Below are 115,343 nucleotides of genomic sequence, written 5' to 3' on the forward strand. Positions count from 1 at the left end.
GAGCACAGCGAGCAGCTCAATTGCCTCGTTATCAACGCAGACATCGACTGCCTTGAGCACGACCGACAGTTCGATTGAATCATTGTCTACATCAAGTTCAACGGGATTGAGTGCGACCAACAGTGCAGTGGCGTCTTTGTCGACACAAACCTCAACAGCCTTGAGCACAACAGACAGTTCAATTGAATCACTGTCTACATCAAGTTCAACGGGATTGAGTGCGACCAATAGCGCGGTGGCGTCTTTATCAACTATGACTTTTTTGGGTTTGAGTACGTCTTATAGCTCAATTGCGTCGTTGTCCACGGTTACATTCACAGGGTTTAGCACTGTTAATATTGCAATTGCATCATTATCAACGCAGACGGGCAGCACAGTAGCCTCTTTATCCACTGTTGTTTCTTCAGGTATTTCCTCTGTGATGAGTAGTGTGGATAGCTCTGTTGCCTCGTTGTCCACATTAACAGAAACGAATGTCTCATCTTTGTCGACCACGACATCGACAGGATTGAGTACGACAAACAGTGCGGTGGCGTCTTTATCAACGGCGGTTTCCTCAATAGCTACAGCCACATTGAGTACAGCCAACAGTGCGATAAGTTCGTTATCTACCATGACTTCAACAGGTTTTAGCAATGTGGACAGTGCGGTGGCGTCTTTATCGACGACGGTCTCATCCGTAGCTTCAACCACATTGAGTACGGCGAATAGTGCGATAAGCTCATTGTCAACCATGACCTCAACAGGTCTTAGTACCACCAATAGTACGATAGAGTCATTGTCTACCGCGACATCAGCAGGCTTGAGTGCGACAGACAGTGCGGTTGCATCTCTATCAACGACGGTATCATCTTTGGCCTCAACTTCATTGAGTGGAGCTAATAGCACAATAGCCTCTTTGTCAACGATGACCTCAACAGGCTTTAGTACCACAGATAGTGCAATTATGTCTTTATCGACAGCACATGAAGAGCAGAGCACCTCCGCTCGTGATACCGTTACAACGCTCTCAACGACAGTCACCATGTTGTCTACTACATTTAGTACGAGCGATAGCACAATTGCCTCTTTATCCACAACGGTAAGCACCATTTATGAAAAAGGCACGAAATACTTCCATGCCAACTCAACCGAGGCGGATTCGGTGGCGAGTGGGCTTAATTCGGTTGCTATAGGTCCCAATTCTGTTGCCAGCGGCACCAACTCGGTGGCTCAAGGCAATGGTGCAACCGCCAGCGGTACCAATTCGATGGCCTTGGGTACCAATGCCAATGCTTCGAGTGATAATTCTGTGGCTTTGGGTTCAAACTCAGTGGCCAATGGGGCAACATTGAGCAATACCGCGTACAACCCAGGCTCGGGCGCGATCGCAGGCACTACGCCCGTGGGTGAGGTGTCTGTCGGTGCAGCGGGGGCAGAACGACGCGTTACCAATGTGGCCGCGGGCTCGGATGATACAGATGCGGTGAACGTGAGTCAGTTGCGTAGTATGGCAGGCATGATTAATACAAATGTTGACCAAAAACTCAACGATTTAGATAATAAGATGTCGGCGCGTGTTGCCGCCTCGCTGGCGCTTGAAGCCGCTCCTTATATCCCAGGTAAGTTGACCTATTACTCAGGTGTTGGTTATAGCGGTGGACAAACAGCTTTAGGGGTTTCATTGCGAAAAACGGCGGATAATGGTCGCTGGTCAATATCGGGTGGTGTGGCTGGCTCTGATAAAGGTGGGGTTAATGCCCGTGTTGGTTTTGCGGGAGTTATTGGAGACTAGTTGGAGTGAAAAAAAGTTGGGGGCGTTGTCCCTCAATACTGTGGCATCAACCAATAATCAAATTTAGCTATATAGCTCAATTGAAGTTTAGAGGATTTAAAAATGAAAACACATCAACAACTCATATCCGCTACAGGCCTGATTTTGTCTTTATTTGCTGTGGGCGCGCAGGCGCAAAACACGGCGCAGGATTCTGCAGCCGTTCGTTTCCCTGAACTTAAGTACACGTACTTAAAAACGGGCGATTTTGTTAATGTCGATAACTTAAAAAATGTCGGTACAGGTTTACATAAAGACCAAGTCCGCCGTTTATTGGGCAATCCACATTTTAGCGAAGGCATTGGCAATCCGCATGTTTGGAATTATGCGTTTAACTTCTATATCGGTGCTGCGGGTGGTCAATACATCACTTGCCAATATCAGGTGCAATACGATGATAAATATCGTGTCAAAGCCACTTATTGGAAAGATGGGCAGTGTGAGAATGCCTTGTCTACCAAAAAAACAACTCCTGAGCCGATGATTCCTGTAAATATACCCGTCACTTTGCCCGTGACTTTATCTGCCGATGGTTTGTTTGCCTTTGGTCGCTCAGATTTGAACAGTTTGCAAGTATCAGGTCGTGCAAGCTTGCAGCAACTGGCCTCAAAAATAAACTCAAGTTCAGCTCAATTGAACTCAGTTTCAATTGTGGGTTACACCGATCGCTTTGGTTCGAGAGCGCAAAATCAAGCATTATCAGCGGCACGCGCTGCATCGGTGAAAGCATATCTGGTGCAACAAGGTGTGCCTGCTCACTTAATCCAAACCGAAGGTCGAGGGGCTTCAAATCCTGTGGTGAATTGTCCTGGTGCAAAAACACCTCAGGTCATCGCTTGTTTGATGCCCAATCGGCGCATTGAGGTGTTTGTGAAAGGAGAGTTCAAGTAAGAAACCGTCAGCGTTTGCGTAAGTTTATTGAAAAATCCCGCTTCAAAGAAGCGGGATTTTTATGGGTTACATTGCTTTACCTGTTTTAGTCGAAGTTTGTCATAGGGGGTCAACTTTAACTTTAAGTGCTGGTTGAATTGAATAGACAGAGTGTTTACATTACCTAAAAAAATAGCCCTTTTGTGTTTTTAACTCCCTTGACTGCTCTTTACTGCTTGCTTCGTACTTTAAAGAGCTTATTTAAACTCAATTCGGCGTGCATCCAACATGGACACATCGCCATTACTGCATGCCCACACTCGTTGACCTAAAGCTGAGGTGGTGGTTTCCCCATTGTCTTGCCAAGTCGTCGCGCGAGCCAGTCGGGTGGCATCGTCACCTTGTTCTGAAAGCGGGTAGCGGCATGGCATGAAAGCGGGGAAGTTAGTGCCGTCGCGTAATGTGAAGTGAGCAATACCCCACACCAAATCACGCAAATCATCAGGAGCTGATAGTTCGACTGATTGTACGGTTTCTAACGCCAGCCACATATACTGACCTTTGACAATGACTTCAAACATTGGTCCGATGCGTGAATCGCTGTCAATCCACCAGTCAAAAGAGTGTTCTCCATTGTCTGTGGTGAAAGTGCCTGCATAGTCGGGTATTTGCGCAAAAGTGGTTTGGCGAACCTCGTCCGCATCGTCCCAGCGGCTTTGAGCGGATAGCCCCATTGCTTGAACAACGCCTGCGCTCCAATCAGGTGGTTCTTGTAAAAAATGGGGCAGTGATTCGCCTGCGAATACTTTACCGCGTTGTACTTCGGCGCGAATCAAGTCGCCATATATACGCGCCATAGGCGCGAGCGACTCGTCAAGTTTAGCGAGCGTTTGCAATTGCTGTAGGGCACGCTTCCATTGACCCATGACAATCATGAGTTGAAAAAGGAGAAAACGTTTGTTGGTCGAAGATGGGTGCTTTTTGACATCTTGTTCGGCAGCGTTGAATGCTTCTTCGAGTGTTTGACCATTTAATAGTGCGGCTAGTTTACCGCTATCGGGCATGTTGGTTTGAGTTTCGGTTGTGGTGCTCATGCGTCCTCTCGTTGTGTTTGTATAAAAATGTTATTGAGTTTTTTAATTCTGGCTACTGCTCAGTTGTAATATCCATGGCGGGCTTGGGTGGTGCTTTTTTTAGAGCGTTTAAAATCTCATCCGAAGACACTTTGTCACCGAGTGATGCGCTAAAGTTGTTGAGCCAATCGTCTTTGGAGTTGAGAGAGGCCTCCTTCGTCGTGGAGTTGATTTTGCCCGATGTTGTTTGGCGCGAGCGTTCAACGTTGGGCACAGAAAAATGTCCATCCATACTGCTGGTGTGGTGTTCTTTTTGAGTAAACTCGGGCGTCACATTTGGAATGTGCGCTCGGAGTTCTTGGTGTTGCAAGCTAAACAGTCGCAAAGGTTCGACATTGGTTTCAGCACTAAATAACTCATAGTCGTCAACATCAGTCAAGTCAGGCATGGCTTGGTCGATTTTTTTGCTGCTGGCGAGCAGTGCGTTAATGTTGGTTAAGTTGTCCAGCGGCAACATACGTTCTTGTCTGTGGTTGTCGATGGCAAACAAGTGGGCAAGTTCTGGGATGGGCTGATTATTGATAAAATCTTGCGTGGTTTGTCCTCGCCAATAATCCGTATTTTTACTGAGTAAAGATGGGTTAATGATGGCCAGTTCGCTTTCTATCGCCAGCTGGTCCAACACGTCTAGGTCTTTAGTGGATTTCCCCGTAGTGCCCGCTTTGAGCGCGCTTAGGCGTGAAGAATCTGACTGAACTTCACGAAAAAAAGACTGTTCGTCAAAGTGGGTGCCAAGCCCCAAATCTTCAAAAGTGGTTTTGTCTTCAAGGTGGGCTTGTCCAATGTGATGCACAGCACCCCTCTGTGGGTCTGAGAGAGCGATATTGTTGTCGCTTAATCCTGTAGAGGCAAGGTCGTCAAGTAGGAGGAGCTTTTTGAGTTCATCAGTGTCGTTTAAAGATTGGTGGTCGCTGACGCATATTTGGCATAAACCAATCTCAATAATGCTGTTGTTTCTGAGAGGATAAGCTTTGTTAAAAGAGAGTTTTTGCCCATCAAGCGTGCAGCTGAATGAGTTGTGGATGCTTTTAATTTGCCAACAACCATCGACATAAAATAGCTCTAAGTGTTTGTCCCCAACATAAAATTCCTTTGCATCATATTGAGCAAATAGGGGATGAGCGGCGCCGATGACCATTAAGTCCCCAGTGGTCGTCCAATGGGTGTGTTCAACTTGCTTGCCTTGCACGCGTAATAAAGTGAGGGTTAGTTTGGAGTGGCTGGGCGTTTGACTCATTCGATGACTCTAGTGTTTGATTAATGCTGTAAAACTTCAGTTTAATGCGTTGATTGTATATCAATGTGGTTGGAATAATTGGAAAATAGCATGTATACTTTGCCATCGCAATAAAAAAATAATTTAACCTTCTATAGAAGACAATATGGATCCGTTATTACTCGATTATTATAATAAGGAATTGATTTATCTTAGGGAGATGGGAGCTGAGTTTGCTCAGTTGCATCCCAAGATTGCCAGTCGCCTCGGAATGAAGGGCATTGAGGTGGCTGATCCTTATGTAGAACGCTTGCTTGAGGGCTTTGCCTTTTTAGCGGCGCGCACCCAAATTAAACTAGACTCAGAGTTTCCGCGCTTTACCCAAAGGTTGTTGGAGGTCATTTACCCCAATTACTTATCGCCAACGCCGTCCATGACCGTGGTGCAGGTCAATCCGAGTCCGAGCGAGGGTGATTTAAGCAAGGGTTTTCTAGTGTCCAGAGGGACACAGTTTTATAACCGCATTCGTGGCGAAAGCGACACAGAAGTGGTTTTTAAAACAACTCAAGATGTTCAGCTTTGGCCTATTTCGATTAAAACTGCCAAACTCACGGGCACACCACCAGATATTGTTCATTTGGATCGTTACGTTCCGCCGACGCAAACAGTCAAAGGCGCTCTGCGTTTTGTTATCAAAATTGATGGTGATCAGACTTTTAGCAAATTAAAAGACTTGGATCGTTTGCCTGTCTACCTTAAGGGTGAGGAGCGCATTGCCAGCCAGCTGTTTGAACTTATTCATGCACACAATGTCACGACTTTGGTCTGTCAGCCTGGAAAGGTGAATGATTCGCCTTATGTGAATCATCATGGGGTTGAATTGGAAGGTTTTGAGCCTGAGCAAAGTGTTCTTCCTTTGCATTGGAATTCATTTCACGGCCATAATTTGATTCATGAGTACTTTGCGAATCCAAATCGATTTTACTTTTTTGCTCTCACAGGCTTGGCAGAGGGGTTGAGTAAAATTGACGGCAAAGAAGCTGAAATTGTTATTTTACTGAATGACTCTTCAGAGGGTTTAGCGCCTCATGTCGATGTGGAGCAGTTTGCCCTGTTTTGTACACCCGTGATTAATTTGTTCGAAAAACAAGCCGATCGTATTGAGGTCACGCCAAAACAAACAGAGTTTCATTTGGTGATGAATCGCCAACGACCGCTGGATTACGAAGTGTACAAAGTCACAGAAGTCATGGGGCAGGATGCTGTTTCGTCTAGTGATTTTTTATTTAGGCCGTTGTTTGAAACACTCAACCAAGATATGGGCAATTATGGACGCTATTTCTCGGTTAATCGTGAAATGCGTTTGGTGTCGGATTCCGCTCGCAAGTATGGGGCGCGAACACAGTATATTGGCTCTGAGGTGTTTTTAAGTCTAGTCGACCAGTTTGAGGCACCGTTTTCAGATGAAATTCGTTACTTGTCGGTCACAGCCGAAGTCACTAACCGCGACTTGGCGGTGCTGATGCCGCGTAATGGCCGTAATGACCTGCATTGCAAACTGTCAATTCCCAGTAAAAATATTGGTATCATTCGTCCCATTTCGCCGACTCGAGCGCCTTTTGCATTACGTGAGCGAGCTTGGCGCTTGATTCGTCAATTGAGCTTTAATTATCTACCTTTGAGCGAATTGGACGGACGTGAGGGTGGGCAGGCTTTACGGGACTTGTTGTCGCTATTTGTTGCCCATCAAGACGAAAATGCCAAACGTCAAATAGACGCTTTGTTGGCCAGCCAAGTGACAGCGGTCAATCGCCGTTTGCCTGGCAAGGGGCCTATTGTGTATGGTCGTGGTGTCGAGTGTGAAGTGACGATTGATGAAGAAGGCTTCTCAGGTAACAGCCCGTTTTTATTCGGCTTGGTTTTAGAGCATTTTATTTCAAAACATGCCTCGGTCAATGTGTTTACCCAGATGACGTTGTCTAGTTTACAAAGAGGACATATTCATCGCTTTGCCAACCGCATGGGTCGCCGTACTGCCGTTTAGATATAGGGAAAACCAATGAATCAAAAAGTGCCACTGACACGCAAAGCTAAAATGGAGGAGGAACAGCAATTAAAACGGCGTCCCAATGACCATTTGTTGCCAACTTTGTTTGATCGACTCTTTGATGATGCTCCCCGACGTAAAGGGGAGTTGGCCTCTGAATATACGGTGGATAAACGTCGCATGATGGAGATTGTTCAACGTGATTTGGCCTTTTTGCTCAACACCAGTTCCGCCGAGCCAGATATGGATCGAGAGCGTTACCCGTTGGTCGCAAAATCGGTCATCAATTATGGTCTGCCTCCTCTTGCGGGTGAGCACATGGCGAGTAAGACGTGGCGTGAAATCGAGGCAATTGTTCGTCGAACGATTTTAGATTATGAACCACGCATTTTGCCAGATACGTTATTTATTTATCCTTCTAAGATGAAAGATAAAGAGGCAGACAAAGCGTATAACATGATGTCTTTTATGGTTAAAGGACAAATTTTTTTAGAGCCGTACCCAATGGAATTTACTGTGCAAAGTATTTTGGATTTGGAAAGTAATCGGTTTTTAATGCAAAAAGTAGGTGCTTGAGGGTAGATTATGACCGAGACAACGGCAAAGCAACAGCAAACCCATCGTTATATTCACAACGCTCAAGAACAGCCGTGGAACCACGGCTTTACGCGTATGTTGCGTTGGTTTGGTGCGCGCTATCATTTTTTGCCCGCGGTGGGTGCAGCAGCGAAGCCTTCCGAAGAGGTTTTACGTATCGGGCAGTTGCCCAGCTTGATTTTTAGTCCGCGTGAAATTGCTGAAGTGAGCATTCAAAAAGGCAAAACTCACGTTAAAACCTATGGTTTGGGCTTGTGGGGGCCGAATGGACCATTGCCTTTACACTTTAGTGAAATGGCGATGCATCGCCGCGAAATGCAGCATGACCATACCTTAACTAACTTCATTGACATATTCCATCATCGCTCAATGAGTTTGTTTTATCGGGCGTGGGAGATTAATCAAAGTACTGCGGGTTTAGATAGAAAACATAACGAGCGATTCTCTCGCTATTTGGCATGGTTGACAGGTAATGACCTGACGGAAATGTCGACAACGCATTTGCCCACTCATGCACAATTGTCAGCCGCTGCGCACATTAAACATCAGTCCAAAAACCCATCGGGCATCGCTCAGACTTTGTCTCAATATTATCAAGTGCCTGTTGAGTTGGAAGAGTACTATTTTAATTGGATTACAGTTGACCAAGAAGATTGTACTTATTTAGCAAGAGGCGGACGCTCAGGTTCAAATGCCAGCTTGGGTCAAGGTGCCATGCTAGGCGAATATGTACCCGATAAGCAAAGTGCTTTTTTATTGACGATTGGGCCGTTAAGTTTATCTCAATACTTACGATTTTTACCTAATGGCGATGACCTGGGTTCTTTGATTGATTGGGTGCGAGCTTTTACAGGGCTTGAATACATGTGGATGCTCAAATTGTTGGTTAAGCAAGACGAAGCAACGCCAACACAGCTTGGTGGTACTCAACAATTGGGTTGGAGCAGCTGGATGTCGGGCGACGAAAGTGTTCAAACCAAGTCCGTGACGGGTATGTTGTTTGAGCCCGAAAAATACATTTCTTTAGTCAAACAGCTGAAACGCGAAAAAGAGCATAAACAGCTCGTGCCAGCGTCAGTCAACTAAATTAACTTAGCTAAAATAAAAACAGATAAAGGATAGTGTCAATGAACGAGTGGTTAAATGCACATGCTAAATTATTAGAACCCATTAGCGCGGACTTGCCATGTGGTCATGATCTTGAATATGACCAAGATTTTATTTTGTTATTCGCCACTGTTGAGCCTAAAACTGAAGCGCAATACGGTGATTTCACCAGCGAGCCAGAAAGTATAAACTGGGGTGAAGTGGCTAAAAATACCGAATCTTTGTTACAGAGAACAAAAGATATTCGCTTAATTATTCTGTGGTTGCGTGCGCAAATCAATGTCAATGGCGCACGAGGTTTAGCGACAGGTTTGAGCTTGCTTTATTTTCATATGCAAAAGTTCTCCGATGCCTTGTTTCCGATGGTTGTCATCGACGGTGAGCGAGATGAGCTGTATCGCACCAATGCACTCCTCGGTTTAAATGATGTTGAGACCATTTTAAGCGAGGTTCGTCAAATATTTCTAAGTCGAAGCAATGCATTTCGTTTACAAGTTCGGGATGTTGAGCGTGCATTGGCATCACCTAGACCATCCGATGCCATGCCGATTACCACAGTTGTTCAGCAACTGAATGTATTGTTGGACTCAGAAAGCGTCGAATTAAAAGCTTTAGAGGATTCTAGTCGTTTAATTAAAGACATCCAAAAATTGGCCAATGAGCAATTGCCAGATTTTTCACCAAACTTTGATGCGCTCATCAAAATTTTGAGCTGGTTTGATGCTGAAATGCCAATGGCTTTGCAAAAACACGGGCTGGTTAATCCTAGAAATTTAATCGCTCAAGAGCAAAAAACGCAAGAAGCGACAGAGGAATCCGCTGAACAGGCTCGCAGTAGCAACTTAAATTTCTTAAATGCCTCGCATGACGCAGCCAGCGGTCGTAGCCATGCGCAAGGTTTAATTCGACAAGCGCGTTTGTGGTTTGTACAAAATGAGCCCAGTAGTCCAGTTGTTTTGTTGCTCCAGCAAGCCGAGGGTTTGATTGGCAAACCCTTTGAACAGGTGTTTCAAGCCATTCCAGCGGATTTGGTCGAGCAGTGGCGGAATAGCAGCTTGGACGAGTGAGGCTTGAGTTAAAATAAAGAAAAGGGCGAATTCAAATTCGCCCTTTGTTTTTTTTGAGTGATTTTTGATTTAATCAGTGTTGTTCTCAGGATAGTATTTCTTTTGTTTTTAATTTGAGTTGGCTGGAACAATCTTAGTGAAAATGCAAAAACCGCGTCCAAGATTGATTGCGTGTCTCTGCATTGTTATCGGCATCATTCTTAAGACGTTGTTCCACTTGTACACGCTGTTGTTTAGACAGGCTTGCCCATTCCGCCATACGCTCTTGCGCATTGTCTCGTTGGCTGCTGTTCATGCTTTGCAAGCGAGGCACGTGCTGTAGCCATTGTTGGCGTTGAGTGGTGGGAATTTGCTCCCAAGTGCTACGCAAAGGGCGCAGCATGGCTTGACTGTTGGCATCCAAGTCATCCCAGCTTTGTGCATAGGCAGTGACCGAGAACAGGCTAATAAAGCTCAGGCCAAGAGTCATCATCATGATCGATAAAGGGCGCATACCGTATTTAGCGCAGGGCTTGGATGAGGGTGTTTTTTTCAGCATGGTTCGCCGTTCCTGTTGAAGAATGGTTGCTCGTGTTTTGTTTGTCTTTTTCAATGAAGTTGTTAAAGTCCTGATTTAAATAGGCTTGTAGCGGAACTTGCTCTTGCAAAATAGCGTCAATATTTAAAGCGTTAACCGAGTCTGTTGGACTCGAAAGAGCCGTTGGGCTCATGGGCGAATCTATGGTCACATTATTTTGGGTTGTTTCGACGGCGATAAGGGCCAAGCAAAGAGTGGGAGCGGCAAATAACACTTTTGCCAGTGACGGCATGCGTTGCAACCAGTCAAGCATGCCATCATTGTGTTGGGGGTTGTTCTTGACGAGAGATGTTGAGGTTTGACTGAGGGCTTGTACACGCGCTGCACGCAAGCGTTCGTTGATGTCATAGGTTAAATGTTCGACACTTGAATCCAAGGTGCGACGCGTCAAACGAACTGCTTGCGCAAGTTCTTTGAGCGTTAAGTCTGTTGTTTTTTGGATGGAGTGTTGAGTTGGATTCATGATGTAATTCCTAGTTCTCGCAAAGCTTTGGCTAAACTGTGGCTGGCGCGTGAGCAGTGTGTTTTTACGCTGCCCTCAGAGCAACCCATGATTTCTGCGGTTTCAATCACACTGAGTTCTTCCCAATAACGCAGCAAAAAGGCTTCTCGTTGACGGTCAGGTAAGTTTTTTATCAGTTCTTCTATTATGTTGAGCATTTCTTCGCGTGAAACGGTGTCTTCCGCAGAAATCGTGTGGTTTTCAGAGTTGCGCGCCAGTAAATTTTCTAAAATGTCAAAGCCTGCCTCATCATCAGCGGATTGTTCAAATTCAGAAAAAGTAGGTGTCCAGTAGTTTCGAACTTTACTGCGGCGAAAGTGATTGTGAATGGCATTTTGTAAAATACGGGTGAACAACATCGGCCACTCGGCGGGAGGCTTGTCTGAATATGTTTTGACTAAACTGAACATCGCGTCTTGCACAATATCGAGCGCATTTTCCTCGTTGCGAACGGCAAACAGAGCGTGTTTGTAGGCACGTCGTTCTACGCTGGCGAGAAATGCATCCAATGACTGATGCACGATGTTTGAATTATTTGGTGAAAAATCTGTCATTTTGAGTGCAAAAGGCTGCTTTTAATGTCGACAGCTTTTTGCCTTAAATTTCTTGAGTGTGAGTGAGGTAGTCTTGCCCGCGTGAGGCATAGTGATGCGCGTTATTGGGCAAAGCGGCTATTTCTTCCTCGGTCAGTAAACGCGCCATTTTAGCAGGTGAGCCGACAATCAGTGCGCCATCAGGGAAATTTTTTCCTTCAGTGACTAAAGCGCCCGCGCCAACAACGCTGTTTTTGCCAATCGTGGCACGGTTGAGGATAATTGCCCCCATGCCAATCAAGCTGTTATCATCCACCGTACAGCCGTGCAAGGTCACCCCATGCCCGATTGTGACGTTCGCGCCGATGCGAAGGGGGCAGCCGATATCGGTGTGTAAGATGCTGTTCTCTTGGATGTTGCTGTTTTCGCCAACGGTAATGGTTTCGTTGTCGCCACGTAAAACCGAGCCGTACCATATGTTCGCGCCAATGTGCAGAATCACTTTGCCAATGAGAACGGCGGTTGGTGCAACGAAAGTTTTTTCAGCAACGATGGGTGCGTGCTCGTGAAAACGGTATAACGGCATGTTTTTACCCCTTTAAAAGCGGTTAGAATAACGATAAATAACGAATAACAAAAAACGTATAACGAATTTTTATTTTTGTATGCGTTTTTTAACTATACGGACTTCACTGCTATGACGCAAGTTTTACCCCCTTTTGATGTTCATTCGACTCACTCGGTTGAGTTGCGTGAGGCTGCTTTATGGATTTTGGCAGTAAAAGATGTGGGCGAAAAGATAAAAGCGTGTGAAACGTTGCAAATGGTGGTGAAATCAGGCCGAGTACATGTCGAGGTTGAGCGTGCATTTTTAGATAATGAGGTGTTTCTTCAGCACACCCCAGGACGACCCGCACGCCCTGAATTATTGTCGGCTTTAGATGTACCGCGCCGTCGTTCAAATACCCTCGAAGGTCGATTGGCAAATTTACACGCACTGACACACATCGAGTTTAATGCCATTAATCTTGCTCTGGATGCGATGGTGCGTTTCTCAGGCTTACCCGAAGCGTATTATTGGGATTGGTGGACGGTTGCCGTTGAGGAGGCGTATCACTTTACGTTACTGCGCAATCATTTGCAAAAACTCGGTGCGGATTATGGTGATTTTGCCGCACACAATGGGTTGTGGGAAATGGCGGAAAAAACCAAAGACTCTTTAGGCGATCGCATGGCCATGGTGCCTCGTACATTAGAGGCGCGCGGTTTGGATGCGTGCCCCGTGATGCGAGATAAATTAGCCGCACAAGGCGACGAGCGCGGTGCTGAAATTATTGACATCATTTTACGTGATGAAATTGGCCACGTGGCGATTGGCAATCGATGGTTTTTATTTGCTTGCGAGCAAAATAGCGTGCATCCCGTGATGCATTACAAAGTGCTGGCCGAGCGACACAATGCGCCGCGCTTACGCCCGCCTTTTAATATCGCGGCACGTCGCGCAGCGGGATTTTTTGAAGAAGAGTTACAAGCATTGGCGGACTTATGACACAGACCCAAGCAGATATTCGTGCAACGCCTATTTTACGTGCGGCTCAAGGGCCGATTTTGACTTCGGTGGCGCGTGCGCCGATTGGCGTGTTCGACTCAGGCGTAGGTGGGTTAAGTGTTTGGAAACATTTACGAGCGACCTTGCCACACGAAGATTTTATTTATGTGGCCGATAATATCAACAGTCCCTACGGAGATAAAAGTGAATCGTGGATTCAGGCGCGTATGGTGCAGATGTTTGACTGGTTTGTTGCTCAAGGCTGTAAAGCGATTGTCATCGCGTGCAACACCGCCACAGCCGCTGCCGCAACACATTTACGAGGGATGTATCCAGATGTTTTTATCGTGGGCTTGGAGCCCGCTATAAAACCTGCGCTCGCGTTAACTAAACATAAAACCATTGCCGTGCTCGCCACTGCTGGTACTGTGAGCAGTGCTAAATACGCGGCTTTGCTTCAGCGCACGGTTTTGCCAGAGTTAAATGTCAACGTTTTGTCCATTCCGTGCGTGGGCTTGGCCGAACGTATTGATGCGGGTGAGGCGGATAACCCTGACACCTTGGGACTGATAGCCAATTATCTTGAGGCGGTGAAAAAAGCCAATGTCGATGTCGTTGTGCTCGGTTGTACCCATTATCCTTTTGTGGTGCAGCACTTTCGAGCATTGCTGAACGAGCATGTAAAAATTATTGATAGCGGTGCGCCAGTTGCTCGTTATACCAAGGACGTATTGAGTGCTCGAGAAGGATTAAACCCAAAAAATGAGAAGGGTTCAAGCCAGTGGTATGCGTCATACATTACGCCTGACACCAACGCAAGGTGGGCGATGCTCACGGGTGAACAAGACGTGCATGTGCAAAAAATAACACTGTGATTTCAAAGCAATCGGCTTTTTGTTGCTACGCAAAAAGGGTGGACAAGAGCCAAGTGCGCTGGTAAAGTGCAAGCACAGGGCAGACAAAATGAATGAAAAAAATTTTTCATTCATCTTCACCAATACAATACAGGAGCACAAAATTATGCGTAAACGCAGTGAACAACGCGTCATTAAAAAATACCCTAATCGCCGCCTGTATGACACACACACCAGTACATATATCACACTGGTCGATGTCAAACAAATGGTTTTGGACAACGAAGCATTTGAAGTGGTTGATGTTAAAACCAATGAAAATTTGACGCGCAGCATCTTGTTGCAAATTATTTTAGAAGAAGAGTCGGGCGGTTTCCCTTTATTTTCCTCTACAGTGTTATCTCAAATCATCCGTTCTTATGGCAACGCCATGCAAGGCATGTTGGGCAGCTACCTTGAAAAAAACATGCAAGCGTTTGCCGAAATTCAAAACAACCTCTCCTCACAAACTCAGCAGGCGATGAATAATGATGCTTGGCAGCAATTATTATCCATGCAAGCCCCTATGATGCAAGGCATGATGGGAAACTATATCGAACAAAGTAAAAATATGTTTTTGCAAATGCAGGAGCAGATGAACCAACAGGCCAGTGTGATTTTTAAAAACTTACATCAAAAGCCCGATGATAAATGAATGTACTTGCGTGAATTCAGTCTAAAAAAGCCCCCAATGGGGCTTTTTTGTTTTTTAACCCCTTTGTTTAATTGATAAAACAAAGTGATTTTTTATTGCAAATATATTCATAGTACACATATGTTTATTTTTTCAGTTCAGCCCCTTGTAAGAATTGAGGACTAAATTGTGTTTGTGCCCATTCGATGGGTATGTAAAATTTTAATAACATGTTAGCGGGCAAGCCCCACATAAACAGGAGACGACAATGAAAGATAATCTTGTAGAAAAGATTGAGTCCAATGCCAATTATCAAAAATTGGTTAAGACTCGTTCAGGATATGGATGGATGCTGACGTGGTTAATGATGATTGTGTATTACGGTTATACATTGCTCAACTCTTTTGACAAAGAACTGATGTTTAAAAAGATGGGCGACGGTGTCACCACGTGGGGCATGCCAATTGGTCTATTTGTCATTGTGTTCACCATCGTGATTACAGGGTTGTACGTTCGCCGTGCCAACACTGAGTTCGATGCGTTGACAGAACAAATTCGTAAAGAGGTGCTGTAATGAAACTGATGACAAAATTAGCGTTGAGCGCAGGTGTTTTGGCGACTTCAAGCACAGTATGGGCGGCAGGAGCAGATTTGGGTCAAGCTGAAAAGCAAGCCACTAACTGGACTGCCATTATTATGTTTGTGGTTTTTGTGGTCTTTACTTTGTTTATTACCAAATGGGCGGCAGCGAGAACGAAATCAGCTGCCGATTTTTATACGGGTGGCGGTGGTATTACAGGTTTTCAGAACGGTTTGGCCATTGCGGGTGACTACATGTCTGCCGCATCGTTTTTGGGTATTTCGGCGGCAGTTATGGCCAACGGTTATGATGGCTTGATTTATTCCATCGGTTTCTTGGTCGGCTGGCCTGTGATTACCTTTTTGATGGCGGAACGTTTGCGTAATTTGGGTCGTTTCACCTTTGCTGACGTGGCTGCTTATCGCTTTCACCAGACGCCAGTGCGTGTGTTTGCCGCGACCAGTACTTTGGTGGTGGTGGCGTTCTATTTGATTGCGCAGATGGTGGGCGCGGGGCAGTTGATTAAGCTCTTGTTTGGCTTGGAATACTGGCACGCGGTGGTGATTGTCGGCGCTTTGATGATGGTGTATGTCTTGTTCGGTGGTATGACGGCAACGACGTGGGTGCAAATTATCAAGGCCTGTATGTTGCTGGCAGGTGCGAGTTTTATGGCTTTTATGGTGATGGCCCAATTTGGTTTTAGTTTTGAAGCTCTGTTTGCCAAGGCGGTTGAAATTAAAGCCATGGTTGCGAGTAAAGATGCGAAACTTATTGCGGATGCCACGGCTGCTGGTAAGGATGTGGCCGAAGCGGCTGCGGCGAAAGGCTTTGCAATCATGGGGCCAGGCTCTTTCATCAAAGACCCCATTTCAGGCATTTCTTTTGGTATGGCGTTGATGTTCGGTACAGCGGGTTTACCACACATTATGATGCGCTTTTTTACTGTACCGAATGCCAAAGAAGCGCGTAAGTCAGTGTTTTGGGCGACCACTTGGATTGGTTATTTCTACATCTTGACGTTCATCATTGGCTTCGGTGCGATTGTCTTGGTGAGTACGAATCCAGCATTTTTGGATGCCAAAGGTGCATTGCAAGGTGGCGGCAATATGGCTGCGATTCACTTGGCCAATGCGGTGGGTGGTAATATTTTCTTGGGCTTTATTTCAGCGGTTGCCTTTGCCACTATTTTAGCGGTTGTGGCGGGTTTAACTTTGTCTGGTGCTTCAGCGGTTGCACATGATTTATATGCCACTGTGATTAAAAAAGGCAATGCCAGCAGTTCGGATGAATTGCGTGTCTCTAAAATCACGACTGTCGTTTTGGGCGTCGTGGCTGTGGCCTTGGGCATCGCATTTGAGAAACAAAACATCGCATTCATGGTGTCTTTGGCTTTCGCGATTGCCGCATCAGCAAATTTCCCTGTGTTGTTTATGTCTGTCTTGTGGAAAGGGGTCACAACCCGAGGTGCAACCATTGGAGGCTTCTTGGGCTTGATTTCTGCGGTGGGCTTAACCGTGATTTCTCCTGCGATTTGGGAGGCGGTTTTGATGAATCCTAAAGGTTCTGCCATGTTCCCGTACACTTCGCCCGCCTTGTTCTCTATGGCGATTGGTTTCATCGGTATCTGGTTCTTCTCAATCACCGATAAATCAGCACGTGCGGCGGTTGATAAAGCTGGCTTTGCAGCACAAAAAGTTCGCTCAGAAACAGGTATTGGGGCAGCAGGTGCTTCAGGTCATTGATTCATCATTTAAATGAATGATGTGAATATTGTCATTGTCATTTAAAAATAAAGCCCTTGGAAAACAAGGGCTTTATTTGTTAGATGTTGAGTTACGTTTAGATGATGCACCGATGTTTATTGTGCAGACGCTGCAGGTGCCGCAGGTGATGTGATGGGGGCTGGCAATTTAGTAAAAGTCTTGGCCACAGCTTTATCAATCAGGGGCAATAAACTTGACAAGCTTTGTCCAGTTACGTCTGCTTGAGCAACGCCTTCCCAAACCAGTTGATTGGCATTTGTGTCGACCAAATCAATATTTAAAGTACCGTTGTCATAGTTTCGTATGGTTGTATAAGCACCACCAAATCCATCGTATAAACCATAGCGATAACCATAGTAACCACTAACTCCGTAAGTTGGGGCGGGCATGAAAGAAGTTGTGGCGTAGGTTTCTTGAGTGATGTTGGTGTTCAGGTTGACCAACAGTTGGGGTTTTGTGTTTGTCAAGGTAAACCCGCGCGCTTGCATTTCTCTGTTCACGTACTCTTTTAAGTGGCTGGTGAGCATGGATTCTGTACCTTGTTTTTTATCGGTACCCAGGGGGCTAAAATAGCTATAGGTATGGTATTTAGAAAAATCGGTGCCAGGTCGTGCAACACCCGAAACATCAACAGATGCGCAACCTGTTAGTAAAGTGTAAGCAACAGCAGTGCTACACAAGGTTTGAATAAGTTTAGTACGCATGGGGGTTCCTCTCTTGGATTATGTATCGTTTTTCGAATAGATGTGGATTGATACTTTTTTACTGAAATTAAAGTTTATCATTGTTGTGAAAAAAGACCCGTCAAAGGTGTGTTTTTTTCGGTGTTTTAGTTTTTTTCATCGTTTTAATGCTGTTTTTGGCGTTAATAAGGAGCGTATATGCCCAACTCTTTCGATTTTTTTACCCCACCTTTTGACACCTTGACGGTGATTGAGCAAGACAAGGTGCGTCAGTCCTTGGATGTGGCGTATTACCCAAAAGGTTCTGAAATCGTGGGTGTGGAGGTCAGTGAAGACACACCTTTGCATCTGATTTTAAAAGGAGAGGTGCATCAGCTTCGGGGCAATGCTTTTGTGTCATCTTTTGGTGAGCAAGATTGGTTTGATGGAAAATTAGTCATGATGGGGCGCACAGAGTTTCGTTATGTCGCCGCTGAAGAGGTGGTCAGTTATTTATTGCCAGCATCGTTGATTAAACAACTTGCGGTTGAAAATGCCCTGTTTGGTTCTTTGTTGTTTGCGGATATTTCTGAGCGGCTTAATGCAGCAGCGATGCATGACAAGCGTCGAGAGCTGCACAGTTTGGCGATGGCAAGGGTGAAAGATGCGTATTTGCGTAAGCCCCATTTTGTTGAGGCTCATGTCAGCGTGGTTGAGGCGACGCGGGTTTTGCGTGAACGCAACGCATCGCATGTATTGGTGCAAGACGGTGAGCGGGTCGGTATTTTTACCAACACCAATTTATGTGACGCGGTGTTGCTTAACCGAGATTTGAACAGCATGCCCGTGCGTGAGGCGGCGCGTTTTGAGTTGTTGACGATTGACTTGAATGATGAAATCACAGAAGCCCTGCTTATTATGATTCGTCATCGCATCCATCGCTTGGTGGTTATGGATAACAATCAGATTGTTGGTGTTTTAGGGCAGCTGGATTTGATGAGCTTTTTCTCGAATCATTCTCACCTTATTGCGCAACAAATTGATATGGCGCAAGACATTGAAGAGTTGCGCGTGGCGAGCTCACAAATTGAAAAATTCATTCGCACGCAACATGGTTCAGGGACAAAAGTATCCGTCATTGCCCGCATGGTGCAAGAGCTGAATTTACAAGTGTTTAGTAAGTTGTGGTCGCTGCTGGCGCCGATGGATGTGCAGTTGAATACCTGTGTGTTGGTTATGGGCAGCGAAGGGCGTGGCGAACAAGTCCTGCGCACCGACCAAGACAATGCCTTACTGATTCGAGATGGTTTTGAATACGATGGTTTGGCTCAAGTGTGTGAACGCATGAATGAGGAGTTAAGCATCATGGGCTATCCATTGTGCAGTGGGAACATGATGATGAATAACCCGCTGTGGCGTCAACATTGCAGCGTTTTTAAAAAAACTATCACAGGCTGGATTTTTTCAAGTGACACGCAAGCCCCTGTGTATTTATCGACTTTTTTAGATGCCAAAGTGGTGTGCGGAGATGACACTTTATTCAATGATGTAAGAAATCATTTTTTATTGGGGCAGCGCGATTATGCGGGGTTTATCAATCGCTTTGCTCAAGCCATCAATATGTTTGGTGATGCAGAACCCTCTTGGTGGCGCAAGTTTTTGCCGATTGGCGGGCATGACGAAATGGAATTGGACTTGAAAAAAGTCGGCATTTTTCCCGTTGTGCACGGGGTCAGAAGTTTGGCTTTGGAGAAAGGCATTGTCGCAACCAGTACCAAGGCGAGAATTGAGGCTTTGGTGCAGATGGGGGTGTTGGACGTTGAAACAGGGCGTAATTTAATTGAGGCCTTGTATTTCTTTTTGGCCGTGCGCTTAAAAAACAGCTTAAATTTGACCATCGAGCAAACGGGTTCAGCCGTGAATCCTAAAGATTTAAGTGCTTTAGACCGAGACTTGCTCAAGGACTGTTTGAATATCGTCAAGGACTTTAAGGTGTTCGTCTCACAGCATTTTCATTTGGAGGCATTTTAAAATGGAAGTCACCGCGTTGTCCTCAAAGGTATAACAATGAAATCAGCTTGGCAAAACTGGAAAAACTATTGGTACAAACGCCATTTGACTGTATCTGATTATGCATTCTTGTTCGACACACCGCCAGAGAATGAATGGGTCAGCATCGATTGCGAAACCACAGGGTTGGATGTTAGGCATGACCATATTCTAACCATTGCGGCAGTGAAAATCGTGGGCGAGCGCATCATGAGTAGCGAGCGGCTTGAATTGATGTTGTGCCCATCCAGTCGGGTCAGCCCAGACAGCATCCGCATTCACCACCTGCGAGAATCGGATGTGCAAGGCGGGATGTCCGCACAACAGGCCACGGATAGATTGTTGCGCTTTATTGGCTCACGTCCGTTGGTTGGCTATAACATCAAGTTTGATCAAAGCATGATAAACCGCCTTGTTGCCCCGATTATTGGCATTGCCTTGCCCAACCCAACCATTGATATTGCACCGATGTTTCATCAGCTTCGCCAGCAACAACTCGGGCATGGTGATATAGATTTAAGTTTCGCCAATATCACGCGCACGCTAGATTTGCCCACATGGGCTGCACATGATGCTTATAACGATGCGCTTATGGCCGCTTTGGTCTTTTTAAGTTTGCGTCATCGGTTGATGTAATTGACATTGATGCTCTAAAAAGAGGCACAAAATTCAATTTGCACCAAAATAAAGCAATAAAAAACACAGTTGCACCAAAAAGAACCTATAACCGCAACAATGCTTGCCTTAATATGCAAGGGAAGTTAAATAAAATGCGGATATAAGTAAACACAAATCAATAGGCGAATACAGACATCACAGGTATCTCGCCATTGGTCACGTTGGTCAATTTTTTACACGTTGATATTGTTATTTTTTAGGAGGAACCATGAGTGCCGTTGCAAAAGTCATGCAGTTGATTAAAGACAATGAAGTCAAATTCATTGATTTTCGATTCACCGACACCAAAGGTAAAGAGCAACATGTGTCTGTACCTGTCTCGGCGTTTGATGAAGACAAGTTTGAATCTGGCCAAGCGTTTGATGGTTCGTCAATCGCGGGTTGGAAAGGCATTGAAGCCTCGGACATGTTGTTGATTCCAGACCCAACCACTGCGAACCTAGACCCATTTACAGCAGAAAGTACTTTGATTCTAACCTGCGACGTGATTGACCCCGCCGATGGCAAAGGTTACGAGCGCGACCCCCGCTCCATCGCTAAACGCGCCGAGGCTTACCTCAAGTCAACGGGCATTGGCGACACCGCATATTTTGGCCCAGAGCCTGAGTTTTTCATTTTTGATTCGATTCGTTACAAAACCGACATGCAAGGCTGTTTCGTGCGCATTGGTTCAGACGAAGCGGGCTGGTCATCTTCAGTAAAAACTGAAGGAGGCAACTTGGGCCATCGCCCCGGCACCAAAGGCGGCTACTTCCCTGTCGCACCGACCGACACATTCCAAGACATTCGTTCAGAAATGTGCTTGTTGCTCGAACAAATGGGCATTCCCGTCGAAGTTCACCACCATGAAGTCGCGGGACAAGGGCAAAATGAAATTGGCACAAAATTCTCTACTTTGGTACAACGCGCGGATTGGACTCAAGTATTGAAATACATCGTGTTTAATGTCTCTCATGCGTATGGCAAAACCGCCACATTCATGCCAAAACCAGTCGTCGGTGACAACGGCTCAGGCATGCACGTTCATCAGTCCATTTGGAAAGATGGTGTGAACACCTTCGCGGGTGACGGCTACGCGGGTTTGTCAGAAACGGCTTTGTACTACATTGGCGGCATCATTAAACACGCTCGCGCTTTGAATGCAATCACCAACCCGTCGACCAACTCGTACAAGCGTCTCGTGCCACACTACGAAGCCCCTGTGAAATTGGCGTATTCGGCGAAAAATCGTTCCGCCTCAATTCGCATTCCATTCGTCGCGAATCCGAAAGGTCGCCGCATTGAAGCGCGCTTCCCAGACCCAATGGCGAATCCGTACTTGTGTTTCTCGGCCTTGTTGATGGCAGGTTTGGATGGCATCCAAAACAAAATTCACCCAGGCGACCCAGCGACAAAAAATTTATATGATTTGCCGCCAGAGGAAGATGCGCAAATTCCAACCGTGTGCACGAGTTTAGAGCAAGCTTTAGAGGCTTTGGACAAAGACCGCGAATTTTTGACGCGCGGTGGCGTGTTCACTGATGCGATGCTCGACGCATACATCGCGTTGAAAATGGAAGATGTGAATAAAATGCGCATGACCACGCATCCTTTGGAATTTGAGATGTATTACAGTCTGTAAGCCTAAGCAGGTATAGGCTTTAAAAATCAGGGTAAACGACTTGTGTTGATTAAAGAGATGAAGCCAAGTTGTTTACCAGTTGATTGTTTTGTTATTCATAATTTTATCAATAGAGAGATTCGTTTTATGAGCGCTTGGAGCAAGTCTTATAGCCATGATATTGAAGCTGAATCCTCTGTTGTTTGGAGTGTGTTGATTGATACCGCCACTTGGAAAGACTGGAATGCTGGTGTTAAGTCCATTCAAATAGAGGGTGATTTTATTGCAGGCACTCATTTCGCAATGGAGTTGCCTGACGGCGATATTATTCATAGCAAATTGGTTTCTGTTGTGGCGCAGCAGCGCTTTACTGATGAAAGTAAGTTGGGTGAAACGATTATTCAGGTTGAGCATCGTATCGAGCCTATTGCCGAGAACAAAACTCGCGTTATTTACGCTATTGATGTGCGTGGACCCGAATCTCAAGTTATTGGCGAAGCCGTGAGTGAAGATTTTCCTAGCGTGATGGAAAATTTAGGCAAATACATTGCTCACAAACGTAATTAAGCTAAAAAGAGAGAAACCCGTACTGAACAAATTCCTAAAAAATGGAAAAAAGGCTTCTTTTCTCGTGTGAGAAGTTGACAGCGCTGATGCAATTTTGTATCAGCGCTTTTTTTATGTAGACCGTTCATGCTCTATAATGCGGGCATGGGAGGAGGCAATGATGCGGGTTAAACAAATGGTGTTGGTGCTGTCGATGTTCGGTGCGTGGGCTTGTGCTGCTCAGGCGCAGATGCGAACCGAGGCTAAAATTTATGTCTGTCATAACGAAAACGGTCAGTTGCTATTGCAGAACTTAAACATGCGCGCAAAATGCAGCGAACGAGTGGTGCGTGTGGTTGAACCGATGCCCCGTTCGCGTGTGTCACCGCAAATGAGCGACCCTCAGCCCGCAAATGGCGCGATAATCGCAGGTGCGCAGGTCTCACCTGAAGTGCAACAACATCGAGATGCTTCACGTAGACAGATTTTGGAGGGGGAGTTGGCACAAGCGCAGTCCATACTCAACCGTTTGCAAACAGAAACGCGTCATACATATTCAACGTCATTGGATAAAGATTTGAAAAAAAATTTAGCCATGGCACAAGCCAACGTCAAAGCTCTACAACGCGAAATTGCTCAGATAAAAGGCATGACCGACAACGACCTCCGTTTGGTGACTAACTAATATATGGCTCAATATTGCAAATGACCCGCTCAACAATCAAACCCTCTCCAGTGGCTCCCATAAACCTAACGATAGACGCCTTACAAAATGCGGTGGCGGTACTCGACGTTCAGGCGCGTGTTCAGCAGCTTAATTCGGCTGCGCAAATGATGTGGGGCAGTACCGTGGCTCATGCGCAAGGGGTTGGTATTGGACATTGGTTTGAGCAGGATGAGACGTTAACTAAACTGTTGCAACATATGTTGCTCGGCAAGAATGAAGTTTGTCGTGGGGTTTTGCGTCTGTTGCGTGTGCGTGACGACATGAGCGACAGCGTACTGGTTCATGTCATTGTCTCGCCGCTGCATGAGCTGTCGCCGCTGTCCACGGTGGAATACTATTGTTTAGAATGCCATCAGTTGGGCGCGTATGAAAATGTCAACCAAGATGCGCAATGGCGCGCCCAAATGCACAACTATCAATTGCTCATGCGCCAATTGGCTCACGAAGTGAAAAACCCACTAGGGGGCATTCGTGGCGCGGCGCAATTGTTACAAGATGAACTACAAGACAGCGCGCCTGAGTTGATGGAATACACTGAAATGATGATTGCGCAGGTCGATCGACTCAAAAACATGGTTGACCAGTTTCTTGTCCCTTATCGTCAAGGTGTGGGGCAGGCGAAAGGCTTAAATATCCATGAAGTGTGTGAAAGTGTCTATCGTTTAACGCAAATTGAATTTGGCACACAAATTGTTTTGCAGCGCGATTATGATGTCAGTATTCCTGACGTGCGCGGTGTGGCCGACTATTTGCAACAATTGCTGCTCAACTTGGTACAAAACGCAGCGCAAGCGGTTTTGCGCCAATGCACAGAAACGCCTAAAGTGATTATTCGCACACGGGTTGCGCGTCAATGTGTGGTGAATCAAGTCATGCAGCCGATGATGATTGAATTGTCGGTCATTGACAACGGCCCAGGTGTCTCGCCTGAAATTTATGACACTTTATTTTTGCCCATGGTTAGCCAACGCGAGGGGGGGACGGGCTTGGGCTTGTCGGTTGCCATGCAAATTGCACAACAACATGGCGGTACAATTGAGGTACATAGCCGCGTTGGGCATACACAGATGCGAGTGTTGTTGCCACTGGCCTCCAGTTGAACCATTAATTTATCTTTTGCGTAGGGAATATGAATGGCTTACGGACTCAATGACCGTCCCACTGTTTGGGTGGTTGACGATGATAAAAGCATCCGCTGGGTGCTCGACAAAGCCTTGCAAAAATCGCGTTTGCCGTATCGAATGTTTGCAGATGGGCAAGAAGTCCTCGATGCCTTGAATCATTGGACGCGCACGCCTGAAAACATGCGCCAAGCGGGCGATTACCCCGCGTTACTATTGTCGGATATTCGCATGCCAGGTGTCTCTGGCATTTCGTTATTGCGCGACTTTAAACAGTTCGCCCCTGATGTGCCCGTCGTCATGATGACCGCCCATGCCGATTTGGAGAATGCCGTAAGCACCTTTCAAGAAGGCGCGGCAGAATACATTGCCAAACCTTTTGACACCGAAGAGCTGATGGCGTTGCTCAAACGATTTTTGCAACCCGTGACCCAAACGACAACTGAAAGCACTTCCGAGCAAACGCAATTTGGTTTATTGGGTCAAAGCCCCGCGATTTTACAAATTTTGCGCACCATTGGCCGTTTATCTGCCACTCAGGTGAATGTCTTGTTGACAGGCGAAACGGGCACAGGCAAAGAGCTGGTTGCGCGAGCGATTCATGCCACCAGTCGCGGTCATGACGCACCTTTTGTCGCCATCAGTACAGCCGCTATTCCCGCGCACATGCTCGAGTCCGAATTGTTTGGGCACGAAAAAGGTGCTTTTGTCGGTGCCAGTCAAATGCGAGCAGGACGGTTCGAAGAAGCGGCTGGCGGTACTTTATTCTTAGATGAAATCGGCGACATGCCGCTGGATTTGCAAGCCCGTTTGTTACGGGTGCTATCCGAAGGGGTGTATTACCGAGTGGGCGGCAATGCCTTAATCAAAACCAATGTGCGCATCATCGCCGCCACCCACCAAAACTTAGCCGCACGGGTTGAGCAAGGTTTATTTCGGTCGGATTTGTATCATCGTTTAAATGTGATTGGCATTCATCTGCCGCCTTTACGTGAACGAGCAGAAGACATCCCTTTACTCATGCAGCATTTTTTACAACAAGCCGCACATGATTTAGGTTTAAGTGCAGCAAAAATATTGTCCGAATCAGCGATGAACATCTGTCAAAAAGCCACTTGGCTCGGCAATGTGCGTCAGTTGGATAATGTGTGTCGTTGGTTGACGGTCATGACGCCGACTCAAATCATTAACGAAAACGATTTACCAAATGAGTTATCAGCATTGCCTGCCTTACCTCAAGATTCGGAAGCGGCAAGCCAGCCTAGCGTGTATTGGCAAGAGGCTTTGCGCTTAGCCGTGACGCAGGCACTTACAGATAAACAACCTGCCGTGATGCTTAAAATGCAAGAGCAGTTTGAGCAAGTGGTGATTGGCGAAGCCTTGAAATTTACGCACAATCACCGCCAAAAAGCGGCGGAATTGCTCGGTATTGGACGCAATACAATCACAAGAAAAGTCAGAGATTGATTAAATCTGCTGAATCTATTTTTTATAGATAGATTTTGTTTAATTCTTTTTTTCTCTTGTTTTTAAAAGTCCCATTTGTTCTGGGTAGAATCCAGTGACTTCAGCATATTCGATTGACAATTGAATGAGTTCTTCCTCAATCGTCTCTTTGACCATGCGGTAGTGTAAAACGCCGACTGTTTTTGAAGCGTAATCAATTGTGGCAACGCCAATCGGTATATTGGCGGACTTCGCGATGTGATAGTAGCCCATATGGATATAAGGCTTATGACGACGAGTGCCTTCGATGGCGATGGCGAGCCAACAATTATCTTCTTTCAGAATGGCATTTTTCAATGTCGTGGTCAAATCAAGGTTGCCATCGCGTTTGATGCCAATGCCGCCGAGTGCTCGCATCAGCCAACCGACGGGTGGATAAAACCAAGTATGTTTGGCAACCCATCGCGGTTTGAGGCGAACGGCGAACTTCCATAAAAGCCCCATGGGAAAATCCCAATTGGATGTGTGTGGATAGACAATATAAATGCCATGTTTGTTTGGAGGTGGTGTATAAGCTGTTGTCCAGCCAAGTTTTTTTAGAATTTTTTTAGAAAGCCAACTCAACATATTGTGCCTTTTAAGTTGTGGAAGTGTACGTGTTCTACCGTATGACGCATGACAAATTAAGCAGATGGCATGGCATTTTTTTGACTGTTTTGCCATTCCAGCAAAATAGGCGCAATCGCCTCACACCGAGCCTGATGCAAAACAGCAGGAATTTTAGCAGGTTCGTTTTGCCATTGTGTCACTAAAGGCTGAATGTCCATATCTAAAACACGAGCCAATAAAGTTTTCCAAGCCTCAAACCACGGCGTTGGGTGATTGGGGTAATCACCACCGCGCCCACGGGTGTCGGCCTGAGTGCACAGCAGCATGTCTTGAAAGCGCTCAGGGCGGCGCAGCGCATCGGTGCGCTTGAAAACGTCGATTACTGTACCCGCCGTCAGTTCGGGTAAGTAGTAAAAAGTGGTGTGGTCCAGCGCGACCATCTTGGCCAAATCAGTGCAGGCGCGGGGCGCACGAATGCGTGTTGATAATGCCTGCGTCAACGGCACACCGCGCGCCTCATGACCTGTGTGGCGCGGTAAAATATCAGCGGGTGTATTGCCTTTACCCAAATCGTGACACAACGCCGCGTAACGTGATTCAAGGCTCAAATTCATGCGCGCGCTCATATCCAAAACCATCATCACATGGATGCCCGTGTCAATTTCAGGATGATAATCGGCGCGTTGAGGCACGCCAAATAAAGCATCGACCTCGGGTAACCATTCGCGCAGCAAGCCACATTCGCGTAAAACTTCAATCATGCGCGACGGTTTGTTCTCCATAAGGCCGCGCGCGATTTCTTGCCAAATCCGTTCAGGTACAAGTGCAGCGGTTTCACCAGAACTCACCATTTGTTTCATCAAAGTCATGGTTTCAGGCGCAACGGTAAAGTCAGCCCAACGCGCAGCAAATCGTGCCACACGCAAAATGCGCACGGGGTCTTCGCAAAATGCGGGTGATACGTGACGCAATACTTTGTTTGTCAAGTCCGCCTCGCCTTGGTAAGGGTCAACCAATTCGCCTAGAGCCCCATTGGGCAAAACCTCTCGTGCCATGGCATTGATGGTTAAGTCGCGACGAGCCAAATCGTCTTCGAGGGTGACATCAGGCGCGTAATGCACAGCAAAGCCAGTGTACCCTTGTCCAACTTTACGCTCCGTGCGTGCTAAGGCGTATTCCTCGTGCGTTTCAGGATGTAAAAAAACGGGAAAATCCTTGCCCACAGGTGAAAAACCCGCCGCTAACATGGCCTCAGGCGTGCCGCCAACAACAACATAATCCACATCGTTGACCGATGAGCCAAGCAGCGCATCGCGTACTGCGCCGCCGACTTGGTAAGTTTTTGGGGTGGAAATAGTCATACGTCTTTATTTTGAAATGGCGAGAAAGGTTTGGTTCATTGGGCAATAGTGCAATAGAAGCCCTGCATTATAGAACCAAACCCTTTGTTTGGTAAAAACGATGAGTAGTTTTAGTTAAGGTGTGAGTACGGTATTGCGCTGGATATAACCTATCAACCTAAATAATTCAAGTACTTTTCAAGACCAAAAATACCGAGTGAGGTGGAAAAAGACAGGCGCAGAGAAAATAATCGAGTCTAAGCGGTCAAGCATACCGCCATGCCCTTCGATTAAGTTGCCCCAATCTTTGATGCCGCTGTCTCGTTTGATGGCCGACATGACCAAACCGCCAAAAAAGCCCATGATGCACAATATAAATGACATTAAAGCTGCTTGGACTGGTGTGAAAGGTGTGAGCCAATAACAAGCCGCACCCAATAAAGTTGCACTTAAGACACCGCCGATAAAGCCTTCCCATGTTTTAGAGGGTGATAGTTTTGGGGCAATGGCATGTTTACCGCATATTTTCCCCCAGATGTATTGCAACACATCACTGCCTTGGACAATTAGAATCAAGAAAGCAACCAACTGAATGTTATTTGTAAAGCCATTTAATTTGAGGGTGGTTATGGCGGCCACATGGCTAATAAAAAACACACAAATCATCAAACCCCATTGAAACTTAGCGGTACGTTCCAAGAAGCGAACAGAATCGGCGGTGAATAAAGTTAAAATAGGCGTTAAGAAAAAGATGTAAATGGGTATAAAAATCATATACATCCCATACCAATCAATGCTGATTAAATAATATTGCATTGGAATGACAGCATAAAGTGCCAAGCGAATAGACCAATAATCGCCCCGTCGTTTGTAGAGCAAGGCGATGTATTCAGTGAGGGCCACTGCTGAAATCACAGAAAAAAGGAGCAAAATCGCGTAACGCCCGAGGATGGCACACGCGAGTAAGATAAAAGCCATAACCCACCACGCATTGATGCGAGCGATTAGGTTGTCAATGACCGCATGAGGTTGTCCAAGCGCAACTTTCCAGCGCAGGACGTAGGCCACGCATGAAGCGACAATCAAAATGCACGCCACAATGAGCATTAATCGTTGGAATTCTGCCGAGATTTGAATCCAAGATAACATAGGTTCTCTTTCTATTTAAGATAGGGTTGTTATATAAATCAAGAGCAGTGTTTGCCCGAAGTGCGACAGTAAAAAATATCGAATCAAGCGGCGCGTACCTTTTAAGCGTTCGGTCGTGGAACGCGTGGCTTGTCCTTCACCTTGTTTTTTTAAAAGTCCAAGTTGATACAAGCCTTCATCTAGTTGAACGAAATCGATGCCATTGTCGATGGATAAGCCTAAAAAAAGGCGGGCATCAAATAAAATGCGAATGCTCAGATATATGTTAAGCAGTCCCCACACTATCATCACGACGCTAAATAAATGGGATAGCCGTGCTACAGATAACACGCCCAAAACGGTCATGCCAATGCCCCACACACAAACAGGCCATAGACTATTTAAAAAATGAGCGAGGACGTTAAATAGCGGTTGTTCTTTTTTAATCATCAGACTGACTCAAATAAAAATGCAATGTGGCAAGTTGCTGTTCCGAAAGCACCACTTTTGAGACATTGGCCTCAATCAAAGCCAATGCCGTCGGCACATCTTTCATGTGTTGACGAGACACCAGCCAATAAAGCACCGTGATAATCGAGCGAGAAAACCCCAGCGCACAACACACATGGACATTGCGCGTGTCGCCGAGAAGGCTTTTGTCAATATAAGAAGCGGCTTGTTGTATTTGCAGCAGCGATGGGCAAATTAAATCGAGGCAAGGGCTGCAATGCGCTGGCGTGCAATGTTTAGGGATGGCCATTTCTGCGGCTAAACTGACAAGGGTCGGGCGATTCAAAGAACGCCATTGCTGATACGTGGGCAGGCGACCGACGGATACGCGCGTCAGAACTGGATGGCTTAATCGAAGACGACGAGTCCATAAAAATTGGTTAAGCCGCGCCGCGAGAAGGTAAGGCGCAAACAAAACTTGAGCCGCCCACTTCATTCGCCCCAAGTGATTGATTTGAAAGCCATGAACATCCAACGCCAAATAATTAAGTGCAACCAAACCGAGCGATACAGAGGGCCACAATAACCACAGCCCTGCACCCTTGAACCAGCAAGCCAATAATGCAGACACCAATGCGGCCAATGCGTAACGCAAACCAAGCGTTATGCGTTTTGGCTCTTGGGTTCGATGCCATGATTGAAACATCGATTTAGTTTGTTCCAATGGCCAAAGCCATACACACAGCACCCCAACAAGTGCCCCCGTTGGCACATCAATAAAGTGATGTTGATAGGTTGTCAAAACGGATACACAAATCAGTGCAGTCCAAATGTGAACGAAAGCTCGCAGATAAGGCGAGCGCACCAATCGTCGATACAAATCCCACATGATAATCGCAAGGGAAATGTGTAATGAAGGCGCTTGATTAAAAGGCTTGTCAAAATCTCGTAGGGCATTAAACAGCAAAGCGGGCGCACCACTGACCTCGGGCGCAGTAAACGAATATTGCAAAGGAAACAAGACAAAACAAGTGACAGAAATGAACTGTGCGCTCAACAACCTCAGAACATGCCGTTTAAGCTCGTGCTGAGTTCGAACAACAAACAAAGACAGCGCATAAAAAAGATTAAGGCTCCAATAAGGAAAAATCGTCCACGCCAAAAAAGGAGTGTGCCGCTCCCAGTCAAAAACAAAAGAGGGCACATCAATTTTTTGCGAGGCCCAATAATTACTCAGACCATAGCTGGAATAAAACACACTGCCCAATAATGCCAGCCATGCCAAAGAGCGACGCCACGTCGCGCGAGTCTCAAGTGTTTTCATTGCAGATTACAATTTACAATCGTTGCGCCAACGAAACAGTGAAAATACCGTCACTGTCAATCAACTCATTTAATTTTTTAAAACCGACTTGCTCGACCAACTGATCCATTTCGGCTTGATTTCGACGGCGCATGACCCATGCCTGATGTCCACGGTGGCTGGTTAGTGCGCGAGCAATTAACTCAAGCTGAGGATGCCAAGGTTGATTGGTATAAATCAAATAACCGCCCGCTGGCACGGCTTGAGCCAAACCATCCAGCGAAGTGCGCAGGAGCTGGTTATCTGAAAACAGCTCGTATAAGCCTGACACCACAGCCAAGGTCGGTTTGGGCGATGTTTGGGCAATGCTCTCTTTGTCAAAAGCATCGGCTTGAATGAATTGAGCGATGTCTTGTAAACCTTTTTCTTGTATCAAGCGACGTCCATCTTGCACATTGATGTCACTGTAATCTCTAAGCGTAATCGACTGAATCGCCTCACGATGAGCCAAGACCCCATCCATGATGTATCGACCATGACCCGCCGCAATATCCAAAATGTGAATGTCCTTTTGCGTCGCTCTTAAAGAAGCTATGGCCGATGCCAATAGCATTTCGATGTGAATCTTACGCTGGCGAATGCCGCGCCAGCCAGGCGAGTTAAGGTACTGTCTATCAATAAGACGACCCAATGCCGTTTTGCCAGTGGCTTGATTGCGGTACACGTAGTCCAAAGTGCTGCCAGAATCAAAGCCTGTTTGGTGCCCCAAACGAATACCCGTTGATAACCAACCGCCCAATTTTAAACTCAGGCGTGTGAGCTTCCAATATATGCCACGCAACGAATGCGGCGGCAGTTCTGCTGACAGCTCTCTTGCCTCATCGGCGGTATAACCGTACTGGTCTGCATGGTTAAAGTCGAGGCTGTGAATCGGTTGAGCGAACAATTGTTGGACAAAATCCTTAATTTTATGGACGGCAATATATCGGTCTTTTTCGCCCAAAGTGTCATGGAGAAAGCCTGATAACACATGCTTACTTTTGATTGGACTGGCCAAGTTGGCATAAAAACGGTCTTGAGCTTTGCGTTTAACCACCCAGTCATTACCAGAAATAAGCAGTTGCACAGGCGTCGTGATTGCTTGGGCATCGTTCACAACACGTTTAGCCGCTTGATACAAGCCTAACAGCACATTCACAGCAATTGGACGCGTGATGAGAGGGTCTGTGTCATACGAGTTCACCCGCTCTTGGTCTTGAGTTAAAAACTTCGCTTTGACGTAACTGTTCACGAAGAATAAACCACGCAACTTATAGAGCAAGCCCAATCCCTCTTTTGCAAAAGGCACATACAATTTAATGTCAAAAGCTGGCGAAGCTAAACTCATGCCGCGAATTTTGGGGGCGTAATCATGAACCCATGTGCTGACTAAAACCGCACCGACGCTTTGGGCAATAATAAACGTGTCTTCTAAAACCACTTGATGGGCTGCGCCCAAGTGCAGCATAAAGGTCTGCACATCATGCACGGAAGCCGAAAAACTCGGGCTATAACCACGCACACCCGATGAGCGGCCATGACCGCGCGCATCCCAAGCAAAAAACTCAAAGTCAGGTAAATCAAGCTCATCGACCAAATGCATCATGCGCTCAGAATGCTCATGGCCTCGATGAAACAAGACAATACTGCCCTTCGGCGTGTCCGTTTGCGCTGGAAAATGACGATAGTAGATTGATGTATCGTCATGGCTCATAAACTGGTGTTCATTGAATGGACGTGACATAAAAAATCCCATGTTAAATTTAAATAGAGCGAGCTTCTTGTAACGCTTTTGTCGCACGATTGATGATGGTCAAAACCACCATAAGAGCCAATACAGGCAATATCCAAGACGACCATTGAGGCAGCTTATCCGTCAAGCCAATCCAAAGTCCCAAAGCACCAAATACAAAAGCCCTGTCGCTTTTGCCCATAGGCCCGTCATAACGTCGAGACGCGCCAATGGTCACAGCTTGTACGCCAATGAACTCAGAGATGATGGATAAAATAATGACGCACGCAATCCAAAATGCTTGAAAAGGCTGAATAATCGCCAATGGCAGATATAAAGCAGCATCAGAAATAACATCCGTCAACTCGTTAAGTACCGCCCCCAACTTACTTTGTTGCCCAAACTCTCGCGCCAACATCCCATCAATTGCATTAAAAGCCATGCGTATGAAAAACCAAATGGGTAACAGCAAAAAAGCGCCTCGAGGCAAGGGCATGAAAAACAAAGCGAAACCAATGAAAACGGAAACAAGGCATGCGGTCACTGTGACTTGGTTGGCTGTGATGCCGTTTTTATAGAGTTTTGTCACCAATGGGCGCAGCGCGTTTTGAAAAAGCGGTTTGATTTTATAAATGGACATGTTTTTAGTGGGGGCAACTTTAAATTAGCTTATGTTGTTCTTTGTTTATAGAAAAGATAGTAAAGTATAGTGATTTAATGAACGTATTTAAAAAAATAAATATTGTTATTTTGAAAATTGATGGCCTAAAATTTTACGTCAATAGTTTATCATCAACCTATTTGATTGTAAGGGCAAATATAAATTGATTCTAATAAATAATTTGAGCTGATGTCTTTTGGATTGATTTCATTAAGGTTTATAAATTAATTTTTGAGAGGTATTTTGATGGGCTCTAATCAATACGTAATCAACAAATAAATCGACTTTAAATAAAAAATATGACTGAAAACATTAATTTTTGGCGAGATTCCTCAATCCCTTTCATTGAGGTGAGGTCTGTCGCAGATGGGCGAAAAGTATGTTACGAGAAACATAGTCACGATACTTTTTCTATCGGCGCGGTGACTGCAGGTTACAGCCAATATGTCGGTGAAAATTTTTGTGAGAATATCAGCGCTGGAACGGTGGTGCTAATGAATGCGCGCGAGGTACACGCTTGTAATCCAATCAATGCTCATCCTTGGTCATATATTATGTTCTATGTTGATTCTTCTTGGTTGATGCGCTTACAACATGATTTAGGGATAGCGACAGGCTTGCAGTTGCAAAAATTTGAATCTCGGATTAGCCATGATCAAGAACTATTTAAGGGCTTGTTATCATTATACGAGACCTTGATAGATGACAGACACGACGTATTATTTAAGCAAAGTGAGATATTAGAGTTCTTCGTTTTACTGCATGAAAAAAATAGATGTGTTCCCGAGCTTCGACAGACGTTTAATCCAAAGCTTAAAAAAGTTGCTGACTTTATAGCACAAAGCTGTACTGATAAACTGACTTTAGATGTTTTATGCAGGGTTTCAGACTTAAGCCCTTTCTATTTGATACGAGCATTTAAGTGGCAATATGGCATGACGCCTCATAACTACCTTATTAATTGTCGAGTGCAGTATGCTCAAACTCAACTTAAAAATGGACGAAGTATTGCTGATGTCGCTTTGGATGCTGGTTTCACTGACCAAGCACATTTTCAAAGGGTATTTAAGCGCATCGTTGCAGCTACCCCTAATCAATACAAGGGGTGCTAATGCGTAACAATTTCGGGTTAATTTGATTGTTGTGACAAATAAACAGCGCTTGTTAATAATAAAAAACCCATGAATCGATTAAACCAGCGAACTTTTATAGGTTCATCCAAATAATGTCGTAAAAAACTACCCGCATACGCCCAAGCGGCCAGGGAGATGTAACACACAACAAAGTAAATGATTGAAAATTGGATGATTAGTTTTGTGTCACCTGCTGTGGTAAAAGCCCCCATTCCAGCGACTGCTGCAATCCATGCCTTTGGATTGAGCCATTGCATCAGAGCACCGTCACTGTAAGAAGGTGCTCGTTGATTTGTGTTTTTTTTAAGGCTGCCATCATCTTTAAATAATTGAGTTGCCATGTATACAAAAAATATCACGCCGAACCATTGAATATAAAAGGTGATATGAGGCAGGTGGCTAATTATTTTATGAAGCCCTAAACCAATGAAGAGTAATAAAAGTGTAAACCCTATTGTAGCTCCTGTTACATGCCGCATGGTGCGATTGAAGCCGAAGCGTAATCCTGAAGCAAGGGACACAAAATTAACAGGGCCTGGAGAAATTGAAGCCGCGAGAGAAAATGCAAACATAGATAAAAACAAAGAATAAGTCATAATTCCTCCTATTGAATGAAAGGCATCTTATTGTTTTTCCTTGTTTAAATATTGAATAAAATTGCTGTTTATAAATTTTTTTAGGATAACTAGAGTTATGTTTCTTTAAAACTTCAACAAATATCAAGCAGTCATAAGGTCTAAGCTTTATCAACGCATGACAGCAAGAGCGATACAGGTTAAAATGCCAGCCTCCAAAAAAATGCACTTCGTGTTCGGCGAGTGCATTTTTATATTTTATTCAATAAGTGCCCCATGACTACACACGCTTCACCCAAAAAAATGAGCCTCAATCCGCAGCAGCAGCAAGCGGTCGACTACCTCGAAGGGCCTTGCTTGGTGCTGGCGGGGGCGGGTAGTGGCAAGACGGGTGTGATTACCCAAAAAATCACCCATTTAATTAACAATTGCGGTTATGAACCGAAGCATATTCTGGCGGTGACCTTCACCAACAAGGCTGCGAAGGAGATGCAAGAGCGTGTGGCGAAGCTCATGGATGGCGTGCCTGTGAATTTGAAAGGGTTGACCATTTCGACGTTTCATTCATTCGGTGTCCACTTCTTACGTGCCGAAGCCAAACACTTGGGTTTAAAAGAGAAATTTTCGATTCTTGACCAAGACGATTGTTTTTCAATTTTGCAAGAGTTGTGTGCGACCACGGACAAAGCCTTAATTAGAACCATGCAAAGCACGATTTCTTTGTGGAAAAACGGTCAAATCACGCCTGAACAAGCACTTAAAGAAGCCAAAGATGAGCAAGAGCTGCAATTTGCGCGGGTGTACGCCAATTACAATGCGACGATTAAGGCTTATCAAGCCGTAGACTTTGACGATTTGATTCGTTTACCTGTTGAGTTGTTGCAAAGCAATGACGAGGTGCGCGACCGCTGGCAGGCGAAAATTCGTTACATCCTCGTTGATGAATATCAAGACACCAATGCCGTGCAATACCAACTGTTGCGCCAGCTTACGGGTGTGCGCTCGATGTTCACCGCTGTGGGCGATGATGACCAAGCAATTTATGCGTGGCGCGGTGCGACCTTGGATAATCTGAAACTGTTGCAAACCGATTACCCGCGCTTAAAGCTGATTAAGCTCGAACAAAACTACCGTTCCACCGAGCGGATTTTGAATGCAGCCAACGCCGTGATTGCGCACAATCCGAAGCTGTTCGACAAAAAATTGTGGAGTGAGTACGGCGAGGGTGACCCGATTCGCGTGATTCCGATGGCGAATGAAGAGGAGGAAGCCGAGAACGTGGTGATGCGTTTGCAGGCGCATAAAATCGCTAATCATGCCCAATTTGCGGATTATGCCATTTTGTATCGTGGTAACCATCAAGCGCGGGTGTTTGAACAAGTGCTGCGCAAGGAACGCGTCCCGTATGTGCTTTCAGGCGGACAATCCTTTTTCGAACGCGCCGAGATTCGTGACATCATGGCGTATTTTCGCTTGCTCAATAACATCAATGACGACCCCGCTTTTATTCGAGCCGTCACAACCCCGAAACGTGGCATCGGTGCAGCCACGCTCGAGCACCTTGGTCAATACGCTGGGCGACGTGATATTTCATTATTCGAAGCGGTGTTTGAAACTGGTTTTGCGAGCATCTCCACGCCACGTCAACTGGGGCCTTTGCTTGAATTTGTTGAGTTTATCAATGAATTTGACGAACGCGCCGCGCGCGACGAAGCCCCTGAAGTGCTCGATGATTTAATCAAAGCCATTGGCTACGAAGTGTATTTATTTGAACACTTTGATGAGCGACAAGCACAAAATAAATGGAAAAACGTAGTTGACTTCATGGCATGGATGAAACGCAGGGCAGAGGACGGCGACAAAAAACTCTCCGAAATTATTCAAAATATGGTGCTTATGTCCATGCTGGACAAGGGCGCTGAAGAACATAATGCGGTGCGCCTATCGACCTTACACGCTTCTAAAGGCTTGGAATATCCGCATGTGTTTTTGGTTGGAGTTGAGGAGGGCTTATTGCCGCACATGTCGCGTGAAGACGTACTCGAAGACCCCAATCGCGTTGAAGAAGAACGGCGGCTGATGTACGTCGGTATCACCCGTGCGCGTAAAAGTTTGCACATCACATGGTGTCAAAAACGCCGCCGTGGGCAAGACTTTGAAAATCGTGAAGCCTCGCGTTTCATTAAAGAAATGCAGCATGATAAAGATGCTAAACGTGAAAACTTAACCGATGTGCCACAAATCACGCCTAAACAACGGATTGAAATGCTCAAGGCATTGCTGGCAAAACAAGCGGGGCAACAAGAGTTACCTTTGAAAGATTCTGCAACAGAAAAAGAGGGTTAAGAAGCCTCTTTTTTTGGAAATGAGTAAGAATAAGCAAATCATCTCGTGACAAAAAGCGCGGTGCTTAAGCTTTACGTTCTATGATGACGTCATGTTTGTTTAATCCACCTAAGGCTTCAAAGATTGCCTTGAAGCCTACTTGGATGTGACTGTCTATACCCAAGCATTGTGAACTTAGACTTTCAGGCTTGGTATGAGCCGCAAGGTAGCCTTTGAGCACTTTTTCCACACGCTTAAGATTACGCAGCTTTATCGCATGTCATTTGAGTCGATTGAATGTGATATAAATTTCTGGTAAACTCGGAAATCGTAGCACCTTGTTGTGCGCTGCTTAAGCGCTACCAGCTGATATGAGAGGGCTGATTAAGAGGGCTTGCTACAACGTCAACGCGTCGGCCAAGTACACGACAAGCGTTTCAGGTTCTCACCTTTGAAGTGTTTTTTACAATCTACAGAAGAGCGTTTCGCGTTCTATCTATCTTGTCCGTCGGCTGAGACCGATATCTTCAAGCATTGCGGCACTGACGCACGAAATCATGCCCGAGGCCACCCACTGGTCAACTTGTCAGTAATCCCGCATCGGTGAGCTGAGGCTGTTGCCTCACACTTTTTTCAACTGGAAAAAAGGAGTCCTCCCTATGTCACAAATTTCCCAATCAAACATGCTTGCGCCTAATGACGCGCAGGTGCCGCCGTTTCATCCAAAAGCAGTGTCGGCTGCCAATCTGGTGTTGTTGGCATTGCTTAGCGTATTCGGCGCAGTCATTGGTATTCAACTGCTCGTCACGTTGGGCGTGACGCCCAATACTTCAATCATCGGGGCGTTAATTGCGATGATTCTGGCGCGCATTCCGTTGCAGATGTTGCGTGAATACCGTTCGATTCATGCGCAAAATTTGGCGCAAAGTGCTATTTCTGCGGCCACTTTTGGTGCGGCGAACAGTTTATTGTTGCCAATTGCCATTCCATTCCTGATGGGGCGCGCAGACTTGGTGTTGCCAATGTTTTTGGGGGTGGCGCTGGCGATGCTGCTTGATGCCTACATGTTGTACCGCATGTTCAACACAAAGGTATTTCCTGCTTCAGGTGCTTGGCCTCCAGGTGTCGCCGCGGCTGAAGCCATTAAGGCGGGCGACAAAGGCGGCAAACAGGCGGCTTTGTTGGGGGCTGGCATGATGCTCGGTGCGGTTGGCTCTTGGTTCAAAATTCCCATGTCGGCTTTTGGCACGGCCTTCATCGGCAATATTTGGGCTTTGAGCATGTTCGGCATCGGTTTACTGCTGCGAGGTTATGACCTGCGGCTGTTCGACTTTGATATCAGTAAAGCTTACATTCCTCATGGCATGATGATAGGGGCTGGTCTGGTGGCGTTGTTTCAAGTGGGAGCCGTGTTGTTTAAGAAAGCCAAAAAGGTTGACGCTCAGGATGAAGCGCTCAGTCGCAGCAACGTTGGCAAGACGCTGCGCTTGGGCGCGATTGGCTATATTGTGTTGGCTGCTGCTGTGTCCCTAATCGGTGGACTTTACGCTGACATGTCGCTTCCGATGTTGATTGCTTTTATTTTTTACGCTGCATTTGCGGCCTTTGTTCATGAGTTGATTGTCGGTATTGCGGCGATGCATTCGGGCTGGTTCCCAGCTTTTGCCGTGGCGTTAATCACTCTGTTGTTGGGTTTGTTGCTGGGGTTTCCAGTCCCCGCGTTAGCTGTTTTGTGCAGTTTTTCGGTGGCCACTGGTCCCGCTTTTGCAGATATGGGCTATGACTTGAAAGCTGGCTACATCTTGCGTGGGCGAGGCACGAATCCAGTCTTTGAGCTCGAAGGTCGCAAGCAACAGTTGATTGCGGCCATACTTGCCTTTCTGATTGCGATACCCGTTGTCTATATTGCTCATACCATTTATTTTCCACAGGGCTTGGTACCTCCCGTGGCTAAGGTTTATGTGGCCACTATCAATGCTGGCGTTACACCTGGTATCGCATCCTCATTATTGCTATGGGCTGTTCCTGGGGCATTGATTCAGTTGCTCGGTGGCCCAAAGCGGCAACTGGGCGTGCTGTTGGCGACGGGGCTGTTGATTTTTAATCCTATGGCTGGTTGGGCTGTCGGTGCGGGTATTGCGTTGCGCGTCATCATCGAAAAGATGGGTGGCTCCAAGGCTCGTGGTTACATGGAAGTATTTGCTGGTGGCGTGATTGCTGGCGACGCATTGTTTAGCTTCTTTAACGCCACCATTAACGCCAAGTTTGGCAAAAAATAGCCCCTATGATTGTTCCCCTCATTGCATGACTTGATGCTGTGAGGGGCTTCTTACTCAATTTATTTCAAACGCTAGGAGTATGCTCATGAGCCTTGCACAGACTTTGCGGGTATTTGAATTACTTGACAGTGCTTATGCGAGCGGTCAAACGGTGGTTGACTTGCTGGCGTCGTATAGCAACGTGATGGTGACGACTACTCGGTTCAGTGGCACTAAAGGCGGGACGGATTTTGTTCGTATAGTGATACCAGGTGCTGCTGGTAAACTCATTGGTGGTGACGCACCTACGTTGGGTATCGTCGGTCGACTGGGTGGTCTTGGTGCGCGTCCCTCACGCATTGGTTTGGTGTCAGATGGCGATGGCGCAGTGGCGGCTTTGGCCGCTGGCTTGAAACTGGCACACATGCAAACCCAAGGCGATGGCCTGCCTGGTGATGTCGTTGTCGCTACTCATATCTGTCCTGATGCCCCCACTCGTCCCCATGAGCCTGTTGATTTCATGGATTCCCCCGTCGACACCGAGGATATGAATGCACAGGAGGTCAGTGCCGATATGGATGCGGTATTGTCAATCGACACGACCAAAGGCAATCGCATCATCAACCACAAAGGCTTTGCAATTTCCCCTACCGTCAAGGAGGGCTATATTCTGCGAGTATCCGAGGATTTATTGCGCATCATGGAGATGACATCGGGCCGCGCGGCGGTCACCTTTCCAGTGACGATGCAAGACATTACACCTTATGGCAACGGTGTCTATCACCTGAACAGCATCTTGCAACCATCGATTGCCACATCGGCGCCCGTGGTTGGCGTGGCGATTACGGCGGAAAGTGTGGTGCCCGGTTGTGGCACAGGTGCCAGTCATGAGATTGACATCGCGGCAACGGCCCAGTTTGCGGTTGAAGTGGCCAAGGAATTTACGCGCGGCTCCTGCCAATTTTATGACTCGGACGAATACCAGAAGCTGCTGAGCTTGTACGGTTCGCTGGCGCATTTTCAACGTCGACAATAGCACGAAATCACCCATTCGGCCTCTTTACAGAGTACTAGACAGATGTTTTTTTAGGAGTACCATGAAACTTTTATTGTTGAGCAATTCTCGCAGTCCAGATGGCGGTTATCTGACGCATGCACATGAGGCCATTGCCGAAATCGCAGGTGCGTGCAAACAGGCGGTGTTTATTCCTTTTGCTGGGGTAACCGTTGAATGGGATGATTATTTGCATAAAGTACAAGAGGTGTTTTCTATACTCGGTATTGATGTGCAGTCTGCACACTGCGTAAGCAACCCAGTGGCTTTATTGGAGCAGGCCCAGATTATTGTGGTAGGCGGTGGTAATACCTTCAATTTGCTCAAGCATTGCCGTGAGCTTGGTCTGCTGCCAGTGATTAGCCAACGGGTGTTGGCGGGCGTACCCTACATTGGCTGGAGTGCGGGGGCCAACTTGGCTTGTCCCTCCATTTGTACCACCAACGACATGCCAATAGTCGATCCCAAAGGGTTTGATGCACTGGGTTTAATCCCGTTTCAGCTCAATCCGCACTATACCAACGCCTCGCCCAATGGGCATCAGGGGGAAACGCGTGACCAGCGTATTGCGGAGTACCTTGCCGCCAATTCGTCACAATGCGTGCTTGGTTTGCCAGAGGGCGATTGGCTGCGCATAACCGATTCAGCTGTTCAGCTCAATGGCTCTTGGCCAGCACAATTATTCGAGGCAGGAAAAGCACCGCAAACGCTGACTTCTCCTGCTACGCTTTATCTTGATGCAATGAGGCTTAAGCCTTTCGTTCGCTGATGACGTAATGCTTGGTTAAATCATCTAAAACTTCAAAAACTCCTTTGAAGCCCGCTGGAATCACCACTGCGTCTCCCACCGTGAATTCGCGTGTTTCACCGTCTTCGGCAATAATTCGACCTCGACCCGCCGTCACAAAAAAATACTCATCTTCTGTTGCGCCCATTTCGATGCGCCATGCGCCGACTTCACTTGACCAAATGCCCATGTACACTTCGCCGCTGTTGTTGGTGAAGTGGTTCCAAGTGGTGCGTTTGGGCTGGCCTGACACGATGCGGTCGGGGCGTGGATGATCGTATTCTGGGGCAGGAGGTGTATCGGAAAAAAGTTGAATGCGTGCCATGGTTTGTCCTCTATGTTATGTCTGCACGAGATGGGCAGAGTAGGCGTATACAACAAATACAATCGTGAAATACAATCATAACGTGATTGCCGATTGACATCAAAAAGTGGGTGCGGCGATTGTGGAAAATGGGTGGTGTTTATTGTGGGGTGTAGCTCAAGCGCACATAAATGGGCGCGTAAGGCTCGGCTTGTGTGATTTCAAGCAGGGATTCGCGAGACAGCTCGAGCATGGCGATGAAGTTGACGACCAGCACGGACTTGCCTTGTCCATCGGCGATGAGGTCGTTGAACAGTTCGCCAAACTCCATGAATTGACGGTGCTGCAATTGACGCAAAATACTGGTCATAAACTCGCGCACCGATAAGGTCTCGCGCGTGATTCGGTGTTTTTGATTGAGTTTGGCGCGTTTGAGAATGTCCTGCCAAGCCGACTTGAGGTCATCCAAGTTGACTTCAGGTAATGCGCGTTCAACGGTGTGGTCGATGTCCACTAAGGCGCGTTGAAAATCACGACCAAGCACGGGCAGTTGTCCCAGTCCAAAGGCGGCCAGCTTAATTTGTTCGTATTCGAGTAGGCGGCGCACCAGTTCGGCGCGGGGGTCTTCAACTTCTTCACCCGTATCTGATTTTTTGACGGGGAGCAGCATGCGCGATTTAATTTCGATTAGCATCGCCGCCATCAGTAAATACTCGGAAGCCAGTTCAAGATTGGTCTTGCGAATTTGGTCAACATAAATTAAATATTGTGTTGTGACCTGTGCCATGGGGATGTCAAGAACGTTGAAATTTTGCTTGCGAATCAAGTAAAGCAATAAGTCCAACGGGCCTTCAAATGTCTCAAGAAAAATTTCCAGCGCATTGGGCGGGATGTATAAATCTTGCGGCATATTGAACAGCGGTTCGCCATACAGTCGCGCAAATGCCAAACCATCCACCACATCGGGAGTGGTGTCTGGCTTTGCATTTAGAAGAATGGCTTCGTCTAATGAGACGTTGTGTTGCGTCATTATGTTTGGTTGAGTGTGACTATTTTATTAATTATAAACATAAGGTTTTTGGGCGACGCTGGCTTCTTTGAATTCGCGTTGCAAGCGCAAATCTTGAGGCTTGTCCCATAAGCGGGCGCGACCTTGACGCTGTTCTTGTTCAAGTTTGGGTTCTGTGTTTTTGAGGTTTTTCAAAAACAAAGTGATGTCGGATTCATAACGCGCCATTTTATTGCTCCAAATGCTAAATTGATGACAGGAATTGTTTACAATGGAGGCTATTTTTTTTGCGCCTCAATTTCCCGCATCATTTTACTCGAAAACTTTGAGGGCGGGCGCGCGTTTTGATGGTGTTTTGATGTCTTAAAAGAGTGCTTAGGTCTCTTTTTCTTAATCTTTTGTTATTGGAATTGTCATTTTGAAGTTGTTTTTTTGTTCATCGCAACAACGCCAATTGCGCGTTGTTCCAATATTGCGCCGCTGGTTGAACCAACTGGCAGCGGTGTTATTGTGGGTGGGCATGGTGCAAGGTGCGTGGGCCAACAACTATAAAGTCACTGTGGATGCGCCGAAAGAGGTGAAAGAGACTTTGCAGTCTTATTTGGATATCGTGCGCTATCAGACCCGTGAAGACATCCGTGATGAGTACTTGGATTTTTTGATTGACCAAACGCCTGAACAAGCGGCGAGTTTATTGGCGACTCTGGGGTATTTTGATGCACGAACTGAGGTGGTTCACAATAATAAAGAAGACGATGGTGCGAAGCCTGATTTGACGGTTAAGGTGTCGGTCGGTTCGCGTGTCATGGTCGAGAGTGCGAAGCTCGAAGTGCAAGGTTTAATTAAACAACAAGACCCTAAACGCATTAACACCTTAGAATTTGACTGGTCTTTACAAGAGGATGAGCCGTTTACCCAAAATGATTGGAGCTTGTCGAAAACGTTGCTTTTGCGCAAAACTCAGTCGGAGGCTTATGCAGCCGCTCGGTTCTTGAAGACTAAAGCATATATCGATCCCGATACAAAAAAAGCCCAACTTTCAGCCACGTTGGATTCAGGGCCTTATTTTACGCTCGGTGAAATTGATGCGGCTGGCTTAAGACGTTATCCAGCAAGCGTTGTGAAAAATGTCAATGTCATCAAGGTCGGTGAAGCCTACAATCGCCAAAAATTATTGGATTTGCAAAAACGTTTGCAAAATTTACCTTATTTTTCAAGTGTTTTAGTCGATATTGAGCAAAATCCAGACGATGCGCAGTTGACGCCAATTAAAGTTAAAGTCGTGGAATTGCCAACCCAAAATTTCACGGGTTTGCTTGGCTATGGTACCGACGCAGGCTATCGAGCCAATGTGCAATACAGCCACTACAATGTGTTTAAACGAGGTTGGATTTTTGATACCAAGTACGATTGGCAGCAAGAAAAACGCACAGGGACGATGTCTTTGACGACGCCCCAAAACTCAAAGCATTTTGCTTGGAGCTTGGCGGGCAAAGTCGAAGATGATTTAACTGTGGATGTTCCTTGGCGAGAGTCGCAGATTGGTTTGCACTATGGTCGAAAACTGGAGCGCACCGCTCTTTCGTATGATTTAGATTATTTTCATAGTCGTTTTGGTGATTTCAATACTCATGCGACGGTTTTGGGCGTGTCATGGACTAAAAATAATGTGGACAACCCAGCTTTTCCGCGCAAAGGTTATGCGATTGAAACCTCCATCGGTGGCGCGTCTAAAAATGCGGGCTCAACTGCTAGTTTCTTGCGCCTTTATGGTCGTTATCGCTATTTCATTCCTTTTCTTAAAAGTGACTCTCTTCTTTTGCGTGCAGAGGCGGGTGCGGTTATTTCAAAAGACAGTATCTTTGATGTGCCTTCGAGCCTCACCTTTTTTGCGGGAGGAAGCAGTTCTATTAGGGGTTACTCGTATCAGGCGATTGGTGTTGAATATGACGGCGAGACGGGTTTCCCAGGGCAGTATTTAGGCACCGCTTCAGCCGAGTACACGCATTGGTTCAATAAATCATGGGGGGCAGCGGCTTTTTATGATGTGGGTACGGTCACCAACAGTTTAACCGATGTGAAGTTGTATCAAGGTTTTGGTTTAGGTGCGCGTTGGCATAGCCCTGTGGGGCCGATTCACTTTGACTTGGCGTATGGCTATCCGCGTAAAAAATTATCCCCACACATTTCAATTGGGATTTTGTTCTGATGCGTATGTTAAAAAATCACGGATTTTGGTTGAAAGGCCCATTTATTCTTGGACATGAGTCGGGAGGTGAACCGTTGACCTCCGATATTTTGGATGCGCCAAGCGCTTCAACTGTATCTGGCGAAAACACGCCCAAACCCAAAAAAAAGACGCGCTGGTGGCGTTATGTGTTGATGTGTGTCGTTCTTGCGCATGTGTTGGTTATTGGTGCGGGCATTGTCATGATTCAATCCGAGTCGGGGACAAAAAAACTATGGGCGATTGCAAACACCTTAACCAACGGTCGTATTCAAGCCGATTGGAATTCTGGCAGCCTCGCCAAGGGTGGCTCAGCGAGTGAAATTAACATACATCTGGCACCGTCGGTACACGTAGACATTCGCCAACTCTCAGGCGAGTGGTCTTGGGATGTGTTTCCGTTCAGATGGAATGTGGCTCATTTAAAAGCCAATACGATAGATGTGACGCTATACCCACAACCCGACGACAATACGCCATTGGATAAAGTCACCTTGCCTTTGGCGCTTGATGTCAAACGGTTGCAAGTCAATACCGTTAATTTAATCAGTGGTTTAGATACGACGGTGTTAAGCGATATCGACGGCGCGCTGTCAACGGATGGTCGACACCATCAGATTAACTTGGCCCAACTGACGCAAGGCTCGGCTCATTACAATGGGCAAGTCGATATCGATGGCGTCCGCCCTTTCCCCATTAAATCTAAACTTCAAGCGACTTCGGAATACGAGGGGCATGATTACACGATAGATGTAGCCGCAACGGGCGATTTTTATGATTTGATGATAGACCTGAAAGCGAGCGGTGGTTCTCAAGCACAACCCTTGACAGGTTCAGCTCAACTGGAACTGCAGTTGCTTGATAATTATTACATCCATCAGGGGCAAATCAACATCACCCATTTGAATCCATACGCATTTTGGGACAAATTGCTCAAAGCCGATTTAGACATCACGTTTGTTGCCGCGCGTCAGGCGGCCGAAGTGAAGTTAAAAGCAGGTTCAGCCAATCGTCAGCCCGCCGAGGGCAGTTGGAAAGTCATTAATCATGCGCCCGCGCCCCTATCGGATTTTTCTTTGCCAATTGAACAGGCAACGGGCAATTTTAAACTCACAACAGAACAACAAGACATCAGTCAAATTGATTTATTGCTCAGTCACAATGGGCGCATCACAGGTGCAGGGACGTGGAAAGACAAGCAAGGCGATTTTAAGCTCGCAGTTAAAGATTTCGATTTGAAAAATGTCCATCCCAAAATGATGTCCACTCGTCTGTCTGGACCACTCGACTTGGATATTACAAAAGGCAACCAGCACATTCTCAGCACCTTAAATAATAGTGGAGGCAATAACCTGCAACTATTTGCAGATGTCAACATCAATAAAGAGCGGGTTGAAGTCAAGCAAGCCCGTGTGTCTGGTCAAGCCAATGCCAAAATTGAGTTGCAAGGCCAACTCAAATACACAGAAGGTTTGCCTTTCGAAGGCAAAGCGCAGTTGTTGCAATTTAACCTAGCCGAGCTGGGGGCGTTCCCAAGCAGTCGTTTGGCAGGGAATTTTGATGTGAATGGTGTCATCAAACCCGATGTTAAACTCAATATTAAAGGCGTACTAAATGACAGCGTCTGGGCAGGTGTGCCCGCCCAAGGGCGAGTGGATGTCAGCTACAACGCACCCGATACTTTAGCAGCGCGTGAGTTGGATGTGGCGATTGGCGTCAATAAATTTTTTGCTAAGGGTGAGATGGGCATCAGCAAAGACAGCCCGAATAAACTGGCCTTTAACATCAATGCGCCGAATTTAAGCCAATTGCAATTTGGCTTTGGTGGCAGTCTCATGGCGAAAGGGGATTTAACAGGCAGTTTATTTCATCCCAGAGGCGTGGTCGATGCCACTGCAACCGATTTGAAAATAGGGGCGCAAGCCGTCCGACAAGCCGTCCTGAAGGGTGAATGGAGTTCGGGAGCGCAAGCCCCAATGAACGTGCAGTTGGATGTGCAGGGCTTCGGCAATGATTTGATAAAGTTGGATACGCTAAATCTTAACGTCGCGGGTACGCAAGCCTCGCACCAATTTAACGGTAAATTGCAGGGGCGTGTTCTGATTGTCCCAGAGGGCAAATCTACAGAAACTGTTAAAGATGGCAAGACGTTAAAATTGACAGGTCAGCCAGCCGTACAATGGATTTTAAACGCGTCCGCACAAGGCAGTGGTAGCTTAGTTGAAACAGGTTGGCGTGGACAAATCAATCAATTTATCAATCAAGGACAGCCGAATATCCTCTTGCAACATCCCGCGCAGGTTGCATTTGAACAAGGCGAGTTGCAGTTTAAAAACCTCGATGCGCAAGTACAATCCGCGCGATTGAGTGTAGAAAGCCTGAATGTGATGGGCGCTCGCATCAGCAGCCGTGGCCGCATCAATAATCTGGTTATTCCAGAATGGCTCACTTGGCTCAACATTAAATTACCGTTTTACAGCGACATGAGCATTAAAGGCGAATGGGATATGGCGATGGGCAACTCGCCCACGGGTGGTTTTAGGTTCGAGCGTGAAAAAGGCGATTTGTGGCTCGATAAGCGGCAGAAAAACACCATCGCCCTTAGTCAGCTCGTGCTGGATGGGCGTATGGCTGGGCGCAACTTGAATCTCACTGGCAATTTAGACTCCGAACGCTTGGGTAAGGTCAATAGTAGTGGATACATTGGTTTGGTTGGCAGTCCATCGGGATGGGTGATAACCAATACGTCTCCTGTTAATTTGACTGCTCAGGCGCAATTGAATCAATTGGAGCAATTTAACAGCCTTCTAGGCGCCAATATTCGCCTTAAAGGACAAATGCAAGCGGATATGCGTGTCGGCGGCACGGTCGGTGCGCCCGTGGTCAGTGGCATGCTGACGGGGCAAAATTTAGATGTGTTGCATGTTGAGCAGGGCTTTCGCCTTAAAGACGGTGTGGTGCGTTTAAAATTGACCGATACCGCTGTTGACTTTGAACAGTTTGACTTCAACGGTGTGGAAGGTCGGTTGTCGGTTCGAGGCCAAGCATCATATGGCGCGGGCGGACGATTGTTGACCGCACAAGTGTCAATGGATAAATTGCGCCCATTTGTTCGATTGGATCGTCAGCTTGTTTTAAGCGGGCAAGCCGAGCTGGGTTATGATGGTCTTAATCAGTTGGAAATCAAAGGCAAGATTCGTGTGGACAGGGCGTTGATTGACATGCCGCCCAGTTTACCGCCCAGCTTAGGTGATGATGTCGTGGTGTGTGCGAAAGACCCAGCCAAGTCAATTAAATGTGATGCTAAGGATAAAGATAGCCCTGAAAGTCCATCGGGTATTGTGCCAAGTGTGAATTTGGTTGTAGACCTTGGTGATAACTTCCGCTTCAACGGACAAGGTGCCGATGTAAAGTTGGCGGGTAGTTTGAATTTAGAGGGGACCAATGGTTCACCACTGCGGGCAAAAGGCGTGGTACGGATAACCGACGGCACATACAAGTTTTATGGACAAATACTCACCGTTGAACGTGGTTTAATCACATTCCAAGGCCCATTGGATGACCCCGCACTTAATTTATATGCTGCGCGTACCATCAGCGCCGCTGAAGTGGGGGTTGAGTTGACGGGTACTTTAGCAGACATTCGAGCGCGTTTGATTTCGACACCTGAAATGCCCGATGAAGAAAAACTCTCTTGGTTATTGTTTGGTCGTTCATCGAGTAACTTATCAACGGGAGACGGCAGTGCCATTGCTGGCGCGGCTGCGATTCTATTGGGCAGCGACAAGGGTCGCCAAATTACCGAAAAACTCGGCATTGACAGCTTCAATTTTGGTTCATCTGAAAATGGTTTAACGGGCACAGTTGTCGGTGTTGGTAAACGACTGTCTGATCAATTTTCGGTGTCGTATGAGCACGGGTTGAATGCGGTTGCGGGCGTGGTTAAAATCACATGGAATTTATCGCGCCACTGGCAGTTGTTGTTCCGTGGTGGCTCCATTAATGGTGCAGATGTGCAGTACAGCCGACGGTTCGATCGACTCTAATAAAACATAAATTTATATCGAAAACCATTCTAAGGCCGTTTTAAAACCATGTGGCATCCGCTCATGGTAAAAGTGGTACTTGTATTCCCATATAAGACCGTGGATGATGGACGTTACATATTTTTTAAGGAGAGCATGATGGCGAGCATGGCACGAGCACAATTTGTTTGGGACGATGTATTGTTATTACGAGAGCAGTTGACGGATGAAGAACGCATGGTATGGGATACCGCCACGGCCTACGCTCAAGACAAGCTCAAACCACGGGTACTGAATGCGTTTCGGAATGAGTCCACAGACCCCGCCATTTTCAAAGAAATGGGTGAGCTGGGCTTGTTGGGCGCGACCATCGCCCCTGAATACGGCGGTTCTGGTCTGAATGATGTGTGCTATGGTTTAATTGCCTATGCGGTAGAGCAAGTGGATTCAGGGTATCGTTCGATGATGAGTGTACAAAGCTCATTGGTGATGGTGCCGATTGAGGCTTTTGGTACAGAAGCGCAAAAACAAAAATACTTACCTCGCCTAGCCACAGGTGAGCTCGTTGGTTGCTTCGGCCTCACCGAACCGAACCATGGCTCAGACCCTGGCAGCATGCAAACCCGTGCAAAAAAAGTCGATGGCGGTTATGCCTTAAGTGGTCAAAAAATGTGGATTACCAACTCACCCATTGCCGATGTCTTTGTGGTTTGGGCAAAAGACGATGAGGGTGATATTCGTGGCTTTGTGCTGGAAAAGGGTTGGAAAGGGCTGACCGCCCCTGCCATTCATGGCAAAGTCGGACTGCGCGCCTCGATAACAGGTGAAATTGTCATGGACGACGTGTTTGTGCCTGAAGAAAATGCCTTTCCTGATGTGCGTGGTTTGAAAGGGCCTTTCACGTGTTTGAACTCTGCGCGTTATGGCATTGCATGGGGCGCGCTGGGTGCGGCCACCGATTGTTGGCACACAGCGCGGCAGTACGTACTTGACCGCCAACAGTTTGGTCGTCCGCTTGCCGCCAATCAGTTGATTCAAAAAAAATTGGCGGATATGCAGACCGAAATCACTTTGGCTTTACAAGGTTGTTTGCGTCTCGGTCGCCTCAAAGAGCAAGGAAAAGCTGCGGTTGAAATCACATCCATGATGAAACGCAACTCGTGCGGCAAAGCACTCGACGTTGCCCGTCTCGCACGCGACATGCTCGGTGGCAATGGCATCGCAGATGAGTTTGGTGTCGCCCGTCACTTGGTCAACCTAGAAGTGGTCAACACTTATGAAGGCACGCATGACATTCACGCTTTGATTTTGGGACGCGCACAAACAGGCATACAAGCCTTTTTTTAAAAACGATTATTTTAAAAGCGACAATAAATGCGGGCATCCGTTCATCGAGTCGCCGCAAGAAATCTGTCCCATTGGGTTACGTTTTGCCAAAAGCCAAAACAGGCGATTGGCAAAACAGCTATAATCAAAAGTTATATCACAACTCGAAAAAGAAAAACTTATGAATCACACCACTCATTTTGACACCCTCATTCATGCCCGTTGGCTGGTCACTATTGAAAAAGACAACGAAGTGCTTGAGCACCATACACTGGCCATTCGTCACGATAGCATTGTCGCCATAGTCCCCACCGCCGATGCGGCTGAATGGACGGCCGATGAGGTCGTCAGTTTAAGTGAACATGTGCTGATGCCTGGCATGGTTAATTTGCATGGGCACAGTGCCATGACGCTGTTGCGAGGCTATGCCGATGACCTGTCTTTGATGGACTGGTTACAGAATCACATTTGGCCTGCAGAAGGTCAGCACGTCAACCATGATTTTGTACGAGACGGCAGCCTGATTGGCATGGCAGAAATGTTCCGCTCTGGTACGACCACCATCAACGACATGTATTTTTATCATCAAGCCGTTGCAGAGGCGGCTCAAACCGCAGGCATGCGCACGCTGGTGGGCGCATCTATTTTAGAGTTTCCAACCAACTACGCAAAAAATGCGGATGAATACATCCAGCGCGCCATGGCTGAACGAGAGGCGTATCTCAATGACCCACTCATCACGTTCACGCTCGCCCCGCATGCGCCCTATACCGTGTCGGATGACACGTTCAAAAAAATCGTCCAACTGAGCGAACAACATGACATGCTCGTGCATTGTCACATTCATGAAACCGCACAAGAAGTGAGCGACAGCCTGAAAGAGCATGGTCAACGTCCTTTTGCTCGTTTACACAATCTGGGCGTGCTCAATGACAAACTCATCGGCGCGCACATGGTGCATCTGAATGATGAAGAAATAAACCTCGCGGCCCGCCTTAAAGTGGCAGCGGCGCACAACCCCTCATCAAACATGAAATTGGCGTCAGGTATTGCGCCCATCCAAAAAATGTTGGATGCAGGAATGACCGTTGGCATTGGTACGGATGGTGCCGCCTCAAACAACAAGCTCGATATGTTCGCCGAGACCCGCTCCGCTGCACTGCTCGCCAAAGTGGGCACGCTCAATCCGCTGGCTGTTCCAGCCGCAACCGCTTTACGCATGGCGACCTTAGAAGGCGCAAAAGCATTGCATCTGGACGACAAAATTGGCAGCCTCAAAGTAGGTAAACGCGCAGACCTCATTGCAATCGACATGGGCAGCCTTGAAACATCGCCGACTTTTAATGTGGTTTCTCATCTTGTTTACAGCGCAGGTCGAGAAAATGTCACGCACACATGGGTCAACGGTCAGTGCGTCATGCGTGCGCGTGAGTTGACCACGTTAGATGAAACCGCATTAAAAGCCAAGGCGCATGAATGGCGTCAGCGCATTCAATAAACCCATAAACGCATGTGATAACTGAATGCAATAGCAAAATGCAATAACAAAATGTTGATGTGTATCCAATCATTAAAAAGCCCCGTGTGTTGCGGGGCTTTTTAATCACCATTGGGCTTGCATTGGGTTTGGTTGTCCCCGCTCATTGCAGACGATTGCCTTGACTTACATGGCATGCACTGCCAAAATCATTGCATTCATAACTCAGCGAAAGCACAGGCATGCGAGCGATTATTGTCGGTTACGGTTTGGCGGGACAGGTGTTTCATGCGCCATTGTTACGCGCGGCGGGTTTTGAGGTCACGGCGATCGTGGCTCGAGATGCTCAAAGGCGCGCGCATGCGGCAGCGGATTTCCCTCACGCCCTTTTATGTGATGATTTGACTCAAGCTTTGAGTCAAAGCGCGGCCGAGCTTGTCGTCCTCGCCAGTCCAACGGCGACGCATGCACCGCTTGGGATTGAAGCCCTCGAAGCAGGGCGGCATGTCGTGATAGACAAGCCATTTGCAGTGAATCAAGCCGAAGCCGATGCCTTGATTGAGGCTGCACAGCGAGCTGAAAAACTGCTCATTCCCTTTCAGAATCGTCGCTGGGACGCTGATTTTTTAACCCTAAAAACGCTGATGGACGAGCAAAAGTTGGGGCCGATTATGCGATACGAAGCGCGTTTTGACCGCTTTAATCCGATTGTAAAAGACCGCTGGCGTGAACACAATATTGAAGGCGGCGGTTTGCTCTACGACTTGGGACCACATCTTGTCGACCAAGCACTACAGCTCTTTGGCGCACCTGAGTGGGTGTTTTGTACTCAGCTCATGCAACGGGATAATGCTCAAACGGATGATGGGTTTGAATTGATTTTAGGTTCATCACGCACGGACTATCCCTATGTTGCACTCGGTGCATCGATGTTTTCACCTGACGGCATACAGGCCGCGCCACGTTTCAAAGTCAACGGTCGCCAAGCCACTTGGCTAAAACATGGTTTTGACCCACAAGAAACGCGTTTACGCTCAGGCGTGATTCCAACGCAAGACGATTGGTGCAGTGAAGTGGATGAAGCACGCGGCTTCTTGATTGATGGCACTACGGGTGAGGTTAGTCGCACGGCTGCGGGCATAGGCCAATGGCCTGTTTTTTATAAGCACGTCCGAGCCGCGATGTTGGGCGAGGCCCGTGCGCCCGTTTTGGCGACACAAGCCCGATGGACATGCGCCGTCATAGACGCGGCGCGTGAAAGTGCCCGCAATGGGCAACGGGTATATTTGACATAAAATGTTAGGTAAAAATAATAAAAACCGAACCATTCAGTTCGGTTTTTATGAGGTTGGGCTTTTATTTAAACGCATCCGCCTCAACCAGTCGACCCACTTGCCCCATGCAGATTGCGCATTGACCTTTTAAGATTAAGTCACCATGCTCGGATTTCCCCGTGGCATTAAACATGACCGTATTGTTGCGACAATGGGTACAGTAGACGTTGCTTAGAATGACTTTCTTTGTGTCAATCGGTAACAAGCTCCACAGCTGAGCGGCTAAGGGCGTGAATTTGGGCAATTTGAGAGTCATATGCTGATGCTATCTGGTATTTTTAATTGAATTTTACCCCCCAACTTAGTTACATTTAGCAGTAAAAAAAGCAGGGATTAGTGCGAATCCACTCACTGCATTTACGGCACATCACCGATTGCAGAGTGAGCAAGTGCGTTATTGTAAGTCCAAAGTCACTGAGACGCAAAGTTCAATTGACCTGCTCGGTCAATGTCTTGGGTTGAATCTACTCTTTCGTGCTTACAAAAAAGCCTTGGACTACCGACTCTGTCGTCCAAGGCTCTTGCAATTGTCGCTCTCAACTGTCTGTCGATATGCGCATTTTTAAATGCAGATATTGTTACTCATATTGACTCATAGGGATGCAAGCGCAGAACAAGTTTCTATCGCCATATACATTGTCCACGCGCGCAACGGGAGGCCAGTACTTGCGCGTGCGCAAAGAGCTGACGGGGAAGGCGGCTTGCTCGCGTGAGTACGCATGCGTCCATTCGTTGCCGCACACCACGGTAGCGGTATGCGGGGCATGCTTAAGTGGATTGTCTTCGGGGCTGAGTTCGCCGCGCTCCACCTGAGCAATTTCTGCGCGAATGGTTGCCATTGCTTCAATGAAACGGTCCAATTCGGCTAAAGGCTCGCTTTCTGTTGGCTCAATCATCAATGTCCCTGGCACAGGAAAACTCATGGTCGGCGCGTGAAAGCCAAAGTCCATCAGACGCTTGGCGATGTCGTCAACGGTAATGCCCGCCGTGTCTTTGACGCCACGCACATCAACGATACATTCATGAGCCACCAAACCACTTTCAGCTGTGTACAAAATTGGGAAATGCTCGGAGATGCGTTTGGCTAAATAATTGGCGGATAAAATAGCGACTTTTGAAGCTTCGGTTAAGCCCGCCGCGCCCATCATGGCAATGTACATCCATGTGATTGGCAATACGCCTGCGCTGCCATAAGGTGCGGCAGACACCGCGCTGATGCCGTTGGCATCACGTTGGTAACCCACAGCATTCAGGTTCGGTAAAAATTCAGCCAAATGCGCAGCGACACAGACAGGGCCAACACCGGGGCCGCCACCGCCATGAGGAATGGCGAAAGTTTTGTGCAGATTTAAATGAGACACATCGCCGCCGAACTCACCAGGGGCGCATAAACCGACCATGGCATTCATATTCGCACCGTCCACGTACACTTGACCGCCATGCGCGTGAATGATGTCGCAAATGTCCGTGATGCTTTTTTCAAATACCCCGTGCGTCGATGGGTAGGTAATCATCAAAGCGGCGAGATGGTCGCTGTGCTGTTCGGCTTTTGCTTTCAAATCCGCCACATCAACGTTGCCGCGTTCATCGCACGCAACCACAACCACACTCATGCCAACCATCGCGGCAGACGCAGGGTTCGTGCCATGCGCCGATGCGGGAATCAAGCAAATGTTACGGTGCGACTGCCCACGGCTGGAGTGGTATTTTTGGATGATGAGCAAGCCCGCATACTCACCTTGCGAACCTGCATTCGGTTGTAAGCTTACGGCAGCGTAGCCTGTTGCCGCGACCAACATCGCCTCAACTTCATGAATCATCGCGCGATAACCGACTGTTTGGCTATTGGGCGCAAAAGGGTGAATCTGGCTGAACTCGGGCCACGTCACAGGCAGCATTTCCGAAGTCGCGTTCAACTTCATCGTGCATGAACCCAAAGGAATCATCGTGCGGTCAAGCGCGAGGTCTTTGTCGGATAAATCGCGCAAATAACGCAACATGGCGTGTTCAGAATGATGCGTGTTAAATATAGGATGGGTCAAAAACGCAGATTGGCGTTGTAACGCCGCAGGAACGGTATTCTCATCCAACGGAGCCCATGTCGCACCGAATAATTTAAGCAACGCTTGAGCATCCGCAACAGTGGTCGTCTCATCCACCGACAGGCCGACATGTTCAGCATCAATCGCCCGCAGGTTAATTCCAGCCGCCTGCGCCGCTTGATGCAAGGCCGATGCGTCGTTCACCTTCAAGGTCAACGTGTCAAACCAAGTGCCGTTCACCACGCTCACACCCGTTGATTTCAACGCCGTGGCAATAGAAGAAGTCATGTGATGCACACGTGCACCAATTTTTTTCAAACCATCCGCGCCGTGATACACCGCGTACATGCTCGCCATAATCGCAAGCAAGGCCTGAGCCGTACAAATATTAGACGTCGCCTTGTCGCGGCGGATATGCTGCTCGCGGGTTTGCAATGCCAAGCGCAAAGCAGGCGCACCTTGTGCATCCACCGACACACCCACCAAACGACCAGGCATCGAGCGTTTAAACGCATCACGGGTTGCCATAAACGCAGCATGAGGGCCGCCGAAACCAAACGGCACGCCAAAACGTTGGGTATTGCCAATCACAATATCCGCACCCCATTCGCCAGGGGCTTTGAGCTGCGTGAGCGCGAGCAAATCCGACGCGGCGATCACCGCCTTGCCTTGCTCATGAGCCTTTTGAGCCAGCGCACTGTAATCCATCAACGCGCCACTGGCGGCGGGATATTGTACGAGCACCGCGAAACAGTCATTCGTCAACGACTCATCGATATTAGCGACCACGCGCACCTCAATATTGAGCGGCAGCGCACGGGTTTGAATCACCTCAAGCGTCTGCGGGAAAATATCTTCCGAGACGTAAAACACATTCGACTTCAACTTGCTGTTGCGCATTGCTAAAGTCATCGCCTCCGCCGCCGCCGTCGCTTCATCGAGCATCGACGCGTTGGCAATGTCCATCGCGGTCAAATCAATAACCATTTGTTGAAAATTCAACAAGGCTTCCAAACGCCCTTGAGAAATTTCAGGCTGATACGGCGTGTAAGCCGTATACCAAGCTGGGTTTTCTAACACATTGCGCAAAATCACCGCAGGCGTGTGCGTGCCGTAATAACCTTGGCCGATGAAGCTTTTAAAAACTTTGTTTTGTGCCGCATGTTCACGCAAGCGAGCCAAAGCGGACTCTTCCGAGAAGCCCGAGCTGAACTCGCCTAACGTCATGTCGCTGCGGCGGATGTTGTCGGGCACAACGGCGTTGATGAATGTGTCTAACGACTCAAAACCCAGTGCTTTGAGCATATGGGCTTGGTCAGTGGTGGATGGGGCGGTGTGGCGGGTGGGGAAAGTGGTTGAGGTCATGGTTAAATTTCCTTTTGATTTTGAAATTCGGTATAAATATCTAGTAGCTCGTAAAATAAACGGTTTTGCTCTTTATTATCCAGAGTAGGTTCATTGCTTTTAATATTCAACTTCGTCTTTGAAAAGCTAAGGAAGTCTTGTAATTGATTTTCTGATTCAAAAACTGGAATATCAAAATTTTGAGAAGAAGTGACTCTGTTCAGGTTTTTAGAGTCGTCTCTATCCTTGAAATGATTGAGCATGAAATTGTGAAAACAATATTCGAAACTATCTTTTAAATAATAATAAATTCGTCCACTGCCAACCGCCGACCAATCTGGGTTGACGATGTTTTTTTTGCCACCATCAAAATTGCAGCACACACACTGGAACAGTTTTGTGTTGTGATAGTAAAAAGTCCAGCAGTAAGTGTTATTGCCTGACGTGTATGAATAACCGATTTCACCTCTTGCCCACTCCAGTGTCTCGCAGCCTTGTTCTGCAAATGCCTCTGTACTTTGAATGGTGAATTCAGGATGATATTTATAATAGAATTTGCCCTCATCATCGTGAGCCCAGTTTTCGGCATCATTCAAATAAAGTCGCAATTTCTCCAAAGGGGGCTGGGTTAAGCCGAAACGTTCTCTCCACATTTGCTCAATTTGTTTTGAGTTTGCGGATGAGTTTTGCGGGGTGTTGCTGTCCATTACTCGCGAGTAGATGTGATGAGCACGTATGACGACTTGTTTCGAGGGCTGTTTTGGCTCTGTTATGTCTTTGGTTATGTAATATGGCTTGTGTGGCTGATTTTTGATTGTCAAAACGTCAATCTCTTTGTCGTCGTATTTGATTGATTTTAAAGAAATATCTGGGTAAAGTTGGTCAGAGAATGACTGGGCTCTAAACGTGTCAATAAGTTGCGCTTGTGTTTTCCTGTTTTTGCTAGGAACACCAATGACTTCGCCGCTGTTGTTGACGCCATAAATTAAAAAACGGTCGCCTTGATGCTCGGTATTCGCTAGACAAATAATGTCGTGAATTAATTCTGCATTGTTTGCGTGATGAGACTCTTTGAAGTCCCAATATTGCCCTTCTTTTTTGCTATTAATCAACTCTTTAATTGTGTCTTGAAGTTCCATTGTTTTGCCAAATATAATGTGCCTAAATTTTTAGGTCACAATAAACGTTTTGTGAATGCCTCACTGCAGTTTCAAAAAACCTCGTCATTGCGGGCTTGACCCGCAATCTCCGTGTATCGGGAGATGCCGTGTCGAGCACGGCATGACGCCGTTTAGAGTTGACATGATGCTGTTTAGGTTTGACATGACGCGGATTGGGGTAGGCGCTGCTTGATGCGAGCTAGGTACGGCGCGACGCGGGGTTGGTACCATATGACGCATAGTGTGTTTTCACTGCATCAATATATTCTTGTGTCACACCAATCGAATCCGCCAAGTCCAGCCAATTTGGGTTCGTTGTCTCAATCAAGTCATTTTTCCATGCTCGTTTCCAGTTTTTCAGCTGCTTTTCTCGTGTAATCGCATCAATCATTGCATTTGTCGATTCAAAATACACCAATTTATCGACGTTGTATTTTTCGGTAAAGCCTTTTTGAATCTTGGCTTTGTGTTCTGCGACACGGCGCGTTAAATCGTTGGTGACGCCGATGTAAAGCACCGTGTTGTGTGTATTGCTCATTAAATAAACGTACGCCATAGTTGCCTTGGTTGGGGAGATTGCGGGTCAAGCCCGCAATGACTCGTGTGCAGTCATGACGAGGGTTTCATTTAACCATTCTGTGCTTCGTAATCCGCTTCACTCAACAGACCATCCAACTCAGCCGCATTGCTCGGCGCGATTTTAAATAACCATGCGTCATACGGTTTTTCGTTGACTTGTTCGGGCGTGTCGGCAATCGCATCGTTGCGCGCGGTGATGGTGCCGCTGATGGGGGCGTAAATGTCGCTGGCGGCTTTGACTGATTCGACGACGGCGACGTTTTCAGTGGCGTTGACTTGACGGCCAACTTCGGGCAATTCGAGAAAAACGATGTCGCCAAGTGCTTCTTGTGCGTGGTTGGAGATGCCTACAGTGACGGTGCCGTCGGTTTCGAGGCGTGCCCATTCGTGGCTGGCGGCGAATTTGAGTGTGCTCATGTTGTTGCTCCTAAAGGTAGGGTGGGCATCGCCCACCGTTGTGAATGTGTTTTGCTTGTACAGGCTGTGTATTGCCTGTTGCGCGAATCGTGTGTTTGTGGTCAGACCGCGATGATTTTACCATTGCGTACAAATGGCATTTTTACTACTTTTGCGTTGAGTGCTTTGTCGCGGATGATGACTTGTACGGTGTCGCCAATCGTCACGCCCAGCGGCAGGCGGGCAAAAGCGATGGATTGTTGCATGGTCGGGCTGAATGTGCCGCTGGTGGTTTCGCCTTCACCGTGGGCGGTTTTGACGGTTTGGTGACTGCGCAGAATGCCTTTGTCTTGCAAAATCAGACCGACGAGTTGCGCGGTGGCACCGTGGCTTAATGCGGTTTTACCGATGAAGTCGCGCTCGGATTGTAAATCGACGGTCCATGCCAAGCCTGAGTTGAGCGGGTTGACTGTTTCGTCCATGTCTTGACCGTATAAGTTCATGCCTGCTTCGAGGCGCAGTGTGTCTCGTGCGCCTAAACCTGCGGGGCGAACGCCTTGTTCGGCGAGTTGTTGCCACACGGTCGCTGCGATGGTGGCTGGTACGGCGATTTCAAAACCGTCTTCGCCTGTGTAACCTGTACGCGCGACCATCCATTCACCATGTTCGTGTTCGATACGGGCGGCGTTGAATGGTTTGAGCTGTTCAGATGGGGCTTGTGTGAAAGGGAATGCGGCCCAAACTTTGGCGCGGGCATTCGGGCCTTGAACGGCGATGAGTGCAAAATCAGGGCGCGGGTTGATGTTGAGTCCAAACTCGCCGACGGCGTTTTGTTCATTCAACCATTCAATGTCTTTGTCGGCCGTGCCCGCGTTGACCACGAGGCGAAAGAAGTCTTCGCTGAAATAGTAGACGATGAGGTCATCAATTACCCCGCCTTCTGGGCGCAGCATGCATGAATATAAGGCTTTGCCTGAGATTTGGAGTTTATCGACGTTGTTGGCAAGGAGGTAGCGTAAAAAATCACGCGTTTTGTCGCCAGTGATGTCGACCACTCGCATGTGCGAGACGTCAAACATGCCCGCATCGCCGCGCACTGCATGATGTTCTTCGATTTGCGAGCCATAGTTGACGGGCATGTCCCAGCCGCCAAAGTCAACCATGCGTGCATGTGCAGCCAGGTGAGTGGAGTGTAAAACTGTTTGTTTTAAAGCAGAAATAGCAGAAGTCATGAGGTGGCATCCCGGGAAAGTCTATACGGCGTAGACTTGTTTTTAAAATCCCGTTCTGTCCTTGATACCTGAGAGATTGTGGCAAAACGATGTTTTGCGCGCCCCTTCGGTGGTCGGCGACATGCAACGTTGACGTGATGTGCGACGCTCTCCAGAATAATATAAAGCTGCTTGCTAGTCCTTTTGCCTGAGAGTTTTTGGGTGTTCACCTTCGGCGACTGTCCTTTATTTTGCTTGGACAATTCTCTCCTAACAAGAGGCCACACTTTACGAGTAAAAGGAGTGAAAGTCAAGAAAGGCAAATCAAGCCTAATTAAGATAAACAGGTTGGATTCGTTTATATGTGGCTTGTCAGGCATGCGGTAGAGATATGATAGGGATATGATATGTCTTAAAAAAAATAGCTGATAAATCGTGAATATTCAGACACAACCGCTTTTAATCGCTTTTCGTTCTTTGTTTGTGTTGTGGCTGCTTTAAAAATTTAAATTAGAGCTGTAAAATTTGATGAAATCAGGCAAGAATTCATGTACGATTCAAAAGTTGCAGTGTGTAAAACATATTTTAATCACAATATAAAACCAGATTAAATCCTGATGAAAACCACGGCTTAATCAATTGACACCAAAGGAGTTTCACATGAAGAAGAATATTTTATTACTTTCAGCTTTTGCTGCATTGACCTTGGCCGCTTGCGGTGCTAAGGATAAAAACAAAGATGCAGCATCTGATGCTAAAGCCGAAGGTCGTCGCCCAGCGATTATTTTTGATGCGGGTGGCAAGTTTGATAAATCATTTAACGAATCAGCTTATAACGGTGCGGAAGCCTTTAAAAAAGAAACGGGTAAAAGCTACATGGATTTTGAGCTGAAAAACCCAACGGAGCTTGAAGGTGTTTTGCGTAAAATGGCGCAACGTGGGGGCGACCCTATCGTGACATTGGGATTTAATAGCTCTGAAGCCTTGGGCAAAATTGCCAAAGAGTTGCCCAAATCAAATTTTGTACTTGTCGATTCAGAAGTGAAAGAACCTAACGTAAAGTCAATTTTGTTCCGTGAAGAAGAAGGCTCATTCGTGGTCGGTGCATTGGCGGCGATGAAATCTGCTTCTGGTAAAGTTGGTTTCATTGGCGGGATGGATATTCCTGTGATTCGTAAGTTCTCTTGTGGTTTTGAACAAGGCGCGAAATACGTTAATCCTAAAGCTGAAGTCATCGCCAGCACGGTCGGCACGACGGGCGAGGCTTGGAACAATCCGACGAAAGGTGGCGAGTTAGCAAAAGCGCAGTTTGACCGTGGTGTGGATGTGGTTTTTGCTGCTGCAGGTGGCACGGGTAATGGTGTGTATCAAGCGGCTAAAGACAACAAAAAATTCGCGATTGGTGTAGACAGCAACCAAAATCACCTTTTTCCTGGCACGATGCTCACCTCAATGGTTAAACGCGTTGATGTGGCTGTGAAAAAAGCCTTTACTGATGCAGCCTCAGGCCAATTTGCGGGCGGTACTGTGTCATTGGGCTTGGCTGAAAATGGTGTGGATTGGGCAGATGATGAAAATAATAAGAGCTTAATCACTGCAGATATGCGCACTAAAGTGACGCAAATCAAAAAAGACATTGTGGATGGTAAAATTAAAATCGCTTGCGACGGTAAATAAGCCCGCCCACTTACAATGAGCAAAAGCCAATTCGTTGGCTTTTGCTTTATTATTTTATGAATCTAAAAATAGTAATGACGTTTACCTTAAAGTAATGCCGATAAGGCATTGCGAGGGGCTGCGTCGTTCAAACAATCTTTATATTTGAGGTCAGGGCTGCTGTTGACCTTAGGTTTTGAATATACTCGGAGCTGCGATGTCCAATACACTAAAACAAAAATCATCCGAGGCCATGGCTGTCGAGATGCGACACATCAACAAACGTTTTGGAGCGGTGTGGGCAAATCGAGATATTGATTTATCAATTCCTAAAGCGACCATTCACGGCATTATTGGTGAAAATGGCGCAGGTAAATCAACGTTGATGTCTGTCTTATACGGATTTTATGAAGCTGATTCAGGTGACATTTTAATTAATGGGCAGGCGGTACGAATCGCTAATTCAACTCAAGCCATTGCCAAAGGCGTTGGCATGGTGCATCAGCACTTTATGTTAGTTGAGCCGTTGACTGCCTTAGAAAATATTTTACTTGGGGCGGAAGATTCATGGTCTTTGGACGCTTCTAAAACCAAAGCCCGTGAAAAGCTGGCGGCGATTTCAAAGCAATTTGGCTTGGAAGTGCCCTTAGATGAGCCTGTTGGCGATTTGGCGGTTGGCGTGCAACAGCGGGTGGAAATTCTTAAGGCGTTGTATCGCCGTGCCAATATTTTGATACTTGACGAACCTACGGGCGTATTGACACCACAAGAGGCGGATCAACTGTTTGATGTGTTGCGCGACTTGCGAGAGCAAGGCGTGACGGTGCTCATCATTACGCATAAGCTCCGTGAAATTATGGACGTTACGGACAATGTGTCGGTCATGCGCAGCGGTCAAATGGTCGCGCATCGCAAAACCAGTGACACCAGTGCTGAAGAGCTTGCTGAGTTGATGGTGGGTCGTCCTGTGGCTAAAGAGTTGCCGAAAGGTGCGACTGACCAGTCTCAAGTGTATTTGTCCGTTAAAAACCTGTCTTATACCGATGTCAAAGGCATTCAGCGTTTAAAAAACGTGTCGTTTGAATTACGCTCGGGCGAGATTGTTGGCTTGGCGGGAGTATCGGGCAATGGTCAAACCGAGCTTTTGAAAATTTTATCGGGTGAGATGCGCGGCACAAGCGGTACGATAGACTTCGTTGCCGATGGTCAACCTGAATATACTTGCCAAACGTGGCCACATCCCAAAGCGTTGCGCCAGCTTGGCGTGGCTCATATCCCCGAGGATAGGATTGGACAGGGTTTGCTGAAAAATTTCAGTATGGCCGAGTCGTCTATCTTGGGCTATCACCACGACGTTTCAATTGGCTCTCGTTTTACACTCAGCGTGCAAAAAATTCGAGACACGGCCTTGCGACTCATTAAAGCGTTTGATGTGCGCCCAGGCTTGCCTGAGATTCGTTCTGCGAATATGTCGGGCGGTAATCAACAAAAACTCATCATTGCCCGTGAAATGACGCGCGAACCCAAAGTGCTTTTGGTTGGGCAGCCGACGCGTGGTGTCGATATTGGCGCGATAGAGTTGATTTATAAAGAGCTGGTTAAGGCTCGTGATGCAGGAGCCGCGATTTTGGTGGTTTCGGTCGAATTGGATGAGGTACTGACCTTGTCGGATCGAATTTTGGTGATGAACCAAGGTCAACTGACGGGTGAGCTCAAAGCGGCCGATGCAGACCCTAGAACCATTGGCATGATGATGGCCAGTTCAGATGCGATGAAAGTGTAATCATGACAAATCAAAAACAACAAAAAATACCGCAGCATAAACAACACAACCAAGGCTTGCCTGTTTGGCTCACTGGGTTTGCCATCCCTTTTGTACAACTGATTTTGGCTTTCGGTTTGGCCTCTTTATTGGTGTTGGCGATAGGACAAAGTCCGCTGGATGTCATGACTGTTTTGGTGCGAGGTGCTTTTAATCTTGATACGGGTTTACCCTCTACGCTGTATAACGCCACCAGTCTGATTTTTACAGGGTTGGCTGTGGTGGTGGCTTTCCATGCGGGGCTGTTTAATATTGGTGGTGAAGGGCAGGCATATTTTGCAGGTTTGGGCGTGACGTTGGCATGTTTGGCGTTTGGTCACGTGCTTCCTGCGCCCTTGATGTTTATTGTGGCCATTATTGGCGCTTTAGTTTTTGGTGGGGCTTATGGGTTTATTCCTGGGGTCTTACAAGCCAAGCGCGGCGCGCATGTGGTGGTGACCACCATCATGTTGAACTACATCGTCTTTGCATTTATGAACTATGCGATGCGCTTTTGGTTGTCAAAAAGCGAAGGTTCTACCGACTCCGCTAACTTTGCTGAAAGTTCGGTTTTACCTCGACTTGCCGACATGATGCCATTTTTAGGTTTCTCGGATACACCCTTGAATTTTTCCTTTTTCTTGGCTTTGCTGACCGCTGGTTATGTGTGGTGGCTGATTTGGCGCTCGCGTTTGGGTTATGAAATTCGTGTGGTGGGGCAAAATCCTCAAGCGGCGGTGTATGCGGGTATTTCTGTTTCAAAGACCGTCATCTCGACCATGGTCATTTCGGGTGCGCTTGCAGGTTTAATGGCGGTCAATGTGGTCTACGGTGCGCAGGGCCGTTTGAGTTTATCGTTCACTTCTGGCATTGGTTTTATGGGCATTGCGGTTGCACTGATGGGGCGTAACCATCCCGTCGGCGTGGTGCTGTCCGCCTTGTTGTTTGGTGCGCTGGCGCAGGGTGGTTCGGAGATGCAGTTTGAATTACCTGACATCAGTCCAGAGTTTAATGTGGTGATTCAAGGTTTGATTATTTTCTTTGTGGCGGCATTGGATGGTTTGATTCGCAAACCGATTGAAGGCTGGTATCGCAATATGCAGGGGGCAAAATGAATGATTTAATTGTAACCATCGCCAATGTGATGGGAAGCGGTTTGCGCCAAGCCGTACCGATGATTTTAGTGGCTATGGGTGGACTGATTGCGGAGCGGTCGGGCACGGTTGATATTGGTTTGGAAGGTAAATTGCTGATGTCGGCGTTTGCAGGGGCGGCCACAGCGAGTTTAACGGGTTCGTTACCGCTGGCTGTTTTGGCTGCGGTGTTGGTATCCGTTGTGTTTTCGTTGCTGCACGGCTTTGCAACCATTAGCCAAAAAGGTGACCATGTGGTCTCAGGTTTGGCTATCAATGTATTGGCTTCGGGTTTGACGTTGGTGTTAGGGCAAGCGTGGTTTCAAAAAGGCGGGCAAACACCGTTGTTACCAGATGAATTGCGTTTTAAACCAATTGTATGGCCTGGTGTCGAGGTTGTGCGTGATGTACCTGTGATTGGGCCTGTGTACGAAAAAATCATTTCGGGGCACCATGTCTTTACTTATATTGCGATTGCATCGGTGTTTTTAACGGCCTTTTTGTTGTATCGCACGCGCATGGGCTTGCGTATTCGCGCGGTGGGAGAAGAGCCGAATGCGGTTGATACGGCAGGTTTATCCGTGGTGCGATTACGCTATTTGGCCTTGGTTTACACGGGTATCATGTGTGGTTTAGCGGGCGTTGCTTTGTCGATGGCGCAAAATGGTGGCTTTGTGCGTGAAATGAGTGCGGGTATGGGCTTTATGGCATTGGCTGCGGTTATTTTTGGCAAATGGCGTCCTTGGCCTGCTTTTGCTGCATGCCTGTTGTTTGGTTTGCTTGGCGCGTTGTCTGACCGTTTGCAGGGTGTGCCGCTGTTTGGGGTGTCCGAAATTCCTTCGCAGGTGTTTAGTGCGATGCCGTATGTATTGACGATAGTCTTGTTGGCCAGTTTTGTGGGCAAGGCTGTGGCACCGAAGGCGATTGGCCGTCCTTATGTGAAGGAACGTTGAAATGGCGCATATTCTTAATTTTGGTTCGATTAATATTGACCATGTGTATCAAGTTGAGCATTTTGTCCAGCCAGGTGAAACGTTGTCCAGCCGTGCATATAGTAAAGGCTTAGGTGGCAAAGGTTTGAATCAAACGGTGGCTTTGCAACGCGCGGGAGCCTCTGTGGCGCATGTTGGTCATATTGCCGCTGATGATGGGTGGTTGAACAAAGAGTTGGTGGCGTTACAATTGAATATGGATTGCATTCAAGGTGTTGCTGAGGCCACTGGGCATGCGATTATTCAAGTCAATCAAGAGGGTGAAAACTGCATTCTGTTATATGCAGGCGCAAATCACCAGATGACGGCATCTGAAATTAATCAATATTTGGATGATGCGCAGGTTGAGTGGGTTTTGTTACAAAATGAAACCAACGCGATTGAAGACATTATCCGCATGGCTCATGCACGTGGTAAAAAAATCATTTTTAACCCCGCACCGTGTCACGCGGGTTTGGCTAATTTGCCATTGGAATATGTGCATACCTTGGTCGTGAATGAAGTGGAAGCGATGCAGTTGTCGGCAATGAGTGATGTTGAGCAGGCACTCGAATTTTTGTCTAAAAAATGCAAAAACGTGGTCTTGACGCTAGGTGGTGATGGTGTGCGTTATCAAGGCGAATCAGGCGAGTTACGTGTTGACGCTCAAAAAGTTGAAGTCGTCGATACCACCGCAGCAGGTGATACTTTTATTGGCTATTACCTCGCCAGTCTGTCAAAAGGCATGACCGTAAAAGCTTCTTTGGAGCGAGCGAGTCAAGCGGCCGCGCTGACGGTGACCCGCTTGGGAGCGGTGGTGGCGATTCCATTTGCACACGAAGTGGATTAAAAATTTATTGCCAAAAATCTGTTACTCAAGCATGGCAACTTTTAAATGAATAACGAAATATTTTCGTATCTTAATTTTATTTAGGGAAAAAATATGACACAAAAAACAAAAATCATCATTGACACAGACCCTGGCGTTGATGATGCGCTGGCGATTGCATTTGCAGTATTGCACCCAAATTTAGAATTGTTGGGGTTGACCACTGTATTTGGTAATGTTTCAGTTGAACAATCGACTGTTAATGCAGGTTATTTGTTGGACCTATTAAAAGCCAAGCACGTGCCTGTCGCTAAAGGTGAAGGCGTGCCGTCGGTGCAGAAACCGCACAGCTTTCCTGATTTTGTACACGGTAAAAATGGTTTTGGTGACATCGCTGTTAATTACCCTGCCGACTTTAAACCTGTTGACATGAGTGCGGCTGATTTCATTATTAAAACAATTCACGAACACCCAAACGAAGTGGTTTTAGTGCCAATTGGCCCTTTAACCAACATCGCGTTGGCATTGCAAAAAGACCCAACGATTGCCCATAAGGTAAAAGAAGTCGTCATCATGGGCGGAGCAGCCCATGAAAAAGGCAATGTGTCGCCAGGAGCAGAAGCCAATATTTGGAATGACCCACACGCGGCACAAGTGGTTTTTGAAGCGCCATGGAAAGTGGTGATGGTTGGCTTGGACGTGACTTGGAAAACCATTATGCCAGACGAGCCGATGGCACGAATTGCTGAGAAATCGCCTGTTGTTGGTGGCTTTTTAAAAGAAATTTGCAAGTTTTATGCTAATTTTTATCGCACCGTGGGTGGGTTTGATGGCTTTTCATTGCATGACCCTGCAACAGTGATGTATGTGACCAACCCAGAGCTATTTGAAACAGAGCAAGGACAAATTGAAGTTGTACAAAGTGGCGCAGGCGCAGGTAAAACGTTTTTTGCGCCTAAAGGTGAGGTGTATGCCGAGGACTATTGGTCAAAGCGTGACAATGCGTTTGTGTGCTTAGGGGTTAACAAATCGGGCGTGTTGGCTTTGTTGGAAGACGTATTGAGCACTGGGCACTAAAATAGTTTAAGACCCATTCAAAAATAACTTAATCGAGAAGAATATGAGCATTCGTGTAGTTGATTATCGTGGCCCTAATGCAGCGGCTGAGTTTACAGAGTCCCTGCACGAAACGGGCTTTGGTGTGTTGGTCAATCATCCAATCGCCCAACCCTTGGTGCAGTCGATTTTTGATGAATGGATGACTTTTTTTAAGGGTGAGGATAAGTTTAACTTTGCCTACGATACCGAAAAGTTTGATGGTTATTTTTCAACAGAAGTGTCCGAAACCGCTAAAGGTGAAACAGTAAAAGACTTTAAAGAGTTTTTTCATGTGTACCCGTGGGGGCGAATTCCCGAATCTTTGCGTGCCAATGCAATGAGTTACTATGCGCAAGCCAGCACGCTGGCTGCCGAATTGTTGTCATGGGTTGAGCAATATACACCCGATGAGATTAGCCAATATTACAGCCAACCTTTGTCCACGATGATTGAAGGCAGCGCGCAGACCTTGTTGCGAGTGTTGCACTATCCGCCGCTGAATGGAACAGAACCCGCGGGTTCTGTGCGCGCGGCCGCACATGGTGATATTAATTTGTTGACGGTATTGCCAGCCGCCAATGAGCCGGGTTTGCAGGTTTTAGCAAAAGATGGGTCGTGGCTCGATGTGCCATGTGATTTTGGTATGTTAATCGTCAATATCGGGGACATGCTTCAGGAAGTGTCACGCGGCTATTTTCCAAGTACAATTCATCGGGTCATTAATCCTGCGAATGCAAGCAAAAACGTGAGTCGACTTTCATTGCCCCTGTTCTTACACCCAAAAGAAGATGTTCGTTTGTCGGAACGCCATACGGCACATTCGTATTTGTCCGAGCGTCTAAAAGAATTGGGCATGAAAAAATAATCCATCGATACATTTGATGGATATGAAAAAATATAAGAAATATATTGTAAAAATTAGACAGCATTGGTAACAAAATGAACGCATGTTCAATAAAAACCTGTTATCCATTATCCCTTGCTGGTAGAATACTTGCTTGAATTTTTACACGGTCAAGGTATTTACCGTGGTCGTGCTTAAGGAGTGGATGTTGAGTCCTCTGGTGAAAACAATACAATCAAATGTGGACGACAGCCCCGCTGTGACTGGACGTCATGGTTTGGCAGAATCGGTCACCGTGTGTTGGGCCACCACACAAGCAGAAGTTGAAGAGGTTCAACGGCTGCGCTATCAGGTTTTTGCCGATGAATTGGGCGTACATCTGTCAGGGCATAAGGGCTTAGATGAAGATAAATTTGACCCTTATGCTGAGCATGTTTATGTCCGTGACAATAAAACTGGGCAGGTCGTTGGCACTTATCGTGCATTAACCGCGCTCGGTGCAGCGCAATGTGGCTGGTACTCAGACCAAGAGTTTGACATTCGTGACTTATTGCGTGATAGCGAAAAAATGCTTGAAGTTGGCCGTGCATGTGTCCATAAAGATTATCGTAATGGCACGGTGCTAATGACTTTATGGAAAGCAATATTACAATTTGCTGCGAAAAATCAATTTGAGTTGATTCTGGGCTGTACGAGTGTGCCTGTTGCAAGCCATACACCTGCAATAGCTGATATTCATCAAATGCTGATAGAAATAGAAGCCATGAGCGATGAATATGCGGTGTCTCCACGTAATCCCTTTACCGCTCAGATGCAACCAGAGGTAGAGCAGGGTGTTAAACGAATATTGCCTCCGCTCTTTAAAGGTTACCTGCGTCTAGGTGCGAAAGTGTGTGGCGAGCCGACTTATGACCCCGATTTTCAGACGGCTGATTACTTAACTGTTTTGCGCCTGTCCAGCGTATCGCCACGCTATGTTAAGCATTTTGATTTGAGTTAAGCATTTCTTTGTCGAACACATGGACTGAATATAAAAAAGCCTTTCATTTTGAAAGGCTTTTTTATATTAACCGTTAAACTAAAACAGATGGATAGAGGGCTTATGATTGTAAGTATCTATCCATCATCGGCATGTTTTATAAATTAACGCTGTTGATTCATCAATTCTTCAAATGCGACCGCTTTGGTTGAAACGCTGGCTTGAGATAATGCCCAAGTGACAACATTGTCTTCCATTGTGACCGCTTCCACTTCAGCCATGCGAGCGGCATCTGTTTTGTACCATTTGATGAAGCCTTTTGGATCCTCGTACGCTTGAGCGATGGTTGCAATTTGTGCATCAACTTGTTCAGAGTTGGCACGCAATTCGTGTGTTTTAACCAAGCCTGCAATCAACAAACCTAAACGAACTCGGCGTTCAGCGCGGTCTTTGAAGATGTCAGCAGGCAACGCCATTTTGTCATCAACAGGAATGCCGCGTGCGCGCAAATCTGAGCGGGCGTTATCCTGCAAGCGTTCAATATCCTCATTAACCAACGCTGTTGGCACATCAAATGAAACGGCAGACAAAAGCGCGTCCATGACGTTGCTTTTGGTCATTGCTTTGGTGCGCTGAGCAATTTCGCGCTCTAAATTGGCTCTGATGTCAGTTTTCATCTTTTCAACATCGCCATCAGGTACGCCAAGTGATTTGGCAAATGCGCTATCCAACTCTGGTAATTTTGGAGCGGCTACATTTTTGACGGTCACAGTGAACTGAGCTGTTTTGCCTGCAACATCTTTACCGTGATAATCCTCTGGGAATGGCAAGTCAAAAGCACGAGACTCGCTTGCTTTTAAGCCTTCAATTGCAGTTTCAAACTCAGGCAGCATGCGCCCTTGACCTAAAACGAAAGGATAGTCTTGAGCAGAACCACCCGCAAAAGCCACGCCGTCGATTTTACCTTCAAAGTCAATCGTGACTTGGTCGTCTTTGGCTGCTGCTTTATCAGCTGTCTCATACGATACGCGTTGTTGACGCAATACATTCAAAGTGCGGTCAATGTCGGCCTCGGTGACATCACATTCTGCTTTTTCAATTTTGACACCGCTTAAGTTGACATCGCCAACTTCTGGGTAGACTTCAAAAGTCGCTTTGAACGTCAATTCGCCATCTGTACCTTTTGTTTCGCTTGGCTCAATGTTTGGCATGCCCGCAATGCGCAGTTTATCAGCATCAGCTTTGGCCGCAAATGCTTCGCCAACCTTATCGTTTAAAGCTTCCCAAGAGGCTTGTTGACCGTACATCTGCTTAACGCGTGACATAGGAACTTTGCCTGGGCGGAAGCCGTCGATTTTTACAGTCTTAGCGATTTTTTGTAAGCGCTTCTCAGTCGCTGCATCAATGGATGCTGTGCTAACAACGATATCAAATGAACGAGTCAATGAAGGCGTCATGACGGGTGCAGGCGTATCAACTGCAGGCGTAGCCGCTTGTGCTTCGTTTACAATCTCTTGAGTTTCATTTGTCATTTGGGTAACCCTTTGGTGTGTATACAGTGTTGTTAACATCGTCAATAACACCAAAACAATAAAAAATTGATTTGATGTCATTAAATTGTGGTGCGAAGGAGGGGACTCGAACCCCTACACCTGTTTAGGGCGCCAGGACCTAAACCTGGTGCGTCTACCAATTTCGCCACCCTCGCTGGTGTATTAAAGCATTTTTATCTCGTGCCTTAAAACCGAAAACGCGTATTGTACTGTATTGTGCGAGTACTGTAAAATCCAATTGCATTTCTTTGCACAAGATGTGTTTTAAAAACGTCTTGTTATGCTTTATGTGGTGCTGTCATCGAGCTATAGCAGGCTTTTCGGCGGCGATTGTGTAGGGTCATTCCATCTTAGAAAGTGAATCGTCCAATGAGTCAAGATAAAACAAATTTACGTGAGCGTTTAGGTGCTTTGGCCTATCAAGTGACTCAAGAAAAGGCCACTGAAAGGCCCTTTAGCAGTGATTTTGCAGAGCGTTGGTCGGATGGCGTGTACCGTTGCGTGGTATGTGATACGGCTCTGTTTGACTCTCATCACCAATTTAATGCGGGTTGCGGTTGGCCGAGCTTTGATGCGCCTATGGCGGTTGACGCGGTGAGTGAGCAGCGAGATGTGTCGCATGGCATGATTCGAACAGAGGTGGTGTGCCACAATTGTGGTGCGCATTTGGGGCATGTTTTTCCAGATGGACCACCACAAACCACAGGTTTGCGCTATTGTATCAATGGGGTGGCTTTGAAGTTTTTAGCAAACAAGGACATGGGGGATTGAAACGAGGTAGAATGCCCATAGTTATCATTTATTATATTAAGTAAGACCGTGTTTGAGACGCGGTCTTGTTCTTTTTTGAACTCTTTTAGAAACTCTTACAGACATACAAATAATGAAAGCACTCATTGATTTTTTCCCGATTGTTTTGTTTTTTCTTAGTTATAAGTTAACAAACGATATGTTTTTGGCAACAGGTGTTGCAATGGCATCAACGGCTGTGCAGATGTTGTTGATGAAATGGAAAAAAATTCCCATTCAAATCATGCATTGGATGAGTTTGGTGCTGATTGTGGTTTTAGGCAGTATGAGTATCTATTTTCATGAAACGATTTTTTTGAAGTGGAAATTCAGTGTGCTTGAATGGACCATGGGTGCGGCAATTTTAATCGGACAGTATGTGTTTAACAAAAACATGCTGAAAATTTTGCTTGGGCATGAGCTGCATTTGTCTGATGAGGCTTGGAAAAAATTTGGATTGATGTGGGCTGGTTTTTTTATTTTTTTAGGAACACTGAATATTTATATTGCGTATAACTTTTCAGATGATGTGTGGTTTAACTTTAAGTTGTACGGCAGTTTAGGCTTGATTTTGGTTTTTGCTATTGTGCAAGAGGCTTGGTTATCTAAACAATTACCCAAGGATGAGTGATGACTGAGTTGCAAGTTGAGTTAGAATGCCGCTTGCGTATGGCGTTATCTCCTTCTGAATTGGAGGTCATCGATGAGTCGCACCAACATGCAGGGCACGCAGGTGCGGCTGGTGGGGCAAAACATTTTGCTGTGCGCATTGTTTCTCCGAAATTTATTGGTAAAACCCGAATGGCACAACACCGCATGGTTTATGCAGCAGTGGATGATTTGATGCCGTTTCCGATTCATGCTTTGCGCATAGAAACGGTCTAATTTTTATTTTTTAACCCAAACAATAAAGGAATGGGCGTTATGAAAAAAAGCAGTGCGTTAGTCGCAGCGATGATGGTCGGTGCAATAGGTTTGTCAGCGTGTGCAAAAAATGTAGACAAACAGTACACCACAGCACAATTGGTGGATGCGGTTGTGAGTGATATGAATAAACAAAACCCTAATCAGCCCGTTTCTGCAGAACAACGCGCTAAGATAGAAGAGGCGATTACGGTACAGCAAGCGGTTGTTGAAGCAGCGAAAAAAGATGGTTTGGATAAGCAAGAGCACACCCAAATGTTGCTGGCTTTGCAAAAAGATCAAGTCATTATGTCTGAATACATGCGTTTGAAGTTGGATGCCTATAAGCCAACCGATGACGAGTTGAAGGCCATTTATGATAAAGAAGTCGCTAAAATGAAAGGCAGTGGCAAAGAATATCACTTGCGTCATATTTTGGTTGATTCTGAGGTGCAAGCTAAGGACATCATTGCAAAGTTGAAAGCGGGTGCGAAGTTCGCTGATTTAGCAAAAGGCACGAAAGATACGGCCTCTGCAGCTCAAGGTGGTGACTTAGGTTGGAATACATTGGATAAATGGGTGCCTGAGTTTGCTGAAGCTGCGGGTCAATTGACACCGAATGCCATCACAGAGACGCCAGTTAAATCTCAGTTTGGTTACCATGTGATTCAGTTGGTTGAAGCGCCACGCGAAGCGAAAGCGGCTGCCAATATGCCACCGCCACCAGCGTTTGAACAAGTGAAACCACAGATTCTTGAAATGGCGAAACAAGATTACATGAAAAAAATTCAAGATGGTTTCTTGCCGAAAAAAGATGCTGCACCTGCTGCAGATAAAAAATAATCAAGAGGCCTGTGTGCATGAAAAAAGCCGCTTTAATCAGCGGCTTTTTTTAGTCTTCAAATAAATTGTCTGCGTTTTTAATAATTCGATTGATGATGTCAAAATTAAAGCCGCGACTGGCCATAAAACGCACTTGTTTTGCTTTCTCTTTTAAGTCAGCGGGAGCTTGACCAAATTTTTTTTGCCACACGTCGTGTGCTCGTTGTAATTCGGTGCTTGCCAACTGCGCCATCTCATGGGCAATGAGTTCATGACTCAGTCCTTGTTGGTTTAACTCATGTTTAACGCGCGCGCTGCCATAGCGTTCGCCCTTGATTTTAGAAACAGATGCCGCCACGCGTTCGTCTGATTGCCAGTTGTGTTGAGCCAAATCATCCAGCACATCGTCCAATAAAGTTAAAGCCAAATCATTCTCGCAGTCGTAGTTTCTCAAGGAAAAAAGCACTTTTTTGCGCAGCTCCACCCGACTGTATTCTCGACGCGAAAGGTAAGTGATTGCACGGGTGCGCACTTTTTTTAGCCAGTCTTGTTGCGATAAAACGATGGTTTGTGGGTTGTCTGAATGGTCGTAGGCCGTCGAGCGTTTGTTCTTATTTTGATTCGGTTCAAGTGTGTTTTCTACGTTTTCAAACTGCTCAAACTCGTTATCGTCAAAATTGATTTTAGAGACCATAGGCGTATATTTTTCGTTGATGTCTAAGTATGTTGCGACAAGAGGAGTGACAATAGACGTTCGTGTACGATGTGAAAAAAAAGCGGGCGTTTTTAGAATGAGCGTAAAAGCCCTGCACAAGTGCAGGGCTTTTATTGGTGAGTGCTTGATTAAACAGCGTCGTCCTCTACTGGGGTTTCAGCTTGTTTAGCGGCTTTGGTTGGCTTTTCCGCTTTTGGGGTTTTATCGCTTGGCACTGCTCGCGCTTTGACGCCCAATTTGTCACGGACCAAGTTTTCAATCTCAACCGCCACGTTTGGATTTTCGCGCAAGTATTCACGCGCGTTGTCTTTTCCTTGACCGATGCGGTCTTTGCCATAACTGTACCAAGCACCTGCTTTATCAATGATGCCTGCTGATACGCCCATATCAACGATTTCACCTTCGCGAGAGATGCCTTCGCCATAAAGGATGTCAAACAATGCTTCTTTGAACGGTGGCGCGACTTTGTTTTTAACGATTTTCACTCGGGTTTCGTTACCCATGACTTCGTCGCCTTTTTTGATGCCACCAATGCGACGAATGTCTAAACGAACAGAAGCATAGAATTTCAGTGCATTACCGCCCGTTGTTGTTTCTGGTGAACCAAACATGACGCCAATTTTCATACGAATTTGGTTGATGAAAATCACGGTGCAATTGCTGCGACCAATTGAAGCGGTTAATTTGCGCAAGGCTTGGCTCATTAAGCGTGCTTGTAGACCAGGCAACGACGCGCCCATGTCGCCTTCAATCTCAGCCTTCGGCACGAGTGCGGCTACGGAGTCCACCACGATGAGATCCACCGCGCCTGAACGCACCAACGCATCGACCATTTCAAGTGCTTGCTCGCCCGTGTCGGGTTGAGAAATCAGCAAGTCAGTCAAGTTGACGCCGAGTTTTTGGGCATAGCTGACATCCAAGGCGTGTTCTGCGTCAACGAAAGCGCACGTGCCACCCAGTTTTTGCATTTCGGAGACGACGTGCAAGGTGAGTGTGGTTTTGCCCGATGATTCAGGGCCATAAATTTCAATGACGCGTCCGCGCGGTAAGCCGCCGACCCCTAATGCGACATCCAGCCCCAAAGAGCCAGTCGAGACCACGGAGATGTCTGGCTGTTCGTTGTTATCGCCCAAACGCATAATCGAACCTTTGCCAAATTGTTTTTCAATTTGAGCAAGAGCGGCTGCCAGTGCTTTGGCTTTGTCTTCAGAGTTTCCTGCTTGATTTACAGTGGGTTTTGAATCTGGTTTCGTCGCCATGTCGCTTCTTTCGTGAGAATGAGTGTAAAAATGATGTGCTACTTTAGCATAATTTCGTTGTAAAGCGAATGGCGGCTTGCGTTTCAGTGGTTAATCAATCTTCTCGAATCAACCTGTTGCATCTTTTTTGTTTGAAGTTTTAAAATCACCAGTAGATATCGAAAGCGCGTCATCAGATGCTTTTAGTGGGGTGAATCATTTATAATCACTCATCTTTTTAAATCACAGGATGTGCTGTATGCAAACCACTGATGAACTCATGATGGACACTGACGATACGCGCGTATTGCTTGCGCAGTACGCCGAACGGGCGTATTTGGATTACGCCGTTTCGGTGGTTAAGGGGCGTGCTTTGCCCGATGTGAGTGATGGGCAAAAACCTGTGCAGCGGCGGATTTTGTATTCGATGCATGAAATGGGCTTGAGCCATACGGCTAAACCTGTCAAATCCGCTCGCGTGGTCGGTGATGTGTTGGGTAAGTTTCATCCGCATGGTGACTCATCGGCGTATGAGGCGTTGGTGCGTTTGGCGCAAAGTTTTAGTTTGCGTTATCCATTGATTGATGGGCAAGGTAACTTTGGCTCGCGAGACGGCGATGGCGCGGCGGCCATGCGTTACACCGAAGCGCGCTTGACGCCGATTGCATCGTTGCTATTGGATGAGTTGGACATGGGGACGATTGATTTTGTGCCCAATTATGATGGTTCAATGGAAGAACCCGCGTTGTTGCCCGCGCGCTTGCCGTTTGTATTGCTCAATGGGGCATCGGGCATTGCCGTGGGCATGGCGACCGAAATTCCTTCACATAATTTGAATGAAGTGGCCGCAGCGGCCGTGGCGATTTTAAAACGCCCGAATATCAGCGATGAAGAATTGTGCCAGTTATTGCCTGCACCTGACTTCCCAGGCGGTGGGCAAATCACCAATAGCTTGGATGATATACGTACGATGTATGCCACGGGGCGCGGCTCGGTTAAGGTGCGTGCCCGTTGGACCATCGAAGACTTGGCGCGTGGACAGTGGCAATTGGTGGTCAATGAGTTACCACCCAATGCGTCGTCGCAGAAGATTCTTGAAGAAATTGAAGAGCTGTCGAACCCGAAGGTGAAAGCGGGTAAAAAAGCATTGTTGCCTGAGCAACAAAATCTTAAAGCCTTGACGTTATCAATGCTCGACCGTGTTCGCGATGAATCGAGTAAAGACGCGCCTGTCCGTTTGGTTTTTGAACCAAAATCAAAAAACATCTCGGTTGAAGAATTCAGTAATTTTTTGTTGCTTAACACCAGTTTAGAAGGTTCAGTCTCATTGAATTTGGTCATGGTCGGTCGCGATGGTCGGCCAACGCAAAAATCTTTGAGGGCGATTTTGAGCGAGTGGGTCAGTTTTCGTCAAGACACCGTGCGTCGCCGTACCGTTTTTCGCGCGAACAAAGTGGCCGACCGTATCCATATTTTGGAAGGACGGGAGCAGGTTTTACTTAATATTGATGAAGTGATTCGCATCATTCGTGACTCTGACGAGCCTAAGCCTGCCTTGATTTCTGCGTTTAATTTGTCTGAACGGCAAGCCGAAGACATTTTGGAAATTCGTTTACGCCAACTGGCACGCTTAGAAGCAATCAAAATTGAACAAGAGCTGATGGCGTTGCGCGAAGAGCTGGCGGGTTTAAATGAATTGCTCGCGGACGAGAATGTGCTTAAACGTTTGGTGGTTAAAGAAATAGAAGCGGATGCCAAAAAATTTGGTGACTCACGCCGTACTTTGCTTGAAGAAGCGAAAAAAGCCACGTTGGAAGTCAGTGTGGTTGATGAACCGATGACGGTTATTGTGTCGCAAAAAGGCTGGGTGCGCGCGCGTACAGGCCATGCTGTTGATACGGCGACGTTGACGTTCAAGCAAGGCGATGATTTACATGCCATTTATCCTTGTCGTTCGGTTAATCAATTGTATGCGCTTGATTCAAAAGGGCGGGTGTACAGTGTGCCTGTTTCGGCTTTACCAGGCGGTCGTGGCGATGGCGTGCCATTGGGTACGTTGATTGATGTCCAAGATGGCGCGCGTTTGTTACATTATTTTGCAGGGGCGGATGATGCAAAATTAGCGATTATCACTGAGCAAGGTTTAGGCTTTAGTTGTAAAGCCAGCGATTTGCAAAGTCGCGTTAAAGCAGGTAAATCTTTTGTTAATGTGACTGCAGGTGACAATATTTTGAAACTGTTGTCGATGGATGAGCACGATTTGTTCTTGGCTTGCTTGAGCAGCAATGGTCGATTGTTGAACTTCTCATTGGTTGAACTGAAAGAATTGGGCAGCGGTGGTAAGGGCGTGATTTTAATGGGCTTGGATGATGGGGCGACTTTAATTGATGCGTTACCCAATGACGGTATCGCTTTATTGGTTCGACACAGCGCGCGTGGTGGAAAGACGCAGGAGTTGCGTGTTTCGGGTGGTAATTTGCAACCGTTTGTCGGTGGGCGAGCCAAAAAAGGTAAAGTGATTGACGCTAAGCTCAAACCCATTGCCTTATGTAAAGTGACGATTCCAACTTTGGTTTAAGGATGCTGTATACAAAAAAAGCCTGTTTTTAAACAGGCTTTTTTGTGTCTCAACTTCATCTGATGAAGCTCATCAAGGCTTTTCGTTTCAGCCTCGTTGTTCAATCGTACGTAGCACTCGGAAACACAGCCAGCTGGCGAGCATGCCAAAAAACACCACACCTAAACCGTAGCCCGCCAAAGCCCCTTTAGCGCCGTACCAGCTTGCGCCCAGTGAGACAAATGGAATCACCCCTAAAGTTGAACGTCCCCAGTTGAGCATGGTGGAGTAAAAAGGATAGCCCAAGTTATTGAATGCCGTATTGGCGACGAATAACATGCCATTAAACAAAAAACTGCCCGCGACAAAGGTGCAGAAAAATACAATGAGTTCACGCGACACATCTTTTGCGCCGAAAGCATCGGAAATCAAGCCGCTGCTTAACCACAACGCTAACCACACCACCAACACGTAAACCAAAGTGACTTTCATAGAGTCATTCATGGTCGAGCGCACGCGGTCAAAACGTTTGGCGCCATAATTTTGCCCCAAAATAGAACCGATTGAACCTGATAACGCGAACAATACGACAAAAGCAACAGGAATGAGTCGACCAATAATGGCCCAGCCTGACACCGCACTGTCGCCAAATTGTGCGATTGAGCGTGTGACAAATGAGTTACCAACAGGGGTCGCGATTTGGGTCAGTACGGCGGGTAACGCAATCACCATAAAAGGTTTAATGGTTTGTTTGATGACAGTAAAATCTGGATGTTTATACAAGCCGTGTACACGAATCAGACCGTGAAAGCCAACCGCAATCATGGCAAAACGAGCCAAGCCTGTTGCGATGGCCGCACCATCTAAACCCAATCCAAAGCCAAAGATAAACAAAGGGTCAAGCAGGGCGGTGGCCAAGCCTGCACCCAAAGTCACATACATGGCGCGTCGAGCATCTCCAACTGCGCGAAGAAGCGCGCTTGTGCACATGCCTATGCCCAGAAGTATTGAAGAGGGCAGCACAATGTACATAAAACGAACCGATAATCGTTCGGTTTCACCCGATGCGCCGAGCAGTTGAGTCAACGGATGCAAAAAAGGCAACGCGATGAGGGATATCGCCGCCATAAAAAACCCCATAATCCACAAAGAAGCACCTGCTAATTTTTTAGCTTCTTCTCGATTGCCAGAACCAAGTGCACGAGAGGTTAAAGCTGTGGCAGCGATAGATAAACCAATCCCTAGAGAGGCGATGAAATACAGTAAAGTGCCTGAGTAGCCCACTGCTGCCGCGAGCTCTTGGTGACCCAAGCGAGAAATGTAAAATAAGTTCAGTACGTCAACCACAAAAATGGCGACCAGTCCCACCGCGCCTGTCGCGGTCATGTCTAGCACATGGCGCATGGTTGAACCTGTAACGAATTTGCCCTGGTTGGAGGTGCTGGGTGAGGTGTTTTGTTGAGTGGTCATGTGTGGGTTTAGATTGATTGTTTTTGTTGATTAATATTGAAAAATATTCAGTTCGCAGCATGTGGAATTATTAAGGTGCGCTTTAGGTGCGCAAAAAACACCCCATGACAATGCACGTGCATGAGAATTGTGAGACGTGTTTTCCTTGAGGGGGGATGATTTTTTAGAGATTTATTTTGCGCAGCTTAAGTTTCGCAGAATTCTAACCTAAAAATGAATGCAGCATCAGGTCGTCATTATACATGACACGCGCAGTGTGGTGGGCATGGGTCGTTGGGCTTTAATTGGTATTTATTTTTGATTTATATTTTTTATATTCATTATTTCATGAAGCTTGGAATTAAATGTCCAGCAACACCCATTCACCAATCGCCAAGCCTTCAGGCAGGACAAATTCGCCCACAGAGACACGATGCAGTGCGTCTACGCGATTTCCCGCGGCCGCGACCATTCGTTTAACTTGGTGATATTTGCCTTCGCGCAAGGTGAGTTCCAGTACGTTGTCGCCTTTTTCTGTTAAAACACGGGCATCGGCTGCTTTAAGTGTTTCGTTTTCATCGTGTAATAAAACACCATTTTTCAGGGCGACAATCATGTCCTCACTAATGGGGTGACGACACGTGGCGTGATAAACCTTATCGACATTTTTCTTGGGCGAGGTGTTTTTATGGATAAACTGACCATCATCAGACAGCAATAATAACCCCGTGGTGTCAACGTCCAAACGCCCAACGGGTTGCACATCGCGCTCGCGTAAGTTTGAAGGCAATAGCGTCAATACGCTTTTATGGTGCTTGGGTTTTTGTGAGCATTCTACGCCTTCAGGTTTGTTCAGCAATACGTAGACGAACTCCCTATAGTGCCATGTTTCGCCTTCAATTTGCCAGTGCAGTCCATCCAAGTTAAATAAGGCATCGGGGTCGTCGCACATGACGCCATTAACTAAAACCTCACCCGTTTCAATGAGGGCGGAACAGTAAGCGCGAGTGCCAAAACCTTGTTGTTGGAGGATTCGAGCGATGGGTTGAGCTTTTGATTTTTTTGCCATATCAGTGGTCGTAAAAGAATGGTTATCACACAATAAAATTTTTGAGGCGCGAATTTTATCCCTTTGACAATTCGATTGCCAACTCTTCCGCGCGATGAGCCGCTGCGTTCGCACCGTCGATGAGAGTTTGGTTCATGCCTCGCTCATTAAATACATTCAATGCCGCAGCGGTGGTGCCGCCCTTTGAGGTGACGCGTTCACGTAAAATGCTGACGGGTTCTTCTGAAGCCTCAACCAGAGCCACTGCGCCTGCAAACGTTGCTTGTACCAATTGTTTCGCCGTTTCGTCATTAAAGCCCAAACAACGGGCGGCGGCGGTGAGGTGCTCCATGACGTAAAATACATACGCGGGGCCTGAGCCTGAAATGGCAGTGATGGCATCAATGCTTTTTTCATCGGAGAGCCATACGTTAGTACCAATAGCAGCAAGGATTTGATTAATAAGAACTTGTTCGTTTTCAGACACAATCGACAATGGGGCGTAAATGCCCGTGACGCCTTGACCGACAAGGGCGGGTGTGTTGGGCATGGTGCGCACCACTTTGTGGTGACCGTTGAGCCATTCAGACAGTGTGGCGATGGTTAGGCCTGCGGCGATACTTAATACGATTTGGTCTGGCGTGAGGTGTGGGGTCAGCGAAGTTAAGGCTTCTTTCATGGACTGCGGTTTGACAGCCAGTACCCATACATCGGCTGTATGGCTCACATCTTTGATATCGGCAAAAGCGTGAACGCCTAAATGACGTTGTAGATGTTGGGCTTTTTCGGTGTTGTTTTCTATGACGCTGATTTGTTCGGGAGCGAAGCCGCCTTGCTTAATCATGCCCGTGATAATTGCAGTGGCCATATTGCCGCCACCGATAAAAGCGATGTGTGATGTTGGGTGCATTTTTAGCTCCAATGTCATGAGTGAGATGGTTTGGTTGGGCGCGTTCCGAAAAGCGCACTGCCAATGCGAATCAGCGTTGCACCTGCAGCAATGGCGTGCGGGAAATCATCCGACATGCCCATAGACAGTGTGTCAAACACTTCGGCATGCTCGTCCGCAAGTTGAGCTTTGAGGTCGGCATGCAATTTTGCTAAGGCGATAAAAGGCAAACGTTGAGAGGCTTCGTCTGCTGTTGGGTCAATCGCGGCTGGAATGGTCATTAGACCACGTAATTTTAAACGCGGCAGTAGAACCACTTGTTGAGCCAATGCCAAGACACTTTCGGGCGTGCAACCGCTTTTACTGGCTTCCGCGCTGATGTTGACCTGAATCAGTACATTTAAAGGCGAAGCGTTGATTGGACGCTGTTCGCTCAAGCGTTGAGCGATTTTTAAGCGGTCAACGCCGTGTACCCAATCAAAATGCTCAGCCACAACTCGAGTTTTGTTGCTTTGTAACGGCCCGATAAAATGCCAAACGACGTGGTTGTCTGGCTCGGCAATACGAAAAGCGATGACTTTATCCACGCCTTCTTGTACATAATTTTCGCCAAAAGCGCGCAGCCCTAGGCTGTACGCGGTTCGGATGGTTTCGAAGGGGTGGGTTTTCGTCACGGCGAGTAGTTGCACCTGCTCAATGGGGCGTTGAGCGGTCTGGCACGCATTTAAAATGGCGTTTTGAACCGCTTCAATGCGGTTGTGCATACAACGGGTGAGCGTGCTTTGAGTATTCAAGTCTTGGTTTGACATGCGTGAGGTATTCGAGAATAATGCAGCCATTATTGGGCGTTGGACATCCGTAGGTAGTCGTTAGGATAGCACATGCCGTTGCGTTTTTTATACCTTACCTTTTCAATAAGACCTGTCGATGGATTTTGATGCGATTTTACAAGCGGCTCGAACGGTTCATGCCAGCGATATCCATTTGTGCCCAAACCAGCCGATTCGAGTGCGGGTCGCGGGTCGCTTACAATCTCTAGATGTGCCGATTTTTGGAATTGAATCGCTCCAAGATTGGTTGAAATCAAATTTGACCGAGCAGCAATACGCCGCTTGGTTGGCGCGAGTGCAAGTTGATTTTGCGATACATGACGTTGAGAGTGCTGCGCGTTTAAGCATTTATCCAACTCACGACGGTACGGCGGTTGCGGTACGTTTGTTGCCTAAAATGCCGCCCACATTGGCCGAGTTGGGCGCACCCGAATTTATCGAGACACTCAGTCCAACTCGCCATGGTTTAGTGCTGGTCACGGGGGCGACGGGTAGCGGCAAATCAACGACGATGGCGAGCTGGATTGCCCATGTGAACCGTTTATATGATGCGCACATCTTGACGCTGGAAGACCCGATTGAGTATTTTTTTAAAAGCGACCGTTGTTTGATTCGACAAACGGAGTTGGATAAAGACACGGATTACAACACGGCTTTAAGGGATGCCTTGCGTCGCGACCCAGATGCGATTGTGATGGGCGAGTTGCGAGATTTGGCAAGTATTGAAATGGCGTTGCGAGCCGCTGAGACGGGGCATCTCGTCATTGCCACGTTGCACAGTTCTAACGCGGTGGGCGCAGTTGCTCGTTTGATTGATGTATTTCCATCGGAAAGCAAATCTTTTGTCCGACATGTGTTGTCCAATGTATTGCTGGGCGTGGTGGCGCAGCGATTGGTGCACTGCAACACAAATGTTCGCAATGGGGGTAGAATAGCAACTTACGAGGTGCTGACCTGTACTGCGGCAGTAAAAAACCTCATTAAAGAGGCAAAAGAAGCGCAGCTCTCGGCTGTTATGCAATCAAGCGCGGCGCATCAGATGTTCACTTTTTCTCAACACTTTCAAAAGCTTTTGGATGCTCATTTGGTTGAAGGCCCGATGCCGATTGGGTCCAGTTAAAAATAAAAACAGCACATACACATGAAGAAAATAACAGATTTTACAGTGAGTAACCTCATTGGTGAACCTGAGTCCTTGTCAACCTACGCTGGCGATGTGTTGCTTATAGTCAATAGCGCGAGCGCGTGTCGATTTACGCCTCAGTATGCAGAGTTACAGACCTTACATGAGCAATATGCCGATAAGGGGTTGCGCATTTTGGCCTTCCCGTGTAACCAGTTTGGAGCTCAAGAAAAAGGTGATGCAGCCGAAATTGGTGCGTTTTGTGACCGCCATTTTCATGTGACCTTTCCCATCATGGCTAAGGTCAAGGTGAATGGTGATGATGCCGATGCGTTGTGGAAAGATTTAAAAAATAAAGCGCCAGGGATTTTGGGTAGCCAAAGCATCAAATGGAATTTTACTAAGTTTCTCGTGGCCCGAGATGGTGTCAGTGTTCAACGCTTCGCACCCAGTACGCGGCCACTGTCGTTAAAAACACATATTGAGTCGTTGTTGGCTCAATAATGGTTATGCTTTTAAAAAGAGTAAGTTAAAGTGGTTTCGTTAAACCTGATTATTTTAAACAAAGAAGGCATTTATGCAAAACGCACATAATACGCAGCATGGTCACGGCAAACAAGCCATGCATGCTTTGGCATTAGCCGCACTGGGCATTGTGTTTGGGGATATTGGCACCAGCCCGATTTACGCGCTCAAAGAAAGTTTCAGTGAGCACTATGGCTTACCCATGAATGAAGCGACGGTTTTGGGTTTGCTGTCACTGCTGTTTTGGTCCTCTGCGATTGTGATTAGTTTTAAATATGTCAGCATGATTATGCGTGCGGATAACAATGGTGAAGGCGGGATTCTATCGCTGATGTCTTTGACGTTGCGTGGCAAAGACCATAAAAAATACCGCTGGATTGTCATACTGGGGATGCTGGGTGCATCCTTGTTTTATGGCGATTCGGTGATTACGCCTGCTATTTCAGTGCTTTCTGCTGTTGAGGGGCTGAAAGTTGCGATACCCAGTATGGATGATCATTATATTTTGGTGATTGCTGCCGCAATTTTGACCGCGCTGTTTGCGATTCAAAAGCGTGGAACGGCGACCATCGGTGTGCTTTTTGGCCCCATCATGTTGCTTTGGTTTACTGTTTTAGGCGTGATGGGGGTGTCGCATATTATTGAAAATCCATATATTTTTCATGCGCTTAACCCTTATCACGCTTTGTATTTTGCAACCCATAACCATATGGCTGGTTTCTTGGTTTTTGGTTCGGTACTGCTGGTGCTGACTGGTGGCGAGGCTTTGTATGCAGACATGGGGCATTTTGGTCGTAAACCTATTGTGTGGGCGTGGTATTGCATTGTTTGGCCAGGTCTGATGCTCAACTATTTTGGTCAAGGTGCGATGATTTTGGCCAATCCTGAGACGAAAGAAAATCCATTCTTTATGATGGCACCGACTTGGGGGACTTTGCCATTGGTTTTTTTAGCGGCGCTTGCTTCAATTATTGCTTCACAAGCCGTGATTTCGGGTGCGTTTTCTTTAACCAGTGCAGCGATTAAGCTCGGTTACAGCCCTCGTTTGAAAATTGTTCACACAAATGAGCAGGAAAAAGGTCAAATTTATTTGCCATTCATCAACTGGTTGCTTTGGGCTTTGGTCATGATCTTAATTCTCATGTTCAAAAACTCGAGTAATTTAGCATCTGCTTATGGTTTTGCCGTTGTGACCACCATGGTGATTGACGATATTTTGTTGTTGGTCGTGATGTTGACGGTATGGAAATGGAATAAAAGCTTATCCGTTGCGATTTTTGTATTTTTATTTACAGTTAGTTTCACGTTCTTTTCTGCAACTGCGGTTAAGTTCTTGGAAGGTGGTTGGTTCCCCGCCACTATTGGCTTTGGGATTTTCACCCTGTTAATGACATGGAAAAAAGGCAAGGAACTCGTGCACGAGCGGACAGAGGGCATCAATTTGCCGCTCGTTCCTTTCATGGAGGGCTTGTTGGCGCATCCTCCCGTGCGTGTTGAGGGTACGGCGATGTTCATGCACAGTGATTTGAATAACGTGCCCAATTCCCTATTGCACAACCTTAAACATAATCGTGTGTTGCATGAGCGCGTTGTGTTTTTAGGTGTACATACTGAAGATGTGCCTTATATCCCTGATGAGGAAAAAATTAAAATACAAACCATTGGTGATTCGGCTTTTGTGGTCAATGGGCATTATGGTTTTAAAGAGGAGCCGACCATGGCGGGTATCATGGCTTTATGTGATAAACAAGGCTTGAGCATGGAAATGATGGACACTTCTTTTTTCTTAAATCGTGAAACCATCATTCCAAGCAAGCTTAAAGGCATGGCTTTGTGGCGTGAAAAAATATTTGCTTTAATGATGCGTAACTCAGTGCGTGCAACGGATTATTTCCAAATTCCACCCAATAGGGTTGTTGAAATGGGCACGCAGGTTGAGATTTAAGCCAACCTTTGTATAAGACACATTATTTAAAAAAGTGGTTTTAATCGCCTGTGTGAGATGAGTTCATAGACACAGGCGATTTTTTATAATGCCTGCTTAATGTATGTGTATGGTATTTGATTTGAACGCTTGTTTTGACCGTTGCTCACTTCAACCGAGTCGTCAATTAGGTAGAAATAAAAATGAACGCTTTTGATGAATTGTATCTAAGCCTAGCGATTAAATGTGCCCATCAAGCCATTGGCTTGTCTTCGCCTAACCCGCGAGTCGGCTGTGTCTTGGTGAATGATGGGGGCGTACTCGGACAAGGTTTTACTCAGGCAGCGGGGCAGGCGCATGCTGAAGTCATGGCTATTCGAGAGGCTCAGTCGGCAGGGCATGACTTGGCGGGTTGTACGGTATATGTCACGTTAGAGCCTTGTAGTCATTTTGGTAGAACGCCGCCTTGCGTAGATGCTTTGTTAGCGATTCAGCCGAAGCGCATAGTTGTGGCTTTAGTAGATGCCAATCCTTTAGTCGCAGGAAAGGGGATTGCAAACCTGCGTGTAGCAGGTGTCCAAGTTGACGTTATACCGAGTGAAAGCCAATGGGCGCAGGCCGCATTTGATTTGAATATTGGATTCATCAGCCGTATGAGTCAAAGTAAAGTGTTTACCCGATTGAAGTGGGCCTCAAGCGCCGATGGCAAAACAGCCTTGCCAGATGGGCGCAGCCAATGGATAACGGGAGCCGTGGCTCGGGCCGATGGTCATTTGTTTAGGGCGCGCGCTGATGTTTTGGTGACGGGCATTGGTACGGTTTTGCATGATAATCCGCAACTGAATGTGCGCGGAACAGCCGTTGCGCATCCGCCAATTAAATGCGTAGTTGATAGCTTTACACGCACCCCCGTCAGTGCTCGGTTGTTTGAGGATGGTGCGCCCGTTTGGCTTGCCAATCTAGCTTTGGACGCGAATGATGCTGCTTATCTGGAGCAAAAAGCGCGCGAACAAATTTTGTGCGCTGCACATCCTCACTTAAAAATTTTAAGCTTACCGAAAGCAGGAAGGCGAGTCGATTTAAAAGCCCTTTGGCAGTACTTCTATGACCAGCACATCAATGAAGTCCACGTTGAAGCAGGTGCGCAACTCAATGCGGCTGTGCTGAAGCTCGATTTGGTGGATGAGGTGTTAATGTACATTGCTCCTCGTGTTGTCGGAGACGGTAAAAATGCCGTTGCCTTTGCAAAAGATGAATGTTTAGATGATTTGATGAAAGAAAGTGCTTGGAAGTGGAGCGACTGCCAATTGTTGGACTCAGATGCCCGATTGAGGTTGCGTCGCAAGCGTTAAGCAAACGACTTATGGCGTTGTCTATAAGCGGTGGGAAAAATAACACGTATTTATCCACAATAATTGTAGGGTTTAATGTTTGGTATGCCTTTAAATCAAAAGGATTTTATTCATCTTACAATAGATTTTGCACACAATTTAACCAAAAATCCAATCAAAAACCACACTAAAAAGTTGGGTTTTGGGTGCAAAAAAGGGTACAATGTGTGGGTTAGACGACTAAGGGCAAAGCCCTAAGCCCTGAAGTGGGGCGTGTCAATTTGTTTTTGTATTTTTGAAACTGGAGCATGGTATGTCAGCACAAGCCACAACCTACAATTACCGCGTGGTGCGTATGTTCGCCATTATGTCGGTGGTGTGGGGGATCGTCGGAATGTTGGTGGGGGTTTTTATCGCCTCTCAATTGGCGTTTCCTGAATTAAATTTTGGAGTGCCTTGGTTGTCATTTGGACGTTTACGTCCATTGCACACCAATGCAGTTATTTTTGCATTCGGTGGTTGTGCTTTGATGGCAACTTCGTTTCATGTTGTGCAACGCACAACAAATGTACGTTTGTTCGGCGGACGTTTGGCTGATTTCGTGTTTTGGGGCTATCAATTAGTGATTGTCTTGGCTGCGATTACTTTACCTCTTGGGATTACCCAAGGTAAAGAGTATGCCGAGTTGGAGTGGCCGATTGATCTACTCTTGACTGTTGTTTGGGTCGCTTATGCAGTGGTCTTTTTTGGCACCTTGGCAACCCGTAAAGTTTCTCACATTTATGTTGCCAACTGGTTCTTTGGTGCCTTTATTTTAACGGTCGCTATTTTACATTTGGTCAACAGCGCAGCAATCCCAGCAGGTCTTTGGAAGTCTTATTCTGCTTACGCTGGTGCACAAGATGCAATGGTGCAATGGTGGTACGGTCACAACGCGGTTGGCTTTTTCTTGACAGCAGGTTTCTTGGGTATGATGTACTACTACGTACCTAAACAAGCAGGTCGCCCAGTGTATTCATATCGCTTGTCAGTCGTGCATTTTTGGGCCTTGATTTTCACCTATATGTGGGCGGGTCCACACCACTTGCATTACACCGCATTACCAGATTGGACCCAGTCTTTGGGTATGGTGTTCTCTCTGATTTTGCTTGCGCCAAGCTGGGGCGGTATGATTAACGGGATGATGACCTTGTCGGGCGCATGGGAAAAATTACGTGATGACCCAATCCTTAAATTCCTCGTTGTTTCTCTGTCGTTCTACGGGATGTCGACGTTTGAAGGTCCAATGATGGCGATTAAAACGGTCAATGCCTTGTCTCACTATACTGACTGGACTGTAGGTCATGTTCACAGCGGTGCTTTGGGTTGGGTTGGCTTTGTGTCCATCGGTTCTTTGTACTATCTGATTCCACGTATGTTTAACCGTGAAACCATGTACAGCACGCGCTTGATTAATTTACATTTTTGGATTGCAACTATCGGTGTGGTCTTGTATATATCGTCTATGTGGATTTCAGGTGTGATGCAAGGCATGATGTGGCGTGCAATTAATCCTGATGGAACGCTGGTGTATACCTTTATTCAAAGTATTGTCGCTTCAAAACCGCTTTATATTATCCGAGCTTTAGGTGGTTTAATGTATCTATCGGGCATGATTATCATGGCTTATAACGTTGCTCGTACCATTATGGCTGGTAAAGCAGTAGAAGCACCAATTCCTGCTTTAAGTCATGACCACCATTAATTGAGCTGTTTGGAGAAAATTACCATGAGTTTTTTATCACAAGACAAAGTTGAACGCAAAGTTGGTCTGCTGATTGTATTGACCGTGCTCGCAGTTTCATTTGGTGGCCTGGCTGAAATTGTCCCTTTGTTTTTTCAAAAATCAACAACGCAACCAATTGAGGGTGTAAAACCCTACAACGCCTTGCAATTGGCGGGACGGGATGTCTTTACTCGAGAAGGCTGTTATAACTGCCACTCTCAGATGATTCGTCCTTTCCGTGCAGAAACTTTACGCTATGGTCATTATTCTGTTGCGGGTGAGTCCGTTTATGATCACCCGTTTCAGTGGGGCTCAAAGCGTACAGGGCCTGATTTAGCCCGAGTGGGTGGACGTTATTCGGATGAGTGGCATCGCATTCACCTTAACGATCCTCGCGCAGTGGTTCCGCAATCTATTATGCCATCATATCCATGGTTGAATAATAACAAAGTAGATGCTGTTGTCTTACAACAGCACATGAAAGCTTTGACTAAAGTGGGTGTGCCTTATACAGAGCAAGATATTGCGGATGCGCCGAAACTGCTAGAGAATAAAACAGAGATGGATGCTGTTGTCGCATATTTGCAGGGTCTTGGTTTGGCTTTAAAGGATAAATAGTCATGGGCGATTTAGACGGTTCTACCATTGCGCACATCATATATACAGTGGTTAGTTTTGTATGTTTTGTCGCTTGGATTGTGTGGTTTTTGGGTAAAGATAATCGGGCAAAATATCAAAAATTGGCAGCTGATTTTTTGAACGATGATGACACAACGCCAAATCCGATGGATGGGCTGTCAAAAAAATAGTCGGACTTACAGATATAGAAGCACTACTTTCAGATGAATTGAAGGAAAAAACATGAGTGATTTTACCAGCCCATTTTGGTCTTACTGGATTACAGCAATTGCTGTAGGTGGCGTGATATTTTGTATCGCTATTCTGATTAGCCAGATGATGGCCAAAACCAACAAACCTGGTGAAGAGAATCTTCAGCCTCACGTCTGGGATGATACTTTACAGGAATATAATAACCCTATGCCGCGTTGGTGGTTGTTTATGTTTGTTGGAACGATTATTTTTGGCGTTGTATATTTTTGGGTTTACCCCGCTTTGGGTAATAATAAAGGGACTTTTGCTTGGTCATCTCAAGGCGAGTACGAAGCTGAGACCGCAAAGCTCGAAAACCAAGTTGCACCAATTTATGCTCAGTTTTTGAGCACGCCTATTGAGCAGTTGGCTGAAAACAAAGAGGCTATGGCTTTAGGTCAACGTTTATTCTTAAACAATTGTGCCCAGTGTCACGGTGCAGATGGCGGCGGCTCTAAAGGTTTTCCTAACTTAACTGACAGCGATTGGTTGTATGGTGGTTGGCCACAAAATATTGAACGCTCCATTATGGGTGGTCGTAATGGTGTGATGACGCCTCAGGCAGATGCTTTGAAAACACCAGTAGCCGTGAACGATGTGGCAAACTATGTCTTGTCATTGTCCAATACTCCACATGATGCTGTTGCTGCTGCTCGAGGCAAGGACAAGTTCACGTTGTGTGCAAGCTGCCACATGGTGGATGGTAAAGGTGCCATTTCTGATCAAACAGGCGCGCAGCGCGGTGTAGGTGCTCCTAATTTGACTGATAAAACGTGGTTGTATGGTGGGGATATTAAAACCATTACAGAAACAATTACTAAAGGTCGAAATAATGTGATGCCAGCATGGGCTTGTTTCTTAGGTGAAGCTCGAGTGCATGTTTTAGCCGCTTATGTCTGGCAGTTGAATCGTGATGAAAATGGTAAAGTGTTGAATCCAACACAAGCACCTGAGTATTTAGCTAAATTTGCTGCTGAAGATAAAGCAGCTTGGGATATGGGCAAAACAGAAGGCATCAAACGAGGTGTTCCTGAGTGCCAAGGTATCTCTGTTCATATGCAGAAAGCGTGGAAAGCTGAAGCGGATGAGGCTGCGGCGGCTCAGGCTGCTAAACCAGCAGAAGCAGAGATCAAAAAATAAGACTAAAATAAAAGCGTTCAAATAAAATTGAACGCTTTTTTTATTTAGAATAGTTTTGACACTGAATTGACATTGAAGAAAGAGAAAAATGCGCCCTGTATTTTACGCAAAAGTAGAACAGTCTGATTCGGTTGGCGGTCAGACCCCACACCGTCATGGCAAAGAACAGGATAAACCACAAGGTTTATTTACTGCTCGAAAAAAAATGTTTGTGCGCGAGGTGAGTGGCTTTTTCGATAATTGGCGTTGGGTATTTGTGTGGCTAACGCAAATTGTATTTTACGGCACACCATGGTTACAGTGGAATGGGCGTCAGGCAGTGTTGTTTGATTTAAACGAACACAAGTTTTATTTGTTTGGACTGGTGTTGTGGCCTTCAGATGTGGCCTATATGGCGATTTTGCTTATCATTTGCGCTTTAGCATTGTTTTTGTTTACGGCTGTTGCAGGACGCTTATGGTGTGGTTACACTTGCCCTCAAACCGTTTATACTGAAATTTTTATGTGGTTTGAACGCAAAATCGAGGGCGACCGTGTGGCGCAGATGCGTTTGGATAAAGCACCGTTGTCTTTTAATAAAATTTGGCGTAAGGCTTTAAAACATTCGGCTTGGATTCTGGTTGCCCTTTGGTCTGGTTATACACTGGTTGCCTATTTCACACCCGTCAGAGAGTTGATTGTCGAAACGCTCAATTTCACTTTGTCAGCCGCAGAGGTGTTTTGGATTTTCTTTTATGGTTTTATGATGTATTTATTCGCAGGCTGGATGCGTGAGCAAGTCTGTAAATACATGTGCCCTTACGCTCGTTTCCAAAGTGTTATGTTTGATGAAGATACTTTAATCGTGACTTATGATGTCAAGCGTGGAGAATCACGCGGGCCGCGTAAAAAAGGGATTGATCCAAGAGAGGTGGGTAAAGGCGATTGTATTGACTGCGGTGTTTGTGTGGATGTGTGTCCAACGGGTATTGACATTCGCAATGGTTTACAATATGAATGCATTGGTTGTGGGGCTTGCATTGATGGCTGTAATGATATTATGGCAAAAATGGGCTACCCTAAAAATTTGATTCGGTACGACACGGAAAATGGTGTGGAATTAGGTTTAAGCAAAAAACAGCTAATTCGTAAAGTCTTTCGAGGTCGAGTCCTGGTGTACACGGCTGTTTTATTGGCCTTAATTGGTGGTTTAGCCTATAGTTTAAGCGAACGTAGCGTGGTTAAGGTGCGTGTTGAACGTGATGCGCGGACCGTTGTTCGTGTTTTAGAAAATGGTTTGATTGAAAATGTGTATCGCATACAACTATCGAATTCAGATGAAAAGGCGCATCAAATTGCTTTAAGTGCTCATGGTTTGAATGGTATTTCGATTTCAGGGAGCAATGAAATACTCTTACCTGAGCTAAGTACGCAAACTTTGGTGTTGAGATTACAAGTAGACCCAGTGAAAGCACGCAGTGCGGGTGGAACGTCGGGAACAAATCCTGTAGAAATTAAGCTTAAGACGTTGGATTTAAAAGAAGAGCCGATGGTTGAGAAAACCATATTTATGCTACCAAAACAAGATTAGACAAGGTTGTTATGAATTCAATTCATGTGAGTCAAAACTCAAATAAAAAAATTGCAGAGCCATGGTATAAAAATCATGTTGTGCTCTTGATGTTGACATTGCCCTTAGTGGTTGTATTGGCCTCGTTTATCACTTTGTATTTAGCGATAAAAACCAATGATGGCGTGCTTGATGATGACTATTACAAGCAAGGATTGGCCATCAATCAGGATTTGGCACGAGATAATCAAGCAAAGACTTTGGGCTTGACCGCTCAATTGCAGATAAAAGGCCCTGCTGTAGAGCTTAAAATGACCAGCTTAGCAACGGCTGCCTTGGCGGGTCAGCCTATAAAAATGAGCTTGCAAAATATGGCCAGTAAGACCGAGGATTCTGTTTTGACCCTTGTGCCAGCTGGTGAGGGTGTATGGAGGGGCGAGTTAAAAAAACAGATCTCTACAGGGCATTGGCACATTCAATTGGAAGCACAGGATTGGCGATTGACGCAAACCGTTGTCGGCGGTATGCAATCTCCAATTTCATTTTCAGCTAAATGAGAATTGAGTAAAGTGGATCAAGTTTTGTCAGTGGATTCATGAAGTAGAAAAAGCCGCTCGTTTAGAGCGGCTTTTTTAGTACGGCTTAAGCGAGTAAAGAATTAATACACGCCTTGGGCAATCATTGCTTCAGCCACTTTTACGAAGCCAGCAATGTTTGCGCCATCTACATAATTCACTGAACCATCAGCTTGTGTGCCGTATTTAACACAGTTTTGGTGAATGTCTTTCATGATGGCGTGGAGTTTTGCATCGACTTCTTCACGTGTCCAAGACAAGCGAATTGCATTTTGGCTCATTTCTAAACCAGAAGTAGCCACACCACCTGCATTTGAGGCCTTGCCTGGTGCAAACATGATGCCTGCATGTAAGAATGCTTCAACAGCTTCTAATGTCGAAGGCATGTTCGCGCCTTCAGATACACAGATGACGCCATTAGCGAGCAAGGTTTTGGCATCATTCTCATCCAATTCATTTTGGGTTGCGCATGGCAATGCCACGTCGGCTTTGATGTGCCAAGGACGTTTGCCTGCTTCGAACGTGTGACCATGAGCCGCAGCAAAAGCCGACAGACGACCGCGCTGTACATTTTTTAAGTCCATAATCGCCGCAAGTTTCGCAGCGTCAATACCTTCAGGAATGTGTAAAGTCCCTTCTGAATCAGACAGAGACACCACTTTTGCGCCCAATTGAGTGGCTTTTTCGCATGCGTATTGTGCGACATTGCCTGAGCCTGAAATCAAAACAGTCTTGCCTTTGATGTCGTCGCCTTTGTGGTTGAGCATTTCTTGGGCAAAGTATACGGTGCCGTAGCCTGTTGCTTCAGGGCGAATCAAAGAACCGCCGAAGGTAATGCCTTTACCTGTAAACACAGAACCCGTGTCATTTGAGTATTTTTTCATGTAACCCGTCATGAAGCCGACTTCACGTGCGCCCACGCCGATATCACCAGCAGGCACGTCCGTGTTCGGGCCAATGTGACGATACAACTCGCCCATCAACGCTTGGCAAAAACGCATCACTTCGCCGTCTGATTTACCCTTCGGATCAAAGTCAGAGCCGCCTTTACCGCCACCCATAGGCAGAGTGGTCAATGAGTTTTTAAACGTTTGTTCAAAGGCCAAAAATTTCAAAATAGACAAGTTGACCGATGGGTGAAAACGCATGCCGCCTTTGTAAGGGCCAATGGCATTGTTGTGTTGAATACGGAAAGCGCGGTTTACTTGAGTATTGCCCGCATCATCAACCCAGCTCACGCGGAATTGAATCACACGCTCTGGCTCAACCAAACGTTCCAATACTGCATAATTGGCGTATTTTGGATTTTTTTCGATGAACGGCCACAGGCTTGTCATTACCTCTTTGACTGCTTGCAAAAATTCGGGTTGGTTCGGGTCGCGTTTGGCGACGTAAGCTAAAAAGTCTTCTAATGTTGCGTAAGCCATGTAGCTGCTCCTTCTTTTCTCATGTGGTTTTGTAAAAATTAATGATTAATCCGTCACCAATTATCATTTATAAGGTGTAAGATTGATTAATGAAACTGCGCCATTCTAACCTTTTTGAACCGATAAAACAAATGATAAAGCCGCGTATTCAAGCGGTTTTCAGGAAGAATTTATGGTTAAATAAAAGCTGTGCGATTGTTTCACTTGGGTTTTTGTGTGTCCCTATTTTTAAAACAATATTAACTTAATAACTTATTGTTTTGACGCCCTCTGCGGTCGCAATTAAGGCAATATCGGCAGCATTTTGCGCAAAAATGCCCACGGTCAACACGCCTGGAATAATGCTCAGTTGAATTTCCAAGGCCAAAGGCTCGTTAATGCTTAAGCCATGCACATCTAAAATATGACAGCCGTTGTCAGTGATGAGCGGAGTGCCATCGGCATGTTTGCGCCATACGGGGCGACCGCCCAAATCACTCAACTGGCGCGCGACGGCTTCCCGCGCCAAAGGCACGACCTCAACGGGCAGGGGGAATGTGCCCAGTATATTCACTTCTTTGCTTGCATCCGCGATGCAGATGAACTGTTCGGCGATAGACGCGCAAATTTTCTCGCGCGTATGTGCGGCGCCGCCGCCCTTAATCATGTTGCCTTCGGTGTCAATTTCATCCGCGCCATCAATATAAACGGGGACGGACTCGACCTCATTGACGTCAAATACTTGGATGCCGTGACCTTCGAGTCGCTGCTTAGTGCGCTCCGAGCTGGCAATCGCGCCGATAATTTTATCTTTTATAAGAGCAAGCTCGTCAATAAATAAATCAGCTGTTGAGCCCGTACCAACACCAATGATGGTGTTGTGCGGCACGTATTCAATGGCTTTTTGGGCAACGAGGCGTTTGAGTTCGTTTTGGTTCATGATTTTTATCGCTTTAAATGTTGATTGAGAATCGGGGGTTATAGATAATGGCCGTGCATATTTTAAATTGTTTCCTTTTGAAGTGAAACCACAGCTGCCAATGTCGATGCAATTTGCAATTTCTCCTGATAATTCAAAACAAGCGCAGTCAGATGGGATATCGCATGATGCGTCACAAAAACCTGCTTGTTGCGATTTATAAGGCGTGGAAAATTGTATTAATTTTTTGTTTGCTTCGGTGCAACGTAGCAAACGTTGTTGTAAAAGTATGAGGCCTTTTAATGTGCCGAATCGTCGTATAACGCGATATCCTAATTTTGAACAGCTAGCTCGTCCCGAGTGTATGCGAAACGCGCATTCAAATCCTTTATGCGGCGATATATATAATTGATAAAAACGAATGACACTTAAAAATATCCAACGCATTTGGTTTATTGCCCACGCATAAATAAAGCATCCAATTGCTTCATCGTCATGTGTACCCAAGTTGGTCGACCGTGATTGCATTGATTGGCGCGTTCTGTCGCTTCCATGTCGCGTAGGAGTTGATTCATTTCGGGTAGGGTTAAGTTGCGGTTGGCGCGTACTGCGCCGTGACAGGCGAGTGTGCCCAGTAATTCATTGCGCTTTTCAGTTAAGACGTGAGTGGCGCCAAACTCAGTGATGTCGGCTAAAACTGCGCGTGCGAGTTCGATGGCGTTCGCCTGCTTGAGTAAAGTGGGAATGCTGCGAATGGCGATTTCAGTTTGTCCCAGCGGCGTCAGGGTTAGGCCTATGTGAGATAAAACCGCGTTGCATTCAGGTTCGTGCAAAGTCGCTATTTCGACGGGTGAGGCAGAAAAATGAATGGGGAGCAGCAAGTCTTGACGGGTGAGCGGTTCATTATCGAGAATGTTTTTTAAGCGTTCGTAGACAATCCGCTCGTGCGCCGCGTGCATGTCGATGAGCACCAAGCCTTGAGTATTTTGCGCCAGTACATATACGCCATGAACTTGTGCGATGGCGAAGCCGAGAGGATGTTCATCGTGGGTGGATGCTGATTGATTCACATCCGCTGGTGCTTGAGTTTGAAACATTTCAAAGCGTTCGTTGTCCGTGCTTTGAGCTGTGCCAAAACGTTCAGGTTGGGCAGGGCTGTTCAGCAAGTCAAGGTAATTGCGAGCGGTTTGTGCCAGCTGGAGAGGTTGCTGTTGAGCACTCGTGTATGGTTTGGCAAAGGGGCGTGTGACGGTTGATGGGTTAGGGTAAGGCAACTTCGCTTGCGAATTGTCAAAGTTGGTATTCACTTCGCCCAATTGCACCCGTGAGCTGGCCGTTTGTGCCAACGATTTTTTTAAACTGTTGGCGATGAATTGGTGTATCGCGCCACTTTCTCGAAAACGCACTTCGGTTTTGGCAGGGTGAACGTTGACGTCAACGCCTTGCGCGGGGCAATCGAGAAATAAAACATAGGCAGGAAAACGCGCGTGATGCAGTACATCGGCATAAGCGGTGCGGATGGCATGATTGACCACTTTGTCGCGTACGAAGCGTTGGTTAATATAAGCATACTGAATATCGGCGCGTGCCCGCGCGACGTCGGGCGGACATATCATGCCGATTAGTTGCAATTCGCCTGATGTGTGGTGGACCCAAATGGCGTGTTCAGGCAAGTTTTTACCCAATACGTCTTTGATGCGGTGTTGCCAGTCGGTGGCAAGATATTGTTCAAGTGTTTTGTCGTTGTGCGTCAGCGTGAATGCGCAGTGCGGGTTTGCCAAAGCGGCACGGGTAAAATACTCCACGCAATGGGACAATTCTGTTGCATCTGTTTTAAGAAATTTCCGTCGCGCAGGGGTGTTGAAATATAAATGCGAGACTTCGATGCGAGTACCTACTTCGCCTGCCGCAGCTCGAGTTTGCCATGTGCCATTGAGATTGTCGATGCACATGGCGTGTTCAGCGGCATCGTTGCGGCTGGTTAAACGCATGTGCGAAACCGACGCAATCGAGGCCAATGCTTCGCCCCGAAATCCCATTGATTCAACGTGTTCAAGCTCATCGAGTGAACGAACTTTACTGGTGGCGTGGCGCGTGACCGCTAAGGATAACTCGTTCGCCGCAATGCCGCAGCCGTTGTCACTGATGTCAATGAGCGACTTTCCGCCCTCGGACAAGCGTAATGTGATGGTTGTTGCGCCAGCGTCCAAGGCATTTTCCAGCAACTCTTTGACCACGGATGCGGGGCGTTCAACCACTTCACCCGCAGCAATTTGGCTGATGAGGTGATCAGGCAGTTCGAGTATGGCGCGTTGCGGAGCGAGACGAATTTTCATGGAGTGATTGTATAAAATAAGTTCATCATTTTACAGGGACTTTGCTTGCGCTGTGTAGGCAACGTGCATCACTTTATTTTTGGTGCTTGTTAAACAGTGTTTTGTGGCGTTTTACGCTTGTCAGCCGTTTGTAAGTCCATGCTTTCAAAATGATTTACAAGCTTGAAAATCTATATTTACGATAAACAATGATAAACAATGTTAGGAGACAAAATGACTACGAATACCATTCAAAGTACGGCGACTGAAAACCGTTTATTCACGCCTTCTGTGAATTGGTCCGCTACAGCGGCGATTCCTGATATGGCGGCTTATAAAGCACTGTGCGATGAGGCCGCGAATGACTATGAAGGTTTTTGGGCACGTTTGGCGCGGGAAAACTTAACTTGGCATACCCCATTTACACAAGTGTTGGATGAGTCCAATGCACCTTTTTATCAATGGTTCGCAGACGGTCGTTTGAACGCTTCTTACAACTGCCTTGACCGTCATGTGGAAGCAGGGCGTGGCGATAAGGTGGCCATTCGCTTTGAGTCCGATAACGGCGAAGTGACTCTTGTGACCTATTCAAACTTGTTGTCACGCGTGAATAAAATGGCGAATGTGCTTAAAAGTCTCGGTGTTCAAAAAGGCGACCGAGTGATGATTTATTTGCCCATGTCGATTGAAGGCGTAACAGCGATGCAAGCGTGCGCGCGCATTGGCGCAATTCACAGCGTCGTTTTTGGTGGCTTTTCTGCCAAAGCTTTGAACGACCGTATCGTTGATACGGGCGCATCGCTCATTATTACCGCAGACGAGCAAGCGCGGGGAGGTAAAAATTTACCTTTGAAAGACAATGTCGATGAAGCGCTGGCGCTCGGTGACTGCGAGTCAGTGCGTCATGTCTTGGTCAATATTCGGACGCATGGTTCAATTTCATTTAGAGAAGGGTTTGATTTGCATTTAGAACCTTTGCTTGCGCGACAATCCGATCAATGTGAGCCTGTTTGGGTCGAGGCCGAGCATCCGCTGTTTATTTTGTACACTTCGGGTTCGACAGGCACGCCTAAAGGCGTGCAGCACTCAACGGGTGGTTATTTGCTGTGGGCGACGCAAACCATGAAGTGGACCTTTGACATTAAGCCCAATGACGTGTTTTGGTGTACGGCGGACATTGGCTGGATTACGGGGCATACGTATGTGTGCTATGGCCCTTTGTCGGCTGGTGCCACTCAAATAGTATTTGAAGGCATTCCAACCTATCCAAATGCATCACGTTTTTGGAAAATGATTGAATCGCACCGTTGCAGCATTTTTCATACCGCCCCCACCGCCATTCGCGCACTGAATAAATCATCGGAAATGGATGAAAGCGTCCATCCTAAGAACTTTGATTTAAGCAGTTTGCGCATCATGGGCTCGGTCGGTGAGCCGATTAATCCAGAGGCGTGGATGTGGTACTACAAGAACGTGGGCGGAGAGCGTTGCCCAATCGTTGATACGTTCTGGCAAACGGAAACAGGCGGAAATATGATTGCACCGATGCCTGCCGCCACACCTTTAATGCCAGGCTCATGCACGATGCCTTTGCCTGGCATCATGACCGCCATTGTGGATGAAACAGGACATGATGTAGAGAATGGGCAAGGGGGGCTTTTGGTGGTGAAACGCCCGTGGCCCTCGATGTTGCGCAATGTGTGGGGTAATCCGCAACGGTATAAATCGGGCTACTTTCCAGAAGAGTTGGGCGGGACATACTATTTGGCAGGTGATGGTGCAATGCGCTATGTCGATACGACCTATTTCCAAATCATGGGACGCATTGACGATATTTTAAATGTATCAGGACATCGTTTGGGTACAATGGAAGTCGAGTCGGCCTTGGTGTCGCATCACCTCGTAGCAGAAGCCGCAGTGGTGGGTCGCCCAGATGATGTAAGCGGTGAAGCGATTTGTGCGTTTGTGGTTTTGAAACGCACTTTGCCAAAAGGCGCGGAGGCTTTAGAAATAGCCAAAGAGTTGCGCAACTGGGTTGGGCAGGAAATTGGTCCGATTGCAAAACCCAAAGACATTCGCTTTGGTGACAATCTGCCTAAAACCCGTTCGGGCAAAATTATGCGCCGTCTCTTGCGCTCAATTGCCAAAGGTGAAGAAATTTCGCAAGACACATCGACTTTAGAAAATCCCGCTATTTTGGAACAGCTCAAACAGGCTTTATAATAAGTCATTCAGCTCCTATGCTTCAGCACAAGCGGCTCGTGAGAGCCGCTTTTTTTATGATCCTTATTGATGGTTATGTGATGAGGTGGCAAGCCTTGTTCCATTCATTTATTCTTTAAACTCGTCACATCAAAGGATTCGGGTGTTAAAATAATCATCTATATTTTTATGCAATTCTTTTATATTGATTTGACCCGCCATGAGTGATGCCCGCCAAAAAATTATTCAAACCGCTTTAGCGCTGCTCGATGAAGTGGGGCTAGAGGGGCTGACGATGCGCGGTTTAGCGAGCAAACTTTGCATTCAAGCCCCATCTTTATACTGGCATTTCAAAAACAAACAAGAGTTGTTGAATGCCATGATGGACTCAATGTTGATGTTGTATCTGCAGCCGAGTGAACAGTTCGCCATCAGTGGCCCGTGGCAGGTGCAGATTCACGCGCGTGCAAAATCCTTGCGAAGCATGTTGTTGAGTCACCGAGACGGGGTCTTGGTCTTTTGTCGAAAAGTCAGCATTTCACACAACTCGATGCGCGTGATGAATGATTTGACGCAGGTGCTGTTAGACGCAGGTTTTAAACCGAAAGATGCGGCTCGTTGCGTGTTTTCTTTATGGCATTACGTGATTGGCTTTGTGCTGGAAGAGCAAAAAACCACGGGCGCACATGCTTTGGTTGATTTGAATCAATTGAAACAAGAGCTGCGCAATAAAGTCACACCAGAGTATTCGGGTCTATTTATGTCGTATGAGTGGTTTTTTGATGCTGATATTGACGCACGTTTTGAGTTTGGCATCCAGCTGTTGCTCAGTGGCCTAGCACTCCAATCTTAATTTTGAGAAGGATATTAAATGCCGTTCATCATGCGTGTTTAGCTGAGTTGTGGGTTTGACAAAACAAGTTAAAACCCGTACAGTGGTGCGTCTAATCAGGATGTGTAAAAGATTTTATTGGCACAATTTTCCCCGCTTAAAGCCACGGTTTACGCACATGGCACTATTTTGATGTTTTGGCATGTGGTGGGTTAAATGACGTGGCAATTTGTGTGGGCTGTTTAGTCAACATGTGAGACTAACGCCAAACACGCCTCAATATGCGAGCACAATGCGAGGTCATTGTGTTTTTTAGTTTTTTCGGTAACGCATTTATATTGCATTGTATTTTTTCGACAAAGGATGACATCATGTTTGATCGTACCAACAACAGTTTGGCTCATACGGATCCAGAATTACTGGCGGTTATTGAATTGGAAAATAAACGTCAACAAGATCACATTGAGCTGATTGCCTCTGAGAACTACACCAGCCCAGCCGTGATGGAAGCGCAAGGTTCGCAATTGACCAATAAATACGCCGAAGGTTATCCAGGCAAGCGTTATTACGGTGGTTGTGAGCACGTGGACGTGGTTGAGCAAATGGCGATAGACCGTGTTAAACAATTATTTGGCGCAGAAGCTGCCAATGTGCAACCCAACTCAGGTTCACAAGCCAATCAAGGTGTGTTCTTTACCGTCTTGCAACCTGGTGATACCATCATGGGCATGAGCTTGGCTGAAGGTGGGCACTTGACGCATGGCATGAAACTCAATCAAAGTGGCAAATGGTTTAACGTTGTATCGTATGGTTTAGATGCCAATGAAGACATCGATTATGCCGAGATGGAAAAGCTCGCCCGCGAAACCAAGCCCAAACTCATTATTGCGGGTGCATCTGCATTTGCTTTGCGCATTGACTTTGAACGTTTCGCTAAAATTGCCAAAGAGGTGGGCGCATATTTCATGGTGGATATGGCGCATTATGCAGGTCTGATTGCAGCGGGCGTGTATCCCAACCCAGTCCCACATGCAGACTTTGTGACCACAACAACGCACAAATCTTTGCGTGGTCCTCGTGGGGGCGTGATTTTGATGAAAGCTGAACACGAAAAAGCCATCAACTCAGCGATTTTTCCTGGTATCCAAGGTGGTCCATTGATGCACGTCATTGCAGGTAAAGCGGTTGCGTTCAAAGAAGCGTTAAGCCCAGAATTTAAAACCTACCAAGAGCAAGTGGTGAAAAATGCAAAAGTATTGGCCGAGACGTTAGTCGCACGTGGTTTGCGCATTGTTTCAGGTCGTACCGAGTCACATGTGATGCTGGTTGACTTGCAACCTAAAAATTTGACGGGCAAAGAGGCGGAGCGCATTTTGGGCGAAGCGCACATGACTTGCAACAAAAACGCCATTCCAAATGACCCACAAACGCCGTTTGTCACCAGCGGCATTCGCATCGGCACGCCCGCGATGACGACACGAGGTTTTAAAGAGGTTGAAGCTGAAAAGGTTGCAAATTTGATTGCCGATGTGCTCGATAATCCAACCGATGAGTCTGTATTAGAGCGCGTACGTGCTGAAGTGAAAGTCTTGACAGATGCGTATCCCGTTTATAAATAAGGTGAATGGATAATACTGCTGCATAAAAAAAGACGGGATTAGCCCGTCTTTTTTACGTAAAACATCAACAGTTGATGTGCTTTTTGTGGTGATTAAGTATCAGTCTTCGATTCTTGGTTAGAGCGGATTGAATCATTGTTTTTATAGTATGCAAAAAAGCAGACCAATGTAATCACTTCAATTAAGGTAATGCGCTGATGGGCAAGTTGAACTTGAGTAAGCCCAAAAGTAAGCCAGCAGATACAGACCCCAAGTACCAGTAATTTTGGAGTTGGCGCTGCGCGGCGAGCCATGAACGCAGCGCCTAGGTAGAGCGCCAGTACGCTCATAAGCCCAATTATTCCTAGCTCGGACAGTAGTTGCAAATAGTCATTGTGGGCATGATAACCTAAAGCATACGATGGTACATTTAAGGCGTGTTGCTGACTACGGATTTCCTCTACGAGACGTTCTTTACCCACGCCTGCCATCGGATGTGCCTTAAATAAGGTCCAGCTGGCTTGCCATACTTCAGTACGAATTCCGATGGAGGTGTTTGTATTGCCTTGCTGGATGCTTTTTAAGTCCAACAACGTGTCGTTGACCCTAGATGCAACAGGTGCAATGTACAAAGATGCAACAAGCGCACAGATAATCACAGAGCAGGTGACAAAGAGTGTTTTTGGTTTGAATTTGACTTGTAAAACGTTGAGTGAAGCCAATGCTAAAAAGGGCACTGCAATTAAAGGCCCGCGACTGCTAGATAGCACGCAAGCAATTAAGCCTAAACCAGCTGCTAAAATAATCAAAGCTTTGGCGAGTAGTATTTTTTGTTCATCGAAGTGTTTTGGAATGAATTTCAATAATAAAAGCGTATAAAAGCTGAACAGAATACTGATTTCACCAAAAGTAATTGGGTTGATGGCTCCAGAGGCACGCGCCTCATTTTCTCGGAACACCTCGTGTAAAGCAGTTGCACCGAAACACACGCATGCAATTAAAGCCCCTACTAAAAAATACTGCGGTGCAATTTTTCTGGCTCGAAAAAAGAGATAAACAGGAACACACAAAAGAAAACGAGACAGTGTGTCAAACTCATTGAGTTCAACCGAGCCTTGTTGTAATAAGCTGATTGCAGACACTAAAGGATACAGACACAAAGCACCGATGAATAAGCGATCTTGTTTATCCAGATGTTTAGTATTAGAACAAACAGTGCCTAAAGAGATAAGCAAACATAAAATCATCATTCCATCAAATAATCGAGGGATTGCGTTAATAGAAGCCACGCCAATCAGTAAGGCGCAACTAAAAATTCGCTCAGACCATGAGGATGAAGTTACAGAATACATAAAATAATTTCCTGTGTTGTACACTGTTTGTACATTGAAACAAAGTTAAAAAAACTCACATAAAGTAGCACATTTGTATTTTGTATTTTATTTTTTATGTAAGACTTGGCATCATACTCTAAACCCGTGCTTTTTCAACGTTCAAGCATGTTTTTTAATCACGTCTTTCATGGACATGATATTCATTTATACAGTAAGTGAGTAGGTGTAAAAATTTAAGTCGATGAGAGTCAATTGTATTCGCATCCCCTGAGTGATGAACATAAATTGGAGTGGTTTGAATATGTTCTCGGCTTGCGCCGAATAGGGGTTGGTAATAAAAATAAAGACTTTTTGATGATTGGCGTTTGACCCAGCGGCTTAGTTCGTGAACAATAGACGTCTAATTCAACCTCACTGGGGGCAATATGGCGTGGGTATGTTTATTTATAGCGGGTTTGTTTGAGGTCGGTTGGGTGGTTGGATTAAAATACACCGAAGGTTTCACCCATTTTATACCGTCAGTCCTCACGATTGGAGCAATGATAGTTAGTTTATGGCTGCTTGAAATCGCCATGCGCACGTTACCGATGGGCACCGCGTATACGGTCTGGGGTGGCGTTGGTTCTGTGGGCACTGTTGCGGTCGGTATTTGGCTCTTTAATGAGCCCGCTGATTGGATACGACTGTTTTGTGTGGGCTTGATTATTGTTGGGGTGATTGGTTTGCAGTGGGTGACGCACTGATTTATAAACTATAGTCTACGTTTAGACTGACATCTGTGAACGGTGGCGTTTAAATGTAAGATGTTGGCTATTTGGTTAAGGCGAGTTCCATTTCACCGTGCTTTAGGTGTAAGTGATTGTGGTGTAAGTGATTTAAAACTCTAAAACAATTAATTTGATAAGGGTGGCGTTTTATGGCGATGATTCGATCGGCTATTTTTATTGTATGTGTCGTCTTGTGGACGATTCCATTTTCAATGTTATGTATGTTAACGGCGGTATTGCCGTACCGCTATCGATATGCGTTTACGTCGATTTGGAACCGAGTGACGATTTTTGCGGCGCGTTGGATTCTTGGTATTCGTTATGAAGTCCGCGGGATGGATAACCTCCCACCGAAAGGCTCGGGGGCTGTGGTCTTGTCGAAACACCAGTCTGCTTGGGAAACCATTTTTTTATTGTATGCGCTTGGTAATCCGCTCTGTTTTGTGTTTAAGCGAGAATTGTTGTGGGTGCCTTTTTTTGGTTGGGGTTTGGGTTTATTGCGCATGGTAGCCATTGACCGCAGTTCAGGTGTGGATGCGTTTGAACAGACTGTGACACAAGCGCGAGTACGCTTATCCGATGGTGTGTGGATGATTATGTTTCCTGAAGGCACTCGCATCATGCCAGGTGCGTCGAGTAAATTCAAAACTGGCGGCGCGCGCTTGGCAACGGCATTAGAAGCACCCATTATTCCAATTGCGCATAATGCAGGGGAATGTTGGCCTAAAAAGCCATGGGTCAAGCGTGCAGGCAAAGTGACGGTTTCAATTGGACCGATGATTCATTCTAAAGGTCGTGAGGTGATTGATGTTCATAACGAGATGGTGACGTGGATTCAAACCGAAATGAAACGCTTGCCGAAAGCGTGCTAACGTGTTGTTTTATTTGTTTAAAGATGTGTGCAAAATTCCATAGGAGAAATGTTTGAGTCGCTTGCGTCAGTGGTTGAACCAGTTGCAATTATCCCTGTTTGGCGATGATGAGCATACTTCGCCATCTCAACCCAAGCCTTTAAATCAAACACGATTGGTAAAACCATCGCCTCGCCCATCTCCAACATTTCCAACATCCCCCACGCAACCGCTTGCCAAAAAGCCCAGTCAACCTGCGGCGCGTCCAGCCAACGTGCGCGTGGCGCAGTTGGGCTCTCATCAAGTTCCCTATACGATTGAACGTGTGCGCCGCCGCACGGTTGGCTTATTGGTTGATGGTTCGGGTTTACGGGTGCGCGCCAGCCACGCCGTGACACTGGCTGACATTGAACGGATTGTACAAGGCAAAGCCGATTGGATACTGCGCAACTTGCACAAAATGCAGAATGCTGCACCAGCTCGTAGCTTTGTGCCTGATTTAAATGTCAATGAAGGGGATGTGTTACCCATTCTGGGTCGTCAAGTACAAGTTCGTTGGTCAACGCAGGCTGCGAAAAAAATAGATGCAGACCAGTGGTGCGCCCAACAGTTGACAGCAGAACACCCCATCCTAGAACTGCCCGATGTTGTACCTGCAAAACGCGAACAAACCGTCGTCGACGCGTTGACCGCTATTGTATTGGCGTATCTGTGCCAGCAGGCTCGGCACTATGCACAGACGCATCACCTGCGCTATCGCGTCATTGTGCTGTCCAATGCGAAAACGCTATGGGGTACGTGCCGCAGCGACGGTACATTGCGCTTGAATTGGCGACTGGTGTTTTTAGATACCACACTTGTGGATTATGTATTAGCACATGAGTTATCACATACGGTGCACATGAATCACAGCCGATTGTTTTGGCATCAAGTGGCTCAACTGTGCCCTGATTATAAAGAACGAGTGAAACGGCTTAAGCAATACAATCTGCGTGCGGTTTGAAGCAAGCGCAGGAATCATATGCTTTAAACAATATTTACAAAATTATTTTGGGCGTTCGCTTGGTCATCCCGTTTGCCATTATTTGAAGCAAAAAGGAAGTTATTTAGCTTACATTACTGTTTTTATGGGAGCTTTAATGAGCAATTTAATACAGAAATCTGGTGGCTTGTATGTTTTTTTGCAACAAAGCATTAGTGACAATGAGGTGACCAGCAGTGCTTCATACGAACAACTTTTTAATGACCTTAGAAAAAAATGGAGAAGGTATGACAAAATTTCATTATCTAAATGTCTTCTTGAGTATATTTATCAGACTAAAAATGCGCGAAAAGATATCAGCATGACTTTTGTGACAGCAACATTATTGCTATGGGTCATATCGGATACTTATAAACAAAAAGATATCCAACCCGTCACATCTGATAAAGCTTTGAAACTTCAGAATGCTCTTTGGCTCTTAAATTCACACACATCAATAAAAACGTTGCAGCACAAAAATATAGCCTTGCTTTTACGTAATATGATTTTTCAGCAGCATACTTTGCAGTTTGACTTGATTAGAACAAATTTTGCAAGGCAATGGATTATTTTTAGTGGGCTGGATGTTTCGAGTAATCTTCGTAATAGTTTTGAAGAAAAAACAGGGTTGAGCGTGGAGGACAGTTTGCTCGTTGTTTTGTTTTTTTCTTTGGTTTCTAAAATGTTGGAAAAAAACTTTAATCAATGTCACAGTGTAATAATGCAGCTAATCAATCAACACGAAAATTTATTTTCAACTATGTTTGCTTTTAGAGATAATAAGCTTCACTCTAAAATTGTAGTCCCAGATAAGCCTTCTGCGATTTATGCGCCAACGCCATTTGTCAAATATCCTTTGGTTGAAATTCAAGGTATTCCTTTTGTGGTTCATCCTCAATTGGCATTTCGAACTGCTGAAATGTTTGGTTATCGTACAGTTCATGAGCATGTTTCAAGTGAGTGGCAAAATTTAACCAAATTAATTGAGGGTTATGCCAACGACAGAGCAAAACAAGTGTTCAGTGATAATGCACGTGTAGACTCGAAAGTGCGGGATTTAATGGGAGGTGGTGCAGCTGAAAACTGTGATCAGGTTATATTGTTAGATGATTGCATTTTATTGGTTGAGATTAAATCTAGGCATGTTAGAGAAGATAAGCAAGTTTCAGTCAATGAAACTCATTTAGAAGGTGTTTTTAATGATATTGTCTTAAAAAGCCATAATCAACTTTTTGAAACACATCAAGCATTGCAGTCTAATAAGGTAATCACGCCAAGTAAAAAAGTATATTGGTTTATTGTGACAAACGATGAGTATAACTTTGCTAATGGAGGGCTTTTTAATGAATTTTACCCTCAATTAAAACAAAAACGAGCAAGCTTAGGTCGCTCGCCAGCAGGAGTTTTCGTTCTAACTTTGGACGAGTATGATATTTTAATCGATGCTCATCACGCTAACAAAATTGACTTGAAGACTTTTTTGTCAGAACTCTGCTTAAAGACTGAAAGTTTAAGTGCTGATTCTAGATTTAGCATCTTAGAATATGGAGACGAGGATTTAAAAAATCACTATCCAGAGCATTTGAAGTCAAATTTTAAAGAAGCATGGGGTAGAATGCATTCGTGGATGAAAGATTTTTTGCCAAGTGCATCCTGAATTATTTACTTTGTTTTGTATATCAGTGTATTCATCATTCAAGTCTTTTTCAAAACCCTTTCGGTACTTCCCACTTCAATTTGATGCTTATCAGGCGCAAAAACACAATGACGCCGCTGGCAATCAATAAACTGAGCACGTCGTTCGCATGGAGATGTCGCAAGCCGATGTATATCCATGAGCCTGCAAATGCACACGACGCGTAGGGGCTGCTGTCGGTTAAGAGCAAAGGCGTATCGCCGCACAAAATATCTCGAATCACGCCGCCAAAGGCTGCGCCAATCATGCCCAGCATAGAGGCAACGAAATAGGGCATGCCTGCTTCTAGGGCAACGGCGGTGCTGGTAATGGTGAATAGCCCCAAGCCCATGGCATCAGCGACCAACATGGCGCGTCGCGAAAACACACGGTGCGTGAAGTCCATCAGCGTTCCACCGAGCAGTGAGCAAATAAAAATAGCAATCACATAATTTTGGTGTTCGACCCAATAAAAAGGGCGGCGATCGAGCAGAATATCTCGTAATGTTCCACCGCCGAAAGCCGTGACAAAGCCAATGATGAACACGCCAATCGCATCAAACTTACGCTGTTGAGCGCGGATGAAGCCCGAAATGCAAAAGGCAATGATGCCAATGGCTTCTATGAATGGAATCAGTTTGATGACGGTTGGAAACATGCTTTGCTCAGTTGTTAGGGTTAAAAGTGGGTGTTTTAATTATGAGGATGCGGTGGCGGACTCGTGTCGATGCAGTAAAACCAACACGGCACCGTGTCCGCCCATTGCGGCGGGAGCAGGGCAAAAGGCCAAAACATTGTTGTTTTGCACCAGCCAATTGCGCACATTTTGTTTGAGCACGGCATGCCCCGTTTTTGAGCCGAAACCTTGACCGTGGATGATGGATATCACGCGTGCGCCTTCGTTTATTGCCCGATATAAAAAGGCATTGGTGGCGATGCGGGCTTCTTCGCTGGTTTGACCGTGCAAATCCATGCGTAAATCAATGACCCAATCGCCACGTTGGAGTTTTCTCAGTAATGCTTCGGGAACGCCTTTGCGCAGGTAAGTGCCCATCTCATCATTGAGAAGATGTTGCGCATCAAAGCCATCGGATAACTTGTCTTTTGCCTGTTTTTTTTGCGGGGCGACTCGCTTGATGTCGGGCAGTTTGAATTCAGGCGCAGGATGAATGTAGCGTTGCTTGTCTTTGAGCGGGGTGACTTGTTTGACCGCCGTTTTAAACTCATTTTCCATGCGCGACTGCGCCGCCGCTTGAGCTTTTTGCGCCAATTGTTCTGCTTCGCGTTGTTTAGCTTCTTGCTTGAGTGCTTTTTGTAAGGCGTTTAAATCTGTAAGTCCGTAGGATTTGGCTTTCATGTGGGTGTCAGTCAAAAATTCCCGCCGAGGCGGGAATTAAATGTTCAAAAAAGACTAAAAAGGTTCAATGCGGTTGATGAAGCTGTCTTATGAAACTGTCATTGAAGTCAATTTTAGTGCGCCAATGCTTCTAAGTAGCGTTGAGCATCCAATGCCGCCATGCAGCCAGAGGCTGCGCTGGTAATGGCTTGTCGGTAAATGTGGTCTTGTACGTCACCCGCGGCAAACACCCCTTCAATATTGGTCGCGGTGGCATTGCCCGTTGTGCCGCTCTTGGTTTTGATGTAGCCGTTTTCCATGTCAAGTTGACCTTTGAAAATATCGGTGTTGGGTTTGTGACCAATTGCGATGAACACGCCGTCTACTTTGATTTCTTTGGTGGTACCTGTTTCGGTGTGTTTTAAGCGCAAACCTGTTAAGCCGTAGTCGTCGCCCAAAGCTTCGTCTAGCGTTGTATGCCACTCAACCGAAACCTTACCCTCGGCGACTTTCGCCATCAAACGGTCAATCAAAATGGGTTCGGCACGGAATTTATCACGGCGGTGAATCACGGTGACGTGACTGGCAATATTGGCCAAGTAGAGGGCTTCTTCAACCGCAGTGTTTCCGCCCCCAACTACCGCAACAGGTTTCTCACGGTAGAAAAAGCCATCGCATGTGGCGCACGCGGATACGCCTCGGCCTGCAAAGGCCTCTTCAGAGGGCAAGCCAAGATATTGTGCCGAAGCACCTGTGGCGATAATCAAAGCGTCGCAGGTATATTCACCCGCATCACCGACCAAGCGCATGGGCTTTTCCGTCAGGTGCGTGGTGTGAATATGGTCGTAAATCATTTGGGTTTTGAAACGTTCCGCGTGCGCTTGAAAACGGCTCATCAATTCAGGGCCTTGAACACCATCGGCATCCGCAGGCCAGTTTTCAACATCGGTGGTGGTCATGAGTTGGCCGCCTTGTTCCAAACCCGTGATGAGGACAGGGTTTAAGTTGGCGCGAGCCGCGTATACTGCGGCGGTGTAACCAGCAGGCCCTGAGCCTAAAATCAGTAAAGAATGGTGTTGTGTCGCAGTGGTCATGTTTTATCCTTGTTAAACTGAATTGAACTGAAAATACCCGAGTGCTGTGTGAAAAACGACATCTTTTCGGTGTTACGGGGAAGACATTCGCTTCACCGTACATTAAGTGGGCGTTTTTATTCGGAAGAACACACTTTCCTGATAAAAACGCCTAAAAAATCAGACGGTTAAATCATGGTCTGATTTGAGTTGTATCTCGAGTTGTATCAACGAATTTGAATGTTTTTGAAAAAACGTCCGTGGTTTCACGTTTTCTTTACGTTATTATACGTGCTTTGCAACTTCCTCGCTTCGCCTCACAGCCCCTTAAACGACTTCACGCCCATGAAAAAATCAAAAACCAGCTATAAAAAAGAGCCCATTACCTTTTCAGAAATTGGTGATGTGCGTTATTTACACTTTGGCACGCCGTGGGTGCAAGGTGCGATGAATTTACGCAAGCCTTTTAAACTGGAGCTTGAATATGCACGCATGATGATGATGTATATTTTGTTCCTCGATGAGCCCGCACAGGTTGCACAATTGGGCATGGGCTGCGCTTCGCTGACTAAATTTATTTGGAAAAACATGCCGCGCACCAACAGCACGGTGGTTGAGCTTAATCCCGATGTGGTCAATGCCGCATACACCATGTTTAAGTTGCCGAGCGATGAGGCTCGAATCAATGTGGTGGAAGCCGATGCGGCCGAATGGGTGGAGCAACAAGCTGCGGTTTTTGATGTGCTGCAAGTTGACTTGTATGATGCGTCTGCGCGAGGCCCTGTGTGTGACAGTGTTGCGTTTTACAGTGGATGTTTCAATGCGCTCAAGGACAACGGCATGTTGACCGTGAATTTATTTGGCGACCACCCCAGTTTTGAGCGCAATATGACGCATTTAAACCAAGTGTTTGATGGTCGCGTCATTGCCATGCCTGAAATCCATGAAGGCAATCGCATTGCTTTGGCGTTCAAAGGTGCGCCTTTGGCCGTGACTTGGACCGATTTGTACGCCCGTGCGAGCGTGGTGAAAGAGGCTTACGATTTGCCCGCCAAACGTTGGGTGAGCGCGCTCAAACAGGTGGCTTTAGAAGCGGCGTCTCATCAAGGAAGTACAAAGGAACAGTTTTGCGTATGATGGCTTGAGCACAATGACGCACGCATTTATGCCTCTTCGTCCTTTAGCATTGGCTTAAAGTCATTATAATGTGGGTTAAAAGAAGCCCGAATGGGTAATTGTTAAGTGGAAACATATGGCACGAATTTTAATTAGTAATGATGATGGCTATCATGCGCCAGGTATCGAAGCGTTGTACGATGCCTTGCATGATTTAGGCGATGTCTCGGTGATGGCGCCAGACCAAAACCGCAGTGGCGCATCCAATTCATTGACTTTGGATAAGCCTTTGAATGTACGTCAAGCAAGCAATGGTTTTTATGTGGTCAATGGAGGGACGCCAACCGACTGTGTGCATTTGGCAAGTACGGGATTTTTTGAGCACAAACCTGATATCGTGGTGTCTGGCATCAACAATGGCCAGAACATGGGCGATGATACGCTTTATTCTGGTACGGTCGCCGCAGCGATGGAGGGATTTTTATCAGGTGTTCCTTCATTGGCATTTTCGCAAGTGAATCGCGGTTGGACGCATGTCGATGCCGCTGCACAGATTGCTCGGCGTTTTGTGCAGATGTTTTTAGAAAAAGAAGTTCGCACCGCGTTATTGTGGAATATCAACATTCCCAATTTGCCTTTGAGTGATTTAAAAGGCATCGAAGTGACACGCTTGGGTCGTCGTCATACGGCTGAGAATGTTCATGTTGTGTCCAATCCACGGGGTGAGGCTCAATATTGGATTGGCGCGGCTGGTGATGTCAAAGATGGTGCGGATGGTACGGATTTTCATGCGACAGCGTGTGGTCGAGTGTCGGTGACACCGTTGCAAATTGACATGACCGCTTTTAGTGCTTTAACCGAAACCCGAGTTTTGGTTGACGGGTTGTTATGATGTCTTAAGAAGGGAGACGCTTCGCTGATGTCTAAAGGGCCGAAAAAAAACAGCTATGAACCGTTGTCTGAAGTACAGCGGGCATGGTTGCGCTCGCAAGAGCAGGCCCGTCAAAAAGTGAAGCCGTCCATTGTGCAGTCATTCGCACCCGTTGCCCCGCAGTCGCTGTACCCGATTATGCAAGAGAACACTTTGCGTAATACATCAAGTGATTGGCGTGAGCGTCCTGAAGTGTTGCTCAAAGCCCGCGCCTTAATGGTGGATACAGTGCGTCAAAAAGGGGTGGACGACACGGCAGTTTTAAACGCGATGCGACGTTTGCCACGGCATGTTTTTGTCGATGATGCGTTTTATTTGCGTGCATACGATGACGATGCGCTGCCCATTGGTCATGGTCAAACGATATCACAACCCTCAACTGTTGCGCGTATGTTGATGTTGTTGCGGGCGCATGCTGATTGTCATAAGGTTTTGGAAATTGGCACAGGTTGTGGTTATCAAGCCGCTGTACTGGCGTTGTGTGTCGAACAGGTCTATTCGATTGAGCGCATTGCGCCTTTGTACGAATTGGCCTCTTTTAATCTAAATCAAGTGCGTGGTGTCTTGCCGCACATGCCGAATCTTCGCTTTAGTGATGGCATGCTTGGTTGGGCAGAGGCGGCTCCGTTTGATGGTATTATTTTAGCGGCCGCAGGTTTGACGGTTCCCCAAACACTTTTAGAACAATTGCGTGTCGGCGGTGTGTTGATAGCTCCCGTCGCGCTTGAAGCTCATTCTCAACAGCATTTGGTGCGCATCACGCGCACGAGTGAAAAAGAATGGCAACGTGAAATTTTAGAAACCGTGCGTTTTGTTCCACTTGTGAAAGGTGTTTTGCATAAGTAAAGTGGGGCATCAACACCGCAACAAGTGGATTGCGGAAATAGGATATGGTAAACCAACACCAATTAAATGATGTAGAGGGAAAACTATGAAAAAAAGGTATCAGTATCTTTTAAAAGCCATTATGACCGTGGGTATTGGCATGACTTTAGTGGCGTGTGGCACAAGTAGTGGCGGTGGCTCTTCACGTCACAGTCATCGTGCCGATTCCAGTGGCATGTATCGTGTGCAGTCAGGAGACACTTTGGCGTTGATTGCGCGTGCAAATAATGTCAATTATGTTGATATCATGCGTTGGAATGGTTTGACCAATCCTGACCGCATTGAGGTCGGCTGGCGTTTACGCGTGCGACCCAATGCCTCTGGAAAATCGGTGGTCTCGACACCATCCGCTCCACCAGTGGACACCAGCGGCGGGGTTTCGGTGGTTAAAGCCAAACCGCCCGCATCGGCGAATCAAGATTTGGCCGCTAATCCTGAAATTGTTAATAATTTGCGCTGGGTGTGGCCTGTTCCTGGCGAGGTGCTGAAGCGATTTGATGGCATAAACAGTAAGGGCGTTGTCTTGGCTGGTAACCTAAAAGACCCTGTGTTCGCTGCGGCGAATGGTGAAGTGATTTATGCAGGCAACAGCTTGCGAGGTTACGGCAATATGATAGTGATTAAGCACAATGACACATGGAGCACGGTGTATGCCAATAACAGTGAATTGTTGGTTAAGGTGGGCGACCGTGTGACGGCTAATCAAACAATTGCGCGCATGGGCAGTACCGAGGCACCGCGCGTGCAGTTGTATTTTGAGGTGCGTTGGAATGCCAAGCAGATTGACCCCCTTAAAGTTTTACCAGCGCGCTAATTTGTGATTAAAAAGAAAGTAGATGTTTCTGATGGGCAGACGTAAAAAAGAACAAAAAGTCGAAAAAGTATTTCCCGTGGTGCAATTGACCATAGAGTCCTTGGATATGGAAGGGCGTGGTATTGCGCACCATGATGGTAAGGTCGTGTTTGTTGAAGGTGCGTTGCCTTTTGAAGAAGTGCGCGCACACGTGATTCGAGAAAAATCAAATTACAATCAAGCCCGAACCACTGAGGTGTTGCGGGCTTCAAGCGAACGTGTGAAACCCAAATGTGCTGCGTATGGTGTGTGCGGTGGATGCGCCATGCAACACATCAATCCGCGTGCGCAAGTGGCGGCCAAGCAACGGGTTTTGGAAGACAATTTACAACGAATTGGGCAGGTGCGACCAGAGATTATTCTGCGTCCAATTGCTGGCCCCACATGGGGTTACCGCTATCGGGCGCGTTTGTCGGTGCGCAATGTGCATAAAAAAGGTCAAGTCTTGGTTGGTTTTAGGGAGAAAAATGGCAGTTATGTGGCCAACATGCTCGCCTGTGAAGTTTTGCCCAAACACATTTCAGACTTGTTGCCTAAATTACGTGAGCTTATCGCAGCGACCAGCGTTGCCGACCATATTCCACAAATCGAAGTTGCAATTGGACAAGACTCCAATGTGCTTGTGTTTCGTCACATGTTACCGCTCAATGCCGATGATGAACGGCTTTTAAGGGACTTTAGTGAGACCCATCACGTTGATATTTGGTTGCAGCCCAAAGGTGTTGAAACGGTGCATGCTTTTCATCCGACTGACAGCGCATTGTATTACGATTTACCCGAGTTTGGCATCCGCATGCCCTATCGTCCGACTGACTTTACGCAAGTGAATTTTCACATCAATCGTGTTTTGGTCGCTCGCGCGATTCGCCTGTTGGAGATTAAGCCCAATGAACGAGTGGCGGATTTTTTCTGTGGCTTAGGCAATTTCACATTGCCTTTGGCAACGCAAGCCACCCACGTCATTGGCATTGAAGGTTCAACGCAGCTCACGCAACGCGCCTTAGAAAATGCGCAAGTCAATGGTGTGGCGGACAAAACTGAGTTTTACTGTCGAAATTTGTTTGAAGTGACGGCTGATGATTTACGCTCTTTAGGTGCAATTGACAAATATTTGGTAGACCCGCCGCGCGATGGTGCAGACGCGTTGTGTCGTGCATTGGCTGAACTGACGCGGCAGGAAAAACCGCGCAAAATTGTTTATGTTTCTTGCAATCCATCGACCTTGGCGCGTGATGCACATACCTTGGTGCATCAGGCAGGGTATCGCTTGGTCTCTGCAGGCGTAGTCAATATGTTTCCACACACTGCGCATGTTGAATCAATGGCTGTATTTGAGTTGCAAGCATAATTTAAGCGTTGCTGCTCGACCCTAACGTTGCTCGAAAGCACTCACGAGGGTATGATTTTGGTTAGCTGTATGGCTCGCTGTGCAAAAATACCAATGAGCCTATTTTTTAAAAAAGATATAAAGGACAAAGATGAATGTTAAAACTTTAAGCCAATTGGTCACGGCGGGCGAACTTAAAGGTAAGCGTGTATTTATTCGTTCGGATTTGAACGTGCCGCTAAACGATGAGCACATCATTACTGATGACACCCGCATCCGTGCGTCTATTCCTGCGATTCAAATGGCTTTGAATGCGGGTGCAGCCGTTATGGTGACCTCGCACTTAGGTCGCCCGACTGAGGGCGTATTAGCCGAAGGTGATTCGCTCGCGCCTGTGGCCGCTTGTATTGCCGAATTGCTTGGCGATGGCATTACAGTCCGACTGGTGCAAAATTGGG

103 protein-coding genes, 1 tRNA gene, 1 pseudogene and 2 riboswitches (1 of these 107 only partly in view) are annotated in these 115,343 nt (G+C 46.6%); of the genes and pseudogenes, 64 read left to right on the top strand and 41 right to left on the bottom strand.

What is annotated here, in order from left to right; all coding sequences use genetic code 11:
- Positions 1-279: 279 nt before the first annotated feature.
- Positions 280-888: a hypothetical protein gene (locus tag DFR44_RS11630; RefSeq protein WP_246012012.1), complete on the bottom strand. Its 609-nt coding sequence runs from the start codon at positions 886-888 to the stop codon at positions 280-282.
- 58 nt (positions 889-946) lie between these two features.
- Here DFR44_RS11630 and DFR44_RS11635 point away from each other — a divergent pair, with 58 nt between their 5' ends.
- Both DFR44_RS11635 and DFR44_RS00490 read left to right on the top strand, forming a co-directional pair.
- Complete coding sequence (locus DFR44_RS11635; protein ID WP_246012009.1) at positions 947-1,774, top strand: YadA family autotransporter adhesin; 828 nt, start codon at positions 947-949, stop codon at positions 1,772-1,774.
- 102 nt (positions 1,775-1,876) lie between these two features.
- Positions 1,877-2,704, top strand: coding sequence for an OmpA family protein (locus DFR44_RS00490; protein WP_133618745.1), 828 nt, complete (start codon positions 1,877-1,879; stop codon positions 2,702-2,704).
- A 236-nt stretch (positions 2,705-2,940) separates the two neighbouring features.
- Here the strand turns inward: DFR44_RS00490 and DFR44_RS00495 are convergent, their stop codons facing one another.
- Positions 2,941-3,777 (bottom strand): type VI secretion system accessory protein TagJ, encoded by an 837-nt coding sequence (locus tag DFR44_RS00495; RefSeq protein ID WP_133618746.1) that lies wholly within the window; start codon positions 3,775-3,777, stop codon positions 2,941-2,943.
- A 52-nt stretch (positions 3,778-3,829) separates the two neighbouring features.
- Positions 3,830-5,053, bottom strand: coding sequence for a TagK domain-containing protein (locus tag DFR44_RS00500; RefSeq protein WP_133618747.1), 1,224 nt, complete (start codon positions 5,051-5,053; stop codon positions 3,830-3,832).
- A 145-nt stretch (positions 5,054-5,198) separates the two neighbouring features.
- Between DFR44_RS00500 and tssF the strand changes: the two genes are divergently transcribed.
- The 4 genes from tssF to DFR44_RS00520 are packed head-to-tail and all read left to right on the top strand — an operon-like array spanning position 5,199 to position 9,850.
- Positions 5,199-7,076 carry a type VI secretion system baseplate subunit TssF gene (gene tssF / locus DFR44_RS00505; protein WP_133618748.1) on the top strand — a complete coding sequence of 626 codons (1,878 nt, stop codon included), beginning with the start codon at positions 5,199-5,201 and terminating at the stop codon, positions 7,074-7,076.
- A gap of 15 nt (positions 7,077-7,091) precedes the next feature.
- A complete protein-coding gene (tssE, locus tag DFR44_RS00510; RefSeq protein ID WP_246011997.1) occupies positions 7,092-7,655 on the top strand; it encodes a type VI secretion system baseplate subunit TssE in 564 nt (187 codons plus the stop codon).
- Between the two features lie 9 nt (positions 7,656-7,664).
- The gene (tssG, locus tag DFR44_RS00515) at positions 7,665-8,762 is read left to right on the top strand and encodes a type VI secretion system baseplate subunit TssG (RefSeq protein ID WP_133618749.1); all 1,098 of its coding nucleotides are present in this window, start codon (positions 7,665-7,667) and stop codon (positions 8,760-8,762) included.
- Positions 8,763-8,803: 41 nt separating this feature from the next.
- Positions 8,804-9,850, top strand: coding sequence for a type VI secretion system protein TssA (locus tag DFR44_RS00520; protein ID WP_133618750.1), 1,047 nt, complete (start codon positions 8,804-8,806; stop codon positions 9,848-9,850).
- A 133-nt stretch (positions 9,851-9,983) separates the two neighbouring features.
- On the opposite strand, the gene DFR44_RS00525 is transcribed toward DFR44_RS00520, so the two are convergent.
- From DFR44_RS00525 to DFR44_RS00540, 4 genes are read right to left on the bottom strand one after another with little or no spacing between them, the layout of a single operon-like run.
- On the bottom strand, positions 9,984-10,343 hold the full coding sequence (locus tag DFR44_RS00525) for a DUF3106 domain-containing protein (RefSeq protein ID WP_162845101.1): 360 nt from the start codon (positions 10,341-10,343) through the stop codon (positions 9,984-9,986).
- A gap of 7 nt (positions 10,344-10,350) precedes the next feature.
- Positions 10,351-10,890 (bottom strand): DUF3619 family protein, encoded by a 540-nt coding sequence (locus DFR44_RS00530; RefSeq protein WP_133618752.1) that lies wholly within the window; start codon positions 10,888-10,890, stop codon positions 10,351-10,353.
- Positions 10,887-11,483, bottom strand: a complete 597-nt coding sequence (locus tag DFR44_RS00535; protein ID WP_133618753.1) for an RNA polymerase sigma factor — start codon at positions 11,481-11,483, stop codon at positions 10,887-10,889. The genes DFR44_RS00530 and DFR44_RS00535 overlap by 4 nt, the downstream gene beginning before the upstream one ends.
- Positions 11,484-11,526: 43 nt before the next feature.
- Complete coding sequence (locus DFR44_RS00540) at positions 11,527-12,048, bottom strand: gamma carbonic anhydrase family protein (RefSeq protein WP_133618754.1); 522 nt, start codon at positions 12,046-12,048, stop codon at positions 11,527-11,529.
- Between the two features lie 111 nt (positions 12,049-12,159).
- Here DFR44_RS00540 and DFR44_RS00545 point away from each other — a divergent pair, with 111 nt between their 5' ends.
- From DFR44_RS00545 to DFR44_RS00565, 5 genes are all read left to right on the top strand, one after another.
- Positions 12,160-13,011, top strand: a complete 852-nt coding sequence (locus tag DFR44_RS00545; protein ID WP_133618755.1) for a ferritin-like domain-containing protein — start codon at positions 12,160-12,162, stop codon at positions 13,009-13,011.
- Positions 13,008-13,886, top strand: a complete 879-nt coding sequence (murI, locus tag DFR44_RS00550; RefSeq protein ID WP_133618756.1) for a glutamate racemase — start codon at positions 13,008-13,010, stop codon at positions 13,884-13,886. The genes DFR44_RS00545 and murI overlap by 4 nt, the downstream gene beginning before the upstream one ends.
- Positions 13,887-14,031: 145 nt before the next feature.
- On the top strand, positions 14,032-14,559 hold the full coding sequence (gene phaR / locus DFR44_RS00555) for a polyhydroxyalkanoate synthesis repressor PhaR (RefSeq protein WP_133618877.1): 528 nt from the start codon (positions 14,032-14,034) through the stop codon (positions 14,557-14,559).
- 247 nt (positions 14,560-14,806) lie between these two features.
- A complete protein-coding gene (locus DFR44_RS00560; RefSeq protein WP_133618757.1) occupies positions 14,807-15,112 on the top strand; it encodes a DUF485 domain-containing protein in 306 nt (101 codons plus the stop codon).
- Entirely contained in the window at positions 15,112-16,860 is a 1,749-nt protein-coding gene (locus DFR44_RS00565; RefSeq protein WP_133618758.1) for a cation acetate symporter, read from the top strand. The genes DFR44_RS00560 and DFR44_RS00565 overlap by 1 nt, the downstream gene beginning before the upstream one ends.
- A 116-nt stretch (positions 16,861-16,976) precedes the next feature.
- Here the strand turns inward: DFR44_RS00565 and DFR44_RS00570 are convergent, their stop codons facing one another.
- The gene (locus DFR44_RS00570; protein WP_133618759.1) at positions 16,977-17,585 is read right to left on the bottom strand and encodes a DUF4136 domain-containing protein; all 609 of its coding nucleotides are present in this window, start codon (positions 17,583-17,585) and stop codon (positions 16,977-16,979) included.
- Between the two features lie 177 nt (positions 17,586-17,762).
- Between DFR44_RS00570 and DFR44_RS00575 the strand changes: the two genes are divergently transcribed.
- The 7 genes from DFR44_RS00575 to ntrC all read left to right on the top strand — a co-directional run bounded on the left by DFR44_RS00575 (position 17,763) and on the right by ntrC (position 25,731).
- Positions 17,763-19,574, top strand: coding sequence for a DUF294 nucleotidyltransferase-like domain-containing protein (locus DFR44_RS00575; protein WP_133618760.1), 1,812 nt, complete (start codon positions 17,763-17,765; stop codon positions 19,572-19,574).
- Positions 19,575-19,610: 36 nt separating this feature from the next.
- Complete coding sequence (locus DFR44_RS00580) at positions 19,611-20,228, top strand: 3'-5' exonuclease (RefSeq protein ID WP_133618761.1); 618 nt, start codon at positions 19,611-19,613, stop codon at positions 20,226-20,228.
- Positions 20,229-20,478: 250 nt separating this feature from the next.
- Positions 20,479-21,891, top strand: coding sequence for a type I glutamate--ammonia ligase (glnA, locus tag DFR44_RS00585; protein WP_133618762.1), 1,413 nt, complete (start codon positions 20,479-20,481; stop codon positions 21,889-21,891).
- Between the two features lie 42 nt (positions 21,892-21,933).
- Positions 21,934-22,437 carry an SRPBCC family protein gene (locus tag DFR44_RS00590; protein ID WP_133618763.1) on the top strand — a complete coding sequence of 168 codons (504 nt, stop codon included), beginning with the start codon at positions 21,934-21,936 and terminating at the stop codon, positions 22,435-22,437.
- Positions 22,438-22,594: 157 nt separating this feature from the next.
- Entirely contained in the window at positions 22,595-23,101 is a 507-nt protein-coding gene (locus tag DFR44_RS00595; protein WP_133618764.1) for a hypothetical protein, read from the top strand.
- 20 nt (positions 23,102-23,121) lie between these two features.
- The gene (gene glnL, locus DFR44_RS00600) at positions 23,122-24,243 is read left to right on the top strand and encodes a nitrogen regulation protein NR(II) (protein ID WP_133618765.1); all 1,122 of its coding nucleotides are present in this window, start codon (positions 23,122-23,124) and stop codon (positions 24,241-24,243) included.
- Between the two features lie 33 nt (positions 24,244-24,276).
- Entirely contained in the window at positions 24,277-25,731 is a 1,455-nt protein-coding gene (gene ntrC / locus DFR44_RS00605) for a nitrogen regulation protein NR(I) (protein ID WP_133618766.1), read from the top strand.
- A 39-nt stretch (positions 25,732-25,770) separates the two neighbouring features.
- On the opposite strand, the gene DFR44_RS00610 is transcribed toward ntrC, so the two are convergent.
- From DFR44_RS00610 to DFR44_RS00640, 7 genes are all read right to left on the bottom strand, one after another.
- Entirely contained in the window at positions 25,771-26,337 is a 567-nt protein-coding gene (locus tag DFR44_RS00610) for a 1-acyl-sn-glycerol-3-phosphate acyltransferase (RefSeq protein ID WP_162845102.1), read from the bottom strand.
- A 56-nt stretch (positions 26,338-26,393) separates the two neighbouring features.
- Positions 26,394-27,680: a multifunctional CCA addition/repair protein gene (locus tag DFR44_RS00615; protein ID WP_133618768.1), complete on the bottom strand. Its 1,287-nt coding sequence runs from the start codon at positions 27,678-27,680 to the stop codon at positions 26,394-26,396.
- A 177-nt stretch (positions 27,681-27,857) separates the two neighbouring features.
- Positions 27,858-28,808 (bottom strand): phosphatidate cytidylyltransferase, encoded by a 951-nt coding sequence (locus DFR44_RS00620; RefSeq protein ID WP_133618769.1) that lies wholly within the window; start codon positions 28,806-28,808, stop codon positions 27,858-27,860.
- Between the two features lie 15 nt (positions 28,809-28,823).
- Positions 28,824-29,237 carry a hypothetical protein gene (locus DFR44_RS00625; RefSeq protein WP_133618770.1) on the bottom strand — a complete coding sequence of 138 codons (414 nt, stop codon included), beginning with the start codon at positions 29,235-29,237 and terminating at the stop codon, positions 28,824-28,826.
- Positions 29,230-30,561, bottom strand: coding sequence for a phosphatase PAP2/dual specificity phosphatase family protein (locus tag DFR44_RS00630; protein WP_133618771.1), 1,332 nt, complete (start codon positions 30,559-30,561; stop codon positions 29,230-29,232). The genes DFR44_RS00625 and DFR44_RS00630 overlap by 8 nt, the downstream gene beginning before the upstream one ends.
- A gap of 13 nt (positions 30,562-30,574) precedes the next feature.
- Entirely contained in the window at positions 30,575-32,323 is a 1,749-nt protein-coding gene (locus DFR44_RS00635) for a bifunctional alpha/beta hydrolase/class I SAM-dependent methyltransferase (RefSeq protein WP_133618772.1), read from the bottom strand.
- A gap of 19 nt (positions 32,324-32,342) precedes the next feature.
- Positions 32,343-32,951 carry a CDP-alcohol phosphatidyltransferase family protein gene (locus DFR44_RS00640; RefSeq protein WP_133618773.1) on the bottom strand — a complete coding sequence of 203 codons (609 nt, stop codon included), beginning with the start codon at positions 32,949-32,951 and terminating at the stop codon, positions 32,343-32,345.
- 320 nt (positions 32,952-33,271) lie between these two features.
- Between DFR44_RS00640 and DFR44_RS00645 the strand changes: the two genes are divergently transcribed.
- The gene (locus DFR44_RS00645) at positions 33,272-34,084 is read left to right on the top strand and encodes an AraC family transcriptional regulator (RefSeq protein ID WP_133618774.1); all 813 of its coding nucleotides are present in this window, start codon (positions 33,272-33,274) and stop codon (positions 34,082-34,084) included.
- A 17-nt stretch (positions 34,085-34,101) separates the two neighbouring features.
- On the opposite strand, the gene DFR44_RS00650 is transcribed toward DFR44_RS00645, so the two are convergent.
- Entirely contained in the window at positions 34,102-34,701 is a 600-nt protein-coding gene (locus DFR44_RS00650; protein WP_211336867.1) for a LysE family translocator, read from the bottom strand.
- Between the two features lie 255 nt (positions 34,702-34,956).
- On the opposite strand from DFR44_RS00650, the gene DFR44_RS00655 reads away from it, so the two are divergent.
- The 4 genes from DFR44_RS00655 to pepE all read left to right on the top strand — a co-directional run bounded on the left by DFR44_RS00655 (position 34,957) and on the right by pepE (position 41,086).
- Positions 34,957-37,026: a UvrD-helicase domain-containing protein gene (locus DFR44_RS00655; RefSeq protein WP_246011998.1), complete on the top strand. Its 2,070-nt coding sequence runs from the start codon at positions 34,957-34,959 to the stop codon at positions 37,024-37,026.
- 638 nt (positions 37,027-37,664) lie between these two features.
- A complete protein-coding gene (locus DFR44_RS00660) occupies positions 37,665-39,284 on the top strand; it encodes an OPT/YSL family transporter (RefSeq protein ID WP_133618775.1) in 1,620 nt (539 codons plus the stop codon).
- 85 nt (positions 39,285-39,369) lie between these two features.
- Positions 39,370-40,299: a DUF1177 domain-containing protein gene (locus tag DFR44_RS00665; RefSeq protein WP_133618776.1), complete on the top strand. Its 930-nt coding sequence runs from the start codon at positions 39,370-39,372 to the stop codon at positions 40,297-40,299.
- A gap of 61 nt (positions 40,300-40,360) precedes the next feature.
- Positions 40,361-41,086 carry a dipeptidase PepE gene (gene pepE, locus DFR44_RS00670; protein ID WP_133618777.1) on the top strand — a complete coding sequence of 242 codons (726 nt, stop codon included), beginning with the start codon at positions 40,361-40,363 and terminating at the stop codon, positions 41,084-41,086.
- On the opposite strand, the gene DFR44_RS00675 is transcribed toward pepE, so the two are convergent.
- The 3 genes from DFR44_RS00675 to DFR44_RS00685 form a co-directional block, all read right to left on the bottom strand.
- Positions 41,067-41,429, bottom strand: coding sequence for a cupin domain-containing protein (locus DFR44_RS00675; RefSeq protein ID WP_133618778.1), 363 nt, complete (start codon positions 41,427-41,429; stop codon positions 41,067-41,069). The genes pepE and DFR44_RS00675 overlap by 20 nt on opposite strands.
- Positions 41,430-41,568: 139 nt before the next feature.
- On the bottom strand, positions 41,569-42,438 hold the full coding sequence (locus tag DFR44_RS00680; RefSeq protein WP_133618779.1) for a segregation and condensation protein A: 870 nt from the start codon (positions 42,436-42,438) through the stop codon (positions 41,569-41,571).
- A gap of 27 nt (positions 42,439-42,465) precedes the next feature.
- Positions 42,466-42,645, bottom strand: coding sequence for a DUF3460 family protein (locus tag DFR44_RS00685; RefSeq protein WP_133618780.1), 180 nt, complete (start codon positions 42,643-42,645; stop codon positions 42,466-42,468).
- A gap of 190 nt (positions 42,646-42,835) precedes the next feature.
- On the opposite strand from DFR44_RS00685, the gene DFR44_RS00690 reads away from it, so the two are divergent.
- The 5 genes from DFR44_RS00690 (at position 42,836) to DFR44_RS00710 (ending at position 52,767) form a co-directional block, all read left to right on the top strand.
- Positions 42,836-44,626, top strand: coding sequence for an autotransporter assembly complex protein TamA (locus tag DFR44_RS00690; RefSeq protein ID WP_133618781.1), 1,791 nt, complete (start codon positions 42,836-42,838; stop codon positions 44,624-44,626).
- Positions 44,626-48,690 carry a translocation/assembly module TamB domain-containing protein gene (locus tag DFR44_RS00695; protein ID WP_133618782.1) on the top strand — a complete coding sequence of 1,355 codons (4,065 nt, stop codon included), beginning with the start codon at positions 44,626-44,628 and terminating at the stop codon, positions 48,688-48,690. Before DFR44_RS00690 ends, DFR44_RS00695 begins: the two co-directional genes overlap by 1 nt.
- Before the next feature lie 147 nt (positions 48,691-48,837).
- Positions 48,838-50,016, top strand: a complete 1,179-nt coding sequence (locus tag DFR44_RS00700) for an acyl-CoA dehydrogenase (protein ID WP_211336868.1) — start codon at positions 48,838-48,840, stop codon at positions 50,014-50,016.
- A 160-nt stretch (positions 50,017-50,176) separates the two neighbouring features.
- Positions 50,177-51,493, top strand: coding sequence for a TRZ/ATZ family hydrolase (locus tag DFR44_RS00705; protein WP_133618783.1), 1,317 nt, complete (start codon positions 50,177-50,179; stop codon positions 51,491-51,493).
- 221 nt (positions 51,494-51,714) lie between these two features.
- On the top strand, positions 51,715-52,767 hold the full coding sequence (locus DFR44_RS00710; RefSeq protein ID WP_133618784.1) for a Gfo/Idh/MocA family oxidoreductase: 1,053 nt from the start codon (positions 51,715-51,717) through the stop codon (positions 52,765-52,767).
- A gap of 61 nt (positions 52,768-52,828) precedes the next feature.
- On the opposite strand, the gene DFR44_RS00715 is transcribed toward DFR44_RS00710, so the two are convergent.
- The 6 genes from DFR44_RS00715 to gcvT form a co-directional block, all read right to left on the bottom strand.
- Positions 52,829-53,062 carry a hypothetical protein gene (locus tag DFR44_RS00715; RefSeq protein ID WP_133618785.1) on the bottom strand — a complete coding sequence of 78 codons (234 nt, stop codon included), beginning with the start codon at positions 53,060-53,062 and terminating at the stop codon, positions 52,829-52,831.
- 322 nt (positions 53,063-53,384) lie between these two features.
- Positions 53,385-56,213, bottom strand: coding sequence for an aminomethyl-transferring glycine dehydrogenase (gene gcvP / locus DFR44_RS00720; protein ID WP_133618786.1), 2,829 nt, complete (start codon positions 56,211-56,213; stop codon positions 53,385-53,387).
- Between the two features lie 2 nt (positions 56,214-56,215).
- Positions 56,216-57,331 carry an AlbA family DNA-binding domain-containing protein gene (locus DFR44_RS00725; protein WP_133618787.1) on the bottom strand — a complete coding sequence of 372 codons (1,116 nt, stop codon included), beginning with the start codon at positions 57,329-57,331 and terminating at the stop codon, positions 56,216-56,218.
- 220 nt (positions 57,332-57,551) lie between these two features.
- The gene (locus DFR44_RS00730; protein WP_133618788.1) at positions 57,552-57,908 is read right to left on the bottom strand and encodes a GIY-YIG nuclease family protein; all 357 of its coding nucleotides are present in this window, start codon (positions 57,906-57,908) and stop codon (positions 57,552-57,554) included.
- Positions 57,909-57,979: 71 nt separating this feature from the next.
- The gene (gcvH, locus tag DFR44_RS00735; RefSeq protein ID WP_133618789.1) at positions 57,980-58,348 is read right to left on the bottom strand and encodes a glycine cleavage system protein GcvH; all 369 of its coding nucleotides are present in this window, start codon (positions 58,346-58,348) and stop codon (positions 57,980-57,982) included.
- Between the two features lie 101 nt (positions 58,349-58,449).
- Positions 58,450-59,547: a glycine cleavage system aminomethyltransferase GcvT gene (gene gcvT, locus DFR44_RS00740; protein ID WP_133618881.1), complete on the bottom strand. Its 1,098-nt coding sequence runs from the start codon at positions 59,545-59,547 to the stop codon at positions 58,450-58,452.
- A gap of 57 nt (positions 59,548-59,604) precedes the next feature.
- A riboswitch (glycine riboswitch) is annotated at positions 59,605-59,724 on the bottom strand.
- Positions 59,725-59,821: riboswitch (glycine riboswitch) on the bottom strand.
- Between the two features lie 377 nt (positions 59,822-60,198).
- Here gcvT and DFR44_RS00745 point away from each other — a divergent pair.
- From DFR44_RS00745 to DFR44_RS00780, 8 genes are all read left to right on the top strand, one after another.
- A complete protein-coding gene (locus tag DFR44_RS00745) occupies positions 60,199-61,215 on the top strand; it encodes a BMP family lipoprotein (protein ID WP_133618790.1) in 1,017 nt (338 codons plus the stop codon).
- Positions 61,216-61,411: 196 nt separating this feature from the next.
- Positions 61,412-62,977 (top strand): ABC transporter ATP-binding protein, encoded by a 1,566-nt coding sequence (locus DFR44_RS00750; RefSeq protein ID WP_246012000.1) that lies wholly within the window; start codon positions 61,412-61,414, stop codon positions 62,975-62,977.
- A 2-nt stretch (positions 62,978-62,979) separates the two neighbouring features.
- Positions 62,980-64,110, top strand: coding sequence for an ABC transporter permease (locus tag DFR44_RS00755; RefSeq protein WP_133618791.1), 1,131 nt, complete (start codon positions 62,980-62,982; stop codon positions 64,108-64,110).
- Positions 64,107-65,081 (top strand): ABC transporter permease, encoded by a 975-nt coding sequence (locus tag DFR44_RS00760; RefSeq protein ID WP_133618792.1) that lies wholly within the window; start codon positions 64,107-64,109, stop codon positions 65,079-65,081. Before DFR44_RS00755 ends, DFR44_RS00760 begins: the two co-directional genes overlap by 4 nt.
- Position 65,082: 1 nt before the next feature.
- Positions 65,083-65,949, top strand: coding sequence for a ribokinase (locus tag DFR44_RS00765; protein ID WP_133618793.1), 867 nt, complete (start codon positions 65,083-65,085; stop codon positions 65,947-65,949).
- 93 nt (positions 65,950-66,042) lie between these two features.
- Positions 66,043-67,005, top strand: coding sequence for a nucleoside hydrolase (locus DFR44_RS00770; protein WP_133618794.1), 963 nt, complete (start codon positions 66,043-66,045; stop codon positions 67,003-67,005).
- Between the two features lie 43 nt (positions 67,006-67,048).
- The gene (locus tag DFR44_RS00775; RefSeq protein WP_133618795.1) at positions 67,049-67,891 is read left to right on the top strand and encodes an isopenicillin N synthase family dioxygenase; all 843 of its coding nucleotides are present in this window, start codon (positions 67,049-67,051) and stop codon (positions 67,889-67,891) included.
- 199 nt (positions 67,892-68,090) lie between these two features.
- Positions 68,091-68,870: a GNAT family N-acetyltransferase gene (locus DFR44_RS00780; RefSeq protein WP_162845104.1), complete on the top strand. Its 780-nt coding sequence runs from the start codon at positions 68,091-68,093 to the stop codon at positions 68,868-68,870.
- 143 nt (positions 68,871-69,013) lie between these two features.
- Here the strand turns inward: DFR44_RS00780 and tig are convergent, their stop codons facing one another.
- Both tig and DFR44_RS00790 read right to left on the bottom strand, forming a co-directional pair.
- Positions 69,014-70,306: a trigger factor gene (gene tig / locus DFR44_RS00785; protein ID WP_133618883.1), complete on the bottom strand. Its 1,293-nt coding sequence runs from the start codon at positions 70,304-70,306 to the stop codon at positions 69,014-69,016.
- Positions 70,307-70,469: 163 nt separating this feature from the next.
- A tRNA-Leu gene (locus DFR44_RS00790) sits at positions 70,470-70,557 on the bottom strand.
- A gap of 214 nt (positions 70,558-70,771) precedes the next feature.
- Between DFR44_RS00790 and msrB the strand changes: the two genes are divergently transcribed.
- From msrB to DFR44_RS00810, 4 genes are all read left to right on the top strand, one after another.
- Positions 70,772-71,173, top strand: coding sequence for a peptide-methionine (R)-S-oxide reductase MsrB (gene msrB / locus DFR44_RS00795; protein ID WP_133618797.1), 402 nt, complete (start codon positions 70,772-70,774; stop codon positions 71,171-71,173).
- 112 nt (positions 71,174-71,285) lie between these two features.
- Positions 71,286-71,822 carry a septation protein A gene (locus DFR44_RS00800; RefSeq protein WP_133618798.1) on the top strand — a complete coding sequence of 179 codons (537 nt, stop codon included), beginning with the start codon at positions 71,286-71,288 and terminating at the stop codon, positions 71,820-71,822.
- Positions 71,822-72,076: a BolA family protein gene (locus DFR44_RS00805; RefSeq protein WP_133618799.1), complete on the top strand. Its 255-nt coding sequence runs from the start codon at positions 71,822-71,824 to the stop codon at positions 72,074-72,076. Before DFR44_RS00800 ends, DFR44_RS00805 begins: the two co-directional genes overlap by 1 nt.
- A 39-nt stretch (positions 72,077-72,115) precedes the next feature.
- Complete coding sequence (locus DFR44_RS00810) at positions 72,116-72,937, top strand: peptidylprolyl isomerase (RefSeq protein ID WP_162845105.1); 822 nt, start codon at positions 72,116-72,118, stop codon at positions 72,935-72,937.
- 49 nt (positions 72,938-72,986) lie between these two features.
- Here DFR44_RS00810 and recX read toward each other — a convergent pair whose 3' ends face one another.
- Together recX and recA are read right to left on the bottom strand one after the other, a co-directional pair.
- Positions 72,987-73,610, bottom strand: coding sequence for a recombination regulator RecX (gene recX, locus DFR44_RS00815; protein WP_133618801.1), 624 nt, complete (start codon positions 73,608-73,610; stop codon positions 72,987-72,989).
- 149 nt (positions 73,611-73,759) lie between these two features.
- A complete protein-coding gene (gene recA / locus DFR44_RS00820) occupies positions 73,760-74,890 on the bottom strand; it encodes a recombinase RecA (RefSeq protein WP_133618802.1) in 1,131 nt (376 codons plus the stop codon).
- A gap of 238 nt (positions 74,891-75,128) precedes the next feature.
- On the opposite strand from recA, the gene parC reads away from it, so the two are divergent.
- Positions 75,129-77,447, top strand: a complete 2,319-nt coding sequence (gene parC / locus DFR44_RS00825) for a DNA topoisomerase IV subunit A (protein ID WP_133618803.1) — start codon at positions 75,129-75,131, stop codon at positions 77,445-77,447.
- An 87-nt stretch (positions 77,448-77,534) separates the two neighbouring features.
- Here parC and DFR44_RS00830 read toward each other — a convergent pair whose 3' ends face one another.
- The 4 genes from DFR44_RS00830 to DFR44_RS00845 form a co-directional block, all read right to left on the bottom strand.
- A complete protein-coding gene (locus tag DFR44_RS00830; RefSeq protein ID WP_211336869.1) occupies positions 77,535-78,896 on the bottom strand; it encodes an MATE family efflux transporter in 1,362 nt (453 codons plus the stop codon).
- A 340-nt stretch (positions 78,897-79,236) separates the two neighbouring features.
- On the bottom strand, positions 79,237-79,944 hold the full coding sequence (locus tag DFR44_RS00835) for a pseudouridine synthase (protein ID WP_133618804.1): 708 nt from the start codon (positions 79,942-79,944) through the stop codon (positions 79,237-79,239).
- A gap of 55 nt (positions 79,945-79,999) precedes the next feature.
- Positions 80,000-80,833, bottom strand: coding sequence for a pyrroline-5-carboxylate reductase (proC, locus tag DFR44_RS00840; RefSeq protein ID WP_133618805.1), 834 nt, complete (start codon positions 80,831-80,833; stop codon positions 80,000-80,002).
- A 14-nt stretch (positions 80,834-80,847) separates the two neighbouring features.
- Complete coding sequence (locus tag DFR44_RS00845; RefSeq protein WP_133618885.1) at positions 80,848-81,576, bottom strand: YggS family pyridoxal phosphate-dependent enzyme; 729 nt, start codon at positions 81,574-81,576, stop codon at positions 80,848-80,850.
- A gap of 163 nt (positions 81,577-81,739) precedes the next feature.
- Here DFR44_RS00845 and DFR44_RS00850 point away from each other — a divergent pair, with 163 nt between their 5' ends.
- The 10 genes from DFR44_RS00850 to DFR44_RS00895 all read left to right on the top strand — a co-directional run bounded on the left by DFR44_RS00850 (position 81,740) and on the right by DFR44_RS00895 (position 92,426).
- Positions 81,740-82,762, top strand: coding sequence for a type IV pilus twitching motility protein PilT (locus tag DFR44_RS00850; RefSeq protein WP_133618806.1), 1,023 nt, complete (start codon positions 81,740-81,742; stop codon positions 82,760-82,762).
- 21 nt (positions 82,763-82,783) lie between these two features.
- A complete protein-coding gene (locus tag DFR44_RS00855; RefSeq protein ID WP_133618807.1) occupies positions 82,784-83,269 on the top strand; it encodes a glutathione peroxidase in 486 nt (161 codons plus the stop codon).
- Positions 83,270-83,342: 73 nt separating this feature from the next.
- Complete coding sequence (locus DFR44_RS00860; RefSeq protein WP_133618808.1) at positions 83,343-85,235, top strand: potassium transporter Kup; 1,893 nt, start codon at positions 83,343-83,345, stop codon at positions 85,233-85,235.
- Positions 85,236-85,417: 182 nt separating this feature from the next.
- Positions 85,418-86,566, top strand: a complete 1,149-nt coding sequence (gene ribD, locus DFR44_RS00865; protein ID WP_133618809.1) for a bifunctional diaminohydroxyphosphoribosylaminopyrimidine deaminase/5-amino-6-(5-phosphoribosylamino)uracil reductase RibD — start codon at positions 85,418-85,420, stop codon at positions 86,564-86,566.
- A gap of 292 nt (positions 86,567-86,858) precedes the next feature.
- The gene (ccoN, locus tag DFR44_RS00870; protein ID WP_133618810.1) at positions 86,859-88,289 is read left to right on the top strand and encodes a cytochrome-c oxidase, cbb3-type subunit I; all 1,431 of its coding nucleotides are present in this window, start codon (positions 86,859-86,861) and stop codon (positions 88,287-88,289) included.
- 24 nt (positions 88,290-88,313) lie between these two features.
- Complete coding sequence (gene ccoO / locus DFR44_RS00875) at positions 88,314-88,928, top strand: cytochrome-c oxidase, cbb3-type subunit II (protein ID WP_133618811.1); 615 nt, start codon at positions 88,314-88,316, stop codon at positions 88,926-88,928.
- A 2-nt stretch (positions 88,929-88,930) separates the two neighbouring features.
- Positions 88,931-89,119 carry a CcoQ/FixQ family Cbb3-type cytochrome c oxidase assembly chaperone gene (locus DFR44_RS00880; protein ID WP_133618812.1) on the top strand — a complete coding sequence of 63 codons (189 nt, stop codon included), beginning with the start codon at positions 88,931-88,933 and terminating at the stop codon, positions 89,117-89,119.
- 52 nt (positions 89,120-89,171) lie between these two features.
- Entirely contained in the window at positions 89,172-90,320 is a 1,149-nt protein-coding gene (ccoP, locus tag DFR44_RS00885) for a cytochrome-c oxidase, cbb3-type subunit III (RefSeq protein ID WP_133618813.1), read from the top strand.
- Positions 90,321-90,408: 88 nt separating this feature from the next.
- Positions 90,409-91,890: a cytochrome c oxidase accessory protein CcoG gene (gene ccoG / locus DFR44_RS00890; protein ID WP_133618814.1), complete on the top strand. Its 1,482-nt coding sequence runs from the start codon at positions 90,409-90,411 to the stop codon at positions 91,888-91,890.
- A gap of 11 nt (positions 91,891-91,901) precedes the next feature.
- A complete protein-coding gene (locus DFR44_RS00895; RefSeq protein WP_133618815.1) occupies positions 91,902-92,426 on the top strand; it encodes a FixH family protein in 525 nt (174 codons plus the stop codon).
- 101 nt (positions 92,427-92,527) lie between these two features.
- On the opposite strand, the gene gdhA is transcribed toward DFR44_RS00895, so the two are convergent.
- The 4 genes and pseudogenes from gdhA to mutL form a co-directional block, all read right to left on the bottom strand.
- Positions 92,528-93,871, bottom strand: coding sequence for an NADP-specific glutamate dehydrogenase (gene gdhA, locus DFR44_RS00900; RefSeq protein ID WP_133618816.1), 1,344 nt, complete (start codon positions 93,869-93,871; stop codon positions 92,528-92,530).
- A gap of 244 nt (positions 93,872-94,115) precedes the next feature.
- A complete protein-coding gene (gene rpiA / locus DFR44_RS11640) occupies positions 94,116-94,790 on the bottom strand; it encodes a ribose-5-phosphate isomerase RpiA (RefSeq protein ID WP_246012003.1) in 675 nt (224 codons plus the stop codon).
- Positions 94,791-95,021: 231 nt separating this feature from the next.
- Positions 95,022-95,297: pseudogene (gene yidD / locus DFR44_RS11760) on the bottom strand (membrane protein insertion efficiency factor YidD); the annotation flags it as partial.
- A complete protein-coding gene (gene mutL / locus DFR44_RS00910) occupies positions 95,222-97,105 on the bottom strand; it encodes a DNA mismatch repair endonuclease MutL (RefSeq protein ID WP_133618818.1) in 1,884 nt (627 codons plus the stop codon). The gene mutL and the pseudogene yidD, both read right to left, overlap by 76 nt.
- A gap of 213 nt (positions 97,106-97,318) precedes the next feature.
- Between mutL and acs the strand changes: the two genes are divergently transcribed.
- From acs to glyA, 3 genes are all read left to right on the top strand, one after another.
- Complete coding sequence (acs, locus tag DFR44_RS00915; protein ID WP_133618819.1) at positions 97,319-99,307, top strand: acetate--CoA ligase; 1,989 nt, start codon at positions 97,319-97,321, stop codon at positions 99,305-99,307.
- A gap of 199 nt (positions 99,308-99,506) precedes the next feature.
- Complete coding sequence (locus DFR44_RS00920) at positions 99,507-100,139, top strand: TetR/AcrR family transcriptional regulator C-terminal domain-containing protein (RefSeq protein WP_133618820.1); 633 nt, start codon at positions 99,507-99,509, stop codon at positions 100,137-100,139.
- A 350-nt stretch (positions 100,140-100,489) separates the two neighbouring features.
- Positions 100,490-101,737 carry a serine hydroxymethyltransferase gene (glyA, locus tag DFR44_RS00925; RefSeq protein WP_133618821.1) on the top strand — a complete coding sequence of 416 codons (1,248 nt, stop codon included), beginning with the start codon at positions 100,490-100,492 and terminating at the stop codon, positions 101,735-101,737.
- A 92-nt stretch (positions 101,738-101,829) separates the two neighbouring features.
- Here the strand turns inward: glyA and DFR44_RS00930 are convergent, their stop codons facing one another.
- Positions 101,830-103,005, bottom strand: a complete 1,176-nt coding sequence (locus DFR44_RS00930; protein ID WP_162845108.1) for an O-antigen ligase family protein — start codon at positions 103,003-103,005, stop codon at positions 101,830-101,832.
- Positions 103,006-103,475: 470 nt separating this feature from the next.
- On the opposite strand from DFR44_RS00930, the gene DFR44_RS00935 reads away from it, so the two are divergent.
- The 4 genes from DFR44_RS00935 to DFR44_RS00950 all read left to right on the top strand — a co-directional run bounded on the left by DFR44_RS00935 (position 103,476) and on the right by DFR44_RS00950 (position 107,346).
- Positions 103,476-103,793 (top strand): DMT family transporter, encoded by a 318-nt coding sequence (locus DFR44_RS00935; protein ID WP_133618823.1) that lies wholly within the window; start codon positions 103,476-103,478, stop codon positions 103,791-103,793.
- Between the two features lie 173 nt (positions 103,794-103,966).
- On the top strand, positions 103,967-104,689 hold the full coding sequence (locus DFR44_RS00940; protein WP_133618824.1) for a lysophospholipid acyltransferase family protein: 723 nt from the start codon (positions 103,967-103,969) through the stop codon (positions 104,687-104,689).
- A gap of 52 nt (positions 104,690-104,741) precedes the next feature.
- Complete coding sequence (locus DFR44_RS00945; protein ID WP_133618825.1) at positions 104,742-105,671, top strand: M48 family metallopeptidase; 930 nt, start codon at positions 104,742-104,744, stop codon at positions 105,669-105,671.
- Positions 105,661-107,346 (top strand): hypothetical protein, encoded by a 1,686-nt coding sequence (locus tag DFR44_RS00950; RefSeq protein ID WP_133618826.1) that lies wholly within the window; start codon positions 105,661-105,663, stop codon positions 107,344-107,346. Before DFR44_RS00945 ends, DFR44_RS00950 begins: the two co-directional genes overlap by 11 nt.
- Before the next feature lie 49 nt (positions 107,347-107,395).
- On the opposite strand, the gene DFR44_RS00955 is transcribed toward DFR44_RS00950, so the two are convergent.
- The 3 genes from DFR44_RS00955 to trxB all read right to left on the bottom strand — a co-directional run bounded on the left by DFR44_RS00955 (position 107,396) and on the right by trxB (position 109,794).
- Positions 107,396-108,022 (bottom strand): trimeric intracellular cation channel family protein, encoded by a 627-nt coding sequence (locus DFR44_RS00955; RefSeq protein ID WP_133618827.1) that lies wholly within the window; start codon positions 108,020-108,022, stop codon positions 107,396-107,398.
- A gap of 39 nt (positions 108,023-108,061) precedes the next feature.
- Positions 108,062-108,736, bottom strand: coding sequence for a Smr/MutS family protein (locus DFR44_RS00960; protein ID WP_133618828.1), 675 nt, complete (start codon positions 108,734-108,736; stop codon positions 108,062-108,064).
- A 98-nt stretch (positions 108,737-108,834) separates the two neighbouring features.
- On the bottom strand, positions 108,835-109,794 hold the full coding sequence (trxB, locus tag DFR44_RS00965; RefSeq protein ID WP_133618829.1) for a thioredoxin-disulfide reductase: 960 nt from the start codon (positions 109,792-109,794) through the stop codon (positions 108,835-108,837).
- A gap of 324 nt (positions 109,795-110,118) precedes the next feature.
- Here trxB and DFR44_RS00970 point away from each other — a divergent pair, with 324 nt between their 5' ends.
- The 6 genes from DFR44_RS00970 to DFR44_RS00995 form a co-directional block, all read left to right on the top strand.
- Positions 110,119-110,910: a spermine/spermidine synthase domain-containing protein gene (locus DFR44_RS00970; RefSeq protein ID WP_246012004.1), complete on the top strand. Its 792-nt coding sequence runs from the start codon at positions 110,119-110,121 to the stop codon at positions 110,908-110,910.
- A 115-nt stretch (positions 110,911-111,025) separates the two neighbouring features.
- Positions 111,026-111,781, top strand: a complete 756-nt coding sequence (surE, locus tag DFR44_RS00975) for a 5'/3'-nucleotidase SurE (protein WP_133618831.1) — start codon at positions 111,026-111,028, stop codon at positions 111,779-111,781.
- Positions 111,782-111,808: 27 nt separating this feature from the next.
- Positions 111,809-112,666: a protein-L-isoaspartate(D-aspartate) O-methyltransferase gene (locus DFR44_RS00980; protein WP_133618832.1), complete on the top strand. Its 858-nt coding sequence runs from the start codon at positions 111,809-111,811 to the stop codon at positions 112,664-112,666.
- An 85-nt stretch (positions 112,667-112,751) separates the two neighbouring features.
- Complete coding sequence (locus tag DFR44_RS00985; protein ID WP_133618833.1) at positions 112,752-113,519, top strand: peptidoglycan DD-metalloendopeptidase family protein; 768 nt, start codon at positions 112,752-112,754, stop codon at positions 113,517-113,519.
- 31 nt (positions 113,520-113,550) lie between these two features.
- Positions 113,551-114,906 (top strand): 23S rRNA (uracil(1939)-C(5))-methyltransferase RlmD, encoded by a 1,356-nt coding sequence (rlmD, locus tag DFR44_RS00990; protein ID WP_133618834.1) that lies wholly within the window; start codon positions 113,551-113,553, stop codon positions 114,904-114,906.
- A gap of 130 nt (positions 114,907-115,036) precedes the next feature.
- Positions 115,037-115,343: the beginning of a phosphoglycerate kinase gene (locus DFR44_RS00995; RefSeq protein WP_133618835.1), read on the top strand. The gene runs 893 nt beyond the window's last position; 307 of the gene's 1,200 nt are visible here — the first part of the coding sequence; the start codon lies at positions 115,037-115,039; its stop codon lies off the right edge, out of view.

It is taken from the genome of Hydromonas duriensis (assembly GCF_004363775.1).
Lineage (GTDB): Bacteria > Pseudomonadota > Gammaproteobacteria > Burkholderiales > Burkholderiaceae > Hydromonas > Hydromonas duriensis.

Excerpts from the sequence above, each read along its gene's own strand:
- DFR44_RS11635 (WP_246012009.1), top strand. The coding sequence starts at position 947 with ATGTCTTTATCGACAGCACATGAAGAGCAGAGCACCTCCGCTCGTGAT.
- DFR44_RS00490 (WP_133618745.1), top strand. The coding sequence starts at position 1,877 with ATGAAAACACATCAACAACTCATATCCGCTACAGGCCTGATTTTGTCT.
- DFR44_RS00495 (WP_133618746.1), bottom strand. The coding sequence starts at position 3,777 with ATGAGCACCACAACCGAAACTCAAACCAACATGCCCGATAGCGGTAAA.
- DFR44_RS00500 (WP_133618747.1), bottom strand. The coding sequence starts at position 5,053 with ATGAGTCAAACGCCCAGCCACTCCAAACTAACCCTCACTTTATTACGC.
- tssF (WP_133618748.1), top strand. The coding sequence starts at position 5,199 with ATGGATCCGTTATTACTCGATTATTATAATAAGGAATTGATTTATCTT.
- tssE (WP_246011997.1), top strand. The coding sequence starts at position 7,092 with ATGAATCAAAAAGTGCCACTGACACGCAAAGCTAAAATGGAGGAGGAA.
- tssG (WP_133618749.1), top strand. The coding sequence starts at position 7,665 with ATGACCGAGACAACGGCAAAGCAACAGCAAACCCATCGTTATATTCAC.
- DFR44_RS00520 (WP_133618750.1), top strand. The coding sequence starts at position 8,804 with ATGAACGAGTGGTTAAATGCACATGCTAAATTATTAGAACCCATTAGC.
- DFR44_RS00525 (WP_162845101.1), bottom strand. The coding sequence starts at position 10,343 with ATGCGCCCTTTATCGATCATGATGATGACTCTTGGCCTGAGCTTTATT.
- DFR44_RS00530 (WP_133618752.1), bottom strand. The coding sequence starts at position 10,890 with ATGAATCCAACTCAACACTCCATCCAAAAAACAACAGACTTAACGCTC.
- DFR44_RS00535 (WP_133618753.1), bottom strand. The coding sequence starts at position 11,483 with ATGACAGATTTTTCACCAAATAATTCAAACATCGTGCATCAGTCATTG.
- DFR44_RS00540 (WP_133618754.1), bottom strand. The coding sequence starts at position 12,048 with ATGCCGTTATACCGTTTTCACGAGCACGCACCCATCGTTGCTGAAAAA.
- DFR44_RS00545 (WP_133618755.1), top strand. The coding sequence starts at position 12,160 with ATGACGCAAGTTTTACCCCCTTTTGATGTTCATTCGACTCACTCGGTT.
- murI (WP_133618756.1), top strand. The coding sequence starts at position 13,008 with ATGACACAGACCCAAGCAGATATTCGTGCAACGCCTATTTTACGTGCG.
- phaR (WP_133618877.1), top strand. The coding sequence starts at position 14,032 with ATGCGTAAACGCAGTGAACAACGCGTCATTAAAAAATACCCTAATCGC.
- DFR44_RS00560 (WP_133618757.1), top strand. The coding sequence starts at position 14,807 with ATGAAAGATAATCTTGTAGAAAAGATTGAGTCCAATGCCAATTATCAA.
- DFR44_RS00565 (WP_133618758.1), top strand. The coding sequence starts at position 15,112 with ATGAAACTGATGACAAAATTAGCGTTGAGCGCAGGTGTTTTGGCGACT.
- DFR44_RS00570 (WP_133618759.1), bottom strand. The coding sequence starts at position 17,585 with ATGCGTACTAAACTTATTCAAACCTTGTGTAGCACTGCTGTTGCTTAC.
- DFR44_RS00575 (WP_133618760.1), top strand. The coding sequence starts at position 17,763 with ATGCCCAACTCTTTCGATTTTTTTACCCCACCTTTTGACACCTTGACG.
- DFR44_RS00580 (WP_133618761.1), top strand. The coding sequence starts at position 19,611 with ATGAAATCAGCTTGGCAAAACTGGAAAAACTATTGGTACAAACGCCAT.
- glnA (WP_133618762.1), top strand. The coding sequence starts at position 20,479 with ATGAGTGCCGTTGCAAAAGTCATGCAGTTGATTAAAGACAATGAAGTC.
- DFR44_RS00595 (WP_133618764.1), top strand. The coding sequence starts at position 22,595 with ATGATGCGGGTTAAACAAATGGTGTTGGTGCTGTCGATGTTCGGTGCG.
- glnL (WP_133618765.1), top strand. The coding sequence starts at position 23,122 with ATGACCCGCTCAACAATCAAACCCTCTCCAGTGGCTCCCATAAACCTA.
- ntrC (WP_133618766.1), top strand. The coding sequence starts at position 24,277 with ATGGCTTACGGACTCAATGACCGTCCCACTGTTTGGGTGGTTGACGAT.
- DFR44_RS00610 (WP_162845102.1), bottom strand. The coding sequence starts at position 26,337 with ATGTTGAGTTGGCTTTCTAAAAAAATTCTAAAAAAACTTGGCTGGACA.
- DFR44_RS00615 (WP_133618768.1), bottom strand. The coding sequence starts at position 27,680 with ATGACTATTTCCACCCCAAAAACTTACCAAGTCGGCGGCGCAGTACGC.
- DFR44_RS00620 (WP_133618769.1), bottom strand. The coding sequence starts at position 28,808 with ATGTTATCTTGGATTCAAATCTCGGCAGAATTCCAACGATTAATGCTC.
- DFR44_RS00625 (WP_133618770.1), bottom strand. The coding sequence starts at position 29,237 with ATGATTAAAAAAGAACAACCGCTATTTAACGTCCTCGCTCATTTTTTA.
- DFR44_RS00630 (WP_133618771.1), bottom strand. The coding sequence starts at position 30,561 with ATGAAAACACTTGAGACTCGCGCGACGTGGCGTCGCTCTTTGGCATGG.
- DFR44_RS00635 (WP_133618772.1), bottom strand. The coding sequence starts at position 32,323 with ATGTCACGTCCATTCAATGAACACCAGTTTATGAGCCATGACGATACA.
- DFR44_RS00640 (WP_133618773.1), bottom strand. The coding sequence starts at position 32,951 with ATGTCCATTTATAAAATCAAACCGCTTTTTCAAAACGCGCTGCGCCCA.
- DFR44_RS00645 (WP_133618774.1), top strand. The coding sequence starts at position 33,272 with ATGACTGAAAACATTAATTTTTGGCGAGATTCCTCAATCCCTTTCATT.
- DFR44_RS00650 (WP_211336867.1), bottom strand. The coding sequence starts at position 34,701 with ATGACTTATTCTTTGTTTTTATCTATGTTTGCATTTTCTCTCGCGGCT.
- DFR44_RS00655 (WP_246011998.1), top strand. The coding sequence starts at position 34,957 with ATGACTACACACGCTTCACCCAAAAAAATGAGCCTCAATCCGCAGCAG.
- DFR44_RS00660 (WP_133618775.1), top strand. The coding sequence starts at position 37,665 with ATGTCACAAATTTCCCAATCAAACATGCTTGCGCCTAATGACGCGCAG.
- DFR44_RS00665 (WP_133618776.1), top strand. The coding sequence starts at position 39,370 with ATGAGCCTTGCACAGACTTTGCGGGTATTTGAATTACTTGACAGTGCT.
- pepE (WP_133618777.1), top strand. The coding sequence starts at position 40,361 with ATGAAACTTTTATTGTTGAGCAATTCTCGCAGTCCAGATGGCGGTTAT.
- DFR44_RS00675 (WP_133618778.1), bottom strand. The coding sequence starts at position 41,429 with ATGGCACGCATTCAACTTTTTTCCGATACACCTCCTGCCCCAGAATAC.
- DFR44_RS00680 (WP_133618779.1), bottom strand. The coding sequence starts at position 42,438 with ATGACGCAACACAACGTCTCATTAGACGAAGCCATTCTTCTAAATGCA.
- DFR44_RS00685 (WP_133618780.1), bottom strand. The coding sequence starts at position 42,645 with ATGGCGCGTTATGAATCCGACATCACTTTGTTTTTGAAAAACCTCAAA.
- DFR44_RS00695 (WP_133618782.1), top strand. The coding sequence starts at position 44,626 with ATGCGTATGTTAAAAAATCACGGATTTTGGTTGAAAGGCCCATTTATT.
- DFR44_RS00700 (WP_211336868.1), top strand. The coding sequence starts at position 48,838 with ATGGCACGAGCACAATTTGTTTGGGACGATGTATTGTTATTACGAGAG.
- DFR44_RS00705 (WP_133618783.1), top strand. The coding sequence starts at position 50,177 with ATGAATCACACCACTCATTTTGACACCCTCATTCATGCCCGTTGGCTG.
- DFR44_RS00710 (WP_133618784.1), top strand. The coding sequence starts at position 51,715 with ATGCGAGCGATTATTGTCGGTTACGGTTTGGCGGGACAGGTGTTTCAT.
- DFR44_RS00715 (WP_133618785.1), bottom strand. The coding sequence starts at position 53,062 with ATGACTCTCAAATTGCCCAAATTCACGCCCTTAGCCGCTCAGCTGTGG.
- gcvP (WP_133618786.1), bottom strand. The coding sequence starts at position 56,213 with ATGACCTCAACCACTTTCCCCACCCGCCACACCGCCCCATCCACCACT.
- DFR44_RS00725 (WP_133618787.1), bottom strand. The coding sequence starts at position 57,331 with ATGGAACTTCAAGACACAATTAAAGAGTTGATTAATAGCAAAAAAGAA.
- DFR44_RS00730 (WP_133618788.1), bottom strand. The coding sequence starts at position 57,908 with ATGGCGTACGTTTATTTAATGAGCAATACACACAACACGGTGCTTTAC.
- gcvH (WP_133618789.1), bottom strand. The coding sequence starts at position 58,348 with ATGAGCACACTCAAATTCGCCGCCAGCCACGAATGGGCACGCCTCGAA.
- DFR44_RS00745 (WP_133618790.1), top strand. The coding sequence starts at position 60,199 with ATGAAGAAGAATATTTTATTACTTTCAGCTTTTGCTGCATTGACCTTG.
- DFR44_RS00750 (WP_246012000.1), top strand. The coding sequence starts at position 61,412 with ATGTCCAATACACTAAAACAAAAATCATCCGAGGCCATGGCTGTCGAG.
- DFR44_RS00755 (WP_133618791.1), top strand. The coding sequence starts at position 62,980 with ATGACAAATCAAAAACAACAAAAAATACCGCAGCATAAACAACACAAC.
- DFR44_RS00760 (WP_133618792.1), top strand. The coding sequence starts at position 64,107 with ATGAATGATTTAATTGTAACCATCGCCAATGTGATGGGAAGCGGTTTG.
- DFR44_RS00765 (WP_133618793.1), top strand. The coding sequence starts at position 65,083 with ATGGCGCATATTCTTAATTTTGGTTCGATTAATATTGACCATGTGTAT.
- DFR44_RS00770 (WP_133618794.1), top strand. The coding sequence starts at position 66,043 with ATGACACAAAAAACAAAAATCATCATTGACACAGACCCTGGCGTTGAT.
- DFR44_RS00775 (WP_133618795.1), top strand. The coding sequence starts at position 67,049 with ATGAGCATTCGTGTAGTTGATTATCGTGGCCCTAATGCAGCGGCTGAG.
- tig (WP_133618883.1), bottom strand. The coding sequence starts at position 70,306 with ATGACGCCTTCATTGACTCGTTCATTTGATATCGTTGTTAGCACAGCA.
- msrB (WP_133618797.1), top strand. The coding sequence starts at position 70,772 with ATGAGTCAAGATAAAACAAATTTACGTGAGCGTTTAGGTGCTTTGGCC.
- DFR44_RS00800 (WP_133618798.1), top strand. The coding sequence starts at position 71,286 with ATGAAAGCACTCATTGATTTTTTCCCGATTGTTTTGTTTTTTCTTAGT.
- DFR44_RS00805 (WP_133618799.1), top strand. The coding sequence starts at position 71,822 with ATGACTGAGTTGCAAGTTGAGTTAGAATGCCGCTTGCGTATGGCGTTA.
- DFR44_RS00810 (WP_162845105.1), top strand. The coding sequence starts at position 72,116 with ATGAAAAAAAGCAGTGCGTTAGTCGCAGCGATGATGGTCGGTGCAATA.
- recX (WP_133618801.1), bottom strand. The coding sequence starts at position 73,610 with ATGGTCTCTAAAATCAATTTTGACGATAACGAGTTTGAGCAGTTTGAA.
- recA (WP_133618802.1), bottom strand. The coding sequence starts at position 74,890 with ATGGCGACGAAACCAGATTCAAAACCCACTGTAAATCAAGCAGGAAAC.
- parC (WP_133618803.1), top strand. The coding sequence starts at position 75,129 with ATGCAAACCACTGATGAACTCATGATGGACACTGACGATACGCGCGTA.
- DFR44_RS00830 (WP_211336869.1), bottom strand. The coding sequence starts at position 78,896 with ATGACCACTCAACAAAACACCTCACCCAGCACCTCCAACCAGGGCAAA.
- DFR44_RS00835 (WP_133618804.1), bottom strand. The coding sequence starts at position 79,944 with ATGGCAAAAAAATCAAAAGCTCAACCCATCGCTCGAATCCTCCAACAA.
- proC (WP_133618805.1), bottom strand. The coding sequence starts at position 80,833 with ATGCACCCAACATCACACATCGCTTTTATCGGTGGCGGCAATATGGCC.
- DFR44_RS00845 (WP_133618885.1), bottom strand. The coding sequence starts at position 81,576 with ATGCACAACCGCATTGAAGCGGTTCAAAACGCCATTTTAAATGCGTGC.
- DFR44_RS00850 (WP_133618806.1), top strand. The coding sequence starts at position 81,740 with ATGGATTTTGATGCGATTTTACAAGCGGCTCGAACGGTTCATGCCAGC.
- DFR44_RS00855 (WP_133618807.1), top strand. The coding sequence starts at position 82,784 with ATGAAGAAAATAACAGATTTTACAGTGAGTAACCTCATTGGTGAACCT.
- DFR44_RS00860 (WP_133618808.1), top strand. The coding sequence starts at position 83,343 with ATGCAAAACGCACATAATACGCAGCATGGTCACGGCAAACAAGCCATG.
- ribD (WP_133618809.1), top strand. The coding sequence starts at position 85,418 with ATGAACGCTTTTGATGAATTGTATCTAAGCCTAGCGATTAAATGTGCC.
- ccoN (WP_133618810.1), top strand. The coding sequence starts at position 86,859 with ATGTCAGCACAAGCCACAACCTACAATTACCGCGTGGTGCGTATGTTC.
- ccoO (WP_133618811.1), top strand. The coding sequence starts at position 88,314 with ATGAGTTTTTTATCACAAGACAAAGTTGAACGCAAAGTTGGTCTGCTG.
- DFR44_RS00880 (WP_133618812.1), top strand. The coding sequence starts at position 88,931 with ATGGGCGATTTAGACGGTTCTACCATTGCGCACATCATATATACAGTG.
- ccoP (WP_133618813.1), top strand. The coding sequence starts at position 89,172 with ATGAGTGATTTTACCAGCCCATTTTGGTCTTACTGGATTACAGCAATT.
- ccoG (WP_133618814.1), top strand. The coding sequence starts at position 90,409 with ATGCGCCCTGTATTTTACGCAAAAGTAGAACAGTCTGATTCGGTTGGC.
- DFR44_RS00895 (WP_133618815.1), top strand. The coding sequence starts at position 91,902 with ATGAATTCAATTCATGTGAGTCAAAACTCAAATAAAAAAATTGCAGAG.
- gdhA (WP_133618816.1), bottom strand. The coding sequence starts at position 93,871 with ATGGCTTACGCAACATTAGAAGACTTTTTAGCTTACGTCGCCAAACGC.
- rpiA (WP_246012003.1), bottom strand. The coding sequence starts at position 94,790 with ATGAACCAAAACGAACTCAAACGCCTCGTTGCCCAAAAAGCCATTGAA.
- mutL (WP_133618818.1), bottom strand. The coding sequence starts at position 97,105 with ATGAAAATTCGTCTCGCTCCGCAACGCGCCATACTCGAACTGCCTGAT.
- acs (WP_133618819.1), top strand. The coding sequence starts at position 97,319 with ATGACTACGAATACCATTCAAAGTACGGCGACTGAAAACCGTTTATTC.
- DFR44_RS00920 (WP_133618820.1), top strand. The coding sequence starts at position 99,507 with ATGAGTGATGCCCGCCAAAAAATTATTCAAACCGCTTTAGCGCTGCTC.
- glyA (WP_133618821.1), top strand. The coding sequence starts at position 100,490 with ATGTTTGATCGTACCAACAACAGTTTGGCTCATACGGATCCAGAATTA.
- DFR44_RS00935 (WP_133618823.1), top strand. The coding sequence starts at position 103,476 with ATGGCGTGGGTATGTTTATTTATAGCGGGTTTGTTTGAGGTCGGTTGG.
- DFR44_RS00940 (WP_133618824.1), top strand. The coding sequence starts at position 103,967 with ATGGCGATGATTCGATCGGCTATTTTTATTGTATGTGTCGTCTTGTGG.
- DFR44_RS00955 (WP_133618827.1), bottom strand. The coding sequence starts at position 108,022 with ATGTTTCCAACCGTCATCAAACTGATTCCATTCATAGAAGCCATTGGC.
- trxB (WP_133618829.1), bottom strand. The coding sequence starts at position 109,794 with ATGACCACTGCGACACAACACCATTCTTTACTGATTTTAGGCTCAGGG.
- DFR44_RS00970 (WP_246012004.1), top strand. The coding sequence starts at position 110,119 with ATGAAAAAATCAAAAACCAGCTATAAAAAAGAGCCCATTACCTTTTCA.
- surE (WP_133618831.1), top strand. The coding sequence starts at position 111,026 with ATGGCACGAATTTTAATTAGTAATGATGATGGCTATCATGCGCCAGGT.
- DFR44_RS00980 (WP_133618832.1), top strand. The coding sequence starts at position 111,809 with ATGTCTAAAGGGCCGAAAAAAAACAGCTATGAACCGTTGTCTGAAGTA.
- DFR44_RS00985 (WP_133618833.1), top strand. The coding sequence starts at position 112,752 with ATGAAAAAAAGGTATCAGTATCTTTTAAAAGCCATTATGACCGTGGGT.
- rlmD (WP_133618834.1), top strand. The coding sequence starts at position 113,551 with ATGGGCAGACGTAAAAAAGAACAAAAAGTCGAAAAAGTATTTCCCGTG.